Source organism: Actinomadura sp. NPDC048394 (genome assembly GCF_040651755.1).
GTDB classification, from domain to species: domain Bacteria; phylum Actinomycetota; class Actinomycetes; order Streptosporangiales; family Streptosporangiaceae; genus Spirillospora; species Spirillospora montaniterrae.
The window spans coordinates 1-114,597 of record NZ_JBEZJL010000025.1 but is presented as its reverse complement, the minus strand read 5'-3'; the positions used below and the strand labels follow the sequence as shown (position 1 = coordinate 114,597).

The 114,597-nt window shown below is 71.7% G+C and carries 102 protein-coding genes, 1 tRNA gene and 1 riboswitch; of the genes, 34 read left to right on the top strand and 69 right to left on the bottom strand.

Going from position 1 to position 114,597, the window contains the following annotated elements; all coding sequences use genetic code 11:
• The first annotated feature begins 61 nt into the window (after positions 1-61).
• Together AB0C78_RS20115 and add are read left to right on the top strand one after the other, a co-directional pair.
• The gene (locus tag AB0C78_RS20115; RefSeq protein WP_360749975.1) at positions 62-934 is read left to right on the top strand and encodes an A/G-specific adenine glycosylase; all 873 of its coding nucleotides are present in this window, start codon (positions 62-64) and stop codon (positions 932-934) included.
• Between the two features lie 76 nt (positions 935-1,010).
• Positions 1,011-1,985 (top strand): adenosine deaminase, encoded by a 975-nt coding sequence (gene add / locus AB0C78_RS20110; RefSeq protein ID WP_360749972.1) that lies wholly within the window; start codon positions 1,011-1,013, stop codon positions 1,983-1,985.
• A 1-nt stretch (position 1,986) separates the two neighbouring features.
• On the opposite strand, the gene AB0C78_RS20105 is transcribed toward add, so the two are convergent.
• Positions 1,987-2,439: an Lrp/AsnC family transcriptional regulator gene (locus AB0C78_RS20105; RefSeq protein ID WP_151543552.1), complete on the bottom strand. Its 453-nt coding sequence runs from the start codon at positions 2,437-2,439 to the stop codon at positions 1,987-1,989.
• 111 nt (positions 2,440-2,550) lie between these two features.
• Between AB0C78_RS20105 and AB0C78_RS20100 the strand changes: the two genes are divergently transcribed.
• Together AB0C78_RS20100 and AB0C78_RS20095 are read left to right on the top strand one after the other, a co-directional pair.
• Positions 2,551-3,168, top strand: coding sequence for a LysE family translocator (locus AB0C78_RS20100; protein ID WP_360749969.1), 618 nt, complete (start codon positions 2,551-2,553; stop codon positions 3,166-3,168).
• Positions 3,169-3,220: 52 nt separating this feature from the next.
• A complete protein-coding gene (locus AB0C78_RS20095) occupies positions 3,221-4,153 on the top strand; it encodes a pyridoxamine 5'-phosphate oxidase family protein (protein WP_360749966.1) in 933 nt (310 codons plus the stop codon).
• Positions 4,154-4,193: 40 nt separating this feature from the next.
• Here AB0C78_RS20095 and AB0C78_RS20090 read toward each other — a convergent pair whose 3' ends face one another.
• The 7 genes from AB0C78_RS20090 to AB0C78_RS20060 all read right to left on the bottom strand — a co-directional run bounded on the left by AB0C78_RS20090 (position 4,194) and on the right by AB0C78_RS20060 (position 11,625).
• Positions 4,194-4,850, bottom strand: a complete 657-nt coding sequence (locus AB0C78_RS20090; RefSeq protein WP_360749963.1) for a hypothetical protein — start codon at positions 4,848-4,850, stop codon at positions 4,194-4,196.
• Between the two features lie 41 nt (positions 4,851-4,891).
• On the bottom strand, positions 4,892-5,293 hold the full coding sequence (locus tag AB0C78_RS20085; RefSeq protein ID WP_360749960.1) for a VOC family protein: 402 nt from the start codon (positions 5,291-5,293) through the stop codon (positions 4,892-4,894).
• Positions 5,294-5,409: 116 nt separating this feature from the next.
• Positions 5,410-7,944: an ATP-dependent Clp protease ATP-binding subunit gene (locus tag AB0C78_RS20080; protein ID WP_151543547.1), complete on the bottom strand. Its 2,535-nt coding sequence runs from the start codon at positions 7,942-7,944 to the stop codon at positions 5,410-5,412.
• A gap of 352 nt (positions 7,945-8,296) precedes the next feature.
• Positions 8,297-8,620 carry an Lsr2 family protein gene (locus tag AB0C78_RS20075; RefSeq protein ID WP_151543546.1) on the bottom strand — a complete coding sequence of 108 codons (324 nt, stop codon included), beginning with the start codon at positions 8,618-8,620 and terminating at the stop codon, positions 8,297-8,299.
• 961 nt (positions 8,621-9,581) lie between these two features.
• Positions 9,582-10,199, bottom strand: coding sequence for an RDD family protein (locus tag AB0C78_RS20070; protein ID WP_360749956.1), 618 nt, complete (start codon positions 10,197-10,199; stop codon positions 9,582-9,584).
• Between the two features lie 7 nt (positions 10,200-10,206).
• On the bottom strand, positions 10,207-11,082 hold the full coding sequence (locus AB0C78_RS20065; protein WP_360749953.1) for an RDD family protein: 876 nt from the start codon (positions 11,080-11,082) through the stop codon (positions 10,207-10,209).
• A 6-nt stretch (positions 11,083-11,088) separates the two neighbouring features.
• Positions 11,089-11,625: an amino-acid N-acetyltransferase gene (locus AB0C78_RS20060; protein WP_360750034.1), complete on the bottom strand. Its 537-nt coding sequence runs from the start codon at positions 11,623-11,625 to the stop codon at positions 11,089-11,091.
• Positions 11,626-11,880: 255 nt separating this feature from the next.
• Positions 11,881-12,071, top strand: a riboswitch (cyclic di-AMP (ydaO/yuaA leader).
• 3 nt (positions 12,072-12,074) lie between these two features.
• On the opposite strand from AB0C78_RS20060, the gene AB0C78_RS20055 reads away from it, so the two are divergent.
• Positions 12,075-13,052 (top strand): NlpC/P60 family protein, encoded by a 978-nt coding sequence (locus tag AB0C78_RS20055; RefSeq protein ID WP_360749950.1) that lies wholly within the window; start codon positions 12,075-12,077, stop codon positions 13,050-13,052.
• A gap of 214 nt (positions 13,053-13,266) precedes the next feature.
• Here AB0C78_RS20055 and AB0C78_RS20050 read toward each other — a convergent pair whose 3' ends face one another.
• Positions 13,267-13,479: a LuxR C-terminal-related transcriptional regulator gene (locus AB0C78_RS20050; protein WP_151543542.1), complete on the bottom strand. Its 213-nt coding sequence runs from the start codon at positions 13,477-13,479 to the stop codon at positions 13,267-13,269.
• 490 nt (positions 13,480-13,969) lie between these two features.
• Between AB0C78_RS20050 and AB0C78_RS20045 the strand changes: the two genes are divergently transcribed.
• Entirely contained in the window at positions 13,970-14,992 is a 1,023-nt protein-coding gene (locus AB0C78_RS20045; protein WP_360749946.1) for a LacI family DNA-binding transcriptional regulator, read from the top strand.
• Positions 14,993-15,067: 75 nt separating this feature from the next.
• Positions 15,068-16,297 carry a cytochrome P450 gene (locus AB0C78_RS20040; protein WP_360749943.1) on the top strand — a complete coding sequence of 410 codons (1,230 nt, stop codon included), beginning with the start codon at positions 15,068-15,070 and terminating at the stop codon, positions 16,295-16,297.
• A gap of 21 nt (positions 16,298-16,318) precedes the next feature.
• Here the strand turns inward: AB0C78_RS20040 and lysX are convergent, their stop codons facing one another.
• On the bottom strand, positions 16,319-17,809 hold the full coding sequence (gene lysX / locus AB0C78_RS20035; RefSeq protein WP_360749940.1) for a bifunctional lysylphosphatidylglycerol synthetase/lysine--tRNA ligase LysX: 1,491 nt from the start codon (positions 17,807-17,809) through the stop codon (positions 16,319-16,321).
• Entirely contained in the window at positions 17,806-18,771 is a 966-nt protein-coding gene (locus AB0C78_RS20030; RefSeq protein WP_360749937.1) for a LysR family transcriptional regulator, read from the bottom strand. The genes lysX and AB0C78_RS20030 overlap by 4 nt, the downstream gene beginning before the upstream one ends.
• Positions 18,772-18,991: 220 nt before the next feature.
• Here AB0C78_RS20030 and AB0C78_RS20025 point away from each other — a divergent pair, with 220 nt between their 5' ends.
• Positions 18,992-20,287, top strand: coding sequence for an MFS transporter (locus AB0C78_RS20025; protein ID WP_360749934.1), 1,296 nt, complete (start codon positions 18,992-18,994; stop codon positions 20,285-20,287).
• Here the strand turns inward: AB0C78_RS20025 and AB0C78_RS20020 are convergent.
• The 6 genes from AB0C78_RS20020 to AB0C78_RS19995 form a co-directional block, all read right to left on the bottom strand.
• Complete coding sequence (locus tag AB0C78_RS20020; protein ID WP_151543537.1) at positions 20,262-21,044, bottom strand: type III pantothenate kinase; 783 nt, start codon at positions 21,042-21,044, stop codon at positions 20,262-20,264. The genes AB0C78_RS20025 and AB0C78_RS20020 overlap by 26 nt on opposite strands.
• A 14-nt stretch (positions 21,045-21,058) precedes the next feature.
• Positions 21,059-21,916, bottom strand: coding sequence for a carboxylating nicotinate-nucleotide diphosphorylase (nadC, locus tag AB0C78_RS20015; protein ID WP_360749930.1), 858 nt, complete (start codon positions 21,914-21,916; stop codon positions 21,059-21,061).
• Positions 21,913-23,709, bottom strand: a complete 1,797-nt coding sequence (locus tag AB0C78_RS20010) for an L-aspartate oxidase (RefSeq protein ID WP_360749927.1) — start codon at positions 23,707-23,709, stop codon at positions 21,913-21,915. The genes nadC and AB0C78_RS20010 overlap by 4 nt, the downstream gene beginning before the upstream one ends.
• 159 nt (positions 23,710-23,868) lie before the next feature.
• Positions 23,869-24,285 carry an aspartate 1-decarboxylase gene (panD, locus tag AB0C78_RS20005; protein ID WP_173096882.1) on the bottom strand — a complete coding sequence of 139 codons (417 nt, stop codon included), beginning with the start codon at positions 24,283-24,285 and terminating at the stop codon, positions 23,869-23,871.
• Positions 24,285-25,151 (bottom strand): pantoate--beta-alanine ligase, encoded by an 867-nt coding sequence (panC, locus tag AB0C78_RS20000; protein ID WP_360749924.1) that lies wholly within the window; start codon positions 25,149-25,151, stop codon positions 24,285-24,287. The genes panD and panC overlap by 1 nt, the downstream gene beginning before the upstream one ends.
• Before the next feature lie 147 nt (positions 25,152-25,298).
• A complete protein-coding gene (locus tag AB0C78_RS19995; RefSeq protein WP_360749921.1) occupies positions 25,299-26,237 on the bottom strand; it encodes a DUF2520 domain-containing protein in 939 nt (312 codons plus the stop codon).
• Positions 26,238-26,564: 327 nt separating this feature from the next.
• Between AB0C78_RS19995 and AB0C78_RS19990 the strand changes: the two genes are divergently transcribed.
• Entirely contained in the window at positions 26,565-26,828 is a 264-nt protein-coding gene (locus AB0C78_RS19990; protein WP_360749918.1) for a hypothetical protein, read from the top strand.
• A gap of 209 nt (positions 26,829-27,037) precedes the next feature.
• Here the strand turns inward: AB0C78_RS19990 and AB0C78_RS19985 are convergent, their stop codons facing one another.
• The 6 genes from AB0C78_RS19985 to AB0C78_RS19960 all read right to left on the bottom strand — a co-directional run bounded on the left by AB0C78_RS19985 (position 27,038) and on the right by AB0C78_RS19960 (position 33,842).
• Entirely contained in the window at positions 27,038-29,569 is a 2,532-nt protein-coding gene (locus AB0C78_RS19985; RefSeq protein ID WP_360749915.1) for an FtsX-like permease family protein, read from the bottom strand.
• A 4-nt stretch (positions 29,570-29,573) separates the two neighbouring features.
• Positions 29,574-30,347, bottom strand: a complete 774-nt coding sequence (locus AB0C78_RS19980; RefSeq protein ID WP_151544753.1) for an ABC transporter ATP-binding protein — start codon at positions 30,345-30,347, stop codon at positions 29,574-29,576.
• A 317-nt stretch (positions 30,348-30,664) separates the two neighbouring features.
• Complete coding sequence (locus AB0C78_RS19975) at positions 30,665-30,949, bottom strand: chaplin family protein (RefSeq protein ID WP_151544752.1); 285 nt, start codon at positions 30,947-30,949, stop codon at positions 30,665-30,667.
• Between the two features lie 317 nt (positions 30,950-31,266).
• Complete coding sequence (locus tag AB0C78_RS19970; RefSeq protein WP_151544751.1) at positions 31,267-31,563, bottom strand: chaplin family protein; 297 nt, start codon at positions 31,561-31,563, stop codon at positions 31,267-31,269.
• 155 nt (positions 31,564-31,718) lie between these two features.
• Positions 31,719-32,444 (bottom strand): response regulator transcription factor, encoded by a 726-nt coding sequence (locus tag AB0C78_RS19965; protein ID WP_360749910.1) that lies wholly within the window; start codon positions 32,442-32,444, stop codon positions 31,719-31,721.
• A 234-nt stretch (positions 32,445-32,678) separates the two neighbouring features.
• Positions 32,679-33,842: a sensor histidine kinase gene (locus tag AB0C78_RS19960; protein WP_360749907.1), complete on the bottom strand. Its 1,164-nt coding sequence runs from the start codon at positions 33,840-33,842 to the stop codon at positions 32,679-32,681.
• A 105-nt stretch (positions 33,843-33,947) separates the two neighbouring features.
• On the opposite strand from AB0C78_RS19960, the gene AB0C78_RS19955 reads away from it, so the two are divergent.
• On the top strand, positions 33,948-34,973 hold the full coding sequence (locus AB0C78_RS19955) for an SAM-dependent methyltransferase (RefSeq protein WP_360749904.1): 1,026 nt from the start codon (positions 33,948-33,950) through the stop codon (positions 34,971-34,973).
• 226 nt (positions 34,974-35,199) lie between these two features.
• Here AB0C78_RS19955 and AB0C78_RS19950 read toward each other — a convergent pair whose 3' ends face one another.
• A complete protein-coding gene (locus AB0C78_RS19950; protein ID WP_360749901.1) occupies positions 35,200-36,408 on the bottom strand; it encodes a cytochrome P450 in 1,209 nt (402 codons plus the stop codon).
• A 47-nt stretch (positions 36,409-36,455) separates the two neighbouring features.
• Positions 36,456-36,902 (bottom strand): helix-turn-helix domain-containing protein, encoded by a 447-nt coding sequence (locus AB0C78_RS19945; protein ID WP_360749898.1) that lies wholly within the window; start codon positions 36,900-36,902, stop codon positions 36,456-36,458.
• 98 nt (positions 36,903-37,000) lie between these two features.
• On the opposite strand from AB0C78_RS19945, the gene AB0C78_RS19940 reads away from it, so the two are divergent.
• Complete coding sequence (locus tag AB0C78_RS19940; protein ID WP_360749895.1) at positions 37,001-37,840, top strand: alpha/beta hydrolase; 840 nt, start codon at positions 37,001-37,003, stop codon at positions 37,838-37,840.
• Positions 37,841-37,967: 127 nt separating this feature from the next.
• On the opposite strand, the gene AB0C78_RS19935 is transcribed toward AB0C78_RS19940, so the two are convergent.
• Together AB0C78_RS19935 and AB0C78_RS19930 are read right to left on the bottom strand one after the other, a co-directional pair.
• Entirely contained in the window at positions 37,968-39,224 is a 1,257-nt protein-coding gene (locus tag AB0C78_RS19935) for a PH domain-containing protein (protein ID WP_360749892.1), read from the bottom strand.
• Positions 39,225-39,496: 272 nt separating this feature from the next.
• Positions 39,497-40,216 carry a PH domain-containing protein gene (locus AB0C78_RS19930; protein ID WP_360749889.1) on the bottom strand — a complete coding sequence of 240 codons (720 nt, stop codon included), beginning with the start codon at positions 40,214-40,216 and terminating at the stop codon, positions 39,497-39,499.
• Between the two features lie 79 nt (positions 40,217-40,295).
• On the opposite strand from AB0C78_RS19930, the gene AB0C78_RS19925 reads away from it, so the two are divergent.
• Positions 40,296-41,444, top strand: coding sequence for an NADH-quinone oxidoreductase subunit D (locus tag AB0C78_RS19925; protein ID WP_360749886.1), 1,149 nt, complete (start codon positions 40,296-40,298; stop codon positions 41,442-41,444).
• 30 nt (positions 41,445-41,474) lie between these two features.
• Here the strand turns inward: AB0C78_RS19925 and AB0C78_RS19920 are convergent, their stop codons facing one another.
• The 11 genes from AB0C78_RS19920 to dacB all read right to left on the bottom strand — a co-directional run bounded on the left by AB0C78_RS19920 (position 41,475) and on the right by dacB (position 51,820).
• The gene (locus tag AB0C78_RS19920; protein WP_360749883.1) at positions 41,475-41,948 is read right to left on the bottom strand and encodes a DUF3180 domain-containing protein; all 474 of its coding nucleotides are present in this window, start codon (positions 41,946-41,948) and stop codon (positions 41,475-41,477) included.
• On the bottom strand, positions 41,945-42,532 hold the full coding sequence (folK, locus tag AB0C78_RS19915; protein ID WP_360749880.1) for a 2-amino-4-hydroxy-6-hydroxymethyldihydropteridine diphosphokinase: 588 nt from the start codon (positions 42,530-42,532) through the stop codon (positions 41,945-41,947). The genes AB0C78_RS19920 and folK overlap by 4 nt, the downstream gene beginning before the upstream one ends.
• Positions 42,529-42,894 (bottom strand): dihydroneopterin aldolase, encoded by a 366-nt coding sequence (gene folB / locus AB0C78_RS19910; protein WP_360749877.1) that lies wholly within the window; start codon positions 42,892-42,894, stop codon positions 42,529-42,531. The genes folK and folB overlap by 4 nt, the downstream gene beginning before the upstream one ends.
• Positions 42,891-43,328: a nuclear transport factor 2 family protein gene (locus AB0C78_RS19905; RefSeq protein WP_151539303.1), complete on the bottom strand. Its 438-nt coding sequence runs from the start codon at positions 43,326-43,328 to the stop codon at positions 42,891-42,893. The genes folB and AB0C78_RS19905 overlap by 4 nt, the downstream gene beginning before the upstream one ends.
• Positions 43,325-44,206 (bottom strand): dihydropteroate synthase, encoded by an 882-nt coding sequence (folP, locus tag AB0C78_RS19900; protein ID WP_360749874.1) that lies wholly within the window; start codon positions 44,204-44,206, stop codon positions 43,325-43,327. Before folP ends, AB0C78_RS19905 begins: the two co-directional genes overlap by 4 nt.
• Positions 44,207-44,452: 246 nt before the next feature.
• On the bottom strand, positions 44,453-45,067 hold the full coding sequence (folE, locus tag AB0C78_RS19895) for a GTP cyclohydrolase I FolE (RefSeq protein ID WP_360749871.1): 615 nt from the start codon (positions 45,065-45,067) through the stop codon (positions 44,453-44,455).
• Positions 45,068-45,072: 5 nt separating this feature from the next.
• A complete protein-coding gene (gene ftsH, locus AB0C78_RS19890) occupies positions 45,073-47,079 on the bottom strand; it encodes an ATP-dependent zinc metalloprotease FtsH (protein ID WP_360749868.1) in 2,007 nt (668 codons plus the stop codon).
• Between the two features lie 324 nt (positions 47,080-47,403).
• Positions 47,404-47,967 (bottom strand): hypoxanthine phosphoribosyltransferase, encoded by a 564-nt coding sequence (hpt, locus tag AB0C78_RS19885; protein WP_151539299.1) that lies wholly within the window; start codon positions 47,965-47,967, stop codon positions 47,404-47,406.
• A gap of 127 nt (positions 47,968-48,094) precedes the next feature.
• Positions 48,095-49,120: a tRNA lysidine(34) synthetase TilS gene (tilS, locus tag AB0C78_RS19880; protein ID WP_360749864.1), complete on the bottom strand. Its 1,026-nt coding sequence runs from the start codon at positions 49,118-49,120 to the stop codon at positions 48,095-48,097.
• A 90-nt stretch (positions 49,121-49,210) separates the two neighbouring features.
• Complete coding sequence (locus tag AB0C78_RS19875) at positions 49,211-50,323, bottom strand: zinc-dependent metalloprotease (protein WP_360750031.1); 1,113 nt, start codon at positions 50,321-50,323, stop codon at positions 49,211-49,213.
• 186 nt (positions 50,324-50,509) lie between these two features.
• Complete coding sequence (gene dacB / locus AB0C78_RS19870; RefSeq protein WP_360749861.1) at positions 50,510-51,820, bottom strand: D-alanyl-D-alanine carboxypeptidase/D-alanyl-D-alanine-endopeptidase; 1,311 nt, start codon at positions 51,818-51,820, stop codon at positions 50,510-50,512.
• 218 nt (positions 51,821-52,038) lie between these two features.
• Between dacB and AB0C78_RS19865 the strand changes: the two genes are divergently transcribed.
• A complete protein-coding gene (locus tag AB0C78_RS19865; protein ID WP_151539297.1) occupies positions 52,039-52,530 on the top strand; it encodes an inorganic diphosphatase in 492 nt (163 codons plus the stop codon).
• A 155-nt stretch (positions 52,531-52,685) separates the two neighbouring features.
• Here AB0C78_RS19865 and AB0C78_RS19860 read toward each other — a convergent pair whose 3' ends face one another.
• Complete coding sequence (locus AB0C78_RS19860; RefSeq protein WP_360749857.1) at positions 52,686-53,909, bottom strand: NlpC/P60 family protein; 1,224 nt, start codon at positions 53,907-53,909, stop codon at positions 52,686-52,688.
• A gap of 126 nt (positions 53,910-54,035) precedes the next feature.
• Entirely contained in the window at positions 54,036-55,853 is a 1,818-nt protein-coding gene (locus tag AB0C78_RS19855) for a sigma-70 family RNA polymerase sigma factor (RefSeq protein ID WP_360749854.1), read from the bottom strand.
• Between the two features lie 234 nt (positions 55,854-56,087).
• On the opposite strand from AB0C78_RS19855, the gene AB0C78_RS19850 reads away from it, so the two are divergent.
• The gene (locus AB0C78_RS19850; RefSeq protein ID WP_360749851.1) at positions 56,088-56,834 is read left to right on the top strand and encodes a MerR family transcriptional regulator; all 747 of its coding nucleotides are present in this window, start codon (positions 56,088-56,090) and stop codon (positions 56,832-56,834) included.
• Positions 56,835-56,851: 17 nt separating this feature from the next.
• A complete protein-coding gene (locus tag AB0C78_RS19845; RefSeq protein ID WP_360749848.1) occupies positions 56,852-59,305 on the top strand; it encodes a VIT domain-containing protein in 2,454 nt (817 codons plus the stop codon).
• 1,244 nt (positions 59,306-60,549) lie between these two features.
• Here the strand turns inward: AB0C78_RS19845 and AB0C78_RS19840 are convergent.
• Both AB0C78_RS19840 and AB0C78_RS19835 read right to left on the bottom strand, forming a co-directional pair.
• The gene (locus AB0C78_RS19840; RefSeq protein WP_360749845.1) at positions 60,550-61,437 is read right to left on the bottom strand and encodes an alpha/beta fold hydrolase; all 888 of its coding nucleotides are present in this window, start codon (positions 61,435-61,437) and stop codon (positions 60,550-60,552) included.
• On the bottom strand, positions 61,434-62,330 hold the full coding sequence (locus AB0C78_RS19835) for an alpha/beta hydrolase (RefSeq protein WP_360749842.1): 897 nt from the start codon (positions 62,328-62,330) through the stop codon (positions 61,434-61,436). Before AB0C78_RS19835 ends, AB0C78_RS19840 begins: the two co-directional genes overlap by 4 nt.
• A gap of 97 nt (positions 62,331-62,427) precedes the next feature.
• Here AB0C78_RS19835 and AB0C78_RS19830 point away from each other — a divergent pair, with 97 nt between their 5' ends.
• Positions 62,428-63,021, top strand: a complete 594-nt coding sequence (locus tag AB0C78_RS19830; protein WP_360749839.1) for a TetR/AcrR family transcriptional regulator — start codon at positions 62,428-62,430, stop codon at positions 63,019-63,021.
• A 119-nt stretch (positions 63,022-63,140) separates the two neighbouring features.
• Here AB0C78_RS19830 and AB0C78_RS19825 read toward each other — a convergent pair whose 3' ends face one another.
• The 4 genes from AB0C78_RS19825 to AB0C78_RS19810 form a co-directional block, all read right to left on the bottom strand.
• A complete protein-coding gene (locus AB0C78_RS19825; protein WP_360749836.1) occupies positions 63,141-64,079 on the bottom strand; it encodes an NAD-dependent epimerase/dehydratase family protein in 939 nt (312 codons plus the stop codon).
• 332 nt (positions 64,080-64,411) lie between these two features.
• Entirely contained in the window at positions 64,412-64,822 is a 411-nt protein-coding gene (locus AB0C78_RS19820) for a hypothetical protein (protein ID WP_360749833.1), read from the bottom strand.
• A gap of 44 nt (positions 64,823-64,866) precedes the next feature.
• On the bottom strand, positions 64,867-65,484 hold the full coding sequence (locus tag AB0C78_RS19815; protein WP_360749830.1) for a TetR/AcrR family transcriptional regulator: 618 nt from the start codon (positions 65,482-65,484) through the stop codon (positions 64,867-64,869).
• Positions 65,485-65,641: 157 nt separating this feature from the next.
• On the bottom strand, positions 65,642-67,093 hold the full coding sequence (locus AB0C78_RS19810) for an MFS transporter (RefSeq protein ID WP_360749828.1): 1,452 nt from the start codon (positions 67,091-67,093) through the stop codon (positions 65,642-65,644).
• A gap of 102 nt (positions 67,094-67,195) precedes the next feature.
• Here AB0C78_RS19810 and AB0C78_RS19805 point away from each other — a divergent pair, with 102 nt between their 5' ends.
• Positions 67,196-67,579, top strand: coding sequence for a MarR family transcriptional regulator (locus AB0C78_RS19805; RefSeq protein ID WP_151539285.1), 384 nt, complete (start codon positions 67,196-67,198; stop codon positions 67,577-67,579).
• Positions 67,580-67,599: 20 nt separating this feature from the next.
• On the opposite strand, the gene AB0C78_RS19800 is transcribed toward AB0C78_RS19805, so the two are convergent.
• Complete coding sequence (locus AB0C78_RS19800) at positions 67,600-68,256, bottom strand: response regulator transcription factor (protein WP_360749824.1); 657 nt, start codon at positions 68,254-68,256, stop codon at positions 67,600-67,602.
• Positions 68,253-69,380 (bottom strand): histidine kinase, encoded by a 1,128-nt coding sequence (locus AB0C78_RS19795; RefSeq protein ID WP_360749822.1) that lies wholly within the window; start codon positions 69,378-69,380, stop codon positions 68,253-68,255. The genes AB0C78_RS19800 and AB0C78_RS19795 overlap by 4 nt, the downstream gene beginning before the upstream one ends.
• Positions 69,381-69,514: 134 nt before the next feature.
• On the opposite strand from AB0C78_RS19795, the gene AB0C78_RS19790 reads away from it, so the two are divergent.
• From AB0C78_RS19790 to AB0C78_RS19775, 4 genes are all read left to right on the top strand, one after another.
• A complete protein-coding gene (locus tag AB0C78_RS19790; protein ID WP_360749819.1) occupies positions 69,515-70,693 on the top strand; it encodes a glycosyltransferase 87 family protein in 1,179 nt (392 codons plus the stop codon).
• A gap of 63 nt (positions 70,694-70,756) precedes the next feature.
• Entirely contained in the window at positions 70,757-71,314 is a 558-nt protein-coding gene (locus AB0C78_RS19785) for a GNAT family protein (protein ID WP_360749816.1), read from the top strand.
• A 114-nt stretch (positions 71,315-71,428) separates the two neighbouring features.
• A complete protein-coding gene (locus AB0C78_RS19780; protein WP_360749813.1) occupies positions 71,429-72,658 on the top strand; it encodes an FxsB family cyclophane-forming radical SAM/SPASM peptide maturase in 1,230 nt (409 codons plus the stop codon).
• Positions 72,658-73,917 carry an HEXXH motif domain-containing protein gene (locus AB0C78_RS19775; protein WP_360749810.1) on the top strand — a complete coding sequence of 420 codons (1,260 nt, stop codon included), beginning with the start codon at positions 72,658-72,660 and terminating at the stop codon, positions 73,915-73,917. The genes AB0C78_RS19780 and AB0C78_RS19775 overlap by 1 nt, the downstream gene beginning before the upstream one ends.
• 161 nt (positions 73,918-74,078) lie before the next feature.
• Here AB0C78_RS19775 and fxsT read toward each other — a convergent pair whose 3' ends face one another.
• A complete protein-coding gene (gene fxsT, locus AB0C78_RS19770) occupies positions 74,079-76,619 on the bottom strand; it encodes an FxSxx-COOH system tetratricopeptide repeat protein (RefSeq protein WP_360749807.1) in 2,541 nt (846 codons plus the stop codon).
• 271 nt (positions 76,620-76,890) lie between these two features.
• Between fxsT and AB0C78_RS19765 the strand changes: the two genes are divergently transcribed.
• The 4 genes from AB0C78_RS19765 to AB0C78_RS19750 all read left to right on the top strand — a co-directional run bounded on the left by AB0C78_RS19765 (position 76,891) and on the right by AB0C78_RS19750 (position 81,146).
• The gene (locus AB0C78_RS19765) at positions 76,891-77,079 is read left to right on the top strand and encodes a hypothetical protein (RefSeq protein ID WP_360749804.1); all 189 of its coding nucleotides are present in this window, start codon (positions 76,891-76,893) and stop codon (positions 77,077-77,079) included.
• A gap of 94 nt (positions 77,080-77,173) precedes the next feature.
• Positions 77,174-79,072 (top strand): hypothetical protein, encoded by a 1,899-nt coding sequence (locus AB0C78_RS19760; RefSeq protein WP_360749801.1) that lies wholly within the window; start codon positions 77,174-77,176, stop codon positions 79,070-79,072.
• A gap of 44 nt (positions 79,073-79,116) precedes the next feature.
• Positions 79,117-79,698, top strand: a complete 582-nt coding sequence (locus AB0C78_RS19755; protein WP_360749798.1) for a hypothetical protein — start codon at positions 79,117-79,119, stop codon at positions 79,696-79,698.
• A gap of 122 nt (positions 79,699-79,820) precedes the next feature.
• Positions 79,821-81,146, top strand: coding sequence for an MFS transporter (locus tag AB0C78_RS19750; protein WP_360749795.1), 1,326 nt, complete (start codon positions 79,821-79,823; stop codon positions 81,144-81,146).
• Between the two features lie 42 nt (positions 81,147-81,188).
• On the opposite strand, the gene AB0C78_RS19745 is transcribed toward AB0C78_RS19750, so the two are convergent.
• Positions 81,189-81,800 carry a TetR/AcrR family transcriptional regulator gene (locus AB0C78_RS19745; protein WP_360749792.1) on the bottom strand — a complete coding sequence of 204 codons (612 nt, stop codon included), beginning with the start codon at positions 81,798-81,800 and terminating at the stop codon, positions 81,189-81,191.
• Between the two features lie 111 nt (positions 81,801-81,911).
• On the opposite strand from AB0C78_RS19745, the gene AB0C78_RS19740 reads away from it, so the two are divergent.
• Both AB0C78_RS19740 and AB0C78_RS19735 read left to right on the top strand, forming a co-directional pair.
• Positions 81,912-82,907 (top strand): Rieske 2Fe-2S domain-containing protein, encoded by a 996-nt coding sequence (locus tag AB0C78_RS19740; protein WP_360749789.1) that lies wholly within the window; start codon positions 81,912-81,914, stop codon positions 82,905-82,907.
• An 11-nt stretch (positions 82,908-82,918) separates the two neighbouring features.
• The gene (locus AB0C78_RS19735) at positions 82,919-84,010 is read left to right on the top strand and encodes a hypothetical protein (protein ID WP_360749786.1); all 1,092 of its coding nucleotides are present in this window, start codon (positions 82,919-82,921) and stop codon (positions 84,008-84,010) included.
• A 116-nt stretch (positions 84,011-84,126) separates the two neighbouring features.
• Here AB0C78_RS19735 and AB0C78_RS19730 read toward each other — a convergent pair whose 3' ends face one another.
• Positions 84,127-84,735 carry a TetR/AcrR family transcriptional regulator gene (locus AB0C78_RS19730; protein ID WP_360749783.1) on the bottom strand — a complete coding sequence of 203 codons (609 nt, stop codon included), beginning with the start codon at positions 84,733-84,735 and terminating at the stop codon, positions 84,127-84,129.
• Between the two features lie 47 nt (positions 84,736-84,782).
• Here AB0C78_RS19730 and AB0C78_RS19725 point away from each other — a divergent pair, with 47 nt between their 5' ends.
• Positions 84,783-85,979: a cytochrome P450 gene (locus tag AB0C78_RS19725; RefSeq protein ID WP_360749780.1), complete on the top strand. Its 1,197-nt coding sequence runs from the start codon at positions 84,783-84,785 to the stop codon at positions 85,977-85,979.
• 218 nt (positions 85,980-86,197) lie between these two features.
• On the opposite strand, the gene AB0C78_RS19720 is transcribed toward AB0C78_RS19725, so the two are convergent.
• The 3 genes from AB0C78_RS19720 to AB0C78_RS19710 form a co-directional block, all read right to left on the bottom strand.
• Positions 86,198-86,273, bottom strand: a tRNA-Thr gene (locus AB0C78_RS19720).
• 81 nt (positions 86,274-86,354) lie between these two features.
• Positions 86,355-87,881, bottom strand: a complete 1,527-nt coding sequence (locus tag AB0C78_RS19715) for an alpha/beta hydrolase (protein ID WP_360749777.1) — start codon at positions 87,879-87,881, stop codon at positions 86,355-86,357.
• A 44-nt stretch (positions 87,882-87,925) separates the two neighbouring features.
• The gene (locus AB0C78_RS19710; protein WP_360749774.1) at positions 87,926-88,798 is read right to left on the bottom strand and encodes a TetR/AcrR family transcriptional regulator C-terminal domain-containing protein; all 873 of its coding nucleotides are present in this window, start codon (positions 88,796-88,798) and stop codon (positions 87,926-87,928) included.
• Between the two features lie 101 nt (positions 88,799-88,899).
• Here AB0C78_RS19710 and AB0C78_RS19705 point away from each other — a divergent pair, with 101 nt between their 5' ends.
• Positions 88,900-90,381 carry an MDR family MFS transporter gene (locus tag AB0C78_RS19705; RefSeq protein WP_360749771.1) on the top strand — a complete coding sequence of 494 codons (1,482 nt, stop codon included), beginning with the start codon at positions 88,900-88,902 and terminating at the stop codon, positions 90,379-90,381.
• A gap of 214 nt (positions 90,382-90,595) precedes the next feature.
• Here AB0C78_RS19705 and AB0C78_RS19700 read toward each other — a convergent pair whose 3' ends face one another.
• The 5 genes from AB0C78_RS19700 to AB0C78_RS19680 form a co-directional block, all read right to left on the bottom strand.
• Positions 90,596-91,060: a hypothetical protein gene (locus AB0C78_RS19700; RefSeq protein WP_360749769.1), complete on the bottom strand. Its 465-nt coding sequence runs from the start codon at positions 91,058-91,060 to the stop codon at positions 90,596-90,598.
• Between the two features lie 17 nt (positions 91,061-91,077).
• On the bottom strand, positions 91,078-91,692 hold the full coding sequence (locus AB0C78_RS19695; protein ID WP_360749766.1) for a hypothetical protein: 615 nt from the start codon (positions 91,690-91,692) through the stop codon (positions 91,078-91,080).
• 912 nt (positions 91,693-92,604) lie between these two features.
• Positions 92,605-93,909 (bottom strand): ABC transporter permease, encoded by a 1,305-nt coding sequence (locus AB0C78_RS19690; protein ID WP_360749763.1) that lies wholly within the window; start codon positions 93,907-93,909, stop codon positions 92,605-92,607.
• Positions 93,906-94,712 carry an ABC transporter ATP-binding protein gene (locus AB0C78_RS19685; protein ID WP_360749760.1) on the bottom strand — a complete coding sequence of 269 codons (807 nt, stop codon included), beginning with the start codon at positions 94,710-94,712 and terminating at the stop codon, positions 93,906-93,908. Before AB0C78_RS19685 ends, AB0C78_RS19690 begins: the two co-directional genes overlap by 4 nt.
• Positions 94,709-95,920, bottom strand: coding sequence for an HlyD family efflux transporter periplasmic adaptor subunit (locus tag AB0C78_RS19680; protein WP_360749757.1), 1,212 nt, complete (start codon positions 95,918-95,920; stop codon positions 94,709-94,711). The genes AB0C78_RS19685 and AB0C78_RS19680 overlap by 4 nt, the downstream gene beginning before the upstream one ends.
• Positions 95,921-96,172: 252 nt before the next feature.
• Between AB0C78_RS19680 and AB0C78_RS19675 the strand changes: the two genes are divergently transcribed.
• The 3 genes from AB0C78_RS19675 (at position 96,173) to AB0C78_RS19665 (ending at position 99,527) form a co-directional block, all read left to right on the top strand.
• Positions 96,173-96,925 carry a DUF427 domain-containing protein gene (locus AB0C78_RS19675; RefSeq protein WP_360749754.1) on the top strand — a complete coding sequence of 251 codons (753 nt, stop codon included), beginning with the start codon at positions 96,173-96,175 and terminating at the stop codon, positions 96,923-96,925.
• 223 nt (positions 96,926-97,148) lie between these two features.
• Positions 97,149-98,396, top strand: coding sequence for a ferredoxin reductase (locus AB0C78_RS19670; RefSeq protein ID WP_360749751.1), 1,248 nt, complete (start codon positions 97,149-97,151; stop codon positions 98,394-98,396).
• Between the two features lie 12 nt (positions 98,397-98,408).
• A complete protein-coding gene (locus tag AB0C78_RS19665; RefSeq protein WP_360749748.1) occupies positions 98,409-99,527 on the top strand; it encodes an acyl-CoA desaturase in 1,119 nt (372 codons plus the stop codon).
• 14 nt (positions 99,528-99,541) lie between these two features.
• On the opposite strand, the gene AB0C78_RS19660 is transcribed toward AB0C78_RS19665, so the two are convergent.
• The gene (locus AB0C78_RS19660) at positions 99,542-100,363 is read right to left on the bottom strand and encodes a GNAT family N-acetyltransferase (RefSeq protein WP_360749745.1); all 822 of its coding nucleotides are present in this window, start codon (positions 100,361-100,363) and stop codon (positions 99,542-99,544) included.
• A 152-nt stretch (positions 100,364-100,515) separates the two neighbouring features.
• Here AB0C78_RS19660 and AB0C78_RS19655 point away from each other — a divergent pair, with 152 nt between their 5' ends.
• Positions 100,516-101,946 carry an MFS transporter gene (locus AB0C78_RS19655; RefSeq protein ID WP_360749743.1) on the top strand — a complete coding sequence of 477 codons (1,431 nt, stop codon included), beginning with the start codon at positions 100,516-100,518 and terminating at the stop codon, positions 101,944-101,946.
• Between the two features lie 68 nt (positions 101,947-102,014).
• On the opposite strand, the gene AB0C78_RS19650 is transcribed toward AB0C78_RS19655, so the two are convergent.
• The 9 genes from AB0C78_RS19650 to topA form a co-directional block, all read right to left on the bottom strand.
• Positions 102,015-102,368 (bottom strand): hypothetical protein, encoded by a 354-nt coding sequence (locus AB0C78_RS19650; RefSeq protein ID WP_360749740.1) that lies wholly within the window; start codon positions 102,366-102,368, stop codon positions 102,015-102,017.
• Positions 102,369-102,433: 65 nt separating this feature from the next.
• Positions 102,434-103,264 (bottom strand): regulatory iron-sulfur-containing complex subunit RicT, encoded by an 831-nt coding sequence (gene ricT, locus AB0C78_RS19645; protein WP_360749737.1) that lies wholly within the window; start codon positions 103,262-103,264, stop codon positions 102,434-102,436.
• Between the two features lie 58 nt (positions 103,265-103,322).
• Positions 103,323-104,378 carry a hypothetical protein gene (locus tag AB0C78_RS19640; RefSeq protein WP_360749734.1) on the bottom strand — a complete coding sequence of 352 codons (1,056 nt, stop codon included), beginning with the start codon at positions 104,376-104,378 and terminating at the stop codon, positions 103,323-103,325.
• A 110-nt stretch (positions 104,379-104,488) separates the two neighbouring features.
• A complete protein-coding gene (locus AB0C78_RS19635) occupies positions 104,489-105,349 on the bottom strand; it encodes a fructosamine kinase family protein (RefSeq protein WP_360749731.1) in 861 nt (286 codons plus the stop codon).
• 10 nt (positions 105,350-105,359) lie between these two features.
• On the bottom strand, positions 105,360-105,839 hold the full coding sequence (locus AB0C78_RS19630; protein ID WP_360749728.1) for a low molecular weight protein-tyrosine-phosphatase: 480 nt from the start codon (positions 105,837-105,839) through the stop codon (positions 105,360-105,362).
• Positions 105,840-105,907: 68 nt separating this feature from the next.
• Positions 105,908-107,614 carry a S8 family serine peptidase gene (locus AB0C78_RS19625; protein WP_360749725.1) on the bottom strand — a complete coding sequence of 569 codons (1,707 nt, stop codon included), beginning with the start codon at positions 107,612-107,614 and terminating at the stop codon, positions 105,908-105,910.
• Positions 107,615-107,866: 252 nt separating this feature from the next.
• The gene (locus AB0C78_RS19620; RefSeq protein ID WP_360749722.1) at positions 107,867-109,009 is read right to left on the bottom strand and encodes a DNA polymerase III subunit delta'; all 1,143 of its coding nucleotides are present in this window, start codon (positions 109,007-109,009) and stop codon (positions 107,867-107,869) included.
• A 43-nt stretch (positions 109,010-109,052) separates the two neighbouring features.
• Positions 109,053-111,170, bottom strand: coding sequence for a dTMP kinase (gene tmk, locus AB0C78_RS19615; RefSeq protein WP_360749719.1), 2,118 nt, complete (start codon positions 111,168-111,170; stop codon positions 109,053-109,055).
• Between the two features lie 28 nt (positions 111,171-111,198).
• On the bottom strand, positions 111,199-113,895 hold the full coding sequence (topA, locus tag AB0C78_RS19610) for a type I DNA topoisomerase (protein ID WP_360749716.1): 2,697 nt from the start codon (positions 113,893-113,895) through the stop codon (positions 111,199-111,201).
• 253 nt (positions 113,896-114,148) lie between these two features.
• On the opposite strand from topA, the gene AB0C78_RS19605 reads away from it, so the two are divergent.
• Complete coding sequence (locus AB0C78_RS19605) at positions 114,149-114,334, top strand: DUF5703 family protein (protein WP_151540728.1); 186 nt, start codon at positions 114,149-114,151, stop codon at positions 114,332-114,334.
• Positions 114,335-114,597 lie beyond the last annotated feature (263 nt).

Below are 114,597 nucleotides of genomic sequence, written 5' to 3'. Positions count from 1 at the left end.
TATGCATTCGCGGAATCGCCACGAGGGTCCGACCCGCCGCGTGCCACAATGGCGGTCCGCCATGAACTCCACCTATACCGACCCGATTCTCGACTGGTACGCCGCGAACGCCCGGGACCTCCCGTGGCGCGCGCCCGGCGCCACGCCCTGGGGCGTCCTCGTCAGCGAGATCATGCTCCAGCAGACCCCGGTCGCCCGCGTCCTGCCGGTCTGGCAGGCCTGGATGGACCGGTGGCCCACCCCCGCCGCGCTCGCCGCCGAACCGTCCGGCGAGGCCGTCCGCGCCTGGGGCCGGCTCGGCTACCCGCGCCGCGCGCTGCGCCTGCACGAGAGCGCCCGCGCGATCACCGAGCGGCACGGCGGTGAGGTCCCCTCGTCGCACGCCGACCTGCTCGCCCTGCCCGGCATCGGCTCCTACACCGCCGCGGCCGTCGCCAGCTTCGCGTTCCGGCAGCGGCACGCCGTCCTCGACACCAACGTCCGCCGCGTCCTGGCCCGGCTCGTGTCCGGCGAGGAGTACCCGCCGAAAGTGCAGACCAAGGCGGAGGTGAGGCTCGCCGAGGGCCTGCTGCCCCTCGACCCGCCGACCGCCGCCCGCTGGGCCGTCGCCGTCATGGAGCTCGGCGCCCTCGTCTGCACGGCCCGCACGCCCCGCTGCGTCGACTGCCCCGTCCTCGCCCAGTGCACCTGGCACCTGAACGGCCGTCCCGCCTACGACGGCCCGCCCCGCAAGGGCCAGACCTACGCGGGCACCGACCGGCAGTGCCGCGGCCGCCTCCTCGCCGTCCTCCGCGACGCCGACGGCCCCGTCGAGAAGCCCGCCCTCGACGTCGTCTGGTCCGACGCCCCGCAGCGCGAACGCGCCCTGGACGCCCTCATAGCCGACGGCCTGGTAGACCCCCTGGACGACGGCCGCTACACCCTCCCCACCTGACCCCGCTCCCGCCATCCCCGACGACGGGCGAATAATCGCTCGTCAGGCGCCTCGGCGGGGACGTAGCGTACGGCGGGTGCGTGATCTGCTGAGGCTGCCGAAAGCCCATTTGCACGTTCATCTGGAAAGCACCGTCCGGTGGGACACGCTTCGCGATATCGGCGGAGCGAACGGGGTCGAGGTGCCCGGCAACGGCGGGACCTTCGGGGGGTTCGCCGCCTTCTTCGCGCAGAACGAGCTCATCCGCACCTGCCTGCAGCGGCCCGGCGACTTCCGGCGGATCGCCTACGAGTTCTGCGAGGACGAGGCGGCGCAGGGCACCCGCTTTGCCGAGGTGTCCTTCACCGCGGCCGCGCACGGTGAACGGCTCGGCGACCTCGACATGCCGCTGACCGCCGTCAGCGAGGGCCTGGACGCCGGGCGCGAGGCGTTCGGGGTCGAGGTGGGCCTGCTGCTCGACCACTCGCGCCGCCGCTCCCTCGACCGGGCGTGGCGGACGCTGGACCTGGCCCGCCGCCATGACGGCGTCGTCGCCGTCGGCCTGGCGGGCGACGAGTCCTACCCGGGCGACCCGTTCACCGAGGTCTTCGCGGCGGCCCGGGACGCCGGGCTGCACGTCGTCCACCACGCGGGCGAGGGCGAGGGCGCGGCGAGCATCCGGCAGGCGATCGGCCCCGGCCGCACCGAGCGCCTCGGCCACGGCATCCGCGTCCTGGACGACCCGGACCTGGTCGCCGAGGTCCGCGAGCGGAGGATCCCGCTGGAGGTCTGCCCGTCGTCCAACGTCGCGCTGGGCTTCGCGCCGTCCCTCGCCGGCCATCCCCTCCCGCGCCTGCGCGAGGCGGGGCTGATCGTCACGGTCAACACCGACATCCCCGCGCTGATCGGCACGCCGCTCGCGACGGAGTACGGCCGCGTCCGCGACGCGTTCGGCTACGACGACGCGACGCTCGCCGCCTTGGCGGGCGCCGGCGTCGACGCGTCCTTCGCCCCGGCGTCCACGAAGGCGCGCCTGCACCGCGAGATCGAGAGCTGGCTGGCCACCGCCTGACTCAGGTGGGCAGCGGACGGTCGTTGACGATGTGCTTCATCACGAGGGTCGAGTTCAGGCGCTGGACGCCGGGCAGCGCGGAGAGCACGTCGTCCTCCAGCTCCTGGTAGGCGGTCAGGTCGGCGGTGACGATGCGGAGCAGGTAGTCGGGGTCGCCGAACAGCCGCTGGGCCTGCACCACCTCGGGGACCCGTTCGACCGCCGCCTCGAAGCCGAGCAGGGTGTCCCGGTCCTCCTGCCGCATGGTGACGAACACCAGCGCCTGGAACGTCAGGCCCAGGGCGGCGGCGTCCACGACCGCGCGGTAGCCGCGGATGGTCCCGCTGCGCTCCAGTTCCCGCAGCCGGCGGTGGCAGGGCGACACGCTCAGCCCGACCCGCGCCGCCACGTCGGTGATCGTCGCGCGGCCGTCCTCCTGGAGCACCGCAATGATCTTCCGGTCGATGGCGTCCATGGAGGAGATCCTTCCACGGTGGCGGCGCGTTGCGGTGAAACTTAGCAGCACATTTCGGCAGATCAACCATATTCTCCCCTCAACAGCCGCCATCCGAGGGGATGTCCCGCCATGGCCACCGGCTCCGTCCTCGCCTTCTGGTCCATCGCGTTCCTTCTCATCGCCGTCCCCGGGTCGGACTGGGCGTTCATGATCAGCGCCGGGCTGCGCGGGCGCTCCGTCCTTCCCGCGGTGAGCGGGCTGGTCACCGGGTACGCCGCCGTCACGGTCGTCGTCGCGGCCGGCATCGGGGCCCTCGTCGCCGGCTCCCCGAGCCTCCTCACCGCCCTCACGACCGTCGGCGGGGCCTACCTCATGTGGCACGGCGCCACGACCCTCGCCCGCCCGTCCGCACCGGACGCGCAAGGCTCCCGGCCCGAGGGCACCGGGTGGGGGATCTTCCTGCGCGGCATCGGCGCCAGCGGCCTCAACCCGAAGGGCCTGCTCATCTTCGTCGCGCTGCTGCCCCAGTTCACGGACCCGGACGGCCACCTGCCGATCGCGGGCCAGATCGGCGTCCTCGGCGCGACCTACATGGCCACCTGCGCGCTCTTCTACCTCGTCATCGGCACGGTCGCGCGCACCGCGCTGCAGGGCCGCCCGGCGGCCGCCCGCACGATCAGCCGGCTGTCCGGGGCCGCGATGGCGGGCATCGGCGCCTGGCTGCTCATCGACCGCCTCTTCTTCTAAATAAACAGCTATGTCTGTTAGAGTGTGGGTCGCCGAACCGAGGAGGCGACCGATGAGCTCCGCACACTGGCCCGAGAGCGTCGACGAGATCATCGGAGGCGACCAGGCCGTCATGCTCGCCACGGTCACCTCCGCCCGCGGCGTCGTGCTCACCCCGGTGACGAACTTCGGTGCGCGGGACCGCGGCGCCGGCACCGTCACCGTGAACAGCTCGGTCGGGGGCTGGAAGAAGCTGGAGCGGATCAGGCGCGATCCCCGCGTGGCGCTGGCCTTCCACACCCGGCTGCACGGCTACAGCGACCGCCCCGAGTACGTGCTGGTCCAGGGCACCGCGTCGCTCTCGGCCCCGCGCGACGACTATCCCGCGTCCCTGGGCGCGGACTGGGAGCGTTTCGACGGCCCGCGCGCCACCGGCCCCTTCTGGGGTCCCTGGCTGCGCCCCTACTACACCCGCGTGGTCATCGACATCGCGGTCGAGCGGCTGATCGTGTGGCCGGACCTCTCCTGCAAGGGGAGCCCGAAGGTCTTCGGCCCCCCGCTGCCTGGCCCGCCGCCGCCGCAGAAGGCACCGGGCCTCGGCACCGGTCCGCGCATCGACCACGTCAAGGCGGCCGCCCGACTGGAAAGCCTTCCCGACGCCCTGCTCGGCTGGGCCGGCACCGACGGCTTCCCCATGGTGGTCCCCGTCGGCTTCAGCGGCCAGGACGCCGGCGGGATACTGCTGCACGTCCCGCTCGGAGTCCTGCCCGACGGCGGACGCCGCGCGGGCCTGACCGCCCACTCCTTCAGCAAGTTCGTGCAGGGGCAGCATCAGCGCGTCCACACGGGCTGGTTGGAGAGCGGCCCGCAGGTCCGCTACGCGCCGCACACCGAGCTCGCCTACCGGACGCCGCCGTCCAAGCTCCTCTACCGGCTCGGCATAGGGGTGGCCATGCGCGTCGCCCTCCGCCGCGCTCGCAGCGCGGGCCACGACATCCCGCAGTGACCCGGCGGCCCCGAACGGCCGTTCAGCGGACGACGGTGTGTCAGCTGACGACGGTATGCACGTGCCCTGCGCGGATCTCGCGGAGGAACGGGTCGGCGTCGTCCGCCCACTGGGCGGCCGTGCGGACGACCGGGTGGACAGGGAGGCCGAGCCGTGCGGCGGCCTCCTGGGCCGCGTCGAAGGCCGTCTCGCGCCCGAGGTCACCGATCAGGAGGACTTCGACGTCGACGGGCTGCTCGCCCGGCACACCGGCATAGCGGGCCGCCCAGGGGCCGAACAGGTGCGCCTCGCGGACCGCGGGCAGCCGCCCGAACTCCTCGGCGACCACGGCGGCGGGGCCGAACGTCAGCATCACCAGGCGGGCGAGCGGCTCGTACAGCGGGCTGCGCTCGTCGCGGGACACCAGCCGCCCCGCGAGCGTGCGCCGCAGGGCGAGGACGCCGGCCCGCGACAGCCGCTCCACCTCGCGCATCACCGTCCCGAGATCGCTGCGGAGCATCACCGCGAGGTCGAGCATCGACGCCTCGCGCCGGGGCCCGAGCAGCAGCCGCCCGAGCAGCTCCCCCTGCAGCCGGGATCTGAAGATCGGCAGCTGCGGCGGGGCCGGCGCGCGCACGTCGCGCAGGAACGCCGCGTCCGGCGAGCGGCCGCGAGAACGCCCGTACTCCGCCGCCGAACCCACCGCATTCGATCGCATGTTCGAATACTAGGAGCCGCCTCCGACATCCCGGGGTCCGCTCAGAGCTCGGTCGGCGACTCCGGCTCGCGGAGGAACAGGCAGAACGGATGGCCGACCGGGTCGCGGAAGACCCGGACGTCCTCGTCGGGCTGGACCTCCGCGAGGACGGCTCCCGCCTCCTCGGCGTGCCGAGACGCCGCCTCCAGGTCGTCGACCTCGATGTCCAGATGCGCCTGGATCTGCTGCTCGCCGGCGACCGCGGGCCAGACCGGCCGGGCATGGAGGGGCTCGGCCTGGAAGGACAGGCCCGTCCCGCCTCCCGGCGGGCGCAGCTTCACCCAGCCCGCGTCCTTCTGGACCACCGTCCACCCCAGAAGCCGCTGGTAGAACGCGGCGAGCGCGTACGGGTCGGGGGCGTCGAGGACCGGTGCGGACAGGGTCAGGCGCGGCGGGTGGCTCACGTCGGCTCCAGGGATCGGGAGAGTCCTTCGGACGGATCCTCCCCGCCGGTCCCCGAACATGCGGAAGGGCCCGCACCGGACGGAACCGGTACGGGCCCTGCCGAGGGCTGAGGTGATCAGTCCTTGTTGAAGTTGACCGCGCCCTCGATGGGCGGGGCGTCGGGGACCGTGGCGGACGGCTTCGGCACGCCCCGGAAGGTGAACTTGGCGTTCTCCGCCGTGTCCTTGTCCTCCGGGTTGAAGCCCTCGGTGCCGACGATCACGATCTGGCCCGGCTTGAGCTCGTTGTACAGGATCTTCTCGGACAGGTTGTCCTCGATCTCCCGCTGGATCGTGCGGCGCAGCGGCCGGGCGCCGAGCACCGGGTCGTAGCCCCGGATCGCCAGCAGGTCCTTGGCCTCCTGGCGCAGCTCGATGCCCATGTCGCGGTCCTTCAGCCGCTCGTCCACCCGGGCGATCATCAGGTCGACGATCTGGATGATCTCCTTCGGGGTGAGCTGGTGGAAGACCACCGTGTCGTCGACGCGGTTGAGGAACTCCGGACGGAAGTGCTGCTTCAGCTCCTCCGACACCTTCGCCTTCATCCGCTCGTACGAGCCCTGCTCGTCGTTCTGGCGGGCGAAGCCCATCGAGACGCCCTTGGAGATGTCCTTGGACCCCAGGTTCGTCGTCATGATGATGACGGTGTTCTTGAAGTCCACGACACGGCCCTGCGCGTCGGTGAGGCGGCCGTCCTCCAGGATCTGCAGCAGCGAGTTGAAGATGTCCTGGTGGGCCTTCTCGATCTCGTCGAACAGGACGACCGAGAACGGCTTGCGGCGCACCTTCTCCGTCAGCTGGCCGCCCTCCTCGTACCCGACGTAGCCGGGCGGGGAGCCGAACAGCCGCGAGACCGTGTGCTTCTCCATGAACTCGGACATGTCGAGCTGGATCAGCGCGTCCTCGTCGCCGAACAGGAACTCCGCGAGGGTCTTCGACAGCTCCGTCTTACCGACGCCGGACGGGCCGGCGAAGATGAACGAGCCGCCGGGACGCTTCGGGTCCTTCAGGCCGGCGCGGGTGCGGCGGATCGACTGCGAGAGCGCCTTGATGGCGTCCTCCTGGCCGATGACGCGCTTGTGGAGCTCGTCCTCCATGCGCAGCAGCCGGGTGGACTCCTCCTCGGTCAGCTTGAAGACCGGGATGCCGGTGGCGGTGGCGAGGACCTCGGCGATCAGCTCGTCGGTGACCTCGGCGACGACGTCCATGTCGCCGGCCTTCCACTCCTTCTCCCGCTGCGCCTTCTGGCCGAGCAGCTGCTTCTCGGAGTCGCGCAGCGCGGCGGCCTTCTCGAAGTCCTGCGCGTCGATCGCGGACTCCTTCTCGCGCCGCACGTCGGCGATCTTCTCGTCGTACTCGCGCAGGTCCGGCGGCGCGGTCATCCGGCGGATGCGCATCCGCGAACCGGCCTCGTCGATGAGGTCGATCGCCTTGTCCGGCAGGAACCGGTCGCTGATGTAGCGGTCGGCGAGCTGCGCGGCCGCGACCAGCGCGCTGTCGGTGATCGACACGCGGTGGTGCGCCTCGTAGCGGTCCCGCAGGCCCTTGAGGATCTCGATCGTGTGCGACAGCGACGGCTCGGCGACCTGGATCGGCTGGAAGCGGCGCTCCAGCGCGGCGTCCTTCTCCAGGTGCTTGCGGTACTCGTCGAGCGTGGTGGCGCCGATGGTCTGCAGCTCACCGCGGGCCAGCATCGGCTTGAGGATGCTGGCGGCGTCGATCGCGCCCTCGGCGGCGCCCGCGCCGACGAGCGTGTGCAGCTCGTCGATGAACAGGATGATGTCGCCGCGGGTGCGGATCTCCTTGAGCACCTTCTTCAGGCGCTCTTCGAAGTCGCCGCGGTACCGGGAGCCGGCGACCAGCGCGCCGAGGTCGAGGGTGTAGAGCTGCTTGTCCTTCAGCGTCTCCGGGACCTCGCCCTTGACGATCTTCTGCGCGAGCCCCTCGACGACGGCCGTTTTACCGACGCCGGGCTCGCCCACGAGGACCGGGTTGTTCTTGGTGCGGCGGGACAGCACCTGCATGACCCGCTCGATCTCCTTGTCCCGGCCGATGACCGGGTCCAGCTTGCCCTCCCGCGCGGCCTGCGTCAGGTTGCGGCCGAACTGGTCGAGCACGAGGGAGGTGGACGGCGCGGACTCCGACGGGCCGCCGGAGGCGGCCGGCTCCTTGCCCTGGTAGCCGTGCAGCAACTGGATGACCTGCTGGCGGACCCGGTTGAGGTCGGCGCCGAGCTTGACCAGCACCTGGGCGGCGACGCCCTCGCCCTCGCGGATCAGGCCGAGCAGGATGTGCTCCGTGCCGATGTAGTTGTGGCCGAGCTGCAGCGCCTCGCGCAGTGACAGCTCGAGGACCTTCTTGGCGCGCGGAGTGAACGGGATGTGGCCCGACGGCGCCTGCTGGCCCTGGCCGATGATCTCCTCGACCTGCTGGCGGACCGCCTCAAGGCTGATCCCCAGGCTCTCCAAGGCCTTGGCAGCGACGCCCTCACCCTCGTGGATCAGACCCAGGAGGATGTGCTCGGTGCCGATGTAGTTGTGGTTGAGCATCCTGGCCTCTTCTTGGGCCAGGACGACAACCCGCCGCGCGCGGTCGGTGAACCTCTCGAACATCTCGTCGCTCCTCACAGAGCGGTTGGGCAGAGTCCGGAACGTCCGGAACTGTCCTTCCGCATGCTAGCCCGCCCCGAGGAGGCCGCCCGGTGCACTCCCACCAGGAGACGTTCCCCAGCTAAGCGCTGTTCAGTCTCATCCAACTACCGCATCGGTGCGTCATGTTCCCGCTACGCCCCAAGCGAACGGGGGCTTTCCGCAGGTCGTCCGGGGTCGCGTCCGAGGATCGCCGAATGGGGGCGAGGTCCCGGTGTACCTCACCGCGGCGGACGCGAAACCGGGCGGGCGCTACGCCACAAGCGAACGGCCCGTCTCGTGGAGGGAGACGGGCCGCCGGGGCGGGGCTGGCGGATCAGTTCGCCGCCTCGTACTGCTCGATCACGGTGGCCGGGATCCTGCCGCGCTCATTGACCTTGATGCCATTGTTCTTGGCCCAGGCGCGGATCTCGGCGCTGCGCTCGCGGCTGGACGCGCCGCGCGGGCGGCGCCGCTTGTTGACCGTGCCGGCCTTGCGCGACTTCTCCACGAACGGCAGCAGAGAATCCCGCAGCTTCTTAGCGTTGGCGCCACTCAGGTCGATCTCGTAGGAGGCGCCGTCGATCGAGAACGCTACGGTCTCGTCCGCCTCGCCACCGTCGAGGTCGTCGACGAGAAGCACCTGAACCTTCTGTGCCATGGGGACAGACCTTTCGGCTGGAGCAAACTATGCATTCGGTTGACAAAGATATACCGGGAAGTCTGCCGATGACAATTCAAGTCGCCGATGAACATCCCTTGGCGGCCGGTAACGGCTTGACCACCGGTGCGCGGAGGGCGGCGCCGGGGCGGGCCGTTGACGCGCCGTTCAATTCCGGCGGACGGTCCGGGGCGTGGATTTCGGCGTGACCGGCGTCACGGCGCACGGCGCTGACCTGGGCCGTCGAAGACGCATTGGACCAGGTATCGGGGCACTCGGGCATTCCACCGGGGGGACCTCGGGCGGAAAAGTGTCCACCGGGACCTTAACAGGGTGAGCACACCCGCACCGCTTGCCGACCTTTAGCCCTGCCGTAACGGCACTAACCAGGGCATGCGCCCGGAATGCACCGGAGACCGGCGCGGGACCGGTCCCACCGGGCCCGCGGGCCCGCCACCGGCGGATGTCGACGGATTACGGGACGGGAAGCCGGGACGAAAATCTGTTGCCGTCCGGGGCGCGGGAACTGGCCGCGGGATGGCGGAGCGTAACGCCGCCGGTACCAGTCCATCCCGAAATCTGGGGATAAGCGGCAGAATCCGCCTGCGTGCGCCGGTCCCGGCGAGACGGCGTCCCATCCGGACTAAGTGCGGCGGCCCAATGAACGCCGACTCCCGGCGCCCCGGAAGCACATCCCAAACCGGAGGGGCCTTCCGGCAGGAGACACATCCTCCCGGAATCCCGCCCGTAACCTGAACGTGTCCGGAACGAGCTGGCATTGGCCCGCCGAAGTCCGGGTGTCCGAAACAGCGCGAGGATCTCCGGCAAAGCCCGGCGGCCCGGGCCCGGCAAAGCCGCGCGGCCCCCGTCGCGGGCGCTCAACGCGATCAGGGGCGCGGCGTCACCGGGCACGCCGGGACGCCGCGCCGACATCTCCGAGAGCGCCGCAAACACCGGTGAATCAGGACGTGCGGCGTTTTACGACCAGGGTGCCGGCGAGCCTGTCATGGACGGCCCGGCGCTGCGTCCCCTCGTATATGAACCCGGCGTTCGCCACCCAGAACAGGCTCGCCAGAAGACCGAGAATGTGGACGGGCCGCAGCGCGATCGGCACGGAGTACACGGCGGCGCGCAGGACGGCCCGCGGGACGCTTGGGCGGCCGTACCGGCCCTCGGCCGCGCCACCGGGGGTTTCCGGGGCGCCGGCCCGCTCCGCGTCCGTGGCGGCGCCCTCAGGGCCGGACGGGTCCGGGACGACCTGGATCCCCGCGAAGCGCTTGCCGAGGGTCTGCCCCCACAGCGCGAGCTGGACGGCCTCGTACAGGAGCATGCAGCCCGCTACGGCCGGCGGTGCGATGACGTCCAGCCGGTGGCCGGACACGAATTCCTTCACCACGATGATGACGGGCAGGCCGACGATGAGGGTGTCGACGATGCGCGCCAGGAGGCGCTGCCCGGGCTCCGCGAGCGCCGAGCCCGGCTCCGGGTCCTCGTGCGGCAGAGGCTCACCGTCCGGGATGCCGTGATCGGTCCCGGACGGTTCGTCCGACCCCTGCGCGGGTGTTCGCGGAGTCGCCATCGCGGCCCTACTCCGCGTACTCGGCGTACTCGCCGTATCCGGCGCGCTCGTCGATGACGAGGGTGTCGGCGAAGCGGTCGTGCAGGGCCTGGTGCAGGGGCTGGTCCCAGATGGCCCACAGGTACGCCATGAGCGCACCCGCCCAGACCAGCAGCATCCCGTAGGCGAAGTACTGCCACACCATCACGGCGAGGACGAGGAAGAAGAAGACGCCGATCTGGTAGCCCACGTGGGTGATGGCGGCCCGCCATACGGCCTGCGTCGTCGTCAGCTGGTTCCCCGCCGGACGCGCCTGGACGACGCCGATGCCCATGAAGCGCTTGCCGAACGTCCGGCCCCACATGGACAGCTGTACGGCCTCATAGATGAAAGGCAGGACCGACAGGACGGCGAACAGCGTGAAGATGATGGGCCAGTTCCAGATGCCGCCGTCGTCCTCGGTCTTGCTGCCGGGCTTCCCGAGCCCGAACGCGCCGACCGTGATGGGAAGGACGAGCGCGAAGCCGAAGGCCGCCACGAGCGCGTTGTCGATGATGCGGGCCCCAGCACGCCGCAGGATCGGCGCCAGCGGCATGTCACCGCCCTGGGAACCGCCGTACTGGTCGTAGGCGGGCTCATAGGACTCGTACGAGGGCTGCCCCCACTGGTCCTGCTGGGGTTCCTGCCACTGCTGTTGCGGCTGTTGCTGTTGCTGCCATTGCGGTTGCTGCTGCCATTGCTGCTGCTGTGGCTGCTGCTGCCACTGCTGGGCGGGCGGCTGAGCCTGACCTTGCCGCCCGGGCTGCTGCCTTTGCGGGGGACCCTGGTAGGGGGGCGGCGGTCCGTACGAACCCTGCCCCTGCGACGGCTGATAGGGCCGCCCGCGGTTGGGGGAATCGCTCATGTGGGGTCAGTCCTCCAGGCGAAGCAACATCCGTGTGTTGCCCAACGTATTGGGCTTGACCCTGTCGAGGTCCAAGAACTCTGCCACGCCGTCGTCGTAAGAGCGGAGGAGTTCCTCGTACACCTCTGGCGCCACCGGAGTACCGAGGATCTGCTGGAAGCCGTGCCGTGCGAAGAACTCCACTTCGAAGGTAAGGCAGAAAACCCGCCGGACGCCGAGTTCCCGCGCGGTCTCCAGGAGCCGGGCGACGATGCGGTGCCCGATCCCGCGCCCGCCGTACCCCTTGTCGACGGCGACCGACCGGACCTCCGCCAGGTCCTCCCACATCACGTGGAGCGCCCCGCAGGCCACGATGGGCCCGGGCTCCCCCGGCAGGGCGCCCTGGACGTCCTCGGCGACCCAGAACTCCTGCACGTCCTCGTACAGCTTCACCGTCGACTTCTTGAGCAGGCGTCGCCCCGACCCGGCGTACAGATCGACCAGCCTGCGGATCCCCTGAACGTCGGCGGTGCGGGCACGCCTGATCACGACTTCCACAAACAGGCGAGATTACCGAACGCCCCGCACACCCACGGCCACCGGCGGCCGTGCCCGCGCAGGTCGGGAGGCCGCCCGGGGCGCGGCCACCGGCGGCCGGGGGCCGTCCTCCAGCGGCGGCCAGGGCGGTCCACAACCGGCGCTTCACCCCGTACCGTCCGCCACGACCTGCGAATTCGCATGTTCTGGTTGGCATCCAATGGCGGTTCCGTTAGTGTCCCGCTCTGACGTCGGCCTTCCGCGAGGCGGAGGCCGGACCGCCGAGTCCACGGGCCGCAGCCGGCGCCCCGCGGAGCCGGGGACCCACTTTCGGAGCGTTCGGGGGCATCACCCCGAGCCGATGCCGTCTGGGGTGAATCCGCAGCCGCGCGGAGGGATCCGCGCGCCCAGCGGACGGGCTGCTCCGGCCCGAACCCGTCAGCTAACTCGGTAGGCGGACGAGGAGAGGAGATTTGGTGCGGACGGCTCGCTTCCGTGTCCGGGCGCTCACGATCGCCGGCGCGCTCGTCGCCCTTTCCATCACGCCCCACGTGGTGGTCCCGCATTCGCTCCCGATGGCGCACGCCGACCCCGACCCGTCGGCCAAGGAGCTGAAGGACCAGGCGTTCAAGCTGGCGGACCAGCTGGAGAAGCTGACCGAGCAGTACAACGGCCTGAAGGTGAAGCTGGAGCAGTCGCAGCGGGCGGCCAAGGTCGCCGCCGGCAACGCCGCGCGCCAGCAGAAGTCCCTGGAGGGGCTGCGGGAGAAGGTCGGCAGCCTGGCCGCCACGAGCTACATGCAGGGCGGCACCGACCCCACGGTCTCGTTCATCTCCGCGCAGGACCCGCAGGTCGTCCTCGACCGGGCCGCCACGCTCAACTACTTCGCCACGCAGGACAGCACGCAGGTCCTCGGGCTCATGCAGGCGATGCAGTCCGCCCAGCGCGCGCGCAAGTCCGCCGAGGAGCGCGCCCAGCAGGTCACCCAGCTGAAGGTTCAGCTCACCGCGCAGAAGAAGAAGGTCACCTCGGCCTACGAGAAGGTCCGCGGCAAGGCCGTCAAGAAGGACCCGACCCTGCTGGCGAAGCTGCCCGTCATCGGCGACGGCAAGGCCGCGCAGGCGCTGCGGTACGCGATGAGCAAGCTCGGCAGCCCGTACGTGTGGGGCGCCGCCGGTCCGAGCACGTTCGACTGCTCGGGGCTGACGATGTGGGCCTACAAGCAGGTCGGCATCAACCTGCCGCACTACACCGGCAGCCAGTGGAACGCCGGGACCCACGTCCCGGAGAGCCAGATGCAGCCGGGCGACCTGATCTTCTTCTACTCCGACCTGCACCACATGGGGATGTACGTCGGCGGCGGCAAGATGATCCACGCCCCGCACACGGGCGACGTCGTCCGCATCGCGTCCCTTTCCGGCCGCCCCATCGCCGGCGTGGTCCGCGTCGCGTAGACGACGCACTCCGATCGGGGCGCCGGGCGCACGGCTATAGAGCGATATGAACTACGTCCGCGGCGGCGCTTTCGCCTTGCAGGGACCTACCTGCCAGGGGTGGTGCGCCGCCGCTGCGGGGTCGGACGAGTTCGCATCGCTGGACGTGCTTCCGGTCGGGCTGGTTTCCGGGTGATGACGCCCGCCGTCCCCTGACGGGCGTCGTCGGGTCGCGCTAGATGAGCTGCCTTCTGGCCGCCCACACCACGGCCTCGATAGGGGTGTTGACCTCCAGCCGGTCGCAGATGTTCCGCAACCTGCGGCGCAAGGTCCGTGCGCTCAGTTCCAGCTTGCGCGCCGCCACATCAGCGGTGACACCGCTGGCGATCTGGGCGAGCAACCTGATCTCCTCGTCGCTCAGCCCGAAATCGAGTGTGGCTGTTTCCACTCCGTCCTCCCTCGTCCGTGGTTGATGACCGCGGGGATGCAGCCGTCCGCTGCACAGGCACGGGTTGGGCCTCGAACTGCATGCGTTGGGTTGCCGGGTCCGGAGCCTTCCGGACTTAGATCATCGGTTTGGGTTCCTTTTCCGTCTCGCGAGCTTGGCCGGAGGTGGCCGATGGGCCGATTGCGGGGTCGTGCGGGGGAACTCCGGGTGACGATTCACTCGTTGGCCACGTGTCAGGAGCGGGTCTAGGTCGTCGCTTCCGAACCCGTCCTTCCTCTTGGACTCACCGGATCTCGCCGCGGACGAAGATCGTGAATCGTTTCAAGCTACGCTTCGGCTCGGAACGCTAGGCGGCCGGATCCGGCCCGTCAAGCGCTGGTTAAGTGCTATCTGTGCCCGAATGGTCGCAATGCGTGACCGGGTTTTCGGGGATTGACACGGGAAAGCCCAACTACCTGGGAAAACACCACCGGGGCGGACGAGGAGCGACTTGCCACAGACCAGTATTCGCGAGGTCGCGAGGCGTGCCGGGGTCTCGGTTGGGACCGTTTCGAATGTCCTAAACCGGCCAGACCTCGTGGCCGAAGCTACCCGTGACCGTGTCCGCGCGGCGATCGAGGAGCTCGGATTCGTCCGCAACGAGTCGGCGCGGCGGCTCCGCAGGGGCCCCGACCGCACCGCGGGCGAGTTCGGCGACGAGCCGCGCCGCGCGTTCGGCGTCGTCGTCGAGGACCTCGCCAACCCGTACGCGGCCGACGTCGTGCGCGGCGCCGAGGAGGCGCTGAACGAGGCGGGCCACGACGCCCTCTGGCTGTCGAGCGACCATTCGGCCGCCAAGGAGGCCCGGTCGCTGGAACTCCTGGAGGACCAGCGCGCCGCGGGCGCGCTGATCGTCCCGGTCGGGCTGGACCGGGCGGGCATCAAGCGGCTGCGCGCGGCCGGGCTGAGCGTCGTCCTGATGGACCGGGACGTCTCCGACGCGTGCACCGTCCATGTCGACCACGTCGCCGGCGGGGAGCTGGCGGCGGCGCACCTGCTCGGCCTCGGCCGGGAGCGGATCGCGTTCGTCACCGGCGCGCCGGAGCCGCAGCCCTGCGTCGAGCGCCGCGACGGCGCGGCCCGGACGCTCGTGGAGGCGGGCGTCGGGAAGCCGCCGGTGCTCGTGCAGGACGCGCTGAGCCCCACCGAGGGCCGGCGGGCGGCGCGGCGCATCATGGACATGGATCCGCGGCCGGACGGCGTGTTCTGCGCGAACGACCTGCTCGCCATCGGGCTGATCAACGAGCTGACGCGGCTCGGCGCGCGGATCCCGGACGACATCGCGGTGGTCGGCTACGACGACATCGAGCTGGCCGCGAGCGCCGCGGTGCCGCTGACCACGATCAAGCAGCCGCGCCGGGCGCTCGGCTGGGAGGCCGCGGAGCTGGCGATGGCCGAGATCCGGGAGGGCCGGTCGCACCAGCACCGGCAGGTCGTCCTCACGCCGGAGCTGGTGGTGCGCGAGTCCGCCTGACGGCCGCCGCCGATCTCCGTCATTCCGGGCCTTCGCACTATTGACATGCTGTCTTAGATCCGCGTGACTTGGCCTATGGAGGACACCAGGGAACCGGCCGCGCCGGACGTGGAAGCGGCGTCGATCCTCGGGTTCGACCCGTCCGACCCCGCCTTCCACGCCGACCCCTACGCGCACTACCGGGGCCTCGCGGCGGCCGGGAGGCTGCAGCAGACCGCGGTGGGCCTGTGGGTCAGCACGTCCTACGAGCTGTGCGAGCAGGCGCTGCGGGACCCGCGGTTCGGGCACCGCCCCGAGAACGGCGGCCTGTGGCGGGACGCGCCGCAGCGGAACCGGTCGTTCCTGACGATGGACCCTCCCGACCACACGCGGCTGCGCCGGCTCGTCAGCAAGGCGTTCACGCCTCGGCTGATCGAGCGGCTGCGGCCGCGCGTCGAGGAGCTGGTGGACGAGCTGCTGGACGGCGCGTCCGGCGAGACCGACCTGATCGCAGCGCTGGCGTACCCGCTGCCCGTCATCGTGATCAGCGAGATGCTGGGCGTGCCGCCGCGCGACCGCGACCTGTTCAAGGGCTGGTCGGACGCCCTCGCCCGCGGTCTCGACCCCGACTTCCTGCTGCCCGAAGCGGAGATCGCGCTGCGCGACGAGGCCCGCGCCGAGTTCGCCGCCTACTTCCGCGAGCTGGCCGCCGCGCGCCGCGCGGACCCGCGCGACGACCTGCTGAGCGCGCTCGTGGGCGTCTCGGACGGCGGCGACGTCCTGTCGGAGGAGGAGCTGCTCGCGACGTGCGTGCTGCTGCTCGTCGCGGGCCACGAGACGACCGTCAACCTGGTCGGGAACGGCGCGCTGGCGCTGCTGCGGCATCCGGAGCAGCTCGCGCTGTTCCGGGACCGTCCGGAGAACGTCGCGGCGGCCGTGGAGGAGCTGCTCCGCTACGACCCGCCCGTGCAGCTGACGCTGCGGGCCGCGCTGGAGGACGTCGAGCTGGGCGGCACCCTGATCGAGCGGGGACGGCTCGTCCTGCTGCTGACGGGCGCCGCGAACCGCGACCCGTCGGTGTTCGCCGATCCGGACCGTCTCGACCTGCTGCGCTACGCCGAGGGACGGGACGCGCCGCGCCACCTGTCGTTCGGGCACGGCATCCACTTCTGCCTCGGCGCGCCGCTGGCGCGGCTGGAGGGGCAGATCGCGCTGCAGAAGCTGTTCGAGCGCGACGTCACCCTCGCCGCCGACGACGGCGACCTGGCGTACCGGGACAACCTGGTGCTGCGCGGGCTGCGCGACCTGCCGGTCCGGATCGGGTGACCGGCAGGCCGCTCCCCTGCGCTACTCGGGCTTGACCAGCGGGAACAGGATCGTGTCGCGGATGCCCTTGCCGGTGAACGCCATGATCATCCGGTCGATGCCGGCGCCCATCCCGCCGGTCGGCGGCATCGCGTACTCCAGCGCGCGCAGGAAGTCCTCGTCCAGCTGCATCGCCTCGGGGTCGCCGCCCGCCGCGAGCAGCGACTGCTCGGTCAGCCGGCGGCGCTGCTCGACCGGGTCGACCAGCTCGGAGTAGGCGGTGCCGAGCTCGGTGCCGAACCCGATCAGGTCCCACTTCTCGGTCAGCAGCGGCTCGCGCCGGTGCTGGCGGGTCAGCGGCGAGGTCTCCAGCGGATAGTCCATGACGAACGTCGGCTGGACGAGGGTGTGCTCGATCAGCTCCTCGAAGATCTCCTGGACGAGCTTGCCCTGCCCCCACTTGGGGTCCCAGGTGATGCCGCGGCCGTCGGCGAGCTTGCGGACGGTCTCGATCGGCGTGTGCGGGGTGATCTCCTCGCCGAGCGCCTCCGACACCGACCCGTACAACGTGATCCGCGGCCATTCCGGCAGGCCGAGGTCGATCTCGACGCCGTCGTGGACGACCACGGACGTGCCGAGGGCGGCGACGACCGCCTTCTGGTACATCCGCTGCGTCAGGTCGGCCATGTCGTTGTAGTCGAGGTACGTCCCGTACGCCTCGAGCATGGTGAACTCGGGGTTGTGGGTGGAGTCGGCGCCCTCGTTGCGGAAGTTGCGGTTGATCTCGAAGACCTTCTCGATCCCGCCGACGACGAGCCGCTTCAGGTACAGCTCGATCGCGATCCGCAGGTACAGCTCCATGTCGTAGGCGTTGATGTGCGTCTTGAACGGACGCGCCGCCGCCCCGCCGTGGATCGGCTGCAGCATCGGGGTCTCGACCTCGAGGTACCCCTCCTCGTGCCAGAAGTCGCGGACGGCGCGCACGGTGGCGCTGCGGATCCGCGCCATCTTCCGGGCCTCGTCGTTGACGATCAGGTCGACGTAGCGCTGCCGCACCCGGGCCTCGGGGTCGGTGAGGCCGGCGTGCTTCTCCGGCAGCGGCCGCAGGCACTTGGAGGTGATCGCGAACCGGTCCGCCATGATCGACAGCTCGCCGCGCTTGGAGGTGATCACCTCGCCCTCGACGCCGACGTGGTCGCCGAGGTCGACCTCGCGCTTCCAGAAGTCGAGCTGCTCCTGCCCGACCTTGGCGAGCGACAGCATGATCTGGAGGTCGCCGGAGCCGTCCCGGATCGTGGCGAAGCACAGCTTGCCGGTGTTGCGGACCAGCATGACGCGACCGGTGACGCCGACCTTCTCGCCCGTCTCGGTGCCCGGCTCCAGGTCCGGGTGTTTCTCCCGGATCTCGGCGATCGTCGCCGTGCGCGGGAAGGTCACCGGGTAGGGGTCGACGCCGGCCTCGCGCAGGCGGTCGAGCTTCTCCCGGCGGACGCGCATCTGCTCCGGAAGGTCATCGAGGGTCTCGTCACTCACGGCTCAAGGCTATCCAGCCCGCCGAGGGCCCCGCGAACGAGTTCGGGGTGATCGCCCGGGCCGGCCGCGACGAGGGGGCCGAGGTCGCGGGCCAGGGCGGCGGCGATCGCGCGGAACGCGGCGACCCGCGGGTCCGGGTCGCCGCGGCGGGTCGCGAGGACGCTGCTGTCCCATGGCGCGTCCAGGATCGGGACGTACCGGACGCCCGGCCACGGGTAGAACCGGGCGAACGACCGCAGGGCGGACCCGACGCCGCGTCCCGCGGCGATGCTGAGCATCACGTCGTGCGGCGTGCGCGCGATGTCCGGGCCGCGCCGCCCGCGCTCGCCGTTCACCGCCGGGGTGAAGTACAGGTAGTCGGTGAACACGCTCGGCGTGACGTCGGGGACGGCGACGATCGGCAGGTCGAGGACGTCGGCGAGGCGCAGCGCGCCGGCCTCCGCGAACGGGCCGTCCGCCGGGACCCCGACGATCCGCGGCTCGGTGGTCAGCACGTCGCTGACGACCCGGTCGTCGTCGGGCGCGGGGCGCACGAACGCGACGTCCACCTTCCGCTCGACCAGCGCGGACACGTGCTCGGTGAAGTCCAGCGGCATGATCGTCAGCCGGGCGGCGGGGCGGGCCCGCCGGAACGCGCGCACGATCGCGGGCGTGAGCTCGGCGGAGCCGTGCCCCATCACGCCGACGCGGAGGGCCCGGTCGTCCTCGCCATGCAGGCCGGCCACCGCGTCGGAGGCGGCGTTCACGGCCGCGAGCGCGGCGCGGGCGTGCGGGACGAACCGCTCCCCCGCCTCGGTGAGCCGCAGCGGGGACCGTTCCAGCAGCCGGACGCCCAGCTCCCGTTCGAGCCGCTGGACGTGCGCGGTGACCGCGGGCGGCGACAGGAACAGCCGCGCCGCCGCCCGCGCGAACTGCCCCTCCTCGACGACCGCGAGGAAGGAGGCCAGCTCACGCAGTTCCATGCTCGTCACGGTAACCGGCGGCCTCCCCGGTTCACTCCGGCGATCCGGCCCGCGCCACGTTTCGCGACAGGCGTCACACGACCGGGCGGTTCACGAGCGGGCGCCACACGAGCGGGCGTCACCCGGCGGGGCGGCTCATGGGCGGGCGTCACACGGGTGGGCGGTTCACGATTCGCGAAGCGGTCACGGCACGCGGGGCGGGGCGTTCTAGACAGGGATCATGGCAACCGCGTCACCCGTTCCGCCCGGTACGCCCGCTCCCGGCGGCGCGCGCTGGCTCCCGATCGCGTCGATCATGTTCGGGGTCGGCTGGGGCGCCAACCAGTTCGCCTCGCTGCTCGGCCTCTACACCGACCGGCTGCATCTCGGCGACGGCGGCGCGCAGGCCATGTTCGGCGTGTACGCGCTCGGTCTCGTGCCCGGGCTCGTCCTCGGCGGCCCGGCGTCCGACCGGTACGGCAGGCGCCGGATCGCGCTGCCGTTCGCGTGCCTGTCCGCGCTGGTCACGGTGGTGCTGATGGCGGGCGTCGCGGCCCCGTGGCTGCTGTACGCGGGCCGCCTGCTGGCGGGCGTCGTGACCGGGGCCGTCCTCGCGGCGGGCACCGCGTGGGTGAAGGAGCTGACACCCGTCTCGGGGACCCGGATGACCGCGCTCGCCGTCTCCGCGGGCTTCGGCGCGGGGCCGCTGGTGTCCGCGCTGGTCGCGCAGTGGGCGCCGCGCCCGCTGGTCACCGCGTACCTCCCGCATCTGCTGATCATGCTGCTGACGGTGCCGCCCGCGTTCCGCGTGCCCGAAACCCACGTCCCGCGCGCACACGCGAGCAACTCCGAGCAGCTCATGGCCGGGCAGGGGCAGTCCGGGTCGGGGCGGTCCGGGCAGGGGCGGTCCGGGTTGTCGGGTGTCCGCAACCCCGCGTTCCGCCGGACGATCGCGCCCGTCGCGATCTGGACGTTCGCCGCGCCCGTCAGCGCGTTCGCGCTGCTCCCCGCGCTCGTCCCCGTCCACCACCTGCCGATCGCCTACGCGGGCGCCATCACCGGGCTCACCCTCGCGTCCGGCATGGCGGCGCAACCCGTCGCCCGGCGCCTGGAGGCGCGGCACCCGCGGCTCGTCGCCGCCGCCGGGCTCGGCGCGATCACCTGCGGGCTCCTGCTCGCCGCGCTGACCGTCGCCGCCGGGCTGCCCGTCCTCAACGCGGTGACGGCGGTCGTGCTCGGCGCCGGGTACGGGTTCGTGCTGACCTACGGCCTCGGCGAGGTCGCCCGGATCGCCGCGCCCGGCGAGCTGGCGGGCCTCACGGCCGTCGCCTATGCCCTGGTCTATGTGGGGATGTTCGCGCCGCTGCTGCTGACCGAGGTGGCCAAGGCGGTCCCGCTCGACGCGGTCCTGACCGCCATGGCGGTGCTGGCCGCGGCGTGCCTCGTCTACGTCTCCCGACAGCCGCGCGCCGCCGCCCGTCCGCCCGCCGCCGGACGGACGGTCCCGGACGTCAGGGGGTGTTCCGCTGGTAGATGAGCCGGAGCCCGATCAGCGTCAGCCACGGCTCGAACACGTCGATGCTGCGCGACTCCTCCAGCACCAGCGGCGCGAGGCCGCCGGTCGCGATCACCGTCACCTCGTCGGGGTCGTCGACCAGTTCCTCCGACATCCGCTCGACGATCCCGTCCACCTGCCCGGCGAACCCGAAGATGATCCCGGACTGCAGCGCCTCCACCGTGTTCTTCGCGATCACGCTGCGCGGCCGGACGAGCTCGATCTTGTGCAGCTGCGCGCCGCGCGACGACAGCGCGTCGATCGAGATCTCGATGCCGGGGGCGATGGCGCCGCCGACGTACTCGCCCTTCGCGGATACGGCGTCGAACGTGGTCGCGGTGCCGAAGTCGACCACGATCGCCGGGCCGCCGTGCGTGTGCACGGCGGCCAGCGCGTTCACGATCCGGTCGGCCCCGACCTCCTTGGGGTTGTCCATCCGGACGGGGACCCCGGTCTTGACGCCGGGCTCCACGATCACCGCCGGCACGTCGCCGTAGTAGCGGCGGCACATCTCCCGCATCTCGTGCAGGACGGACGGGACCGTGGAGCACAGCGCGATGCCGCTGATGTCGGTCTCGGCCAGCAGCGGGCTCTGCTGGACCAGGCCCTGCAGGACCACCGCGATCTCGTCGGCGGTGCGCCGCGGATCGGTGTTGATCCTCCAGTGCTCGATGACCTCATCGCCCTCGAAGAGCCCGAGAACGGTGTGGGTGTTACCGACGTCGATGGTGAGCAGCATCCGGTCCCCGCTGGTCAGGAGAAGTCAAGGCCGATGTCGAACACGCGCGCCGAGTGCGTCAGCGCACCGACGGCAAGGTAGTCCACCCCGGTCACGGCGACGTCTCGGGCCCGCTCCAGGGTAAGCCCACCGCTCGCCTCCAGCTCCGCCCGGCCCGCGACGAGCCGCACCGCCTCGGCCATCTCGGCGTCGGTCATGTTGTCCAGCAGGATGCTCTTCGCGCCCACCGCGAGCGCCTCTTCGACCTGGTCAAGGGTGTCGCACTCGACCTGGACGTGCAGCGACGGGTACACCGCGCGGATCGCCTCGTAGGCCTTCGTGACGCTCCCGGCCGCCGCGACGTGGTTGTCCTTGATCAGCGCGGAGTCGTGCAGGCCCATCCGGTGGTTGACGCCGCCGCCGCAGGCCACGGCGTACTTCTGGAGCGCGCGCAGGCCCGGCAGCGTCTTGCGGGTGTCGCGGACCCTCGCCTTGGTGCCCTCCATCGCGTCCGTCCACCGCCGCGCGGCGGTCGCGATTCCGGACAGGTGGGTGAGGAGATTCAGCGCCGTCCGTTCCGCGCGGAGCATGGCCCGGGTGGGGCCCTCGACGGAGATCAGCACCTGCCCCGGGACGACCCGGTCGCCGTCCGCCGCCTTCGCCTCGTACGCGACGTCCAGCAGCTCGAACACGACCGCGGCCACCGGGATCCCGGCGACGACGCCCGCCTCGCGGGCCCGGAAGTCCCCGGCCGAGACCGCGTCCGGTGCGAAGATCGGCTCGCTGGTCACGTCGACCGGGCCGTCCTCCTCCAGGGCCGTCCGGACGAGGTTTTCCACAGCCTGTGGATCGAGCCCGGCGTCCTTGAGCTTCTGCGAGAGTTCGGGTGTCACTGGTCGTCCCCTTCCAGAGGTTCGTATGCCGTCGTCAGGACGTTCCCCGCCAGCCGCGTGACCAGATGCCCGCGCCAGCCCGCGTCGGACCGTTCCGGGAAGTCCTGCCGCCAGTGGCTGCCGCGCGTCTCCCGGCGCAGCCGGGCGGCGGCGACGATGGCGGACGCCACGGTGTGCAGGTTCGTGGCCTCCCACGCCTCCACGCCGGGCTCCGCGCCGCCGTGCGGGAGCGCGGCCAGCTCCCGTGCCGCCGTGTCGAGCCCTTCGGCGCCGCGCAGCACCCCGGCGTGCGCGGTCATGATCCGCTGGATCTCGTCCCGCGCCTCGGGCGCGACCAGCCCCCCGGCCGGGAACGCGGCCGCAACGGCAGAGCCGGCGGCACCCGCCGCGCCGCGCTCCCCGCAATCCGCAGGGGCGGCACCGGCCGCGCCGCGCTGCCCGCGCTCCGCAGGGGCGGCACCCGCCGCGCCGCGCTGCCCGCGCTCCGCAGGGGCGGCGGAGGCCGCAGCGTCGGCCGGGACGTTCGCGGGGCCGGTGAAGTCGGCGGCGGCCAGGTCGTCGGTGAGGGCGATGGCGATGCGGGCGGCGAAGACCAGCCCTTCGAGCAGGGAGTTGGACGCCAGCCGGTTCGCACCGTGCACGCCGGTGCAGGCGACCTCGCCGCACGCGTACAGGCCGGGGACGGACGTGCGCCCCCACAGGTCGGTGCGGACGCCGCCGCTGGAGTAGTGCGCGGCGGGCGCGATCGGGATCGGCTCGGTCACCGGGTCGATGCCGTGGTGCCGGCACGCGGCCAGGATGGTCGGGAACCGCTTCTCCCACATCGCGGCGCCGAAGTGCCGGCCGTCCAGCAGCATGCAGGGCTCGCCGGTCTCCCGCATCCGGTTCACGATCCCCTTCGCGACGACGTCGCGCGGGGCGAGCTCGGCGAGCTCGTGGCGGCCGACCATGAACCGCTCGCCCGAGCGGTCGATCAGGTGGGCGCCCTCCCCGCGGACGGCCTCGGAGATCAGCGGCTGCTGCCCGCGCGCGCCCTCGCCGAGCCACAGCGGGGTCGGGTGGAACTGGACGAACTCGAGGTCGGTGACGGCGGCGCCGGCGCGCAGCGCGAGCGCGACGCCGTCGCCGGTCGACACCTCGGGGTTGGTGGTGGCGGAGAACACCTGGCCGAGGCCGCCGGTCGCGAGCACGACGGCGCGGGCGCGGACGGCGCCGACGCCGTTCGGCTGGCCCTCGCCCATCACGTGCAGGGTGACCCCGGCGGCGCGCCCGGCGGCGTCCTTGATCAGGTCGAGGACGAGGGCGTGCTCGATGACCTCGACGCCGGAGTCCTTGAGCTCGGCGAGCAGCGCGCGGCTGATCTCCGCGCCGGTGGCGTCGCCGCCGGCGTGCGCGATGCGGCGGCGGTGGTGGCCGCCCTCGCGGGTCAGCGCGATCTCCCCGTCGGCGGAGCGGTCGAACGCGGCGCCGAGCTCGATGAGCCCGCGGATGGCGTCCGGGCCCTCGGTGACGAGCACCCGGACGGCGGCCTCGTCGCAGAGGCCGACGCCGGCGGTGAGGGTGTCGGCGAGGTGGTCGAGGGGGTCGTCGTCGGGGGCCAGCGCGGAGGCGATGCCGCCCTGCGCCCAGCGGGTGGATCCGGCGTCGAGCAGCGCCTTGGTGACGAGCAGGACGCGCCCGTGCGGGCGGCAGCGCAGCGCCGCGACGAGGCCGGCGATGCCGGAGCCGATGACGACGACGTCGGCGTCGGCCGTCCAGCCGGGGGCGGGGGCGTCGAGAACGGAAGGGATCATGAGCCCTCCTCGGGGTTCGGTTCTCGTCATTGTGACATTATCCCCGCCGGACCCGAATGCTCGACCCCCCGATTCCGGGGTAAAACCCCAAATAGCAGGACGACCGCGCACCCCGCCCGGGGGATGCGCGGCCGCCCTGACCGGCTGCTACCGCACGCCTCAGCGCGCCACGAGGTCGCCCCGCACGCCGTCGCCGCCGGGCACCGGCTCGGCCGGGTCGGAGCCCAGCGAGACGATGGTGTTCGAGCGGTCGACGTGCACCACCCGCGGCTCGAACTCGCGCGCCTCGGCGTCGGTCATCTGCGCGTACGCGATGATGATCACCAGGTCGCCGGGCTGCACCAGGCGGGCCGCCGCCCCGTTGATCCCGATCACGCCGGAGCCCCGCTCGCCCGCGATCAGGTAGGTCTCCAGGCGGGCGCCGTTGTCGATGTCCACGATGTGCACCTGCTCGCCGGGCAGCAGGTCCGCGGCGTCCATCAGGTCCTGGTCCAGGGTGAGCGAGCCCACGTAGTGCAGGTCCGCCTGGGTGACCGTCGCGCGGTGGATCTTCGACTTGAACATCGTCCGGAACATCAGCGCTCCTTCGGGGTGACGAGCTGGAGGGGCAGGTTGTCGATCAGGTGGGTCGCGCCGACGCGGCCGGCGACGGCGAGCACGGCCGGACCGGTGTATCCGGTCGTGACCTGCAAGAACGTGGACGGGTCGACGAGCACGAGGTAGTCGAGCTCGAGCGGCGGGTCGGCCGCGGCCGCCTTGTCCAGCACGGCGCCCGCCGCGCCGACGACCGCGTCCGGGCCCTCGTCCGCCGCGTCCACGCCCGCGTACAGCGCGCGGGACAGGGCGAGCGCCGTGCGCCGCTCGTCCTCGGACAGGTACCGGTTCCGGCTCGACAGGGCCAGCCCGTCCTGCTCGCGGACGGTCGGCGCGCCGACGATCTCGACCGGCACGTTCAGGTCCGCGACCATCCGGCGGATCATCGCGAGCTGCTGCGCGTCCTTCTGCCCGAAGACGGCCACGTCCGGACGCACCAGGTTCAACAACTTCAGGACGACCGTGAGCATTCCGTCGAAGTGGCCGGGGCGCGCCGCGCCCTCCACCCGCTCGCCCATCGGGCCGGACTTGACCGTGACCTCGGGTTCGCCCGGGTACATGACCTCGCGGGACGGCGCGAACACGATGTCCACGCCCTCCGCGGCGCAGGCCTCGAGGTCGGCCTCGAACGTCCGGGGGTAGCGGTCGAAGTCCTCGTTGGGGCCGAACTGCAGCGGGTTGACGAAGATGCTGACCGCGACCGCGTCCGCGCGGCGCCGCGCCTCGCGGATCAGCGACCGGTGCCCCTCGTGCAGCGCCCCCATCGTGGGGACGAGCGCCAGCGCGCCCTTCGCCGCGGAACGGGCGCCGGCCAGTTCCTCGCGCGTCGCGGCGATGACGGGCGTCACGACGCGTCCTCCGGCTCGCTCACTGATCCTCCCTGGTCGGTCCTGACCTGATCGGTCCTGGCCTGTCGGTCCTGGCCTGTCGGTCCTGCTTGGTCCTCGGTGGTCACCGCGTCCGGTGCGTCCTCGGCGCGCGGTGGCGGCCGGCCGTCAGTCGGCCAGCACTTCGAGGAGGCGCTCGGCCGCCTCGGGTTTGAGGAGCCCCGCGCCGAGCGCGCGGTCGGCGGTGAGGCGGGCGAGCGCGATGTAGGCGCGGCGGCTCTCCGGCGAGACCTTGCCGAGCTCGGCGACGTGGTCGGCGACCGTCCCGGCGTCGCCGCGGGCGACCGGGCCGGTCAGGCCGTCGATGCCGAGCCGCAGCGCGTTGTCGAGGGCGGCGCCGAGCAGCGGCCCGAGCATCCGGCCGGGCTCGCCGACGCCCGCGGCCCCCAGCAGGTCCATCGCCTCGACGACCAGCGTGACCAGGTGGTTGGCGCCGCCGGCGAGCGCCGCGTGGTAGAGCGGGCGGCGCTCCTCGGTGATCCACACCGGTTCCCCGCCCATCTCGACGACGAGGGCCTCGGCGACCGGGCGCAGCGGCTCGGGCGCGGTGACGCCGAACGAGATGCCGGTGAGCCGGTTCACGTCGTCGGGACGTCCGGTGAACGTCATGACGGGGTGCAGCGCCAGCGGCAGCGCCCCGGCGCGGGTCAGCGGGTCGAGGACGGCGGACCCGTACCGCCCGCTGGTGTGCATGACGAGCTTCCCGGTGACGGGGACGCCCGCGGAGACCAGGCCGGTGGCGAGTTCGGGCAGCGCGTCGTCCGGGACGGTCAGCAGCACCAGGTCGGCGGCGGCGACCGCGTCCTGCGGGGTGGCGACGGCGGCGCCGGGCAGCCGCTCCTCCACCCGCTCGCGCGACCGGTCGGAGACCGCCGCGGCGGCGACCACGCGGTGGCCGGCGCGGGCGAGCGCCGCGCCGAGCGCCGTGCCGACGCGTCCCGCGCCGACGACGCCGACCGCGAGCCGGGCGGGCCGGTCCTCGGGCCGCGTCTCCCCGGCCCCCGGCCCGTCCCCGGGCGCGGCGGGGTCAGGCGTGAATGGGTCCATCTGTTCGTTCCAGTCCTCGAGGTAGGTACCGGACGTGCGCGCCCAGCGTACCCGCGGGTCGCGGACGCGCGTTCCGGTGGGTCTTCCGGTGGTTCGTGGACGCCCTGACGGCACGGGCACCGCGAACACCATCACACATCGGTGACGGAACGGCTACCTGACGTAACGATCGGGTCGGCGGGCGGGTCACACTTCGCGGGTAACGGATCGTGAAACCTTGCGGAAGGCCGGAAGCGGGGCGTAACCATGACTGTGACGACGTCGTCACGCAAGGTGAATGGCAAGAAATGACCAGGGCGCTCCGCCCCCGACGAGATGGAGCAGACTTTGATCAGGACAGCCCTCAAGACCGGTGCGGTCGTCGCGACCCTCGCGGGGACGGCCTTCGCCACCGCTCCGGCCAACGCCGACACCTACAACCACAACACCGCCGTGGGCAACACGACGAACGTCATGATCGTCGGCGGCTACGGCGTGACCTGCGGCTCGGTCTCCGTCGGAAGCCAGTCCGGCACGGGCTGCAACGGCAACCACGTGTACAACGGGCACAACCACAGCGGCACCGGCGGCTGGATCGGGCACCGCTGGTGACGAGGTGACGCCACCGCGGGCCCGCCCGGCGGCCCGGGGCCGGACCCTGCCCGGCCGCCCCTAGGGGCGATTCCCGCGGCGCCTTCGCCCCACCGCAACGCCGTCCCCGCGGTGGGGCGAAGGGATCGTCCGTCACGCGACGCGCCCGGATTCGGTGACTCTCCGAATCCGGGCGCTCGTCACATTCCGTGCACATCCTCCGGCGGTGGCTAGTCGTGGGCGAGCGACTCCACGATCGACGCCCGGGCCGCGCGGCGCGCCGGCAGCACCGCGGCGAGCACGCCGGCGGCGCCCGCCAGCAGCACGAACCCGGTCACCTGGAGGTAGGGCAGCGAGAAGATCGCGTCGTCCTCCATCGCGTTGGTCGCCGCCCAGCCGAACGCCACCCCGAGCACGACCCCGGTGAACGCGCCGATCACCGCCATGACCAGCGCCTCCACCGACAGCATCCGGCGCAGCTGCCGGCGGGTGAGGCCGAGGGCGCGCAGCAGCGCCGACTCGCGGGTCCGCTCCACCACCGACAGCGTGAGCGTGTTGGCGATGCCGAACAGCGCGATGACGATCGCCAGCCCGAGCAGCCCGCCGAAGATCATCAGCATCATGTCGATGGCGTCGCTCACGCTCTTCTCGAACTCGGCGGACGAGTACACCTTCGCGGCCGGGTAGGGGCGCGCCGCCGTCTCGACGGCCTTGCGCGCGGCGTCGGCCGGCACCCCGTCCCGGTCCTTGATGTAGATCGCCGAGTCGTCGGGCGCGGCGAAGTAGCGGGTGAAGTCCGCCTCGGGGACGATCAGCGCCCCGAGCGTGGTGGCCGGCGTGCTGAACACCGCGGCGATCTTCACCGGGGCGGTGCCGTGCGCCGTCCTGACCTGGACGGTCTGCCCGACGCTCATGCCGTGCCGTTCCGCGACGCCCTTCTCCACGACGCCGGTCCCCGGCTTCAGCCCGCCCGAGGTCAGCGCGGACGCCGAGCCGTGCACGAGCTTCGGCTTGAGGACGCCGCCGAGCGCCGAACCGGTCAAGCTCGCGACGTTGGTCTCCTTGCCGTCGACCTTGGCGTCCTTGGCGAGCAGCTCGAAGACGTCGGAGAACTCGGGCCGCTTCTTGAGCGCCTCGGTGAGCCCCTGCGGCGCCCGGCCGCCGCCGTCGCCGGTCCGCGCCTGCACCTGGAACTCGGCCGGGTACTGCTCGGCCAGCTTCTCCGCCGACGTCGCCTTGCTGCTGGCCGCGACGACGGCGAACAGGCTCATCAGCCCGATCCCGACGGTCAGCGCGATCGTGGTGGTCGCGGTGCGGCGCGGGGACCGGCGGGCGTTCGCCACCGCGAGCCGTCCCGGAACCCCGCCGAGACGCGCCGGGACGGCCCCGGCGAGCCGGCCGAGCGGACGCACCAGGGCGGGCATCGCGGTCACCACGGCGAGGAAGAACACGGCCCCCGCGAGCGCGACCGTGTACATCGCGACCTGGCCCTTCGCCATCGTCAGCGACCCCATGACGCCGAGCCCGAGCCCGGCCGCGCCGAGCAGGACGGCCACCGCCGTCCGGACCGCGCCGAGCCGGAACCGCCCGCCGCCCGGCTCCGTTTCCGAGCGCAGCGCCGCGACGGGCGCGATCCGCGTCGCCGCCCGCGCCGGCAGCAGGGCGGACAGCACCGTCACGACCACGCCCACCGCCAGGCCGATCGCGATCGTCCGCGCGGACAGGGCGAGCCCGTCCATCCGCACCTTGTCGGTCAGCCGCGTCATGATGGCGACCGCGCCCGCGCCGAGCCCGGCCCCGGCGACGATGCCGAGCACCGACCCGGCCAGCCCGACGGCGAACGCCTCGGTGACCACCCCGCCGAACACCTGCCGGCGGGTCGCGCCGACGCAGCGCAGCAGCGCCATCTCCCGCATCCGCTGCGCGATCAGGATCGAGAACGTGTTGTAGATGACCAGCGCCGAGACCAGCATCGCGACCAGCCCGAAGATCAGCAGCCCGGCCTGGATGATCTCGGTGTCGGCGCCCGCCGCGTCGGCGAGCCGCTTCCCCAGCTCCTTGCCAGTGTAGACCTCGTACCCGCCGCCGACCGCCGCCTTCACCGCCGGCTTGCTCCCGCCCAGGACGTCGATCTCCTGGTACTTCTTCACGCCCGTCATCGCCAGCGCCGTCGCGCCGTCGAAACCGACGCCGCCGCGGTAGCCCGCCTCCTCGTCGATGCCGAAATCGACCAGGCCGACAATGGTGAAGCGGTGCGGGCGGTTCGCGTGGTCCAGGACCGTGACGGTGTCGCCGACCTTGTAGCCGGACCGGTCCGCGAGGTCCTTGCCCAGCACCGCCTCGGACGCGCCCGACGGCGTCCGGCCCTTGGTGACGTCGTAGCGCAGCAGCCTCCCGGACGGCACCGAGACCCCGACGGTCGGGAGGTCGCCGACCGTCTTGCCGTCCCTGCCGACCAGCGCCGCGTCCCCGCGCACCGTCCCCAGCGCCTGCGTCACACCGGGCACCGCCTTCACGCGGTCCAGGACGTCCAGCGGGATGCCGGGCTCGTCCTTCGGGCCGGTGTCCTGCGCCGCGTCGGGCTGGACCGCGACGTCGACCTTGTCGGCCGACCTCGCGAACGTCCGCGCGACGCCCTGGTTCATCGTGTCGGTCAGCACGAACGTGCCGGAGATGAAGCCCACGCCGAGGGTGATGGCCACCGCCGTCAGCAGCAGGCGCAGCTTGTGGGCCCGCAGGCCCGCCAGCGTCGTCCTCAGCATCGGGTCAGGCCCCCAGGCTCTTCAGCCGGTCCAGCACCGCGTCCGGCGTCGGCTGGACGATCTCGCTGACAATCTCGCCGTCGCGCAGGAACACCACCCGGTCGGCGTAGGACGCCGCGACCGGGTCGTGCGTCACCATGACGATCGTCTGGCCCATCTCGCGGACCGACGCGCGCAGGAACCCGAGCACCTCCGCGCCCGCCCGCGAGTCCAGGTTGCCGGTCGGCTCGTCCGCGAAGATCACGTCGGGGCGGGCGACGAGCGCACGCGCGCACGCGACGCGCTGCTGCTGGCCGCCGGACAGCTCGCTCGGCCGGTGCCCGAGCCGGTCCCGCAGCCGCACCACGTCCACGACCTGGTCGAACCAGGCCCGGTCCGGCTTGCGGCCGGCCAGCTCCAGCGGCAGCAGGATGTTCTGCTCGGCGGTGAGCGTCGGCAGCAGGTTGAACGCCTGGAACACGAACCCGACCCGGTCGCGGCGCAGCAGCGTCAGCTGCCGGTCGCCCATCCCGGTGATCTCCGCGTCGCCCAGCACGATCCGCCCGGAGGTGACCGTGTCCAGCCCGGCCAGGCAGTGCATCAGCGTCGACTTCCCGGACCCGGACGGGCCCATGATCGCGGTGAACGCGCCGCGCGCGAACCCGACGCTGACCTCGTGCAGCGCCCGCACGGCCGCGTCCCCCGACCCGTACACCTTGGACACCCCGGCGGCGGCGACCGCCGGCGGCGCGGCGGCTCCGGGCGCTCCCCCGGACGGGCTGGTGAACGTGCTGGTCACGGTGACTCCTTCGGATCGGACGGACGTGACGGATACGACCGCGATCAACGCTAGGAATCCGCGGCGCCGCCGCCATCGGCCTTGCGGCTCCGCTCCGGGTCAGCTTTCCGGCTGCGCCGGCGCGCGGCGTACGACCTGAGACGTACGAACCCGTCCCCCCTGCCACCGACCCGCCGCGGCCGCCCCTCGGTACATCCCCCCTTGACCAGCGCGTTCGGCCGGCCGGGACGGGGTGGCCGCAGACGTGAAGGCGCCGGAGGCCCCCGTGGGACCTCCGGCGCCTCGGTGCCGGGCCGTTGCGCGCCCGGCGCGGCCGATCAGCCGTTGTGGACGGACGCGCCGCCCTTGCAGCCCGCGCCCGCGATGCCGACGATGGCGACGGCGTTGCCGCAGACGTCGATCGGGATCGAGATCGGAGCGTTGATCTGGTTACCACCCAGGATGGAGAAGTTGCCGCTGGTGTGGTTGCCGTTGAACTGGCCGTGGCCGTGGCCCTTGCCGTGGCCATGGTCCCAGCCGCCGGCGTACGCGGGCGCAGCGGCCAGGACCGAACCGGCCACCGCGAAGCCGAGGATGCCGGTGGCGGCGAGCTTCTTGAACACGAGAGTCCTCCCGTACCGGGCCGAGGGCCCGAAGCGAATATTTCCGAAGCCGCCCTAAGAGGGCGTCGCGTACGGTAGTTACCCAGCTACTCTCCGGTAAGCCAATAGAGCGGCCCAGCATGACGGCAAATAGTCGCCAACGAGTAATCATGGCGTTACAAACTGTAACCGATATGCCCGCTTCGCCAGGCCTGTCGCATGGGCGAGCGCGGCCATCCGCGCCCTTCTCGCGTCAGTCGGCCACCGCGAACGCGCCGGAAGTCCCGAGGGACCCCCGGCGCTTCGCCGCCGGGCGGCATCGCGCCCGGCGCGGCGGATCAGCCGTTGTGGACGGACGCGCCGCCCTTGCAGTGCGCGGCCGCGATGCCGAGAAGGGCGCCGACCGCGTTGCCGCAGACGTCGACCGGAACCGAGATCGGGACGTTGACCTGGTTGCCGCCCAGGATCGAGAAGTTCCCGCTGGTGTGGTTGCCGTTGAACTGGCCACCGTGGCCGTGGCCGTGGCCCTTGCCGTGGCCGTGGTCCCAGCCGCCGGCGTACGCGGGCGCCGCGCCCAGGGCCGAACCGGCCACCGCGCACCCGAGGATGCCGGTGACGACGAGCTTCTTGAACACGAGAGTCCTCCCGTACCGGGCCGACGGCCCGAAGCGAATGTTTCCGAAGCCGCCCTAAGAGGGCGTCGCGTACGGTAGTTACCCCGCTACTTTCAGGTAGGAGGCTGGTAGATCTCAGCGGGACGGCAATTCGTCACCACCAGATGATCATGGACCTACCAAGCGTCGCCGCCTTGCCCGCTTTTCACCAATCCGGTCTCGTAGGCGAACACGACCGCCTGCACCCGGTCCCGCAGCCCGAGCTTCATCAGGATCCGGCCCATGTGCGTCTTCACCGTGGCCTCCGAGACGAACAGCCGGCCCGCGATCTCCGCGTTCGACATCCCCCGCGCCACCAGCCGCAGCACCTCGCCCTCCCGCTCGGTGAGGCTCTCCAGCGCGCCGCTCGCCTTCTCCTCGGTGTCCGGCAGGTGCAGCGCGAACCGGTCGAGCAGCCGCTTGGTGGTGCTCGGCGCCACCACCGCGTCCCCCGAATGCACCGCCTTGATCGCCTCGATCAGCTGCGCCGGGCCCGCGTCCTTCAGCAGGAACCCGCCCGCGCCCGCCTTGATCGCCGCGAACGCGTACTCGTCCAGGTCGAACGTCGTCAGGATGATCACCTTCGGCCCGCCGTCACCGCCGGGCCCGCCGCCCTCGCCCGACACCACCCGCCGCGTCGCCTCGATGCCGTCCATCCGCGGCATCCGGACGTCCATCAGCACCACGTCCGCCGCCGTCGTCCGCAGCAGGTCGAGGGCCTGCTGCCCGTCCCCGGCCTCGCCGACCACCTCGATGTCGGGCTGCGCGTCCAGCACCATCGTGAACCCGGCCCGCACCAGCTCCTGATCGTCCACCAGGACGACCCGGATCGGCCCGGCGTCCAGCTCGTCGTCCATCTCCATCACGCCTCTCCTCATAGCGGACTCGGTCCCGCAGCACGCCTCGCCCCCACCACGCCCTACGCTCCCACCGCCCACGCCCCGCTCACCCGCGCACCCCGCAGCGCGCGGCGCGGCGTCGCGGCGCGGGGCGCGCGGCGCGGGGCGCCGGAACGCCGGACCACCAGACCGCCGGACCACCGGACCACCGGACCACCGGACCGCCAGACCGCCAGACCGCCGGACCGCCGGATCGGATCATGCAGGCTCGCCGGTGGGGATCCGCGCGACCACCTCGAAACCCCCGCCGGGACACGGCTGCGCGCACACGATGCCGCCGTACACCGCCGCGCGCTCCCGCATCCCCACGAGCCCGTGACCGCGCCCGTCGTCGGCCGCCGCCGCGCCCCGCCCGTCGTCGTGCACCTGCACCTCGACCGCGTCCCCCGCGTACCGGAGCCGGACCGTCGCCGCCACCCGCGGCCCCCCGTGCTTGAGGGTGTTGGTCAGCGCCTCCTGCACGATCCGGAACACCGTCAGCTGCCGGCCCTCAGACATGTCCGGAGGCGAACCGGCGACCTCGTACGTCACCGGCAGCCCCGACGAGCGCACCTGCTCGACCAGGTCGTCCAGCTGCGCGACGCCCGGCTGCGGCGCGTACGCCCCCGCGTCGTCGCTCTCCCGCAGCACCCCGAGCAGCCGCCGCATCTCCGCCAGCGCGGTCCGGCCCGTCCGCGAGATCGTCTCCAGCGCCTGCCGGGCCCGCCCCACGTCCGTGTCGATCGCGAACGACGCGCCGTCCGCCTGCACCACGATCACGCTGACGTTGTGCGCCACCACGTCGTGCAGCTCCCGGGCGATCCGGGCCCGTTCCGCCGCCATCGCCATCTTCACCTCGGCGTCGCGCTCCCGCTCCAGCCGCGCCGCCCGCTCCTCCAGCGAGCTGAGGTAGGCGCGGCGCGTCCGGATGTGCAGCCCGAGGATCCACACGCCCGCGACCAGCACCGACAGCATCAGCAGCGTCGACCGCTGGTCGTCCGGGCCGGACGCGTACCGCAGCGCCGCCATCACCGCGCCCAGCTCGGCCGTCAGCACCGCAGCCAGCCCCCAGCGGAACGAGAAGCCCGCCGCGACGGTGTACAGGCCCATCAGCACGGCCATGTTCGCCGGGATCGGCACGACACCGGCGACGCACTGGACGCAGCAGATCAGCGCCACCACGGCGAACACCGTCCGCGGGAACGTCCGCCGCAGCACCAGCGGCGCGACGAGCCCGGCCGTCAGCGCCAGGTACTCGAGCCTCGGCACGGCCTGCGCGTCGCCCAGCCACGCCGGCAGGGACAGCAGCACCACGGGGGTCGCGAAAAAGGCGTCGACCAGCGGTTTCCTGCCGCGCAGCCAGTCCCAGAACGTCCCCACCATGCGCACAGCGTACGTACGGGCAGGTCAGCCCGGGATCAGCCGCAGGTCGGACCGTTGTCCGCCGCAGGGATGGTCCCGCCGCCTCCGCACGGTAACGTCACGGTCGTGGCGGCGTTGGTTACCGAGTGGCTGACATGGCGCACCGCGATGGAGCGGGCACTGTACGGGGAGGGCGGCTTCTACCGGCGGGGAGAGCGCCCCGCCGAGCATTTCCGCACCTCGGTGCACGCCTCGCCGCGCTTCGCCACCGCCATCGCCCGGCTCCTGGTCGACGTCGACGCGGCCCTCGGGCACCCCGACCGGCTCGACCTGGTCGACATCGGCGCCGGCTCGGGCCGCCTGCTCGGCAACATCATGGTGAGTCTCCCGTCCGGCATCACCTCCCGCCTCGCGCCCACCGCCGTGGAGATAGCACCACGCCCCTCCGACATTCCGGCGTCCGTCACCTGGCGCGCCGATCTCCCCGACCGCATCACCGGTCTCGCCGTGGCCAACGAGTGGCTCGACAACGTCCCCCTCGACGTCGTCGAGCGCACCCCGGACGGCGTCCGGACCGTGCTGGTCGACCCGGCCAGCGGCAGCGAGCGTCCCGGCGCCGAGCCGTCCGCCGAGGACCGCGACTGGCTGGACCGCTGGTGGCCCCTCCACGAGCCCGGCGACCGCGCCGAGATCGGCCACCCGCGCTGCGCCGCCTGGGCCTCGGTGATCGGACGCCTCGACCGGGGCCTCGCGATCGCGGTGGACTACTCGCACGCCCGCGACTCGCGCCCCCCGTACGGCACCCTCACCGGCTACCGCGACGGCGCCACCGTCCCGGCCGTCCCGGACGGCTCCTGCGACGTGACGGCGCACGTCGCCCTCGACGCCTGCACCACCGCGGGCGAGCGCGCCGGCGCCACGTCCACGCTGCTCACCACCCAGCGCGCCGCACTCCTCGCCCTGGGCCTGTCCGGTGCCCGCCCGCCCCTGGCGATGGCCCACAGCGACCCGCGCGGATACGTCGCCGCCCTCTGCCGCGCCGGCGAGGACGCCGAACTGACCGACCCGTCCGGCCTCGGCGGCTTCGGCTGGCTCGCCCAATCCGTAGGCATCCCCCTCCCCCCACCCCTGACCCAACCCCCCTCCCCCTGACCCAACGCGCGCCTCCCGACCCAGCCGCTCACCCCTGACGCAACGGCTCACCCTCTGCCCCACCTGCCCGCGCCGTGACACAACCGCCCACCCTTGACACAACCGCCCACCCCCTGACGCGGCTGGCCGCCGCCTGACGCAACCGGTCGCCCTCTGCCCCAGACGCCCGCCCTCTGGGTCTGCGAGCACGCCTGCCGGCTTGGCGGGCGTTTACGGGGCGGGGCGGTCAGCATTCGACGTGCAGGGCTTGGAGGCCGCGCAGGACGAAGCCCGGCTTCCATTCCGGCGCGGAGACCGGGCGGAGGCCCGGGGCCAGGTGGAGCAGGGCCGACAGCGACTCGGCCAGCTCGATCCGGGCCAGCGGGGCGCCGAGGCAGTAGTGGATGCCGAGGCCGAACGTGATATGCGGATTCGGGTCGCGGGCGAGGTCGAGCCGGTCGGGGTCGGCGAAAACAGCGGGGTCCCGGTTGGCGGAGGCGAACTGCAGCGCCACTTCGGCCCCGCGCGGGATGTCGACACCCGCCACGGTGATGTCCTCCAGCACCCACCGCTCGAACATCGGCGCCGGAGTGTCGTACCGCAGCAGTTCCTCGACGGCCGTGGGGACGAGGGACGCGTCCCCACGCAGCCGCTCGAGTTCGGCGGGGTTGCGGAACAGCGCCCACCACCCGTTGCCGGTCGCGTTGACCGTCGCCTCGTGGCCGGCGTTGAGCAGCAGGACGCAGGTGCCGATCAGCTCGTCCTCGGTCAGCCGGTCCCCCTCGTCGACGACCTGGGCGAGCGCGCTGATCAGGTCGTCGCGCGGCTCCCGGCGCCGCGACCGGGCCAGCTCCCGCAGGTAGTCGGAGAACTCCACGGCGGCCCGGACGGCCGTCCGCTGCACCTCCTCCGGCGGGTTCAGCTCGTACATGCCGCAGATGTCGGCGGACCAGGGACGCAGCAGCGGCCGGTCCGCGGCGGGCACGCCGAGCATCTCGGCGATGACGTTGACCGGCAGCGGCTCGGCGACCTCGGCGAGCAGGTCGCCGCCGCCCTTGGCGGCGAGCGTCCCGGCCAGCTCGGCGGCCAGCCGCCGGATCGTCGGCCGCAGCCCTTCGACCATCCGTGCGGTGAACGCCTTGGACACCAGCCGCCGCAGCCGCGTGTGGGTGGGCGGCTCGACGTCGAGCATCCCGGCCCGGATGAGGTCCCAGAACGGCTTGAGGAACTCGGCCTCCGGCTGCTGCCCGAACTCCTCGTGCCCGGCGACGTGCAGGTAGGACCGTCCGAGCCGCCGGTCGCGCAGCAGCGCGTCGACGTCCTCGTACCGGCTGATCACCCATTGCCCGGTCGGCTCGTGGAAGAACACCGGCCGTTCCTCCCGCAGCCGCGCGAACGCCGGATACGGATCCGCCACGAACTCCGCCGCCCACGGCTGGTACCCCAAATCGCTCATCCACCGACAATACGGCGAGCGGGACGGGGTCAGGGCGGCGTACGAGGTCAGGGCGAGCGCAGGTGCGCGAGGCTCTCCGGGCCGAGGCGACGGGCCAGCACGCCGAGGGCGTCCGTCACCTCCGCGAGGTGCTCGGGCCCGCCGAGGGCCGCGGCGAGGGCGGCGTCGATGGTGGTGGCGCGCACCTCGGCCACGCGTTCGGACACCTCGTCGGCCTTGCGGACGAGGGAGCGGCGGCGGTCGTCCGGGTCGGGGGCGGTGACCACCGACCCGGTCTTCCTGAGCCGCGCGACGGCCGTGGAGACCTGGCTCTGCGGCAGCCCGGTCCGCTCGGCGATCTCCCCGATGGCGCTGTCCGGATGGCCGACGATGTCGCTCAGCACGATCAGCACCGCGCGGGTGCCGCCCGCCGGACCGCCGCGCGGCGCGGGCATGGCCTCCTCGCCGATCTTCATCAGCGTTCGTCCCAGCAGGAACAGCTCGACTCCGTTCACACCTCCCAACTTACATCTGGACAGATACATCTATTTAGATGTATCTATTGAGATGCATTCACCGACCGCCGGTGAACGCCGAACCTGGAGGACGAGGGATGAACGCGACCAAGACCGCGATGCTGCAGGTGCCCGGCGCCGAGGTGTACTACGAGGTCCGCGGGGACGGGCCGCTGATGGTCATCGGCCAGAGCGGCGAGGGGGACGCGCGCCGGACCGCCGACCTCGTCGACCGGCTCGCCCAGCACTACACGGTGCTCACCTACGACCGCCGGGGCCTGTCACGGACGAAGGTGGACGACCCGTCGATCCCGGTGACGCCCGCCATGCACGCCGAGGACGTCCACCACCTGCTCTGCGCGCTGACCGACGAACCAGCCCTCATGCTCGGCTGTAGCCTCGGCGCTCTATACGGCCTGCACCTGGCCGCCGCGCACCCGGGCCGGCTCGCCGCCCTCATCGCCCACGACCCCGCCACCCCTGGCCTGCTGAACGCCCGCGACCGCGCCGACATCGAACGCCGGCTCGGCGAGATCGAGAACGCGTACCGGGCGGACGGCTGGCGGGCCGCCGTGCCGCTGGCCGCCGCGCTCACCGGTCTCGACCCGGCCCGGATCGAGACCGAGGCAGGGGTCATCGCCGCTCCGATGACCGAGGAGAGGGCCGCGAACTTCGGCTACTACCTGGCCAACGACATCCCCCAGTGCCGTGTGGACACGCTGGGCGCGGCCGAGGTCCGCGCCGCCGCGGCCCACACCCGGATCATCCCCGCCGCCGGTAAGGACTCCAAGAACGCCTGGAACCACCAGTGCGCCGTGGAGTTGGCGGCCCTTCTCGGGCGTCCGGTCGAGGAGTTCCCGGGCGGCCACAACGGCAACACCTCGTTCCCCACCGGCTTCGCCGCGCGCGTCCACGAACTCTTCACGCTGACCTCCTGATCCCGTCGGCCGGCTCCGTCTCCCGGACGGAGAGCCGCCCCCATCGCCCGAGGGCGGGACGGCCACGACCCATGCTCGACGGCGCCGAACGGTCAGGAAAGGCGAACGTGATTCTGTGGATAACCGGTCAGCGGGCGGCCCAGTGGGCCGGGTCGCCGGCGGCGCTGCGGGCGGCCTGGGCGCGGCTCGCCGTCGACTCGACGATCGCCCTGGCCTCGCCGGACTCGCGGTCGGCGGCCGCCACCTGCACCGGCCCCGGCGGGGCGTCCACATGGACGGTCGCCAGCCCGAAGACGCGCTGCACCGGATTCATGGTCAGCCGGACGCTCTGCGCGCGCGCGTGGGCGATCACGTCCGTGCGGCGGCACGGCCAGCCGTGCCTGGCCACGAACACCACGTCGTCGGCGCCGGCGCCGTCCGCCCGGTCGATCGCGATCGCCTTCGAGGAGGCGGGCACGAGCGGTACCGCGTCGACGTGCGTGCCGGGGAAGACCTGCGAGACCAGGTGCATGGCGACGTGCCTCGGCGCGATCGGCAGCAGCGTCGAGGACAGCGCCTGCCGCTCGCCCGCGTAGCCGGCGACCGTCACCTCGACGCGGGCCCAGCCGACCTTCCGCCAGATGGCGGGCTCGACGATGCTGACGGCCTGGATGCGACCGGGCGGGAGGGTCTGCATACGCGTCTCGAGCAGCCCGTACCGCAGCCGTATCCCGTCCGGCGACATCGCGACCGTGAAGTTGGCGTACATCACCAGCGGCGCGATGACGGCCCGGATGAGCCCCAGCACGATGGGCAGCGTGACCGCCAGGATGCCGCCCTCGGCGTACACCACGAGGAAGACGAGGGTCGCGAAGAAGAGGATCCCCGTGCCGAGCACGGGCAGGCGGAGGATCAGGGAGGCGAGCAGGTTGCCGAAGGGGACGCGCCACATGTGCCGTTCCGGCGCCTCGGGCGTGGTCCCCGGCAGGCCCGCCGCGCGCGCGAGGAGCTCGGCGCGCAACTGCTGGGCGGAGTGGCGTCCCAGGTAGCGCAGCGCGATCTCGCTCTGCTCCCCGCCCGCGAGCTCCACCCGGACCTCCGCCAGGGAGAACACCCGTGTCACGAGCGGGCGGACGACGTCGATGGCCTGGATGCGGGAGAGCGGGATGCGGCGCTTGTTCTTGCGGATCAGGCCCGTTTCCACCACGAGGTCGTCGCCGTCGATGGTGAAGCGCAGGGCCAGCCATGTCCACAGGCCGGAACCGACCGCGATCGCCGTCATGGGGATGGACACCACGAAGAACCGCGTCACCACGGCGGGCGTGAGTTCCAGCGTGACGCCGCTGCTCGTCTGGGTCAGCAGCAGCGGGAAGCCGAGCAGGACGAAGTAGATGACGAGGAACACGAAGGCGCGCAGCGGCGCCGTCGCCCAATGCAGCCGGTGCGTACCCTCGGAGAACCGGACCGGCGGCGGAGGAGGACGGTAACCGGGCGGCGGGCCGTAGGCATGGGGCGGCCCATAAGGCGGCCTGGGCTGACCGTACGGGCCAGGCGGCGAACCGTACGGAGGACGAGGCGGCCCATAGGGCCCCGGCGGCTGCGGCCCATAGGGACCGGGCGGACCGGGCGGACCGTACGGACGGCCATAGCCGCCGGGAGGCGGACCATAAGGGCCGCTCATAGGCCCATGCTCCGTGCCTCGCCCTTCTGAGCGAGACGATCGCGCAGATGTGCGGCCTCCATCGCGGGCAGACCGGGGATGGCCGCGTCGGTCGCCGCGGCCGCGGTGTGCATGCGCACCGTGGCGATGCCCATCCACCGCTCAAGGAGGCCCGCGGTCACGTCCACGAACTGCATGCGGCCATAGGGGACGACGATGAGCCGCTTGACGAACACACCGTGGGTCACCACGAGGTCGTCGGAACGCTCGACGTAGCCGAAGGACCGGCGGTCGAGCTCGGCCACGACCCAGGTGACCACGGTGACCAGCGCCACCGCGACGATCCACATGACGGCCGCCACCGCGCCACCGTTGCGCCACACCAGGAACGCGCCCACAGCGCCGATGGGGACCGCCCACAGCACGGCGGTGAGCAGCCTGTGCGGCGCGTGCCGTGCGGAGATGGTCGACCACTGAAGGCCCCCGCCGGGGGCGAACGCCTCGTCCGCCCTGTAGGTCGGGGGCACCGCGACGGGTGCGCCCTGTTGCTGCTGGTGGCCTCCCGGCGGCACCTGTCCGGCTCCCGGCACGAAGTCGGGCCGGCCCGGCGGGGAGCCCGCGGGGTCCTGCGGATGGCCGCTCTGCCCCGGGCCGGACGGCGCGGGAGGGTGCGCCGCGTTCTGGTATCCAGGCTGCGCGACGGGCTCGTACGGCGGTTCGCCATGGCTCGGGTTCATTGCCCCCTAGTCAACCGGATAACGGCCGCCGCTCGCCATGGGACCATGAAGCGGTGATCGGAGCGGCGGAGACGCGACCATGACCACCGAGCGGATCGTCGGGATCGGTGCGGGCGCCAAGGAGCTCGCCACCGAGGACATGACGTTGAACATCGGCCCCCAGCACCCGTCCACGCACGGGGTGCTCCGGCTGCGGCTGACCCTGGACGGCGAGCGCATCTCGGCGGCCGAGCCCATCATCGGCTACATGCACCGCGGCGCCGAGAAGCTGTTCGAGGTGCGGGACTTCCGGCAGATCATCGTGCTGGCCAACCGGCACGACTGGCTGTCGGCGTTCGCCAACGAGCTCGGCGTGGTGCTCGCCGTCGAGCGGATGCTCGGCATGGAGGTGCCGGTCCGCGCGGTGTGGACGAGGACGCTGCTGGCCGAGCTCAACCGGGTCCTCAACCACCTCATGTTCCTGGGCTCGTACCCCCTCGAAGTGGGTGCGATCACACCGATCTTCTATGCGTTCCGTGAGCGCGAGACGTTGCAGCGGGTGATGGAGGAGGTGTCCGGCGGCCGCATGCATTACATGTTCAACCGTGTCGGGGGCCTGAAGGAGGAGCTCCCCGCCGGTTGGACGGCGCGCGCGCGGACCGCCGTCTCCGACGTCCGCTCACGGATGAGCGAGATCGCCGATCTCATCCTGGGCAACGAGATCTTCCGCGCGCGCACACGCGGCGTCGGGGTGCTCACGCAGGAGCAGATCCTCCAGTACGGCGTGTCGGGCCCCATCGCCCGGGCGTCCGGCCTCGATTTCGACCTGCGCCGGGACGAGCCGTACCTCGCCTATGGGGAACTCGACGTTCCGGTGGTCACCCGGCAGGAGGGCGACTGCCTCGCCCGCTTCGAGTGCCTGCTGGACCAGGTGTACGCATCGCTGGACCTCGCCGACGCGTGCCTGGACCGGCTCGCCGAACTACCGCCGGGGCCCATCAACCAGCGGCTCCCGAAGGTGCTCAAGGTGCCCGAGGGGCACACCTACGCCTGGACGGAGAACCCGCTGGGCATCAACGGCTACTACCTGGTGTCGCGGGGCGAGAAGACGCCGTGGCGAATGAAGCTGCGGTCCGCGTCGTTCAACAACGTCCAGGTGCTGGCCGAACTGCTGCCCGGCAACCTGGTCGCCGACATGATCGCGATCCTCGGGTCGATGTTCTTCGTCGTCGGCGACATCGACAAGTAGCGCACGCCCATCGGTGGGCTATGCGGCGGCTCACGCCCTGGAGGCGTTCCTGTTGCGCTCCTCCTCGTCGGGGTCCTTGGGCACACGGCACGCGTACTCCAGGAAGAACGCCGCACCGACGAGCACGACGGCCGCAAGGAACGTGCCCACGCTGACGAAGAAGTCGTGGCGCGGGGTCGACTTGTCCAGCGAGTCCGCCAGGCTGGCGGCGAACCCGCCGAAGACGCCGGCGATGACCGCGGCCGTGTGCGCGCTGGCCTTCCCCAGGGCGGCCATCCGCGCGACCGCGAGCGGCTCCACCGGCTTGGTGTTCGGCTTGCGGCGGATCCGGCGCATCAGGTTGTAGCCGGTAAAGGCCTCGCCGAGCGCCAGCAGCAGCAGCGTCGGCACCGCCGTCCACGGAAGCGGCGGCAGCGAGACGTACGCGGAACGCAACACCGCCCAGGTGATCACTGCCACGACGATCACGAGGGCGACGAGGAACAGCGGGCGGGACGGTCTCATGCAGGCTGCTGCAGGGTCAGGTCGTTCCGGCGGCGGACGGCCGACGGGCCCCCTTCCGCCTGCTTGGCCTCGGCGAGGTCGCCGACACGGCCGTGTCCCGGCAGGAGCACGTCCGGCTCGATGTCGGCCCACGGCACGAGCACGAACGCCCGCTCGTGCGCGCGCGGGTGCGGGAGCGTCAGATCGGGGTCGTTGGACGAGATGTCCCCGAACACCACGATGTCGATGTCGAGCGTGCGCGGCCCCCAGCGGACCTCCCGGACGCGGCGCAGGGAGTTCTCGATGTTGAGCACGCGTTCGAGCAGGTTCTCCGGTGGGAGCCTCGTGTCGGCCACCACCACGATGTTGAGGTAGTCGCCCTGCTCGGGGATGGTCTCCCCGGGGGGCGCGTACGGGGCCGTCTCGTAGACCGGGGAGCACGCCACGAACTCCAGGCCGGGGGCGTCGAACAGCGCGTCGACCGCCTCCTGGAGGTTGTCCAGCCGGTCGCCGAGGTTGCTGCCGAGCGAGAACACGACACGGTGCTCGACCAGCATGTGGCCGCCGGTCGCGGTGCGGTCGGGCATGCGGTCTGACGCTGTCATGGGCGACTCCTCCTGATCTTCACGGCGACGTCCGTGAAGGGATGCGGCACCGGGGCGCTCGGCTTGTGGACGGTGACCTCGGCCTCCACCACCGCCGGGTCCTCCAGACATATCTTCGCGAGCCGGTCGGCCAGCGTTTCGATCAGATCGACGGGCTCTCCCTCGACGGCCGCGACCAGCTTTCCGGCCAGCGTGCCGTAGTCGACGGTACGGGACAGGTCGTCGTTCTCCGCCGCGGGGCGGGTGTCGAGGCCGAGCGAGACGTCGACCACGAACTCCTGCCCGAGCTCGCGCTCGGCCGGCAGCACGCCGTGCCTTCCCCGGGCCCGCAGGCCGCGCAGTTCTATGCGGTCCAGGCTCATTCTTCCTCTGCATCCGCGGGGTTGAGGACGGGCGAGCCGTGGTGCAGCAGGAGCCGCCACTGCCCGTCGACGCGTACGAACAGTTTCGTGGCCACGATGCTTCCGCCCGCGAGGAAACCGGCCTCCGACTCGTCGTCGGCCGTGAGGACGTTCTCCTTGCAGGTGACCACCGCGTGGTCGCCGTAGACGTCCGTTTCGACGTCGGTCAGCACGAACTGGATGTAGGTGGTGTTGGCCATGATGAGCGCCCACGAGCGGAGGACCTCCTCGCGCCCGCGCAGCATCGTCCAGCCGGGATGGACGCAGGAGACGCCCGCCGCGTAGGGGCCCTCGGCCCACACGTCGGACATGCGGTCGAAGTCCCCCGCTTCGAAGGCGGCGTAGAACTCGGCGTGGACCTCTTCCAGGTCGGCGCGGTTCACTGCACGGGTCATCGCTGGTCGCTCCCGGGGTGCATGGGACGGGCGGCCTCGATCGCGGCCGCCACGCGTACGGCGTCCACGTTCGGACGTACCCGGTGCACGCGCACGCACCACGCGCCGGCGGTCGCGGCGAGGGCCGTGACGGCGACGGTGGCGTCATCGCACTCGGCGAACGGGCGGCGCGTCCCGTCCGGCTCGGCCAGCAGGGTCGTGAAGAAGCTCTTGCGGGACGCGCCCACCAGAAGCGGGTAGCCCGTGCCGATGAACTCGTCCAGGTGGGCCAACAGGGCCCAGTTGTGCCCGGCGGTCGGGCTCTTGGCGAACCCCAGTCCCGGGTCGAGGACGACCATGGACGGATCGACGCCCTCGCCCAGGACCGCATCGACGCGGTGCAGCAGTTCCTCGCGCACTTCGCGGACCACGTCGGCGTAGACGGAACGGGTCTGCATGTCGTGGCTGTGGCCGCGCCAGTGCATCACCACATAGGGGACCCTGGCCGCGGCCACCACACGGGGCATGTCCGGGTCGGCCAGGCCGCCGCTCACGTCGTTCACCAGACGGGCGCCCACGGCGACGGCTGCTTCCGCCACCTCCGCGCGCATGGTGTCGACACTGACCGGGATGTTCTCCTCCGTGAGCGCCCTAATGACGGGCACCACGCGGCGGAGTTCCTCGTCCAGCGACACCCGCTGCGCCCCTGGGCGCGTGGACTCGCCGCCCACGTCGACGATGTCGGCGCCCTCGGCGACGAGGTCCAGGCCGTGCCGGACGGCCTTCTCCGGGTCGAACCAGCTTCCCCCGTCGGAGAACGAGTCCGGGGTCACGTTGACCACGCCCATGACGAGGCATCGCCCCGGCTGGGGCAGCCCCGGAACGGCGGCACTGGTCATATGGCCCAGCCTATGCCTTGCCCGCACCCCTTCAGAGCGCCGCCCTAAGCGGCCTCTAGGCGCCGCGGGCGCGCATCCGCCTCGCTCACGGAGGCGGCGGCCGGCGGCCCGGCCCGCGGCCCTGCTCGCCGCTCGGCCCTCGCGTCCCGGCCGTCCGTCGCCGCACACCCATCACATGCTGAACGGGCCTCAGCTCGACGCTGAGGCCCGTTCGGGCGTTTCGGGGACTCGGGATGCGGCCGAGGGTCAGGAGCGGCCCAGGATCAAGCTCATCGCCTCGCCCCGGGTCTCCGCATGATCGCGGAAGTCCCCGCGCACCGCCGAGGTCACCGTCTTGGCGCCCGGCTTGCGCACCCCCCGCATGGTCATGCACAGGTGCTCGGCCTCGATCACCACGATCGCGCCGCGCGGCTCCAGCACGCTCATCAGCGCGTCCGCCACCTGGCTGGTCAGCCGCTCCTGCACCTGGGGACGCCGCGCGTACACGTCGACCAGCCGGGCCAGCTTCGACAGCCCGGTGATCTGCCCCTTCTTGTTGGGCGTGTACCCGACGTGCGCCACCCCGTGGAACGGCACCAGATGGTGCTCGCACACGCTGTACACCTCGATGTCCTTCACCAGGACCATTTCCTCATGGTCGGCGTCGAACACCGTCGTGAGGGCGTCCTCGGGCCGCTGGCGCAGGCCGGCGAACTGCTCGGCGTACGCGCGCGCGACCCGCGCCGGGGTGTCGCGGAGCCCGTCGCGCTCGGGGTCCTCCCCGATCGCGAACAGGATCTCGCGCACCGCCTTCTCGATCCGCGCGTGGTCGAACCCCGGAGGGTCCTCGTGCACCGGCTCTTCGTCGTACGGAATGGCCAAGGCGGTCAGCTTTCGCCCGGGGCCGGGTCGGCGGACTCGGAGGTGACGCCGCCGCCCTGGCCGTTGTTCTTGGTCAGGTCGGTCACGTCCTGCGGGCCCAGCAGAGCCAGTTCCTTGGGCGTGAGCACCGGCGGACGGTCCGACGGGAGGCGCTTGCCGTAACCGGTGTAGGAGTTCTGGTGCGGCCGCTTCTGGATCGGCGCGAAGATCTGCAGCACCTGCTCCTTGGAGAGGGTCTCCTTCTCCATGAGGTTGACCACCAGGTCGTCCAGGACGTCGCGGTACTCCACGAGGATCTCCCACGCGGTGTCGTGCGCGGACTCGATGTAGCGCCGCACCTCGTCGTCGATCGCGGACGCGATGTCCTCGGAGTAGTCCCGCTCGTGGCCCATGTCGCGCCCCAGGAAGACCTCGCCCTGCCCGGTGCCGAACTTGCGGGCGCCGAGGCGCTCGCTCATGCCGTACTCGGTCACCATGTTGCGGGCGATGGAGCTGGCCTTCTCGATGTCGTTGGCCGCGCCCGTGGTCGGCTCGTGGAAGACCAGTTCCTCCGCGGTGCGCCCGCCCAGCAGCATGGCCAGCTGGTCGGTCATCTCCGAGCGCGTGGTGAGGAACTTGTCCTCCATCGGCAGGGTCATGGTGTACCCCAGCGCGCGCCCGCGCGGGAGGATCGTCACCTTGTGCACGGGGTCGGAGTTCGGCAGCGCGTGCGCCACCAGCGCGTGCCCGCCCTCGTGGTAGGCGATGATCTTCTTTTCCTTCTCCGACATCACCCGGGTCTTGCGCTCAGGCCCGGCCATGACGCGGTCGATGGACTCCTCGAGGGTGTCCATGTCGATGAGCTTGCGGTCGAAGCGCGCGGTCAGCAGCGCCGCCTCGTTGATCACGTTCGCGAGGTCCGCGCCGGTGAAGCCCGGGGTGCGGCGCGCGATGACGTCCAGGTCGACGTCCGGGGCGAACGGCTTGCCGCGGCCGTGCACCCGCAGGATGCCCTTGCGGCCCTCCAGGTCGGGGCGGTCCACGGTGACCTGGCGGTCGAACCGGCCGGGACGCAGCAGCGCCGGGTCCAGGATGTCGGGACGGTTGGTCGCCGCGATGAGGATCACGCCGCCCTTGACGTCGAAGCCGTCCATCTCGACGAGCAGCTGGTTCAGCGTCTGCTCGCGCTCGTCGTGGCCGCCGCCGAGGCCCGCGCCGCGGTGCCGGCCGACGGCGTCGATCTCGTCGATGAAGATGATCGAGGGGGCGTTGGTCTTGGCCTGCTCGAACAGGTCGCGCACGCGGGAGGCGCCGACACCGACGAACATCTCGACGAAGTCGGAGCCCGAGATCGAGTAGAACGGCACGCCCGCCTCGCCGGCCACCGCGCGCGCGAGGAGCGTCTTACCGGTGCCGGGCGGGCCGTACAGCAGCACGCCCTTGGGGATCTTCGCGCCGATCGACTGGAACTTCGCCGGGTTCTGCAGGAAGTCCTTGATCTCTTCCAGCTCCTCCAGGGCCTCGTCGGCCCCGGCCACGTCGGCGAAGGTGGTCTTGGGGGTGTCCTTGGTGATGAGCTTGGCCTTGGACTTGCCGAAGTTCATCACCCGCGAGCCGCCGCCCTGCATCTGGTTCATGATGAACAGGAAGATCAGCACGATGACCACGATGGGCAGCAGGCTGAACAGCAGGTTCAGGAAGAAGCTCTGCTTGGGGACATCAACGTTGTAGCCGCCGGGCAGCTTGCCCGCGTCGGCCTGCTTCTGCAACTGGTTCTGCAACTGCAGGCCCTGGCCGTCGACCCAGGAGGCCTGCTGCTGCTTGCCGTTCTTGAGCGTGACCTCGATCCGCTGGTCCTTGTCGACGATCTTGGCGGACTTCACCTGGCCCGCGTCGATCTCCTGGACCACCTTGGAGGTGTCGGTCTTCTCGAACGAACGGCCGGGGTTGACGCCCCACATCACAAGGGCGACCAAGAGGCCGAACAGCAGGATCCACAGCAGCGGCCCGCGAAAATAGCGCTTCACGTCCATTTATCCGGTTACCCCTACGGGGCCCGTCCCTCCTGACCAACGTCTGTGTGCGATCCTCGCCCGTCCCGGGGGGCGGACGCCACTGCGACCAACAAAGGCCCTTCGCCCGGGGCTCCGGACCCACCGAGGCGGTCTCCCTCACGTGGCTCCCTGACCCGAGGGCCCGGGATAGTGACGGTACACCGCAGGGCACAGGAGACGCAGCCAGCGCCGATCTCCTGATCCTCTTCATATACCCGTCAACGACCTTTGCAACGATCCGTCACGGCCCCTTGTTCCCTGGGGGTTCCCCAGAGGTTCCCCTCGGCCGGGCGTGGGCGGGCCTCAGGAGCCCTCGCCGCCGTACACGTGCGGCGCCAGAGTCCCCACGAAGGGGAGGTTCCGGTACTTCTCCGCATAGTCGAGCCCGTACCCGATGACGAACTCGTTGGGGATGTCGAACCCGATGTACCTGACGTCGAGGTCGGTCTTCACCGCCTCCGGCTTGCGCAGCAGCGCGCAGATCTCCAGGGACGCCGGGCCGCGCGAGCGCAGGTTGCTGACAAGCCACGACAGGGTCAGGCCCGAGTCGACGATGTCCTCCACGATGAGCACGTGGCGGTCGAGGATGTCGGTGTCCAGGTCCTTGAGGATGCGGACGACGCCCGACGACTTGGTGCCCGACCCGTAGGACGAGACGGCCATCCAGTCCATCGACGCCGGCGAGTGCAGCGCGCGCGCGAGATCCGCCATGATCATGACGGCGCCCTTAAGGACACCGACGAGGAGCAGGTCCTTGCCCGCGTAGTCGGCGTCGATCTGCCCGGCGAGCTCGCGCACCTTCGCCTGCAGGTCGGCCTCGGGGATCAGCACCTTCGCCAGGTCGTTGCCCAGGTCCTTCTCGTCCACAACCCCACCCTCATCGTTGTGACTTCGCCCGCCCGCGCGGGACGGACGCCTTGCGCGGCGGGCACGCCGGATGACGGGCTCGCCGATGACAAAGCACGCTGTGTGACGGATCGCACACGACGTGGCGTCAAACCGGGCCGAACAGCAGCCTCCCATACCGCCGGAACGCTCGAAGACCCCCGGGCAGGTCGACGTGCCGCTGGCCGTGCCAGGCCGTGACCAGCCGATCCATTGCATCGACATGGACGGCCGCGAGCGTACCTGGTGGGCTGCCCGCTTTGACCGCTGCCATCCGCAAGACGCGTGTACGAAGGGCTCTGTGCAGTTCTTCGAGGCCGTCCACGCGGAGCGCGACGGTGCGGCCGCCTTCGACGGTGCCGTCGGGCACCTCGTCGAGGAGGTCGTCGTAAGCGCGCGCGGCGAGACCGTCGAGGGCGTCGGCGTCGTCGCGGAGCATCCGGGCCGTCCGCGCCAGCGCTTCGGCCACGCCCGGCCCGAGCGTCTCCTCCAAGACCGGTAGGGCTCGGTGCCGTACGCGCACGCGCGTGTAGGCGGGGTCGTCGTTGTGGGGGTCGTCCCAGGGCTCCAGCCCCATCGCGAGGCAGGCTCGGCGCATGGTCGCCCGATCCAACTCAAGCGTGGGGCGGAGATACAGCACCTCACCGCGATCGGTCGGGCGCCTGAGGGTCGTGGGCATCCCTGCCAGGGAACGGGCCCCGGAACCGCGCGCCAGCCCGAGTAGAACCGTCTCCGCCTGATCATCGCGAGTGTGACCTAGGAGGACCGCTGCCGCGCCGAGCCGGCCAGCGGCACGGTCCAACGCCGCGTAGCGGGCGTTGCGGGCGGCGTTCTCCATGCCGCCCTCACGGTCCACGGTGACCGCGATCGACCCGGCTGGGTCCAACCCCAGGTCCGCGAGGGTCCGGACGACCGCGTCCGCGCGCGCGCCCGACCCGTCCTGCAGGCCGTGGTCGATCGTGATGCCGGCGGCTTGGAGCCCCGCCCTGGGCGCCTCAAAGGCGAGGGCTCCTGCTAGCGCCAGGGAATCGGCGCCGCCGCTGCACGCCACGAGCGTCATAGAACCGGCGGGCAGATCGGCCAGTACGCGCCGCACTGCCAGCCGCACAGCCGCCACCGCCGGATCAGGCCCCATGGGAAACGTGTACCACCGGACGGTGCCGCACGCGGAAGCGGTGCCGGCCCCTCCGCCGGTGCTAGGCGTCGTGCACGTCTCGCAATGGCGTCACGCCTCGCTGGCCTCCGGCGGGGCCACGTCGATGGCGCGCGGGCCGACGACCCGGTCCATCCACAGGGCCGGCTCCTTGATCTCGTCATGCGTGGGCAGGGTCTCCGGGGACTGCCAGACCTGGTTGAACCCGCTCATGCCCGCCTCCGCGACGACCCGGCGCACGAACCGCGAGCCCTCCGCGTACTGCTTCATCTTGAGGTCGATGCCCAGCAGGCGGCGGATCGTCTTGTCCAGCTTGGAGCCGCCGTCCCGGCGTCCCTGGAACCGGGAGCGGATCTGCTCCACGGAAGGCACGACCTCCGGGCCGACCGCGTCCATGACGTAGTCGCCGTGCCCCTCCACCAGCGTCATCACCGCGGTGAGCCGGTCGAGGATCTTGCGCTGCTCCGGGGTCTGGATCGCGTCGATGAGGTTGGCGTCGCCGCCGCGCATCGCGTCCGCCACGGCCTCGGCCGCGTCCCGGATCCGGTCCAGCATCACGCCGGGGTCCAGATCGGACGCCAGCAGGAACTGGGTCATCTGGTCCTGCACGTACTCGCGCAGCCACGGGACGCCGGTGAACTGGGCGCGGTGCGTCTCCTCGTGAAGGCACACCCACAGCCGGAAGTCCCGCGTGTGGACGCCGAGTTCCTGCTCCACGTGGACGATGTTGGGCGCCACGAGGGTGAGGCGTCCGGTCGGCGCCTGCCCGGACGGGTCCGGCGGCAGGAACAGCTCGTACTGGCCCAGCACGCGGCTGGCCATGTAGGCGAGGATCGCGCCCACCTGCATTCCGGTCACCCGCGAACCGACCGCCTGCACGACCACATTGCCGGCGCCGCCCAGCGGGCTCGGGCTGCGGCGCTCGGACATCTGCTCCATGAGCGGCTCCAGCACCACCCGGAAGCCGTCCACGTTGGCGCGGATCCAGCCGGGGCGGTCCACAATCGTCGCCGGAGCCGGATCGTCCTCGGAGGCCATGCCGGTGAAGTCCCGCACGTGCCCGTGCGCGTCCCTCGACAGCTCGCGCAGCTCCGCCACGACCGCGCGGGCCTCCTCGTGGCTGACCTGCGGTCCCGGACGCACCAGACGGGTCCCCGCCTGGACGGCGACGTTCCAGTCGATCATTGAGGCGCTCATGTGCTCCACCGTACTTTTCGGACACGGCGCCGGAGCGCCCCTGCACGATCGTTCAACGAACAACCGTTCTGGTTATCTCCCGTACGGCCCCGCCCACACACCGGTGGGCCCCCGCGCGTTCCGACGATCAACGGCCGCGCACGACGACGATCATGGGTCTCCGCCGGTCGCGCCTCAGCAGCCGCAGGTGGCGACGGCGGAGGCGAGCTGGTCGAGCTTGCCCGGATCCACCGGACCCTTCCCGTCCCCCGCCATGAACGCGAACGTCAGCAGCCGCCCGTCGCTGTCATAGGTGAGCCCGGCCAGCGTGCTGACGCCGGCCAGCGTCCCCGTCTTGGCCCGCACCACGCCCGCACCGGCCTGGCTGGTGGGGACCGTGTAGCGCGGCGGCTTCAAGGTGCCCGAGAACCCCGCTATGGGCAGGCCGGTGATGACCGAACGCAGCTGCGGGTGCTCGGGGTTCGCCGCGAGGGCGATGATGCGGGCCAGCGCGAGCGGCGTGATGCGGTTCCGCGGCGACAGGCCGCTGCCGTCGTTCACCGACACGCCCTGCGTGACGCCGAGTTTGGCGAGGGTCTGCCGCACGGCCTGCGCCGCGTCCACGAACGTCGCCGGACGCCCGAGCTTCATGGCCACCTGCCGCGCCACGGCCTCCGCCACGTCGTTGTCGCTCTCGGTCAGCAGATGCTCGATCAGGGCGGACAGCGGCGGCGACTGCACCGCGCCCAGGCGCGCCGCGCTCTTCTGTGCGACGGTCCTGTGCCCCGCCTTGGCCGCTACACCGTTCCTTGTCAGGAGGCTCGCGAAGATGCTCGCGGCTGCGGACGGCGGATCCGAGACCCGCGAGCGCTTCGTCGGATCGGCTGGGGAGACGCGTCCTTCGTCGACGGTCAGGGCGGTGACAGGCGCCAACTCGCCTTCAGGCAGATAGTTCGGCTTCCACCCGGCCGCCGTACGCGGCCCCTGGTACGCCGACGCGTCGTAGTCCACGCGTACCCGCGTCACACCCGATGCCTTGAGCGCGGTGGCGGTCTGCTTCGCGAGGTCCTGCAGCGATGCGTACGGCGGGTGCCCCTCGTCCGCGCGCGCGGGCAGGGCCGTCAGGGTAGGATCCCCGCCTCCGACCAGGACGATCCCGCCGCCGGTGCCGCGCACGACCTGAGTGGTGATCCGGTGCGACGGGCCGACTGTGGCCAGGGCGGCGACGGTGGTCGCCAGCTTGGTCGTGGAGGCAGGCGTGGCGGGCTGGTCCCCGCGCTGCGCGAACAGCGTCCGGCCGGTCTCCGCGTCCACGACCACGGCGTTGATCTTCGCCTTGGGGCCGCCTATGAGCGCCGTCAGCCGACCGGCCAGCGCTTGGGGGTTCGGCGCGCGCCCCCCGGCGGGGTCGGCGGCGGGAATCCGGGCCGACGCGTGCACCAGTTCGCGTGCCGCGACGCCCGGGGGCTGCGGGGACAGGTGCCGGTCCGGTGTGAGTTTCGCCACTGCCAGCCCGGCTGCGACGACGAAAACGTTAAGGAGGGACAGCGACAGTACGGCAAGGGCCCGACCGCGTGCAGGCACGTGACCGCCCCTCTCCCACTCAGCACTCACCAACGTGCGACATCCTTATATAAGGGAACTCACCCCCGTGGGGGTCGGCCTCGCCCGCACAGACCCCCGAAAGACTATTCACTGCGACCGCGCAGGGAGCGGAGGACATCTTGGATTTCGACGTCACCATTGAGATCCCGAAGGGCCAGCGGAACAAGTACGAGGTGGACCACGAGACCGGCCGCATCCGGCTCGACCGCATGCTCTTCACCTCGACGCAGTACCCGGCCGACTACGGGTTCATCGAGAACACGCTGGGCGAGGACGGCGACCCTCTGGACGCGCTGGTGCTGCTCCAGGAGCCGACGTTCCCCGGGTGCCTCATCCGCTGCCGCGCGGTGGGGATGTTCCGGATGACCGACGAGGCCGGTGGTGACGACAAGGTCCTGTGCGTCCCCGCGACGGACCCGCGCATGGAGCACCTCCGCGACATCCACCACGTCCCCGAGTTCGACCGGCTGGAGATCCAGCACTTCTTCGAGGTCTACAAGGACCTGGAGCCCGGCAAGTCCGTCGAGGGCGCCAGCTGGGTGGGACGCGTCGAGGCCGAGGCCGAGATCGAGCGGTCGCGCAAGCGCGAGGCCGAAAAGGGCGGTCACTGACCCGCTCCGGCGCCCCGGTCTGTCGCAGGCTGGGCCGGAGGCCGCGTAACGGCGTAGGTCCGCTCCCCGCCGTGCACGCGTGAGGGCTCGGGCATGAACCCTTCCGTACGGGAGACCGTGCGGAAGGGTTCTCGCTTCCCCGTGCGGCGCGGTGCTCAGCCCGCAGGACGGGTGGCTCCGATCAGATCGCTCCGGCGGATGCTGGAGACCCGCACGCGCGCGCCCGTGTAGGGCGCCTCCACCATGCGGCCGCCGCCGATGTAGACGCCCACGTGGTGGATGGTGTCCGGGTTCGAGGTGTCGGTGGCGAAGAACACCAGATCTCCGGGACGGAGCCTGTCGACGGGGACGTGCGGCCCCGACGTCCATTGCGTGCCGGTCCAGTGGTCGAGCAGCACGCCCGCCTTGCTCCACGCGTACATGGACAGGCCTGAGCAGTCGAAGCCGACAGTGCCCGCTCCCTGGTCGACTCCCAGGCTCGGGCCTTCGAACGTGCCCCCGCCCCAGGAGTAGGGCGTGCCGAGCCATTCGAGCGCCGCCCTGGCCACGACCGCGCCGCGTCTGGCGACGTTCGCCGTCTTCAGGCCGGCACGGGCCTTGCGGGCCGCACGTGCTTCGAGTGCCCGTTCCCGCTCGCGCGCGAGCCGGTCCGCGCGCGCTTGGGCCTCGCCCAGCCGCTTCTGCAGCGCGCGTTTCCGGTCGGCGATCCGCTGGATCGAGGCCTGCTGAGCGGCGACCGCCGCCTGCGCCTGCCCCTTGGCCTCTTCGGCGCTCTTGGTCGCGGCCGTCTGGTCCTGGAGCGCGGCCTGGGCCTGCCTGCGGAACACGTCCGCCACGGTCTTGGACGCCTCGACCCGGCGGACCATCGCGGTCCGCTGCCCGGCCAGGACCTCGACCATCCCGGCCCGGTCCATGAAGCCCTGAGGGCCGCCCCGGCCGGAGATCGCGGAGGAGACCCGGTCGTAGCCGGTGTTGTCCTGGTACACGCGCGCGGCGAACGCCGCCAGCTCGTCCTGGGCCTCCCCCACCCTGCGGGTCGCCTCGGCCAGCCGTTGCTGCATGACGCGATAGTTCTGCTGGGACCGTTCCAGCTTGAGGCGCTCGCCGTTGTAGCGCTCCACCGCCGCCTCGGCCGCCGCGTTCAGCCCGTCCAGCTCACCGTCCGCCTGGGCGAGCTCGGCCTTCGTCCGGCCGATGTCCGCGGCACGGTCCTTCACCAGCTGCCGGCTCTTCTCGACGTCGTGCGCGCTCGGGACAGGCTTGCCCGCTGCGCGGTGCGCCGTACGGGCCGATACCGGCGGGACCAGCCAGCTCATGCCGACCGCCATGCCGGCGGAGAACACGATCAGGCGAAGGGTCGCGTTCCTGGCGGAGGACACCGGTCCGCGACGGCGATGCTCTGCTGCGCTCGGCCCCATGAACACGTCCTCCCCCTGGCGTGTTTTACTTAGCGCAAATGATCACCTACGAAGAGTAGTTGAGACGGGCAACAATCGGAACGTCCGTCATGCGGGCGTCGCACTTCCGTCCGATGCGGCGGGCGAGCCCGGCGCCGATGAAGATGCGGGCGGGCCCGACGACGATGGCGGATCCGGTTGCCCACCTGACGGCGGCGGATCCGACGACGCGGGCGGATCGGACGGCGGCGGGTCCGATGCGGGCGGCGCCGATGACGCAGGCGGCTCCGGGGCGGACGACGTGGGCGGCTCGCCGGGCCGGTTCGTCTCAGGCGGAGTGGACGGTGTGCCGGTACCGGGCCCGGTCGGCGTTGGAGTGGGACCCGAACCGCCCCCCGGCGTGCCTGGAGTGTCGGCACGCCAGGTAACGCACACCTGGGTTCCGCCTGGTTGGAACGTGATGCCGCCTTCGCCCCGCGCGCGCGATTGGCGGGACGCGTGCACGGCGACGGTCACGGTCTGACCGGCCTCCAGCCGCCCCGAAGAGCTGCTCAGCCGGAGCGCTCCCCAGGTCTTGGCGCTCCACGACACGGGCCCTCCCAGCGCCTGCAACTCCACAGAGCCGTCCGACCCTCCGGCCATGTCCAGGTACAGCGGGGACACCACGAGGGCGCCTACCGGGTTCGTCGGTGAGGGAAGTGCGCCCACCGGCGGTGGCGCAGGCGGCGACGGATACAGAGCAGTAGGCGGCGCAGAGGAGCCTAAGGAGCCCAGGGGGAAGGTGGCCGACACCGGCGCGACGTCGACGACGCCGCTGTGGCCTCCTCCCGATGAATGGCCGTCGGGCAAGGGACTATGAGAGACACCGGGAATCGCGCTGGGGCGCGGTCCTCCCTGGGTGCCCGCCCGTCCGACGTCTTCGGACTGGTTGAAGAAGCCGCGCACGGCGGCGATCCCGCCACCGAACAGGACCGCCACGATCACGAGGACGGCGAAGGCACGAGCGGCCTGTGCTGCCAACCCGTCCGGCGGTAACACACCGCGTTCGCCGTCCGGCCGCCTTCGCACCGAGAACCGCCCTCTGGGGCGAGGCGCGCGCGCCTGTCCCGTGGACTGCCCGGGCTGTACGGGGAACCCGGCCGACGTGAATTCGGTGACGCGGGTGGCCACGAACAACCGGTAGCCGACCAGCTCGGAGTCCAGGAAGCAGCTCATCACCCGGAGCCGCAGTTCGTCGGGCGGGTCCGCGTCCGGCAGGAGCCCGTACACCTTGGCCGCCGACACGCTGCGCGGCCTGAACGCACCGCACGTGGCGCACTCCTGGGCATGTGCCAAGAGCCGCTCGCTCAGTTCCGCCGTGAGGTCACCGTGCCGTTGCCGGAGGAGCCGAGCACGTTCCGTGCAGCCATAAGGGCCCTGCTTCACGAGGAGGTCCGCGGTCAAGGCCGCTTCGAGGTCGGCATGCGCGCGCTCCAGGATGGCCTCGGCCTCCTTGAGCGGGACGTCGAAAATGGCCGCCAGATCCGGAATGGACATCTGGTGCCGGACCCGCAGTTCGAGCGCCTCCCGCGAAACGGCCCGGAGCGACGCCACGGCCTCCCAGGCGGTGATCCGCTGATCGACGTCCTCCTGGTCGTGGCTGGCGACCGGCAGATCGGGCGGACGCTCCCGCACCGGCGACCGCCGGGCGCACTCCAGCCGGGCGATCGCGTACAGCCACGGCCCGAACCGATCCGGATCGCGCAGCTTGCCGATGTGCGCCTCGGCGACGACGAACGCGTCCCGCAGCGCGACCTGTGCGGCGTCCCGCTCCCGCAGTTGGAACCAGCAGTAGGCGTAGAGCCGGTCGGCATAGGCCGCGTACATGTCGGCCGGGGCACCGGCGTCGCGCTCGCGCAGCGCCTCGACCAGGAGATGGTCGTTCATACCGGAAAAGGTAAAGCCTCCCGAAGGGCTTTACTGGCCATTTCAAGAGATCGAACCCAATGGCGTGCGCTAGTTCTTCCGCATTTTTTGATGCTTTTCCCGAGTGTTGCATTTAGCGGTTTTGGCGGGGATTCGTCCGGTCTATCGGCCTCCATCCGGCCGTCACGGCCACCGCGACCGGCGTTCGATCCAGCGGATTTGACACTGTCATCGTGACAGTGTCATCATCGAGCCATGGACGTTGCCTGGACGATCGGAGAGCTGGCCGAGCGCGCCGTCGCGGTGCTCGCCGCCGGCGAGTCCGCGCAGGTCAACGGCCGGGTCCGTGACCTGCCCAACGAGCGGCTGATCCGCTGGTACACGACCATCGGGCTGGTCGACCCGCCCGCGGGCAGGCGCGGCCGCACCGCGCTCTACGGCCCGCGCCACCTCCTCCAACTGGTCGCGGTCAAGCGGCGGCAGGCGGCGGGCCGCTCCATCGCCGAGATCCAGCTCGAACTCGCCGCGGCGACCGACGCCACCCTCGAACGGATCGCCGCCCTCCCCTCCGGCGCAATGGATCCGGAAGAAGAGGCGCTGCCTCCGACCCCGGCAGATATCGCCGAATCGGCTTCGGAGACCGACACGTCCACTCCGGGCGCGGACACGGCGACAACCGAACCGCCCGCCGACGGCGCGCAGCAGACGGACGGCGAAGCACGCACCAGGGCGCGCTTCTGGAACGCCCGGCCCGACGTGTCCTTCGGCCGCGCCGCCGTGGCGGAGGACTATCCCCGTCCTGTGCCGCCCGTCGTCCAGGGCGTCCGCCTCGCCCCCGACCTGACCCTCCTCCTGGAGGCCGGCTCGCTCAGCGCCGACGACCTCCGCGCCATCGAGACCGCCGCGCGGCCCCTGCTCGACGAGCTGGCCGCACGAGGGCTCATCGCCTCCCCCGCAGACTCCGCCCGCACGCCCGCCGACCCTCCCCGGAGGCCGCAATGACCGTCCGCATACTGCCCATGCCCGAGACCGATGCGCCCACGGACCCGGACGGCGGGCTCGGCGCACTGTCCACCGACCGGGGCAACCTCCCGCTCGATTCCGTCGACGTGCACGCCTCGATCACCGGACTCGCCGCAGGCGTCGAGGTCGTCCAGGGGTTCCGCAACCCGTTCGACGTGCCGCTGGAGGCGACCTACATCTTCCCGCTGCCCGACCGCGCCGCCGTGACCGCGCTGCGCATGGAGGCGGACGACCGGGTCATCGAAGGGACGCTGAAGGAACGAGGCCAGGCTCGCCAGGACTACAGCGCCGCCATAGCGGCCGGGAAGCGCGCCGCCCTCGCCGAGGAGGACCGGCCGGACGTGTTCACCATGCAGATGGGCAACATCCTGCCGGGAGAACGCGTGACGATCCGCCTCGCGCTCACCCAGCCGCTGCCCCATGAATCGTCCTCGACGGCGACGTTCCGTTTCCCACTCGTCGTCGCGCCCCGCTACATCCCGGGGGCACCGCTGGACGACGCGGCCGCGGGCGCCGGCGTGGCCGAGGACACCGAGGCGGTGCCGGACGCGTCCCGGATCAGCCCGCCCGTGCTGCTGCCGGGGTTCCCCAACCCGGTCCGGCTGGCGATCAGCGCCGACATCGACCCGTCCGGCCTGCCGCTGACCGAGATCCACTCGGCCCTGCACGTGGTGACCGAGGAGAGCGACGGCGACCGCACCACGGTCCGGCTCCGTCCCGGCGAGCGCCTCGACCGCGACTTCATCCTCCGGCTGGGCTTCGCGCCGCAGGAGAGCGCGGCCCTGTCGCTGGTCCCGGACGAGAACGGCGACGAGGGCACCTTCAGCCTGACGGTCCTCCCCTCCGGGGACGCCCGGCCGCGCCCGCGCGACGTGGTGCTCATCCTCGACCGCTCGGGCAGCATGCACGGCTGGAAGATGGTCGCCGCCCGGCGCGCCGCCGCACGGATCGTCGACACGCTCCGCGACGAGGACCGGTTCGCCGTGCTGTCCTTCGACACCGTCGTCGAGCGGCCCCGCGACCTCGGCTCCGGTCTGGCCCCGGGCACGGACCGCAACCGGTTCCGCGCCGTCGAGCACCTCGCCGCGCTCGACGCGCGCGGCGGCACCGAGATGCTCACCCCGCTCGACGAGGCCTGCCGTCTGGTCGCCGGCTCCGAGAGCGACCGCGTGGTGGTCCTCATCACCGACGGCCAGGTCGGCAACGAGGACCAGATCCTCGCGCACCTGGCGCCGCGCCTGCAGGGCGTGCGCGTCCACACCGTCGGTATCGACCGCGCCGTGAACGCGGGCTTCCTGAACCGGCTGGCCGCGATCGGCCAGGGCCGGTGCGAGCTGGTCGAGTCCGAGGACCGCCTCGACGAGGCCATGGACCAGATCCACCACCGCATCGGCGCGCCCGTCGCCACCGGCCTCTCCCTGCGGGCCGAGGGCCTGGAGATCGTCCCCGATTCGGTGGCCCCCGCCCGCCTCGGCGCCCTCTTCCCCGGGGTGCCGCTCGTGATCGCGGGCCGCTTCCGCGGCGCTCCTACCGGATCCGTCACCGTGCAGGGCACCGCGTCCGACGGCACCGCCTGGCGGCAGCAGGCGCCCGGTACGCTCGCCCGGAATCCCGCCACCACGGCGATCTGGGCGCGCGCGCACCTGCGCGACCTGGAGGACCGCTACACCGTCGGCGGGCCCCCGGAGCTCGAACAGCGCATCGTCGAGACCTCGCTGCGGTTCGGAGTGCTCTGCCGCTTCACCGCCTTCGTCGCCGTCGACAGCCGGGTCGTGACCGACTCGTCCGCGCCGCACCAGGTCGTCCAACCGGTCGAGGTCCCGGACGGCTGGGCCGCCCCGGCGCCGTCGTACGGGGCGGCGAGCCCGCTGATGGCCCCGCCCCCCGCCCAGCCCGCAGGCGGTCCCCCACCCCCGACCTTCGCCCCGCCGCCTCCGAGCGCTCCATCGGGTCCCCCGAGGCCCCCGCTTGCCTCCCAGCCGCCGGCTCCCGCGGCGGCACGCAGCCGGCCCATGGACTTCACGGATCCGACGGACGATCTCGACGTGCCCGATTTCCTGATGACGGACCCGCCCCGCACCCCGCGCGCCCGCCGCGGGAGCACCCCCGGCGGGCCGCCCCCCACGTCCGACCTCAGCGCCTTCAAGCGGGAACTGGCACAGCAACTGGAGGCGATGCGCAACACCCCCGACGACCTGGCCCGCCGCATCACCTGCCTGCTGCAGGACGTCCTGCCCGCCCTGACATCGGTCATCGACCGCATGCGCCCGCTCCTCGCTCCCAGCACCGAACCACTCCGCACCCTGGAGGCCCTCCGCGACGACCTGATCCACATCTCGCCCGCCAGCGAGGCACAGCTGGTCGACGGCCTCTGGTCCCGCACACTGCAGACCCTCGGCGACTTCACCCAGCCACCGACCCGCCGCCCCTTCTGGAAGCGCACCACCTGACCCGGTGGGGCAGGCCCCGGCCTGCCCCACCAGCCCCCTGCCCCCGCAAAGCCACCAAGCCCCGCCGCTTCCCCGCAGTGCCCGACACTCCCCAAGCCCGGCCGCGCACCCCTACCCGGCGGCCGGGACGCAAGGCTCGCTGCACGGAGCCGTCCGAAGTCCCAGTCCGCGGCCTGCACCAAACGACGCCCGCCCGCCACACCAAGCCCGCGCCCACCCCGCAGCGACTCGCTGAACTGGCACGCGAAAGTGCGCAACTGCACTAAGCGGCGCACGCCCGCCAGGCCGAGCGCAGGCACGTACCGTGGCTGGTCACGATGAGCCGGCGCGCAGAGTTGGACGAGGCCCGACAGCCAGAGTTCCGCAGCAGTGCGGAACTCCTCAGCGGCGCGCGCATGCCAGGCTGAGCCCGCCCCCTCCCGCAGCGGGTCACGGAACCGAACATGCGGAGTGCGGAACTGCACAAACGGGCACGCACGCCAGGCTGAGCCCGCGCCCCTCCCACGGCAGGTCGCTGAGCTGGCGCACGAAGTGCGCAACTACACTAAGCGGCGCACGCCCGCCAGGCTGAGTGCGGGCCCATCCCGTGGCTGGTCAGAATGAGCTGGCGCGCGGAGTTAGGCGAGACCGACAGCAGGGGTTCCGCAGCAGTGCGCAACTGCACAAAGGGGCACCTGTCCGGCAGGCCGAGGTCGGGCACGTCCCGTGGTTGGTCAGGACGAGCTGGCTGACGGAGTTGGGCGGGGCCCGACAGCCAGGGTTCCGCAGCAGTGCGGAACGCACGGCGACGCGCGCACGCCAGGCTGAGCCCGCCCCCTCCCGCAGTGAGTCACGGAACCGGCGTGCGGAGTGCGGAACTGCACAAAGGGGCACGTGTCCGGCAGGTTGAGCCCGCGCCTCCCGCGGCCGGTGGCTGAGCTGGCACGCGACGTGCGCAACTGCACTCAGCGGCGCGCCCCCGGCAGGCCGGGGGCGGGCACGTCCCGTGGGTGGTCAGGATGAGGTGGCGTGCGGAGTTAGGTAGGGCCGATAGCCGGAGTTTCGCAGCAATGCGGAACTACGCAAAGGGGCACGTGTCCGGCAGGCCGAGGGCTGGCACGTCGCGTGGCTGGTCGGGATGAGGTGGCGGGCGGAGTTGGGCGGGGCGACAGTAGGGGTTCCGTAGTGGTGCGGAACTGCTGGGCGGCGCGTGTCGGCGGGTGGAGCCTGGGCCCATCCCGAGGCGGGTCGCCTGGCTTGGGGGGTTAGGCGGGGGCTGGTGGAAGGGGGTTCGCGGCGAGGAATTTGAGGGCTCGGTGGGTGACCTCGGTGGGGGCCTCGGCGGCTGGGAAGTGCCCGACATCCTTGAGGAACTCGACGCGCAGGTTGGTGGCGTGCCTGCCGAAGCCGCACATCTGGTCCGGTGGGAGGAGGGGATCCCGGTCGCCCGACAGTACGAGCGTCGGAACGGTCAGGCGGGCCCACCGGTACCGGCCCGCAAGCAGCGACGGGATCTCCCGCAGCAGCAGGTTCCGGTAGTAGCGGACGGTGGCCCGCACCCGTGCAGGCTCGCGGAACTGGGCCAGGAAGACCGCTCGGTCGTCGGGAGTCAGCGCGGTGGGGCGGTGCGGCCAGTGGCGCAGCGCCCAGCGGGGGATCGTAGCCCCTGCCAGGCGAGGGCCGGCGGCGTTGGCGATGATGTGCCACAACCGCGTCCCGTTCAGCAAGACCCGAGGTGTCGGCCGCAGGAAGGGGTTCGCGGTGTTGATGGCGATGAAGCGCCTGACCCGTCCGGGATACCGGAGGGCGAGGACGTATCCGGCGGCTCCGCCCCAGTCATGCCCGATCAGGGCGAAGGCCCGCACGCCGAGCCGGTCGAGCAGGCCGATCACGTCGTCGGCCATGGCGGCGGGGCTGTACCCGTCCGGCGGCGCGGCGGTCCAGCCGAGGCCGCGCAGGTCCGGGCAGATGACCCGGTGGTGCTCGGCGAGCGGGCCGATGAGGTGCCGCCACTGCCACCAGTGCTGGGGCCAGCCGTGCAGCAGGACCAGCGGTTCGCCCCGGCCGGCCAGGGCGACGTGCATGCGCAGGCCGTCCACGTCGACGAACCGGTGCTCGACGTCGTCCAGGTCGGGTAGGGGCCTGCCGTTCACCGGGCCGCCCGTTGCGGGACGAACCCGGCGATCGCGGAGGCCAGGCGCGCGGGCTGGTCCTCGGGCGAGAAGGTGCGCGCCCCGGGGATCCATTCGAGGCGGGCGTCCGGGAAGTCGGCGGCCAGCCGCTCGGCGTGGGCGGCGGTGAAGAAGCGGTCCCGCTCCGACCAGGCGACGAGCACCGGCGAGGTGAAGGCCCCGAACCGCTTCGCGGCGGCGAGGGTGTGCCGCGGGTCCAGGCCGCGCAGCACCCGGCGCAGGTCGTCGCGGACGCCGCGGTTCACGCAGGCGGGCAGGACGTAGGAGTCGGTCACCGGGCGCGGGAGGGGACCACGGGTCAGCCATCCGAAGGCGATCGGCAGCCGGCGCATCGCCGGAAGGAATCGGAGCGTGCTCAGCAGTGTCCCGATCGCGCCGGGGACGCGTGCCGCGAGGTTGAGATAGCCGAAGAACCGCGGAGGGAAGGTGTCGTAGGCGTCGCAGGAGGTGAGCACGAGCCGGCCGACCAGTTCGGGACGGGTCGTCGCGACGATCTGGCAGACGGCGCCGCCGCTGTCGTTGCCGACCAGGGTGACCGGTCCGAGGTCGAGGGCCTCGATCGCGCCGGCGACCATGGCGGCCAGGGCCGGCGGGGTGAGATCGGCGCCGGGCACCGGCACCGTGTGCGCGCCGAACGGCAGGTCCAGCGCCACGCAGCGGTAGCGGTCCGACAGCCGCGCCACGACCCGCCGCCAGAGGTTCGCGTTGACCAGCACCCCGTGGACGAACACCACCGGTTCGCCCTCGCCCGCCTCGAACACCGCGATCCGGCCGCCCGGCACCTCGATCTCGCGCCGGGTGCCCAGGTCCGCGTCGCGCCACCCGGCCCGGGTGGCGGCCTGCACGTCGCTCATCTCCACGTCCCTTGTCGAGAGAATGCGTATGGAAGCGAAGATAACAAACAGGCTGCCTGTTTTAAAGGGCGGCCCGCAGACCCCTGAGAGGCGAGCGATGAGCCGGCAGGCCGAGAAGTCCGAAGCGACCCGCGCCCACCTGATCGCGGCGGCGCGCGCGCTGTTCGCCGAGCGCGGCTACGCGGCGGTCGGCACCCCGGAGATCGTCGAGCGGGCCGGCAGCTCGCGGGGCGCCATGTATCACCACTTCAAGGACAAGAAGGACCTGTTCCGTGCCGTGTACGAGCAGCTCCAGCAGGAGCTGATCGAGGAGATCTCCGCGGAGATGGACGGACTGGGCGGCGCCGACCCGATGGCCGCCCTCGAAACCGGAGTGCGGAGCTACCTGCGGTCCTGCGTCGAAGCGGACAGGGCCCGGATCGGCCTGATCGAGGCGCCGTCCGTGCTCGGCTGGGCCGAGTGGCGGGAGATCGACGAGCGGTACGCCCTCGGCGTGGTGATCGCGGGGTTGGAGATGGGCCGTGCGGCCGGGATGCTGCGCGACGACGTCCCGCTCCGCGCACTCGCCCACGTGGTCCTCGCCGGACTGGGCGAGGCCGGGCTGCTCATTGCCGGTGCCGACGACCCCGAGGCCGCCCGCGCCGACGCCGAGCCCGCCATCCTCGCCCTCCTGCACGGCCTGCGCCGCTGACTTCGCGGACTTCGCGGACTTCGAAGGGCGAGGTGGTTCTCAACGCCCCTGTCTCACGGGGCGGTCATCGTCGTGCTCCCTCAAGGGGCATTCTCAGCGTGCTCCCCAGGGGGCCGTCCTCAACTTGACGGCGGGGGCGTGTGGAGTTCAATGCCCTGGTTCATGGGGAGGTCGCGGAGGTCAAGGGCGCTGTGGAGATGGTGCGTCCCGGGCGGCAGGCCGGTCACCAGGCCGACGGCCGCGGCCGCGACGATCGCCGTACCGCGGGACTGGTTGCGCCCGCGGGCCCAGCGCGTGGTGCCGTCATGGCCCTGAGCCAGGACGAGCCAGTCGTCGCCGCCGGGAACGTGCGGGCCACGGGGCAGGTGCGAGCCGCCTGGCAGCCAGGTCAGGGCGGCCAGGGCCGTGGTCGCCGGCCGGGAGTCGAGGCCGAAGTAGGTGCGCGTCCGGACGTTCAGGTCGCGGGTCAGGGTGTGTTGGTCGGAGAAGTCCAGCCGGTAGAGCCGCCGTCGGCCGTGGCCGGGCAGGTCGAACCGCCGGGGCCGGGTGAAATTGCGGACTGCGGTGCCGTCGTGTTGAAAGCGATCGCCGAGCAGCCGGTACGTCCAGTCGGTGGCCGCCGGGCCGTGCCGTTCGCCGGCGCCGAGCAGGACGGCCACATCGATCGGGCCGGGGGAGGCTCGGTGGACGTCGGCGGCGAGCAGGTTGGTCAGGCCGGGAGCAAGCCCGACGCTGAGGAGCACCGGACGCGGCGGGTCGAGTCGTTCCAGCGCGGCGATGTAGGAGGCGGTGGCCGTGATGTCGACGAATGCGGCGCCCCGCGCCGTCGCGAGTTCGGCCAGCCGGGGGTCCTCCTTGCCCGAGGCGTTGACCACGACGTCGATTCCGTCCAGCGCCGACTGGTAGGAGCGCAGGTCAGGCTGGGCGAGGTCGACCGGACGGTCAGCGCGGGCGGCGTCCCGGCCGGCTGTGAGCGCGGTGTGGCCGTCCTGCCGTAGCCGCGCGGCGAGGTGGCGGCCGACCGCGCCGTAGCCGCCCAGGATCAGCACCGTGGTCATGGTCGCCTCCCCGGGAGATTCTCGGCGGCCGGCGCCAGCGGCTCGAGGGTGTCCTGCATGGTCAGGCGGTTGCACCGGACGCGCGGTCCGAGACGCAAGGTCCGAGACGCAAGGTCCGAGACGCAAGGCCAGCCGCGACGGTGGCTTCGCCATCGCCGTCGGGTACGGCGGTGTTTCGATTCTCGGTCGGGCCGTGGGTTCTCATGGTGACCGCCGATTCAGTGTGTGCGCGGGCGGGCGGCAGCGCCGTCGCGTGTCGGGACCGCGGAGGGGGCCGCGCGTGGCGGCCATCGTGACCTTGCCGGTTCCGCTGCCGGCCGCGCGGTAGCCGTCTAATGGTGGAGGACGTCGGACAGCAGGCCGGTGAGGCGCTCCTCGGCCTGCTGCCAGATCAGCCGGCGGTCGAGTCGCTCGGCCGTCCAGGCGGTGTTGATGAGGTCTCCGGCCTCGCGGAAGTCGCGCACCACCCGCCGATGGCCCGACGAGTGGACGAAACGCCGCAGATCAGCCGGGTCCCGCCAGACCGAGACGGAGATCTGCCGCCGCCCGTCGCCCGTCGCGGCGATCCACAGTCCGAGCGCCCCCTCCGTCTCCGGCCAGGCGCGGCGGAACCGCATCCCGGCCCTCGCCACGCGGGGAACGTCGCGGAACCGGTGCACCAGGTAGTCGTTCATGCTGACGTGCACCCGGCCGGCGGCGGGCGCGGCGTCCCCGTCCTTCCAGAGCCGCACGAACCATGTCATGCCGTCACGATACGTCTGTATCTTTCCCGATACAACTGTATCGGTCAGGTAGACAGCGCCCGCCGGTACAGCTCGGTCGTCGCGGTGTTCCACCGCTGCAGCTGGTCGGGGCCGAAGAAGGGGCCGGGAAGGTGTCGGCTGATCGCTGGCTCGAAGAACACGCAGGCCAGGTTGAACACCACGACGTGGAGCGCCGCCCAGTCCCGGTCCGCGTCGGCGCGCAGCCGTCCGTCGTCGTCGAGCGGGGCGAGCCAGCCGGTGCGCGCGATCTCGACCAGCGCATCGAAGATCTTCGCCGCCTCCTCGTCCCCTTCGGCGAGCGCCCGGGCCAGGTACCGCAACGCGACCGCGTTGTCGCGGACCCATGCCGTCACCGTGTCGCCCATCGCTTCCCACGCCGGCTCGCCGCCCCCCTCGCCGACGAGGCCGCGGAAGGTCTCCACGGCGACCGCGATCACGTACTCGTTGACCGCTTCGCGCAGCCGGGCCTTGGTGCCGAAATGGTGCTGCACGAGGCCCGGGGACAGCCCGGCGGCGGCGGCGACGTCACGGATCGAGGTCGCGGCGACCCCCTTGTCGGCGAACCCCTGCAACGCGGCGTTCCGGATACGCGCATAGGTGCTCAGATCCGACGGCTGAGCGGGTACTTGGGAGTCACTCACGCTTGCAGAGCTAATCACAGCCGCCCGCCCCGGCTGCGCGCCAGCGCGAGGCGGCGCAGGCGGCACGAGACGACGCGGGGCGTCCCAGAGCGGCCGAAAGGGCGGCCTCCCGATCGGGAGGCCGCCCTGCGGTGCGGTGCGGTACGGGAAGCGGAGGTCAGGCGTGCTTCCCGCGGGTGACGCGGAGCAGCGGGATCAGGTTCAGCGCCAGGCCGACGACCGCGACGCCGCTGACCAGGTTGACGCCCGGGTGGAACTCGGCGAAGCCGCCGCCTCCCCCGCTCGTGCCGCCGGCGACCAGCGCGGTCACGACGGCGAGGACGAGGGCCGCGCCGACCTGGCCGGACGTCTGGACGAGGCCGGAGGCCAGGCCCTGCTCGGAGTCGTCGATGCCGTCGGTCGCCTGCGCCATGATCGAGCTGAACCCGAACGCGAAGCCGCCGCCCAGCAGGAGCATCGTCGGCAGGATCGTGAACGCGTAGTGCGGCGCGTTCCCGGCGGTGGCGATGAACCACACGTACCCGAGGCTCAGCGACGTCATGGAGCTGATGATCAGCCGCGGCGTCCCGTAGCGGTCGATCAGCCGGCCGACGAACGGGGAGCCGAACGCGACGATCAGGCCGGCGGGCAGCAGCGCCATGGCCATCTTGAGCGGCGACCAGTGCAGGACGTCCTGCAGGTACAGGGTCATCATGAACTGGAAGCTCAGGTACGAGCCGAAGAGCGCGACGATGCTGAGGTTCGCGCGGATGATCGAGCCGATCCGCAGGATGCCGAGGCGGATCAGCGGGTGCCGCACCTTGTTCTCGGTGACGACGAAGCCGATCAGCAGCGCCGCGGCGAGCGCGATGGAGCCGAGTGTGACCGGGTCGAGCCAGCCGCGGTCCGGTGCCGAGACGACGGTGTAGACGGCGAGGAGCATGCCGCCGGTCAGGGTGACGGCGCCGACGAGGTCGTGGCCGCCGTCCGCCGCGGCCTTGTCCCGCGGGATCAGGGCGATGCCGGCGACGAGCGCGATCAGGGCGAGCGGCACGGGGGTCAGGAACGTCCAGCGCCAGCCGACGCTGGTGAGCAGCCCGCCGAGGATCAGCCCGGACGAGTAGCCGCTCGCGCCGAAGACCGAGAAGACCGACAGCGCCCGGTTGCGCGCGCGTCCCTCGTGGAAGGTGGTGGTCAGGATGGACAGGGCGGTCGGCGCGGTGAACGCGGCGGCGAGGCCCTTGACGAAACGGGTGACGATGAGCAGCGTGCCGTCGCTGACGAGGCCGCCGACCAGCGACGCGACGGCGAACACGGCGAGCGCGGTGAGGAAGACCCGGCGTCGGCCGAGGAGGTCGGCGGTGCGCCCGCCGAGCAGCAGCAGGCTGCCGTAGCCGAGCACGTAGCCGTTCACGATCCATTGCAGCGACGTGGTGGACAGGCCGAGCTCGGTCCCGATCGACGGGAGCGCGACGCCGACCATGGAGACGTCGAGTCCGTCGAGGAAGAGCACGGCGCACAGCACGGCGAGGACTCCCCACAGCCGGGGAGTCCAGGCCTGTTCGGCCGGCGCGCTCGCGGCGGCCGGCCCGCGGACGGCAGAGGCGGGTGAGGTGTCGGTGATAGTCACGTCGGAGGACATTACATGCACATGCATCCAATGTCCAAGCATAAATTTCGTTCGAATTTAATGCTGGTGCATCTGATGCGCGCGCATGCTAAGATGCGCGGCATGGAGTCGGAGACGGCCCTGGTGGGCCGGTGGCGCTCGCTGGCGACCTGCTACAACACGGTCGCCTGCGACCTCGATCGCTCGCTGCAGGAGGCGCACGGCCTGAGCATGAGCGAGTTCGAGACGCTCGACAGGCTCGTCGAGGTCGACTGCGAGAAGTGCCGCATGCAGGACATCGCCGCCGCGATGTACCTCAGCCAGAGCGCCCTGTCACGGACGGTCGCCCGGCTGGAGAAGCACGGCCTGGTCGAGCGCGTGATGTGCGAGTCCGACCGGCGCGGCGTGTTCGTCGCCGTGACCGAGGCCGGCCGCGAACGGCACGCCGAGGCGCACAAGACCCACATCGAGGTCCTGGCCAGGCACCTCCCGGTCCCCGTCTCCTGACACCTCCGCGCGAGGCGACCTCACCCTCGGCCGGTGGACGGCCTGACCAGGCCCAGTTCGTAGGCGATGATGACGAGCTGGACGCGGTCGCGCGCGTCGAGCTTGGTGAGCAGCCGCGCGACGTGCGCCTTGGCGGTGGCCACGCTGATGACCAGCTCCGCCGCGATCTCCTGGTTGGACAGCCCGCGCCCGACCAGGGTGAGGACCTGGCGCTCGCGGTCGGTGACGCCGTCGACGGGACGCGGCGGCCCCGGGGCCGGTTCCGGACGCGCCGCGAACTCCTCGATCAGCTTCTTCGTGACGCTCGGCGCGATCAGCGCGTCCCCCTTGGCGACGACGCGGATCGCGGCCAGGATCTCCTCCAGCGCCATGTCCTTGACCAGGAACCCGCTGGCGCCCGCCCGCAGCGAGCCGTAGACGTACTCGTCGTCGTCGAACGTGGTCAGCATCACGACGTGGGCGGTCCTGATCCGGCGGGTGGCCTCGATGCCGTCCATGTCGGGCATCCGGACGTCCATCACGACCACGTCGGGGCGCGTCTCGTCCACCAGCGCGACCGCTTCGGCGCCCGTCCCGGCCTCGCCGACGATCTCCATGTCGGGGGTGTCGGCCATCAGGACGCGCAGGCCCGTGCGGATCAGCGGCTGGTCGTCGGCCAGCACGATGCGGATCGTCATGCCACCGCCGCCGGCAGGGGGAGGCGCGCCGCCACCCGGAACCCGCCGCCGGGACGCGGCCCGGCGGTGAACTCGCCGCGCAGCAGCGCGACCCGCTCCCGCATCCCGACGATGCCGTAGCCGGTGCCGACCACGCCGCCGTCCCCGTCGTCGTCGATCTCGACGGCTAGGTCGTCGTCGCGGTAGCCGATCGTCACCCGGCACGAGTCGGTGCCCGCGTGCCGGACCACGTTGGTGACCGCCTCCTGGACGATCCGGTAGGCGGACAGGTCGACGTCCGGTGGCAGCGGCTTCGGCTCGCCTTCGATCCGGACGTCGACCCGGACGCCGGCGTCCATCGTCGCGGCGGCCAGGCGGCCGAGATCGGCCAGGCCCGGCGCCGGACCGAGCGGGGCGGCGCCCGGGTCGTCCTTGCGCAGCGCGGTGAGCATCCTGCGCAATCCGGACAGGGTGTCGCGGCTGGTCGCCTCGATCGCCTCCAGCGCGTTGCGCGCCTCCCCCGGCTGCGTGTCGATCACCCGTCCGCCCACGCCCGCCTGGATCGCGATGATGCCGATGCTGTGCGCGACCATGTCGTGCAGCTCGCGCGCGATCCTGAGCCGCTCGGCCGCGACGGCCTGCGCGGTGGCCTGGTCGCGCAGCATCTCCGTGTGCGCGCGCTGCACGCGGATGGAGCTCCCTGTCATCCACGTCACCGCCATCGCCAGGACGACGGTGACGAGCAGCACCTCGTCCGCGGACAGCCACGCGAGGATGGAAAGGATCTGCAGGACGCAGGTGATGACGGCGACGGAGATCGAGAGCCTCCGCTCGCGCGTCGCCGCGATGTACCCGACGGCGAGATCGGTGAGCAGGATCTCCAGGCCGGCGATCCCTCCGCTCCGCGTCTGCATGAGGGCGACGATCCAGGCGAGGAGCAGGATCCCGTGGGCCGCCAGCGGACGGCGCCTCAGCAGGGACATGACCAGCGCCGTGAGGCCCACCGAGAGGAGCAGGGTGAGCCGGCCGGAGATCATCGGAGGCGAGACCGCCAGGTACAGGACGGCGGGATAGAGGGCGGCCCCGCACCAGGCCAGGACCGCACCGGCGTCTCGGCGCGCTCGACGCCACGGCAGGGCTGACATGCGCTGATCGTAACCGTCGCCCGCCCGCCCGCACATTGGCCCGCAGGCGTAATCCCCCAGGCTGCAATCGCCTGCCGCGAATGTGTCCGGCGGCCCGATGCCCGGCGGCCGCGCCATCGGCACCGTTGATTTCCATGAAACGCTGGGCGTTGTTCTTTCTTGCCTTCGAGATCCTGGGAATCGCGCTCTTCGCGGCGATGTACGACTCGCTCGATTTCCGCATCTACTGGCTGGGCGGACACGTCGTCATGGACGGTCCCCGCCTCTACGAGGAGCGGCTCGCGGGCCTCTGGTTCACCAACACCCCGTTCATGGCGGCGTTGTTCAGACCTCTCGCCGCGTTGCCGCTCACCTTCGTCCGGATGCTGTGGCAGGTGGCCGCATTCGCGGCCTTCATCTGGGCCTGCTCCCTGACCATGAAACTGGTAGGCCGCCGCATATCCCTCGTCGCGGTCGCGACCGCCGGCCTGCTTCTGGAACCGGTCTGGCATTCCTTCTTCCTGGGCCAGGTCAACCTGTTCCTCCTGGCCCTGGTCCTGGCCGACATGCACCGCGTCGCCCTCGACCGTCCAGCGGGAATCGGTATCGGCATCGCCACCGCGATCAAGCTGACACCGGGCATCTTCATCGTCCTGCTCCTGCTCACGCGACGAACCAAGGACGCCGTCACGGCCTTTGCCACTTTCGCTGTCTGCACCCTGCTCGCCTATGCCATTACCCCGGACGCGTCCCGCGTCTACTGGCTGCACACCTTCTTCGACACGTCACGCGTCGGCGTCACGTACATCAGCAACCAGTCCCCATTCGGCGCCTTGGCCCGCATACTCCACGGCACGGACCACATAGGCGCCTGGTATCCGGCCATTCCCCTGACCATCGGCACGGTCGGCCTGACGACCGCCGTTCTCTGGGCACGGCGCGGCGATTGGCTGAGCGCCACAGCGGTCACGGGCGTGACCGGCCTGCTCGTCTCTCCCATTTCCTGGGCGCATCACTGGGTATGGGTCGTCCCGGTCCTGGCCGTCCTCCTCCGCGACGGCCACCGGAGGACCGCTCTGGCCGGCTGCATCGTCTTCGTCCTGTCCCCGTTGTGGTGGACGCCTCACAACGGAGACCCGCGCGAATACGGTCTCCATCTCCTGACACCGGTCGCCAACTGCTACCTCGTCGCGGGCCTCTACTTCCTCGTCCACATGGCCGTCCGCCTACGCCCCCCCGAACGACCCTCCACTCCCACCGAAATACGACCACTCCCATTCTGCTCGCAGGTCGATTCACTCAGCCGCGTAGCGCGACTTCACCTCTTTGGTTGACGACCTGCAGAGGATCAACGAAGTTGATGTGGGCAGCGTCTTGAGCCGCATCGGAGAGGCGTCGTGGCACATCGCGTGACGTTGCACCGTCTGCGGGCGGACGACGAAGAGGAGTTCGTCCACCTCGCCCGGCTCAGCGTGCGGCTCCATGGCGACTGGGTCAGGACACCGACGAACTCCACGACGTTCCGCGAGTATCTGGAGCGGTTCGCCGATCCGTCGCAAAACGAGGCGTTGCTAGTGCGCCGGATCGGTACCGGTGAGGCGGCGGGGCTGGTCACGCTCACCGGGATCGTCCGCGGGCCGTTCGACCGGGCCGTCGCCGGCTTCTGCGCGTTCGCGCCGGCCGCCGGCCAGGGGCTCATGACCGAAGGCGTCGGGCTGGCCGTCCGGCATGGGTTCGGTCCGCTGGGACTGCACCGGATCGAGGCCGACGTCCAGCCCGGCAATGCCCGATCCCGGAGGCTGGTGGAACGCCTCGGTTTCCGGCGGGAGGGATTCTCGCCGGAGTTCATCAGGATCGGCGGCGTCTGGCGCGACCACGAACGCTGGGCGATCACCGCCGGCATGCCCGTCCGCGATCTGACGGACATTCGCACAGATCATCGCCGTCGCCGGTAAAGCGGCCCGGTCCGGCCGTGCCGCCCGGGTTCCCCGGGCTTGCAAAACGTTCTATAAATGGACGAAAAGGGTGTGCGCGCCGCCGCGCCGGCTCTCGTGACGAGGAGGACGAGCGTGGTCAGCAGCGATGAGCCCGGCAGCAGGGGATCGGAGTGGCCCGCGACCCTGGACGTCGGCGCGCTGCTGGCGGCGGGATGGCGGCCGACGCCGTTCCGGCAGTTCATCCTCAAGGTGCACAGTCGCTGCAACCTCAAATGCACGTACTGCTACATGTACGAAATGGCTGACCAGAATTGGATGAAACAGCCACGTCGTATGGCGAAGCCCACCATCGACAAGGTCGCCGAACGCATCGCCGAGCACGCCCGAACGCACGCACTGCCCGCGATCGACATCATCCTGCACGGCGGGGAACCGCTGCTCGCCGGAATCGAGCACCTGCGGTACGCGGTGGGCGCGCTCCGCTCCGCCGTCGACCCGCCGACACGGATCACCTTCCACGTCCAGACGAACGGCGTCCTCCTCGACGCCAACTTCCTCGACCTGTTCGACGAGCTGGACGTGCTGCTGGGCATCAGCCTCGACGGCTACCAGGAGAGCCACGACCTGCGCCGCACCAGGGCCGACGGGCGGGGCAGCTACCAGGCCGTCGCCGCCGCGCTCGACCGGCTCAACGCCCCGCGGTACCGCCATCTGTTCTCCGGCCTGCTGGCCACGGTCGACCCCGCCGCCGACCCCCTGCGGACCTACGAGGCGCTGCTGGCCTTCGAACCGCCGTCGATCGACTTCCTCCTCCCGCACGGCAACTGGGACGCGCCGCCACCCGGCCTGCCCGCCCCGGGCCGGACCCCGTACGCCGACTGGCTGATCACGATCTTCGACCGGTGGTACCGAGCGCCGGTCCAGCGCACCCGGATCCGCATGTTCCTCGAGATCATGCGCATGCTGGGCGGGCGCCCGTCGCGCAGCGAGGCGCTCGGCCTGTCGCCCGTCGCGGTCACGGTCATCGAGACCGACGGGAGCATCGAACTGGTCGACACCCTCAAGTCCGCCTATGACGGAGCCTCGGGCACCCGGCTGCACGTCTTCCGCGACGACTTCGACTCGGCGCTCATGCTGCCTCCGTTCGCGGCCCGGCAGATCGGCGTCGCGGCCCTGTCCCCGCAGTGCCGCAGGTGCGAGGTCCACCAGGTCTGCGGAGGCGGCCTGTACCCGCACCGCTACCGAGCGGGACGCGGCTTCCGCAACCCCAGCGTCTTCTGCGCGGACCTGCTCCGCCTGATCGACCACATCCAGCGGGTCATGGCCGAAGACCTCGCTGATCTCACCGGCGTCCGCCGCTGATGCTGTCGGACCGGACGCTCGGCGCGCTGGGCCGCGGTGGCGGCGGCGCCGCCGCCGTCCGCGAGCTCGCCGCGTTGAACCACGGCCGACTGCTTCTCCTTCTCCGCGGCATCCGTGACGCGGCGCAGGCCTCCGGTCATCCCGAGGCCGGCCAGGCGGCGGCGGGCTTCGCCGCGCTCGCGGCACTGCACCGCGACCGTCCCGACCTGGTCCGCGACGTGCTCGGCTACCCGACCGTGGCGGCATGGGGGCGCCGCACGCTCACCGCGATGACCGGCGGCGACGGGACGGCCTGCCATCCCGGACGGATCGCCTGCCTGGCCGCCGTCGTGACGCACCGGGCCGGTGACGGCGACCCCATCGAGGTACCGGTCGAGGAAGGGAAGGTGGTTCTGCCCGGCCTCGGGCACGCGTCGCTTCCCGGCCACCGCACCGCCGAGTTCACGCCCGGACGGCTCGGGCCGCTACGCCTGCGCGAGGGCGAGCCCGGATGGACGCCGCTGCGGAGGCTCGGCGCGGAGCACCGCGGCACGCGCGTCGGGTTCGTCCTGGAAGACCGCGACCCCGACCGGATGCCGGGATCCGCGCAGGTCACGGGCCCGCTCGGCGAGGCGGTCAGGGAACGCTGGCAGCGGACGCTGCAACGGGCGTGGGAGCTCCTCGTCCCCCTGCACTGGACGATCTGCGCGGAGGTCGCCGGCGCGATCACCGCCCTGACCCCGCTCGCCGCCGGTGCCACCGGCCATGTGAGCGGGACGCCGCAGCACGCGTTCGGCAACATCGGGCTGTCCACGCCGCCCGGGCATCGCGAGTTCGCCGAGACGCTGGCGCACGAGGTCCAGCACGTCAAGCTGAGCGCGGTGCTCGAGACGGTGCCCCTGACGCTGCCGGACGACGGGACCCGGTACTACGCGCCATGGCGCGGAGACCCGCGCCCGATCGCGGGACTGCTCCACGGCACCTACGCCTACCTGGGCGTGGCCGGGTTCTGGCGCAGGCAGCGGGATGTGGAGCGCGGCGCGCACGGCGTCCGGGCGGAGACCGAGTTCGCCCGCTGGCGCGAGGCGGCGCTGCGGGCGGCGCGGACCATGGCGGACAGCCGCGGCCTCACCGGCGAGGGCGCGGACTTCGTCGACCTCATGACGCGGACGCTGGCCGCATGGCGGCGGGAGCCCGTTTCCGCCATCGCGCTCCGCCGCGCCAGATCGGGCGCAGCGGAGCACCGCGCGAACTGGCACCGCCGCAACAGCGGCGCCTGAGCACTCGCCAGGTCAGAGGCGTACCCGACAGCGTCGCCGATTCCCGGGCGCTCGACCCGGCACGCGACGGCGAACGTCCGCCCCCCGGGTACGCGACGGCGAGCGTCCCGACCTGGCACGCGACAGCGAGGTCCCGGCCCGGCACGCGACGAGGAGCGCGATCAGATCGGGGGCGGGTCGAAGTCGAAGTCGAGGTGACGGCGTTGCTGTGCGACCAGCGCGTCGGGGTGCTCCTGCCCGAGCGTCGCCGCGTAGCGGTCCAAGGTCTCGGCGTGCAGGTTCTGCGCTTCTTCCTTCTCGCCGAGGACGAACAGGTCGGCGGACAGGTTGGCGGCGCAGCCGAGCGTCATCGGATGCGTCTCGCCCAGGACCGCCGCCAGCCGGCGGAGGGTGCCGCGTCCCAGCCGGACCGCCGCCTCCACTTCGCCGATCGCCGCGAGGTCGCTGGCGAGGTTGGTCGCGATGGTGAGGGAGTAGTGGTGGTCGCGGCCGAGTTTGGCCTCCACCCCCTCGAGCGCTTCCTCGTTGATGACGCGAGCCTTGCCTGGATCCCCGTTGACGCGTGTCAAGAGCGCGAGGTTCCCCCTGCATCCATGGTTGTAGGGGTGGTGCTCGCCGTAGACGCGCGAGTACCGGTTCACCGTGTCCGCCGCCAGGGTGGTCGCGCTGTCGAGGTCGCCAACGGTCCGCTGGATGTTCGCCAGGCACATGGCGGAGGCCAGCGTGTCGGGATGGGAGAGTCCGTACAAGCGCGTGTACCGAGCCTGGACGTCCAAGGCCAGCTCGAGCGACTGCTCGAAGTCACCGAGACGGCGGAGCGAGATCGACAGGTCCTTCGTCGTGCGGAGAGTCCACGGATGGTCGGGCCCCAGCTTCTGGACACCGAAGTTGTACAGGTACTGGCCGAGGTCGTACGCCTCGGCATAGTCCCCGCAGAGCCGGACCGCGCGGGCCAGTCCGCTGCCGGGCGCCAGCAGGTCGACCGCGTCACTGGCGCGCCCGAGCGAACGCTGCTGGACGTAGGCGCGTTCGTGGAAGACCTTGCAGCGCTGGTAGTCGCTCATGAGGCCGTAATCGAGCCCGAGGCAGTGGGCGACGCGGTTGACCTGGGGGTCGTGTTGCCCCAGCACGCGTTCATGCCGTTCCAGCGAACCGAGGTCATGCTCGAGAGCCTTGGCGAACTCGCCGGCGGCGCGGAGGTCGGCGCCGAGGCTGTTCAGCAGCTGGAGCGTTTCCGGGTGCTCCGTCCCGGCGACCTGCTCCATCTTCGGCAGCGTCCGGGAGTCGAGTTCGTACGCCTCCGGGAACCTGCCGAGCTCGCGGAGCACGTTGGCGAGGTGGCGCCGGGCGCGCAGAACGTCGAAATCGTCCGGTGACCCGTCCGCGGACCACCGCTCGATGATCTGTTCGAGAAAGCTCTGCGCGGAGGTGTACGCGCCCGACGCTCGCAGGTACCGGGCGACCCGCAGGAGCAGCTCATGGACGTCCGGGTCCCGGCTGCCCGCGATCTCGGACGGCTGCACATGGGGCATCAGGTCCGAGTAGTCGCCCCAGCCGACGGGGTCCTCGGGGTCGTCCGGAGCGGTCTGCGCGAGCAGCAGGTAGACCTCCTGGCGGACCCGGTCGCGGTCCGCCTCGCTCATCTCGTCGCGGACGAGCGCCTGGATCAGCCGGTGCACCTGGATCGCCTGGCCGGTGTTGTCGAGCTTGGCCAGCGAGAACCGGCCCAGTTCCCCGATCGCGCGGCTCAGCCGGATGGGATCGGCGAGCAGTTCCGCGATCTCCGGGCTGAGCCGGGGATGGATCCGGTTGAACACCTCGCTGGGAATCGGCTCGGGGCTGAAGAACGCGCAGTAGCGCAGCAGTTCGACGGCCTCCGGCAGCGACTCGCGCAGGCTGTTGACCGAGAGACCCCAGGCGGCCGTCATCGACAGCGGGTACTCCGACGGCTTGCCCTCCGCGAGCAGCTCCGAGGTGCGCGCCGTCAGCAGTTCCAGGTATTCCGACACCTGCATGCCGCGTTCCGCCTGGAGGGCGCCGGCCTGCTCGAGGGCGAGCGGGAGATCACCGAGCTTGTCGGCCAGCCGGTCGGCGTCCGGGTGGTCCTTCGTGCGCGGGACCCGCTTCGCGAGGAAGGCCAGGCTCTCCTCGCGGGTGAAGACGTCGATGGGCACGGTCTCGACGACCCCGGCCCAGCGATGGTTGCGCGAAGTGATCAGGACGTGTCCCGGGCCGTCGGGGATGAGCTCCCGCAGATCCTCGGGCTGGTCCGCGTTGTCGAAGATCAGCAGCCATCTGTCGAACGGCTCGCCGCGCCTGAGCGCGTCGAGGACGGCGCTGGTGGCCTCCTCGATCCCGGTCGCGGTCAGCGGGGGGAGGTCGAGGTGGGGGGCGAGCCCGGCCAGCGCGGACCGGAGCAGGTTCGACTGGTCGGCGGCGATCCACCACACCAGGTCGTAATGCTCGCGGTAACGGTAGGCGTATTCGACCGCCATCTGCGTCTTGCCGACTCCGCCCAGGCCGTGCAGGGCGTGGGGCACGGAGACCGAGACGACCGCCGTGACCGTGTCCGTGATGCCCGCCCGCAACGCCGTGAGCAGCTCTTCCCTTCCGGTGAAGTTCTTGTTCCGCTTGGGGATCTTCTTTCCCCACACCTGCGGAACCCGCCTGGCCATTCCGGCCTGACCGGCCGACAGTGCCATGTGCACCACCTCCGGATTGCGCTCACGGCAACGACCTGCCCGTCGCCCGCAGGAAAACCACCTTACCCGCTGCACCACAGGACGCTAGATACTTTTCGGGCGTCTGTAATGCAAATGTGGGCTCATCCTAAAAGGAATGGGCTCGACTTCTGCGTCATATGACACAAAGGCTTTTCAACGTACCTGGAAGAACGTTCGAGCCGCACCTGGCCATCCCTTCGGGCACGTGTCAAGATAAAAGTCATCCGCTGCCGCCGTGACGGGAGATCACATGCCGCACACCAGGAACCCACAGGTCAGCACGATCGACCTGGCAGCTCTCTCCGTCGACCAGCTGGACGGCATCAGCCAGAGCGCACTGTGGCACGCCGTGCGTGAGATTCTTGACACCTCGAATGACAGCGCGCCGATCGCCGCCTTCAACTCCTACACGCCGCCGCCGTTCGACCAGGAGCACTGAATGGCCAGATGCGGCCATTCGTCCTCCCCGCCCGCCATTCTGGACGTCAGACTGACCGACCAGGACATCTGACCCGTAGAGCAGGATGGCACTTGTGAGCCAGCCCGCCGGATCCCCCGGTGCAGGCACCGCACCTTTTGTGGGACCCAGCTTCTTCACCGCCGAAGAGCGGCCGTTCTTCCATGGCCGGGACCAGGAGATCCGCCGACTCGGCGAGAGCTGGCTCTCTACCGGGCTGATCATCTTGCACGGCGCGGCCGGTGTGGGAAAGAGCTCGCTGCTGCACGCCGGGGTCGTGCCCTTTCTCGCCGACCTGGGCACGGACCTGCTCGCGGTCGGGCATCCCGCATTCTCCGCGCGCTTTCCGCTGGCCGCCGTGCCGCGGCAGAACCACTTCTCCTTCGCCGTCCTGTCGTCCTGGCAACCAGACGCCTCCCCGTATCGCAGCTCTGAGCTGTCCATTGGCGACTTCCTGCGGCGGCGCGGCGGCTCTCCGCTCCTCGTGTCGATCGATCAGGCCGAAACGCTCTTTCGGACGTCGCCGATCCACGAGCGCGACCGCCGGCTGTTCCTCGAGGAGCTGTCAGCGGCGATGCGGGAACACACCGGCGTCCGGCTGCTGCTGTGCGTACGCGACGAGACCCTCGGCGAAGCGGTCGAGTTCGCCCTTCGGACCACCCGGACACATGCCACGTTCCGGCTCGACCCGCTCACTCCGGAGAACGCGGTCGAGGCCGTTCGCCGTTCGCTGCTCGCCGCCGGGCGGACACCCGATCCCGGCGCGGTCGAAGCGCTCGTCGACGAGGTCGGCAAGGACGCGGATGACGAGCCGTCCGGGGAGGTCGAGCCCGCACTGCTGCAAGCCGCCCGCACCGGGCTGCCCCCTTGCGCCGCTTCCTCCCCGGAAGATCTGGCCGCCGCGGTCGACGTCGCGCTGCGGGCACACGTACGCAGGCAACTGGCGGAGGTCGCCGCCGATCAGGGATGCTCCCTCGCGAAGGTCGCCGTCCGGCTCCGCCGCGCGCTCGAGGATCGTTCGCCGGCCGCTGATGACGAGCTCCTGCGCGCGCTGGAGAACCGGCACCTGATCAGGAGACGCTCGCCGCACTCGTTCGAACTGCTGCATCCCCGGCTGGTACGGCCCGTCCAGAGCTTGTCTGAGCCCGTCGACGCTCCGGCGGCGTCGCCGGAGCGGATGTTGGCGGCCGCACGCGCGGCGCTCCGCCGCGGGGATCTTGCCCTGGCGCGGCGGCGAGCCGAGGAAGCCGTCGGCGCGAACGATCCACAGCATGTCCTCGTCCGTGCCGAGGCCGAACGCACCCTCGGCGACATCGCCCACGAGGAGTTCCTGACGGATCTGGCCATCCGTCACTACCGCGAGGCCGCCGCCCTCTTCGAGTCGCTGCAGGACACGACGGCCGTCGGGCACCTACTAGCGGCCATCGGGCGGCTGCTCCTGGCCACGGCGGACGCGAGCCCGGCGACGGCGGTCGAGGAGTTGCGGGCGGCGACCGGCCGGGTCCCGAACGACCCGGGGCTGCAGGCGGGCCTCGGCCAGGCGCTCTTCCGGGCGGGCCAGCCGCAGACGGCGCTCGCCGTGCTCAGCGGCGCGCTCACCCTGGACGGGGACACCCCGGAGGCCCTGCAGACGCGCGGTGAGATCTTCGCCGACCAGGGGAATCGCGAGTCGGCGAAGTCGGCGCTGCGCGATCTCGACCGGGTGGGCCGGCGCGCCCGGCCGTCCAGCGAGGCGGCCCGGGCCCTCGCGCTGGCGACGCTGTCCCGCCTGGACGCGGCCAAGCGCGCGCTCGACGTGGCCCTCGCGGAGGCCGATGACGACGGGCCGGCCCTACTGCGGGCCGCGCGTGCGGAGCAGCTGTGCGGGGATCGGGGGGCAGCGGTCAAGCTCGCCGCGCTGGCCGTCGAGGCCAAGGACCCCCCGCTCCCCTCGCACCAGCGCAGCGAGGCCGACCTGCTGCGCGAAATGCCCTGATACCCGCACCCATCCGCGTTTACGGCACCTTCCAGGGGAAGCACATGCAGGACGTCGCCATCGTCGCGCTCGCGGTCGGCTCCGCCACCTTCTTCGGAGGCGTCGCGGGCACGGCCAACGGCTTCATCTCCAACTGGTTCCAGTCCCGCAAGACGAACATCCGGGATCGGGATCTGCGGGCCGAACGGGACCACGAGGAGCACAAGCACGCCATGCACGCCGCGCTCGCGGACGTCCGGCTGACGGTCGCAAGGGTCAGCGTGAGGACGCAGCTCGTCCAGGACATGCGCCGGACACCGGGCACGCGATTGGATGATAGTGACCTTTCCGATCAAATTAAGCACACACGGGACGATTACCCCATAGCCGTAGCAGCGCTTTTCGGTCTTTGGACGCTGAGCCGCGACGACGAGACCCGGCAGGCCGTCATGGCTTTGTTGGAGGATGTCGCATGGGCCTTCCAGTACGGCAGGTCGGCCGGTGGCGAGGACATGGACCCGGCCGACATCGACGCTCGCATCAAGGAGCGGATCAAAGAACTGAGCGCCGCCGTCATGAACGAATGCGACACCCGGACCCTGTCCTCGCCGCCACAATCCCGCGACGACACGAACCTAGGTCGCTGAAATCACTCCTGAACGAGCCTGCATCGAGTAGAATGCGCTTCCAGGCGACATACTGGAGCGCCCGATCCCTTTCTGCTATCGAGGCACCTCAACCGGTTGCCATCGACAGGAAGGGAACCGGCATGAAGCTGTCGCGACGGCGCCTCCGCGCTTGGCTCCGCCGCAAGAGCGACCACTCTCTGGGCGCCGACTTCACCTGGCTGTGGCTCGGCTCCACCGTCTCCCAGCTCGGCTCGGTCAGCGCGATGGCCGCCTTCCCTCTCCTCGCCCTGTCCATGCAGGAGTCACCGGTACTGGCCGGGTGGGTGACGACCGCCGGGACCCTTCCCCCTTTGCTGCTCCAGATCCCCGCCGGCGTCCTGGTCGAACGCCTGAGCCGATGGCGCGTCATGCAGGCCACCCTCGTCGTACGGCTGGTCTCGGCCTTGGTCCTGCTGGTGGCGTTCCTGCTGTGGGACGCCCCCATTGGCGTGCTGCTCGCCGCCGCGGCGATCGAAGGCACCTGCACCGTCTTCTACGGCACGGCCGAGATCACCTCCGTGCCCCGCGTCGTCCAGCACGAACTGCTGCCGGTCGCGATCGCCAAGAACGAGGCGCGCAGCCAGGGCTCGCTACTGTTCGGCCGCCCACTCGGAGGCCTGCTGGCGACAGCGCTCAGCTGGGCGACCCCGCTTCTCAGCCTTTGCACCGCCCTTGCCGCGATCCTGTCCCTACAAATGGTGGACAAATCCCCCCTCGGGGGATCACTGGGTATGAAAGCTGGAATGAGGCACGCCCTCAAGGAGGGGCTGGCGGCCCTGCGCAGAGACCGTTTCCTGCGAAACGTGCTCACCATCTGCGTCGTGACCAACGTCCTCTTCCAGATCATCATTCTGCTCTTCGTCGTCCTCGCCCGCGAGCAGCACCGATCGGCCCTTTTCATCGGCGCCATCCTCGCCGTCTCCGGCCTCGGCGGCCTGATCGGATCGAGCATCGCGCCCCGGGTCTTCAGAATCATCCGGCCGCGCAACGTCATCCTCTTCTCGGTCACCGCCTGGCTCGCCCTCACGATCGTCATCGCGTCCAGAGCGAACGCTTGGCTCATGGTCACGGCCTGGGGCGGAATCGGCTTCGTGGGCGCCAACGTGAACGTGGCCCTGGCCCTTTACCAGGCGAGCTGCATCGACACGGCGATCCTCGCCCGCGTCGCCAGCGCCGGCACCTTCGTGACCCGCCTGTCGGCCGCGGTCGGCGCCCTCTGCGCCGGCTACATCGTCTCGTCCTACGGCCCCGCGCGATCGGCCGGCTGGGTCCTCGTGGTGATGATCGTCCTTACCGGGCTCGTCCTCGTCCACCGGATCTTCCTGCCTCCGGAACCGGGAACCGAATGCCTGGTGAGCCGTCCGCACCCGCACGAGCCTGAGACGGCGTGGGAACCGCAACCCGCCGGCGCCGGCCGGCACCTCTGATCCGCACGCTGACCTGCTGGCCGTCCTCTGCCCGGTCCAGGCTCATCTTGAGCCGGCGAGCATCCAGCGGAGGTGCTGCTGCATCTCGTCGATGACCGCATCGATGTCGCGGTCACGTTCCTGGACCACCCAGTCGGTGAGCCAGGCCTGCAGCGCGGAGACCACCATCGCCGCCCCGATCTGCGGCCGGATGGCGGGCAGGCGATCCACGTCGACGGCGTGCTGGATGCCGGCCGCGAGCATGTCGATGCCCGCGCTCCACACGGAGCGCTGGACACCATGCGCCTGGTGGTAGGAGCTGGCCCAGCCCCCAACCCGGATGTTCAGCTCGAGATAGGCAGGGTTGTCCGCGAGGAACCTCGCCACGGCGGCGACGCTCGCGAGCAGGCGGTCGAGTCCGGACTGACCTTCGTCGCCCGAGCCTTCCACCGATGCCAGCAGCGCATCCATGCGGTCCTTGTGCAGTGCGTCCCAGATCTCGCCCTTGCCGGCGAAGGTCTTGTAGACCGTCGCGAGGCTGAGTCCGGCGGTGGCCGCAATGGCGTCCATGCGGGTGTCGGCGAACCCGGCCTTGCCGAACTCGATCTCGGCGGCGTTGAGGACCTGCTGCCGGTACATCGCGTGGCGAGCCTCGGCGACGCTGACGACCGACACCGGTACTTCCCTCCCTTGTAGCTCCACCAGATCCTATGTTAGCGTCCGAACAGAATTCCAATTCTGTAAATCAGAACGACGATTACCGTCACCCGTGGAGGCGAGGACCTGATGCCCAAGCCGATGCTGCCGATGAACCCGACCGGCTGGTTCCAGGTCGCCTGGTCCGCGGAGGTCGCCGTCGGCGAGGTCCTCCGCACCAGGGCGTTCGACCGGGACCTCGTGGTCTGGCGGGGACAGTCCGGGAAGGTGGCCGTGATGGACGCCTACTGCCGGCACCTTGGGGCGCATCTGGGCTACGGCGGCAGCGTCGTCGGCGACACCATCCAGTGCCCCTTCCACGGCTGGCAGTGGAACGCCGCCGGACGCAACGTCTGCATCCCCTACGAGGACCGCCCCAACCTGGGCCGCAAGATCGAGACCTTCCCCACGGTCGAGCGCAACCAGTCCATCTACATCTGGCACGACGTCGAAGGGCGCGAACCGTACTTCGACGTACCCGACATCTTCACCGCCTGGGACGACGGCGTGACCGAGGACGACTACCACCCGACGTATCCCGACTGCGTGCTGTTCAACGAGGGCCTCGAGATGCACCCCCAGTACGTCCTGGAGAACGGCGTCGACTTCGCGCACTTCAAGTACGTCCACAAGGTGCCGATCGTGCCGCTGTTCACCCGCCAGGACTTCGACGGGCCGGTGTCCTACGTGGACTTCACCATCGCCTTCGAAGGAGCGCCGGCCAGCATCGACGAGGTGAGCAGCGGCGTCGAGGCGATCAACGCCGGACTCGGACTCGCCGTGACCCGCAGCCACGGGATGATCGACAACCGCACGGCCTCGGCCATCACCCCCGTGGACGACTCGACCTGCGACGTGCGCTTCTCGGTCTGGATCGGCCGTGACCCCGCGCTCACCGAGGAGGACAGCCTCGCGCGCGCGGTCAAGCACGCCCATGCGGTCATCGAGCAGTTCGCGGCCGACATCGTCATCTGGTCCCACCAGAAGTACGCCGACCCCGCCGCCCTCGTTCGCGACGAGTACCCCGGCTTCACCGCACTCCGCACCTGGGCCAAGCAGTTCTACCCGACCACCGTCCCGTCCTGAAAGGCCACGCCATGACCGCCGCCCCCACCCCGATCCGCGTCTTTCAGGTCGCCACCGGCAACGTCGGCAGCGAGATGATCAAACGCATCGGCAGGCACCGCGACCTCGAGCTCATCGGTGTGCACTGCTACTCCCCCGACAAGATCGGCCGCGATGTCGGCGAGCTCGCCGGCATCGGACCCGTCGGCATCACGGCGACCGGCACGGTCGAGGAGATCATCGCGGCCCGGCCCGACGCCGTCACCTTCCACGGCGTCTTCCCCGACGAGGACCTCTACCTCGCGCTGCTCAAAGCAGGGATCAACATCGTCACCACCGCTGACTGGATCACCGGCCACCACCGCAACCTCAACCACCCGCACCCGTCAGGCCAGCCATGGACCGAGATCATCGACGAGGCCGCCAAGGAGGGGGGTGCCACCTTCTACGGCACCGGCATGAACCCCGGCCTCAACCAGATCCTCGGCGTGGTCGCCTCCGCCGACGTCGCCGAGATCGAGCACATCACCACCATCGAGTCCGTCGACGTCTCCTGCCACCACTCCGCGGCGACCTGGCGCGAGGTCGGCTACGGACTCCCCGTCGACGAGCCCGCCCTGCCCGGCATGCTCCGCAAGTACACCGAGGTCTTCGCCGACTCGGTCCACATGATGGCCGACGCCTTCGACCTCGAGCTCGACGACGTGACCTTCAGCTACGAGCTGGGCGCATGCACCAAGGACGTCGACCTGGGCTGGTACCGGTTGCCCAAGGGCTCACTAGGCGCGAGCTACATCAAGTACGTCGGCATCGCCGGCGGCGTACCGCGCGTGGAGACCCACCTCGAATGGCAGATGACCCCGCACACCGCGCCGAGCTGGGACATCAAGGGCTGCTACGTCACCCAGATCAAGGGTGACCCGCAGATCTACCAGAAGCACATGATCTTCCCGGCTCCGGGCGTCGACCTGTCCGACGCCGACGACTTCGCCTCGATCGGCATGACGGTGACCGGCCTGCCGGCGCTCAACGCGATCCGTGCGGTCGTGGCGGCTCCTCCGGGAGTCGTGACCAGCGCCGACCTCCCGCTCCGTGCCTTCGCCGGACGCTTCAAGACCAGCTGACGACGGCCTTCCCGTCCGCGGCGACGCCGACCTCCATGACGGGCGTGGCCCAGGTGGTCCCAGTCGTTGAGCTCGGCGTCCCGCGGGCCGAGGCGGGTGTTCCGGTCGAGGGCGGGTCAGCGGAAGATGAGGCGGGCGGCGGTGGTGATGTGGTCGCCGGTCTGGGCGGCGGTGGCGCGGCTGGTGGTCAGATCGAGCAGGCAGGCGAGCAGGACGTGGCCGAGGGTGAAGGCCTTGCCTTCGGTGTCGGTCCAGGTGGGGTCGGTGAGGATGGCGCGGATGAGGCCGGTGAACAGGTCCCGCCAAACGCTCAGGCCGTCGCCGCTGAGGTCGGGTGAGCCGATGGCGCTCATCCCGGCGGTGAGCAGCAGCCGCTCGTCGGCGGCCCAGCCGATGATGTCGGCGAACCCGGCGGCGACGCGCTCGGCCTCGGTCCCGGCGTAGGGGCGGGCGGTCAGGTCGGCGATGACCCGTACCGACCAGTCGACCATCAGGTGCAGCAACAGATGGTCCTTGGACGGGAAGTACCGGTAGACGGTGACGGGGGTGGTGCCCGCGCGCGCGGCAACCGCCCGGATCGTGGTGGCCTCCGGGCCGCCCTCGCGCGCCAGCTCCCGAGCCGCGTCCAGGATCTTCTCCCGCCTGGCCCGCTCGGCCTCCTTCAACGGCCGGGTGACGCTGAGGGTCGAACGGCCGTACTCGACGGCCGGCAACGGAGTCTCCACGGGACAGGGCCTTCCTCTCGCCTTTAACGTGAACTATAACGTGTTATATGAGAGCTCCTCTGGTCGGTGAGGACCTGTTCTCACCCGAATCACTGGCCGACCCGTACCCGGCCTATGCGCGGCTGCGAGAGCGCGGCCCGGTCCACCTGCTGCCGCAGCTGGGCCTGCACCTGGTGGTGCGGCACGCCCAGGTCCTCCAAGCCCTCGATGACCCGGCCACCTTCTCCAGCAACCTGGCCGGCCTGCTGAGCGCCGGGACGGGCGGACCGGAGCTGATGGACATGAGCGGCGCCGCGGTCGACGTCCTGGCCACCGCCGACCCGCCCGTCCACACCACGCAGCGTGCCGCCATGGCCCCGCTCTTCGCCCGGCGCACCGTCGCCGGACTGACCGACCGGATCCAGGACCTGCTCCTCCCGCGCGTGGCGGCCCTGGCGCAGCAGGGCGGCGGGGATTGGATGGGGCAGGTCGCCGCCCCCGTCCCGGTGCTGATGATCAGCGCGATCCTCGGGCTGCCCGAGGCCGACGCCGACCGGATCACCGCCTGGTCGGACGCCGCGATCGAGCTGCTGGGCGGCCTGGCCGGCCCCGAACGGCTGGGCCTGATCGCCATCGAGATCCTCGACTTCATGCGCTACCTCGACGAGCAGCTCGCCGCCGCGGCCACCCGCCCGTCCGGCGGGCTGCTGGACGTCCTGGCAGCCGATGAGACGCTCACCCGCGACGAACGGGTCGCGATGGCGCTGCAGTTGGTCACCGCGGGCAGCGAATCGACCGCCAGTCTCATCGGCGCGACCGCCCACGCCCTCGCCACCGACCCCGCCCTCGCCGACCGCCTGCGCGAACACCCCGACCAGATCCCGGAATTCGTGGAAGAGACACTCCGCCTCGAAAGCCCTTTTCGCGGCCACTTCCGCGTGACCACCCGCGACACCACCCTGGGCGGCGTCCACCTGCCTGCCGGGTCCCGCCTGATGCTGCTCTGGGGCGCGGCCAACCACGACCCCGACGCCTACCCCGACCCCACCGCCCTGGACCTGCACCGGCCCGCCATCAAGTCCCACACCGCCTTCGGCCGCGGCATCCACTTCTGCATCGGCGCCCACCTCGCCCGCCTGGAAGCCGTCCTCGCCGTCCAAGCCCTCCTGGCCCACGGCCCCTTCCACCTCACCGCACCCGCCCAACACGTGCCCAGCCTCATGGTCCGCCGCCTCGCCCACCTCAACCTGGCCTTCACCACCTGACCAACACCCTCGGCACCCACACCACCCCGGCACACCCCATACTCACCGACCAGACCCAGTCCCGTCAGCCCCGCAACTAACCCGGACTACCCGAACCGGCCAAGGAGTACCACCGTGATGACCGACCACCCGAACGAAGGCGACTCGACCAGCACCGCCCCGGCGCCCATCACAGTTAGCAAAAGGCCCCTTGCCGTGATCGCAAGGGGCCTTTGAGGTGGAGCCGCCTGTCGGAATCGAACCGACGACCTATTCATTACGAGTGAATCGCTCTGCCGACTGAGCTAAGGCGGCGTGCCGCGCGGAACACGGCTGGATGCAGTCTACCGGGTCCGCAGGGGTGGATGCGCACCGGTTATCGGCGGCACGGCTCGGTCAGTGGCAGAGCGTCCCGTTCTTCGGCGGCTCCGTGGTGAGCAGGTAGTTGTCGGTGGCCTTGGTGATGCAGGCGTTGCCCTGCAAGTAGGCGGTGTGGCCGTCGCCGTCCAGGGACAGCAGGACGCCGGAGTCGAGCTGCTTGGCGAGGCTCTGCGCCCACTTGTACGGGGTGGCCGGGTCGCGGAGGGTGCCGATGACGACGATGGGCTTGGCGCCCTTGGCGTGCACGGGCTGCGGCTGCTGCTTCGGCTGGACGGGCCAGTAGACGCAGGGGAGGCCGCCCCAGACGACGAAGGGGCCGAAGTGCGGCGCGGCCTTCTTGGCCTGGTCGGCGGCCTTGCCGTACTCGGCGAGGGTCGGCGGGTTGGGCTTGTCGACGCAGTTGACGGCCATGTTGGCGTCCGTCTGGTTGCTGTAGGTGCCGTTCGGCTTGCGCTCGACCATCTGGTCGGCGAGGGCCAGGAGGAGCGTCCCGTCACCCTTCTGCATGGCCTGCGTGAGGGCCTGGCGCAAGAGGGGCCAGTAGTCCTTGAGGTACAGGGCGGTGGCGATGCCCATGACGGCCAGGGACTCGGTGACCTTCCGCGAGTCGCGCGTGTTGGCCAGCGGCGTCTTGTCGGTCTTGGCCATGAAGGCGGCGAGGTTCTTCTCGGCCTCGTCCGTGGACGTCCCCAGGGGGCAGCCGGCCGACTTCACGCAGTCCTCGGCGAAGGCGCGGAAGGCCGTCTCGAACCCCTTGGACTGCTCGACCAGGGTGCCGACGGCGGACTCCTTGGGATCCACGGCGCCGTCCAGCACGAGGGCACGGACGTTCTTCGGGAACTCCTCCGCGTATATGGCGCCGAGATAGGTGCCGTAGGACGCGCCGTAGTAGGTGAACTTGGAGTCGCCTACGGCGGCGCGGAGGATGTCCATGTCGTGGGCGGCGTCCTTCGTGCCCACATAGGGGAGCTCAGAGGACGCCTTGGTCTTGCAGTTGGTCGCGAACTGCTTGCTCAGCGCCGCGAAGGCGTCGACCTCCTGCTTGTCGTCCGGAGAGGAGTCTGCGGCGAAGAACTTGTCGAGCTCCGGTCCGGAGTTGCAGCGGACCGGATCGCTGGCGCCCACACCGCGCGGGTCGAACCCGACGATGTCGAAGCGTTTGCGCAGGTCGGCCCCGAAGCTCGAGGCGGCCTGCCGGACGAAGTCGACACCGGAACCGCCCGGGCCGCCCGGGTTGGTGAACAGCGAGCCGATCCGGGCGGACTTGTCCTGGGCGGGGAGCCGGATCATGGAGATCCCGACCTTCTCGCCGGACGGCTTGGCGTAGTCGAGCGGGACCTGCGCGGTGGCGCACTCGAACCCGCCGCCACAGCTCTTCCAGGACAGCTTCTGGCCGTAGAAGGCGCCGAGCCCTGACGGGGCGGTGCCCGGCGACGTCGCGGCCGTCGCCTCCTTGCCCCCGCCGCCGTCCCCGCCGCTGCATCCGGTCGCCGCCGCCAGCGTCGCCGCCATGGCCACGCCGATGTACCTCGCTGCCCGCACCTGGACCCCGTCTCGTCGTAGCGGCACGTACCCCGGCGCCTACGCTACGTCGGACTGCTGGTCGAGGGCCACTTCCCTCGGTGATCGTGTTCGATGCCGTCGAGCAGCCATTTGAGCCCTAGGTCGAAATCCTCCTGGTTGTAGAGCCCCGTGTCGAGGACCGACCGGAGGTGCGGGAACTCCCCGCTCTCCAGGAGCTTGGTGATGTAGGCCTGCTCCAGCACGCTCTGCCGCGCCTCGCCGAGGGCCGTCGTCCCCATCTCGCGGAGCCGCTGTTCGCGCAGGACGAAACCGAGCATGTAGTGGTCGACGGTCGTGACGATCGCGAGCATCTCCTCGGGATCGTCGGTGAGCCGGGCCGCGGCGGCCATCGATTGCTCGGCGTGCCGCAGCCCGTTCGGCCCGATGCGCGGCGACCGGCCGGCCAGCTCGAACATCCAGGGATGCCGGAGGCCGGCGGCGCGCTCCTTGCGGGTAATCTCGATCATCGCCTCGCGCCAGTCGTCCGGCAGGCCGTCCTCGACCAGGACCTCCACGGCGACCACGTCGTACATCAGGTCGAGGAGGTCCTCCTTCGCCTCGATGTGCGTGTAGAGGCTCATGGCGCGCACGCCGAGCTCGCTCGCGACCCGGCGGATGGAGACCGCCTCCAGCCCCTCGGCGTCGGCGATCTCGATGGCCTTGTCGACGATGGCCTCGCGGGTCAGCTTGGGACGGCGGCCACCGCGCGGGCGCGCCCAGACGTCGTTCGGCCGGGCCCGCTCGCGCCGCTCGCCCCGTTCGCGCTGTTGCGGCCGCTCGGCCCGTTCGCGCTGTTGCGGCCGCTCGGCCCGTTCGCGCTGCTCGGTCTGTTGTGACCGTTCGGCCTGTTCCGGCCGCTCGCGATCACGCTCGGGCGGCTCACTGCTCTCTGCCACGCCAGCGATCCTAACCGATACGGCGTATCGATACGGTGTACAGATCGAGCGAGACGGTGTACGGTGTGACCGATACAGCGTACGGAAACGGAGGACGGATCTTGACCGCGATTCAGAAGGCGCCCCCGACCGGGGCGAAGACGGGCATCGACCCGCACTTGCGCAACCTGGCGATCGTCGTCGTGCTCGGCGTGATCATGACGGTGCTCGACAGCACGATCGTCAACGTCGCGATCACCGCGCTCGGCAAGGACTTCGGCACCTCGCTGTCGACCATCCAGTGGGTCGTGACGGGCTACACCCTGGCGCTGTCCATGGCGATCCCGATGACGGGCTGGTCGGTGCGGAGGTTCGGCGCCCGGACCATGTGGCTGGTCTCGCTCGGCCTGTTCATCGGGGGTTCGCTGCTGTGCGGGCTGGCCTGGTCGGTGCCGTCGCTCATCGTGTTCCGCGTCCTGCAGGGACTGGGCGGCGGCATGCTGATGCCCGTCGGCCAGACGATGCTCGTCCGGGAAGCCGGGCCGAGCCGGATGGGACGGGTCATGAGCATCGTCTCCGTGCCCGCGATGCTCGCCCCGGTGCTCGGCCCGCTACTCGGCGGCGCGATCGTCGACCATCTGAGCTGGCGCTGGATGTTCTACGTCAACATCCCCCTGTGCGCAGCGGCGCTGCTGGCGGCGGTCCGGATGCTGCCGCGCGACACCGAACGCGACCCGGACGCGCGGCTCGACGTCACCGGCATCGTCCTGCTGTCACCCGGGCTCGCCGCTCTCGTGTACGGGCTGTCGGAGGCCGGGAACGGGACCAGCCTGACCGGCGCGCGCTTCCTCGCCAGCGTCATCGGCGGCACCGCGCTCGTGATCGCGTTCGCGGTGCACGCGCTCCGCAAGCGCGAAGGGGCGCTCATCGAGCTCCGCCTCCTGCGCACCCGCGCCTTCACCACCGCCACCGGCGGGTTCTTCCTCTACAGCGCGTCCGTCTTCGGGCTGATGATCCTGATCCCGCTGTTCGCCAGGATCGTCCGCGGCGAGTCCGCGCTCGACTCGGGATGGCTGCTCGCCCCGATGGGCGTCGGCGCGATGATCACGATGTCGGTGGCCGGACGGCTCGTCGACCGGTTCGGCGGGCGCTGGATCGCCGTCGGCGGCGTCGCGCTCGTCCTGCTCGGCACCCTCGGCCTGACCACGCTCGATCCCACGACGGGACGGGCCGTCATCATGGGCGCGATGTTCGTCGTCGGCATCGGCCACGGCATGATCGCCCCGTCCCTGATGGCGGCGAGCTACCAGGGCCTCCCCCGCGAGGCGGTCGCCGCGGCGACCACGGGCGCGAACATCCTGATCCGCGTGGGCAGCTCGTTCGGCACCGCGGTGATGGCCGTCGTCCTGCAGATCGCCATCCGGCATGAGATCCCTGGCGCCAGCGGCAACCTCGCCGACGCCGCGTCGCAGCACACCGCCGACACGCCCGTGCTGCTCACCAACGCCTTCACGGAGACCTTCTGGTGGACGGCGGCGATCCTCGCGGCCGCACTCCTGCCCATCCTGGCCGTCCCCGGAAAGGCGAGGTCGGCCGAGTCATGATGCGCTCGACCTCATCGCCCGCACCTTCCCGGAGAGCCGTGGCTGACGCCGCCATCCCTGCGCTGGACGACGCCGACCGTCCCAGCGCCGGGCCGGTGTCCCGGAGCGGGCGGGGCGGTGGGGCCCGCGGAGGTGGACGGGCCCCACCGGCGCGCATCGCCACAGGGGACTGCGAGCGCGCGTCTCACCCGGCTGGGGTGGTTATCAGCCCCGGTCAGGAGGCTGGGGTGCCGGGGTTCTGGCCTCCGTTCGGAGCGTTTCCGGGCGGACCGCCCTGGCCCCCGCGGCCGCCCTGCGGGGCCAGGGAGGCGCAGGCCTGCATGGCCTTCTGCTGGGCGGCCGAACGCGTCGGACGGTCGGTGGGACGGCCCGACGCGCGCCCCGAAGGCACGCCGCTGGGCCGGCCCGACGGCGGCGCGCCACCGGGACCACCGGACGGGGCGCCGCTCGGACGGCCCGAAGGCGCGCCGCTCGGGCGGTTGCCACGGTCCGGCATCGTGACACCCTGCTTCTCCATGCAGGCGCGGAACGCCGACATCTGGTCGTTGCCGGCGGCCTTCGTGGAACTCGCGTTCGCCTTGCCGTCGTCGCCGCCCCCGCAGGCCGCGGTGAGCAGCAGCGTCCCGGTGACGGCGAGACCGCCGAGCAGCCGGCCCATGCTGGCCTTGTTCATCGTCATCGTCTCCTCATCGGTGGTCAGCGGCCGGTGCCCTGGTTGACGGTGGTCGCGGTCACCGAGCCGTCCTTGCCGGTGGTGCCGCGCACGATGACCGTGGCGCCCGAGCCGAGGTCGCGGAGCTTGCCGTCCTTGGTGACGCTGATCTTGGTGCTGCCGCTGGTCTTGACCTTCACGGTCTTGCCGTCCGAGGTGCGCAGGTAGAGGGTGTCGCCGACGACCTTGGTGACGGTGCCGACGGTCATGCCGCCGCCCGCTCCCGCGCCCCCGCCGAACCCACCGCCGAAGCCGCCGGGGCCGCCGCGGCCGCCCTGCTCCGTGCCCGTCCCACCACCTGGCTGCGTTCCCGTGCCACCGCCCGGCTGTCCGGCGAAGCCACCGCCGTAGCCGCCGGGGACACGCCCGGTCGTCCGGCCGTAGCCGCCTGCAGCGGCTGGGCCTCCGCCCGGCGAGCCGGAATCGTCGGACGTCCATTTCTGCGCTTGGACACCGCCGAGGAAACCGGCGACGAGCAGGAGCCCGGCGCCCAGGTAGATGGTCGGTCCCGGCAGGGAACGCCTCGCCGGCCTCGCCGTCAGCTCGGCGTCGAGGTCACCGTCGAAAGGAGAGCTCGCCAGCAGTTCAGCGTCACCCATCGCCCTCTCGGACACCGCTTCCGGGTCACCGCCTGACTCCGGGCCCAGCAATGCCGACGCACCTTGCCCTGGCAGCAGCGCCTGGTGCGGTGCTGCCCCCGAATCCACGCCCTGGCCCTGCCCCGCCGCGCCGCCCTGGCCCGACCCCGCACCATGGTCCTGCGGCGCCCCTGCCGGCTGACCGGGAGCCGCGGGTTGACCGGGGCCGGCGGGCTGGGGTGGGGGTTGCCAGGGGGCCGGGTCTTGGCGGGTGTTCTGGGCGGGGCCCGTGCTCGCCCATGGGCGGACGTGCTCCTCCGAGCCGGGGCCGCCCGCACCCCCCGTGGGGCCTGCGGTGCCCGGGGTGGTCGGCGTGCGGTCTTGTCCGTGGTGCCCTGAAACGCTCATCCGCGCCTCCTCTCCGTCGAAGCCCGGCGACATCCATTGCTCGGTCCGTCCGGCGTCGGGGACGTCGGCGGGCGGCGTGTCCCGGGGCGATCCGGGGCCGTTCGGGTCCGCGCCTCCCGCCATCGATCGGTCGCCCGGCGTGTGCCGAGGCGGTGGCGGGGCGCTCGGGGTGCTGTGGCCTGCTGCTGATCGGTCGCCGGGCACGGCTCGCGACCGGGCGCGGCCGGGCGGTGGTGGGATGCTCGGGGGCGCGTGGCCTGCTCCTGGTCGGTCGCCGGGCTCGGCTCGCGGCCGAGTGTGCCCGGGCGGTGGGGTGCTCGGGGTGGCGGGGCCTGCTGGTGATCGATCGCTGGGCTCTGCGCTCGGCCAAGTGCGGTCGGACGGGGGTGGGGTGCTCGGGGCGGCGGGGCCTGTTGGTGGGCGGTTGCGGGGCTCGGCTTGCGGCCGGGTGTTGGGTGGTGGGGCGCCGGGGTTGGGGCGGGTGGGTTTGCGGCGTCTGCGGGACATGGGCGGTTCCTTGGTCGGTCACTCATGGCGGAGCGCCTCGATCGGGCGGAGCTTCGCGGCGCGGTTGGCCGGGTAGCTGCCGAAGAACAGGCCGATCGCGACCGAGACGGCCAGGGCCAGCACGATCGACGACGGCACCAGGACGGGCTTGACGCCGACGATCGTGAAGAGGCTGCCGACGACGCCCGCGGCGACCCCGAGGACGCCGCCGATGAGGGACAGGACGGTGGCCTCGGCGATGAACTGGCCGAGGATGGCGCCGCGGGGCGCGCCGATGGCCTTGCGGATGCCGATCTCGCGGGTCCGCTCGGTGACGGTGACCAGCATGATGTTGGTGATGCCGATGCCGCCGACGAGGAGGCTGATCGCGGCGACGGCGCCGAGCAGGACGGTGAAGGTCTTGTTCGACTCCGAGACCGCCGACTGGACGCTGGCCTGGCTGGAGACGGTGAAGTCGGCGGTGCCGGACGAGGCGATGTCGTGCCGCTGGCCGAGGATCTGGGTGATCTCGGCCTGCGCGGAGTCGACGGCGCCGGAGTCCTTGGCCTGGACGATGATCTGGTCGAGGGCGCCGTAGCCGGTGAGGGACTCCTGCACGGCGGGCAGCGGCGCGATCGCGATGCTGTCGGGGTCGGAGAAGCTGGAGGACGACGAGCCGGTCGCCTTGAGGACGCCGACGACGGTGAAGCGGATCCCGCCGACGTCGATCTTCTTGCCGAGGGGGCTGACGCGTCCGAACAGGTCGGAGGCGGTGGTGCTGCCGAGCACGACGGTCTTGTTCGCGGCGGTGACGTCGGCGGCGGTGAAGGCGGTGCCGGACGCGACGGTCTTGTTCGCGGCGGCGAAGTAGGTGGGGGTGGTGCCGACGAACTGGTTGATGGTGGCGCTGGTGCCCTCGTAGCCGGCGGTGACGGACTGGCTGGTCACGACCGGGGAGGCGCTCTTGACGGACGGGGCGTCGGACGCGCTGACCAGCGCGGCGGCGTCCTGGGTGGTGAGGTCGTGGGCCTGGGTGCGGGGTCCGGAGCTCTGCCCGGACTGCGAGCCGAAGCCGCCGCCACCGAAACCGCCCCCGCCCGGGCCGCCGCCGCCGAAGCCGCCGCGTCCGCCGCCGCTCCCGGTCGTCGACTTGGTGACGGTGAGGGAGTCGGCGCCGAGCCGCTGGATGCTCTTCTTGATCTGCTCGGACGAGCCGTTGCCGACGGCGACGAGCAGGATGACGGCGCCGACGCCGATGAGGATGCCGAGGGTGGTCAGGGAGCTGCGCAGCTTGTTCGCGGACAGCCCGCGCAGCGCGAACCGCAGGATCTCCAGGGGGCTCACCGGGCGCCCTCCGAGGTCCAGGGCGCGTCCTCGGAGGTCCAGGACGCGCCCTGCGTGGTCCAGGACGCGGCGGGCGGCGGGCCGGCGACGGGGGCGCGGCGGACGTCGTCGACGACGCGGCCGTCGACGAGGCGGACGACGCGTTTGGCGTGCGCGGCGACGTCGTCCTCGTGGGTGATGACGACGATGGTGCGGCGGGCGAGGCTGAGCCGGTCGAAGACGGCGAGGACGTCGGCGGTGGAGCCGCTGTCGAGGGCGCCGGTGGGTTCGTCGGCGAGCAACAGGGTGGGGGCGGTGACGAGCGCGCGCGCGACGGCGACGCGCTGCTGCTGCCCACCGGACAGTTCGTTGGGTTCGTGCCGGGTGCGGTCGGCGAGGCCGACCTCGCGGAGGGCGGCGAGGGCGCGGCGGCGGCGTTCGGGGCCTTTGACGCCGCCGTAGGCGAGGGGGAGTTCGACGTTGGCCTGCGCGGTCATCCGGGGGATGAGGTTGAAGGACTGGAAGATGAACCCGATGCGGCGGTTGCGGAGGATGGCGAGGCGGCGCTCGTCGAGGGCGCCGACGTCGATGCCGTCGAGGAGGTAGCGGCCGGCGGTCGGCACGTCCAGGCAGCCGATGATGTTCATCAGGGTGGACTTGCCGGATCCGGACGCGCCCATGATCGCGACGTAGTCGCCGGCCTCGACGGTGAGGGTAACGCCGCGCAGCGCGTGCACGGCGGTGTCGCCCTCACCGTAGACCTTGCCGACGTCGCGGATGCTGAGGACGGGCTTGGGGCCGTCCTGCCGGGGGTCGGGGATCACCTGCGGCCCCCGCCGCCGCCCGGTGCGCCGCCGCCGAAGCCGCCGGGTCCGGCGCCGCCTCCGGGGAGACCGCCGCGCTGGGTGGTACCGCTGCTTCCGGTGCTCGTGGAGGTGACGACGACCTGGTCGCCCTCGTTGAGGCCGGAGGTGATCTCGGTGCCCTGGTCGCCCTTCACGCCGGTCTCGACGGTGACGGTGCTCTGCTTGCCGTTGCGGACGACGGTGACGGTGCTCTGCCCGCCGGCGGTCTTGACGGCGGCGGTCGGCACGTACAGGACGTCGTCGGCGGACGCGGTGGTGATCTCGACGGTGGCGGTCTGGCCGAGCCGGACCCCGGACGGGACCTTGGTGAGCGAGATCGTCGCGGGGAACTTGACCACGTTGTCGGTGGTGGTCGGGGACAGCCCGATCGAGGTGATCTTGCCGGTGGCGGTCTTGCCGGTGAGGGCGTCGAAGGAGATGGACGCGGTCTGGCCGACCTTGAGCTTGGTGGTGTCGGCCTCGGTGAAGTCGCCTTCGATCTGCAGGTGCTTGGTGTCGACGAGCTCCATGAACCCGGACCCGGACGAGGATGACGACCCCGACGACGACGAGGAGGACGACGAACCCGACCCGCCACCGCCCGACGCCCCCGCGCCCGACGATCCGGACGACGCGGAACCGGACGAGCCCGACCCCGTCGACGACGACCCGGACCCGCCGGAGCTGCCGCCGACGGTTCCGTTGACGGCGGTGATGGTGCCGGCGAACGGGGCCTTCAGGACGGTGCCCTGGTAGGCGCGCAGCGCGGAGTTGTAGGCGTTCTTCACCTGCAGGTAGCTGGCGTAGCCCTTGGCGGACGTGGTGTCGCCGTCCTCGGCGGCCTCCAGGTTGGCCTTGGCCTCGTCGATGTTCTCGAGCGCCTCGGTCTGGTCGAGCCGGGCGAGGACGGCGCCGGCGACGACCTTCTGGCCCGCCTTGACGTAGATCTTGGCGACCGTGCCGGACGTGCCGAACGACAGGTCGCCGGTGCGCGCACTCTCCACCGAGCCGGACGCCGAGACCGACGCCGACACCGTGCCGCGCTCCACCCGCGTGACCCGGGTGGCCGCCGCGGCGCCGTCACCTCCGTCGCCGAGGGTGAGATATGCGGTGCCGGCCCCGGCCACCAGCAGCACGCCGAGGGCGCCGTTGATGAGCGTGGTCCGGCGTTGGAACGGCCATTTCATGCGAGAAGGCTCTTGGTCGCGCATGGGGCTCTCGTGAGGTGAATATGAGAATTGGATGAGAGAGCCGGGACCGGTGTGACAGGACGGTCTCGTGTGGGCAGGTACAAGGGTCGCCGTCCCGCGCCACGTAGCCGCCCCGCGCCACGTAGCCGTCCCGCGACACGTCGCTGTCGCGCGACACGTCGCGGGGTGACGTCGCGGGCGTCCGCAAGCGGCCGAAATAGGGGCGCGGCGGGGGCGGTTGGCCCAGACATGAGTGCAGCGAAGGAGCGGACCCGCGTCCGCATCGAGCAGGGCGGCAAGCGCATCCGGGCGTACCTCGGCGGCAACCTGGTGGCCGACACCACCGCGCCGGTTCTCGTATGGGAGATCCCCTACTACCCGGCGTACTACATTCCCGCGGCGGACGTGCGGGCCGAGCTCGTCGAGGACGGCCCGGGCAAGCACTCGCCGAGCCGCGGCGACGCGACGGCGTACACGGTGAAGGTGGACGGCGCGGAGGCTCCGGGCGCGGCGCTGCGCTACCTCGACTCGCCGGTCGAGGAGCTGCGCGGGCTCGTCCGGCTGGAGTGGGACGCGATGGACGCCTGGTTCGAGGAGGACGAGGAGGTGTTCGTCCATCCGCGCAACCCGTACACGCGCGTGGACGTGCTGGCGAGTTCCCGGCGCGTGCGGGTGGAGGTGGACGGCGTGACGGTGGCGGAGTCGTCGAGCCCCAGGTTGCTGTTCGAGACGGGTCTTCCGGTGCGGTACTACCTGCCGAAGACGCACGTCCGGATGGATCTGCTAGAGCACACCGACACCGCGACCCACTGCCCGTACAAGGGCACGGCGGAGTACTGGTCGGTGCGGGCGAACGGCAAGGTCCACGAGGATCTCGCCTGGTCGTACCCGACGCCGTTGGAGGAATCCCGCAAGGTGGCGGGGCTGGTGTGCTTCTACAGCGAGAAGGTCGACATCTTCGTGGACGGGGTGCTGCAGGAGCGGCCGAAGTCGCGTTTCTGAGGCCGGACGGTCCGGGGCGCGTCTCGTCGTCCGGCTAAGGAGGGTTAGCGGCCAACCCAAATCCGAGCGCTGAAGTTGTCACCAGGCATTACACCATCGGATGGAACATCATGCGATGGTGTGATGCCTGTCGCTTTCGCCCGGCAGGGCTTGCGACCTCCCTACGGCTACGTAACCGTAGGTTACTAAAGCGTAAGTTAAGCGCGCCGACGGGGAGGCACCCTTGACCCCTGCACTCTCAGCGCGGCCGGAACGGTCCGGAACGACCCGGCCCCGGTCCACGGCCGAGCCCCGGTCCACGGCCGAGCCCCGGTCCACGGCCGAGCCCCGGTCCACGGCCGAGCCCCGGTCCGCGACCGAGCCCCGGTCCGCGACCGAGCCCCGGTCCGCGGCGAGGCCGCGGTTCCGCGCCGGCGGACGGCTCGCCGCCGCCGCGCGCCTGCTGACGACACCGCTGCTCCCGGAGGACTACCTCGGCCTGCTCAACCCGCTGTGGTCCACCGCCGAACCGCGCGGCCGGGTCGAGGCGGTGCGGCACGAGGCGCCCGGCGCCGCCACCCTGGTGATCAGGCCCGGGACGGCCTGGCGCGGCCACCGCCCCGGCCAGTGGGTGAGGATCGGCGTGGACATCGGCGGCGTCCGGCACTGGCGCACGTTCTCGCTGTCGTCCCCGCCCCGGCCGGACGGCCGCATCACGATCACGGTCAAGGCGGGCCGGGACGGCTTCGTGTCCGCGCACCTCGTGCACCGGATCCGGCCGGGCGCGATCGTCCGGCTCGGCGCGGCCGACGGCGACTTCACGCTCCCGTCGCCGGTGCCGTCCCGGCTGCTGTTCGTCACGGCGGGCAGCGGGATCACGCCGGTCATGGCGATGCTCCGGCACCTCACCGCCTTCCGGCACCTCACCGCCGCCGAGGACGCGCCCGACATCGTGCTCGTCCACTCCGACCGGCACGCCGGCGACGTCATCTTCGGCGACGAACTGCGCCGGATGCCCGGGATTCGGCTGCACGAGCGGCACACGTCCACCGCCGGCCGCCTCGAACCGTCCGGCATCGCCGGGCTCTGCCCCGACTGGGCGGAACGGGACGCCTGGGCCTGCGGGCCGTCCGAGATGCTCGACGGCCTCGCCGCGCACTGGCGCGCCGCCGGGATCGAGGACCGGCTGCGCGTCGAGCGGTTCCGTCCCGCGCTGGCGGCGGGGACGGGCGGCGAGGGCGGGCGCGTCCGGTTCAGTGAGAGCGGCGTCGAGACCGACGCCGACGGGAGCACGCCGCTCCTGGACGCCGGAGAGCGCGCGGGCGCGCTGCTGCCGAGCGGCTGCCGGATGGGCATCTGCTACAGCTGCGTCGGCCGCCTCCGCTCCGGCCGGGTCCGCGACCTGCGCACCGGCGAGGTGCACGGCGAGGAGGGCCAGATCGTGCAGACCTGCGTCTCGGCCGCCGCCGGCCCCGTCGACATCGAACTCTGAAAGGGACCGACGATGCCCGCAACGACCGACCACCTGACCCCCGCCGACTACGCCGCGATCGCCCGCGAGCTCGACGCCCTCCGCGAGGAGGTCACCGCCGACCTCGGCGAGCGCGACGCCGACTACATCCACAAGGTGATCCGCTGGCAGCGCGGCCTGGAGATCGGCGGCCGCGCGCTGCTGATGGCGTCCGCGCTGCCGCCCGCCTGGCTCGCCGGGACCGCGACCCTCGCCGTCGCGAAGATCCTGGAGAACATGGAGATCGGGCACAACGTCATGCACGGCCAGTGGGACTGGATGCGCGACCCGAAGATCCACTCGACGACCTGGGAGTGGGACAACGTCTCCCCCGCCGAGCAGTGGAAGCACTCGCACAACTTCGTCCACCACACCTTCACCAACGTCCTCGGCAAGGACAACGACGTCGGCTACGGCATCCTGCGCGTCGCGCCCGAGCAGCCGTGGAGCTGGGGGAACGTCCCGCAGCCGCTCTACAACGTGCTGCTGGCGATGTTCTTCGAGTACGGCGTCGCGCTGCACGACCTGGAGATCGACAAGATCCGCGAGGGCACCCACGACGAGGAGGCGACGAAGGCGAAGCTGCGCGCGATCGGGCGCAAGATCCGCCGCCAGTGGGGCAAGGACTACCTGGCGTTCCCGCTGCTCAGCGGGCCGCAGTTCCTGTCCACGCTGTCCGCGAACTTCACCGCGAACGTGGTCCGCAACGTCTGGGCCCACATGATCATCTTCTGCGGGCACTTCCCCGGCGACATCGACGTGTTCGAGGAGGACTACCCGCTCGACGAGGAGACCCGCGGCGAGTGGTACGTCCGGCAGCTGCTCGGCTCCGCCAACATCACCGGCGGCCCGCTGTTCCACCTGATGACCGGCAACCTCAGCCACCAGGTCGAGCACCACCTGTTCCCGGACATCCCCAGCAACCGGTACGCGGAGATCGCCCCGCGCGTCCGCGACCTGTGCGCCCGGTACGGCCTGCCGTACCACACCGGCTCGCTGACGAAGCAGGTCACGAGCACCTGGAAGAAGATCTTCCGCTACGCCCTTCCGGGCGGCGCCCCGAAGCCGAAGCCTGCCCCGACGCCCCCGGCCCGCGAACCCGTCGCCGCCTAGCCGACCGTCGCCGCCTAGCCGAGGGCTTGGGCGACCGGCAGGAACAGCCGGGCGGGGTCGTTCGCGATCGGCTCGCCGTACTCCATGACCGTGGTGGAGAAGAACGGGCTCAGCCCGCGCTTCTCCGCCCACGCGACCAGCTCCGGGTGCCGGTGGTCGATGTCGAGGCGCACCGGCCCCGGCGGGACGATCTCGTCCAGGAGCGACAGGGCGGTCCCCGCGTCGCGGGCCACGACGGGCCCGACGAGGGCCTGCCCGTCGTTCCGCCAGACGCCCCCGAAACCCGCGATGCCGGACCCGTCGCGGACGACGTTGAAGGTCTCGCAGAACGCCGGCAGTCCGTCCACGACCTGGGCCCGGTCGGCGCCGAAGACCTCGGTGTCGAGCGCGTGGACGGCGGGCATGTCCGCGGGCGTCGCGGGCACGGACGCACCATGCCCCGACGGCCCATCGACCTCGCCCGTGTATGTGGTGCACGACCCCACCGACCGGAAGCCCAGACGCTCGTACAGCGGACGGCCCATCTCCGTGGCGGTCAGGCAGAGGCTCGCCGTCCCCGCCTCGTCCATCGCGTGCCGCATGATCCGGGCGCCGAGGCCGCGCCGCTCATGGCGCTTCGCGACCAGCACCATGCTGATCGCCGCGACGTCCTTGCCGTACGGGGTCGACACCACCGTCGCGGCGAGGCCGCCGTTCCCGTCGTCGACGCCGTAGACGTCGCCGACCGAGAAGAGGAAGCGCCACTTGCGGTCCTCCCTCCCCCACTCGCGGTCCTCGGCGAGCCGCTGGCATGCGGGAAGGTCGTCGATCGAGAGCCGCCGCACCGGTGCGTCCATGGGACGGGACGCTAGGGCGGCCGCGGACCTGCGCACAAGGGAATTACCCGGCTCCTCACCTGCCGCATTACCCCTGACGTCATCGACCCGATGACCGCCCGCGGGAGATCGTCATGGTGCACGCACCGAGACGAACGAACCGGGGAGATCCCTTGTCCACCACCGCGACACCGCAGGCGGGCCGGCGGCCGCAGGACGGCGCGCCCGCGCACGCCGCACCGGCCGCCGGGCTGCTGGTCCTGCTCGTCGGCATCTTCATCACCACCCTCGACTTCTTCATCGTCAACGTCGCGATCCCCGACATCCAGGGCGACCTGCACGCGGGCACCGCCGCCACGCAGTGGGTCGTCGCCGGGTTCGGGCTCGCGCTCGGCGGCGGGCTGATCACCGGCGGGCGGCTCGGCGACCTGGTCGGCCGCCGCCGGATGTACGCCGCCGGGCTCACCGCGTTCACCGCCGCGTCCCTGGCTTGCGGCCTCGCCCCGACGCCGGGCGCGCTGATCGCCTCGCGGGTGGCGCAGGGCATCGCCGCGGCGATGCTGATGCCGCAGGTGCTCGGCATCATCAACGGCGCGTTCGAGGGCGCGGCGCGCGTCCGCGCGTTCACCGCCTACGGCCTCACGATGGGCTTCGGCGGCGTGTTCGGCCAGCTCATCGGCGGTGCGCTGATCCAGGCGGACGTCCTCGGCAGCGGCTGGCGGAGCATCTTCCTGATCAACGTCCCGATCGGCGCCGCCACCGTCGCGCTCGTCCGGCGGACCGTCCCGGCCACCCCCGCCGCCCGCGGCACCCGGCTCGACATCACCGGGACCGCGCTGGTCACGCTCGGCCTCGTCGCGCTCGTCCTGCCGCTGATCGAGGGACGCCGGCTGGGCTGGCCCGAATGGACCTGGTTCTCGTTCGCCGGCTCGGCCGTCCTGCTCGCCGCGTTCGCGCTGTGGCAGCGGCGCAGCGCCGCACCGCTGATCGCTCCGGCGCTGTTCCGGGAGCGCGCGTTCACCGTCGGCGTCGGCATCGCCCTCGCCTACCAGCTCGCGATGGCCTCGTTCTTCCTCTACCTGGCGCTCTACCTGCAGCAGGGACGCGGCCTCAGCGCCCTGCAGTCGGGCCTGCTGTTCACCGCCCTCGGCGCCGGCTACTTCGCCGCGTCGACCCGCGCCGGCGCCGTCGCCGCCCGGATCGGCCGGCAGGTCCTCGCGCTCGGCGCCGCCGTCCAGGCCGTCGGCTGCCTGCTCTTGATCGACGGCATCGCCCAGGACGGCGGCGTCGCCTGGCTGATCCCCGGCCTCGCCCTCGCCGGCGCGGGCATGGGCTTCGTCCTCGCCCCGATGTCGGCGCTCGTGCTCGCCGGCGTCGGCGAGCGGCACGCCGCGTCGGCGGCAGGCGTCCTGTCGACGTTCCAGCAGGTCGGCGGCGCGATCGGGGTCGCGGTCGTCGGGATCGTCTTCTACGACGTCCTCGGCGCCCACCCCGTCCCGGCCGACGTCGCGGACGCCTTCAAGGCGGGCCTCCTGCCGATCATCGGCTTCTGCACCACCACCGCCGCCCTCGCCCAGCTCCTCCCCAAGCCGCCCCGCCCATGACCCACACCCTCACCCCACCCGCCCCGGCGCCCGCCCGCCGGGGCGCCCGCATGCCGGAGGGCACGGGGTCACAGCGAGGCGACGACGATGATCACGATGATCCCCGTCATGAAGAGGAGCTGGTTGATGAGGACGCGGCCGGCGAGCCCGCGCGGAGCCTCCGTGCCGCCCGCCAGGTCGAAGATGAGCAGGGGCCGCCCGAGGGTGCACACGATCAGCCAGGTCAGCGCGATCGCCGGGATCATCGCGGCCTTCTCTCCCGAGAGGCCCATCTTGACGTGGGCCACGGCCAGCCATCCCAGGGCGACGGCGACCCAGATCAGGCCGTACGCGAGGGAGGCCCCGTAGCCCAGCCGCTTTCCCTCGCGCAACGCCAGCAGTTCGATGAGACCGAGCTCGGAGAACATCACCCAGAGCGCCATAGCCTGCTCTCCCAGTGCGTCGGGCCCGCGGGGCCCTTGGTCGCCGCCGCGTTCGTGCCGAGGCTTCAGTCTTCGGTGGGGGTGTTGTAGTGGGCGTCGTGTTGCTGGCGGGGGGAGCAGACGGAGGCGGACGGGCAGGAGCAGCGGCGGGAGCCGACCTTCACCGTGATGCGGTCGCCCGGCACGTTGTAGCCGATGACCTGGCCGTCGCCCTCGGGGGTGGAGACCTTCGCGCCGAGGCGCGGCGCCTTCTCCTTGAACTCGGTGTAGAGCGGGTGCTCGTACTTGAGGCAGCACATGAGGCGGCCGCAGGCGCCGGCGATGCGCAGGGGGTTGACGGGGAGGTCCTGCTCCTTCGCCATGCGGACGGAGACGGGCTCGAAGTCCTTGAGGAAGGTGGCGCAGCACAGGTCGCGGCCGCAGGGGCCGATGCCGCCCTGGAGGCGGGCCTCGTCGCGGGGGCCGACCTGGCGGAGCTCCACGCGGGCCTTGATGTTGCGGGCGAGGTCGCGGACCAGGGCGCGGAAGTCGACCCGGTGCGGCGCCGTGAAGTAGATCTTGAAGACGTTGTCGGTGTCGAGGTAGTCGACGCCGATGACCTTCATGGGGAGCTCGTGCTTGCGGATGAGGCGCTTGGCGATCGAGCGGCCCTCGGCGCGGCGGCGGCGGTTCGCGTCGTCGCGGGCGAGGTGCTCGTCGGTCGCGGGGCCCGCGCATTCGGGCAGGCCGCCGATGTCGTCGGAGACCCACTGCGGCGCCCACACGCACTCGGCGACCTCGGGGCCCGCGTCGGTCGGGACGAGGACCTTGTCGCCGACCTTCGGGGTGTGCGGGCCCGGGTCCAGGTAGTAGAGCCGGCCGTACCGGGTGAAGCTGACGGCCATCACCATGCCCATGGTTTCGCTCCGTTCGCCCGGTTTCGTGCGTCCACTGTACGGCGGACCCGGGCGAAGATCACCAGGCGGCGTCGGCGAGATCCGTCCCGGGGAGCGTGCCGGCGCCCTCGGCGTAGAGGCGCCCGTCGCTGCCGGCGATCAGCAGCCTGCCCTTCTCGCCCGCGTCGAGGCCGGTGATCCGGCCGTTGAGCCGCTGCTTCCAGACGGTCTTGGTCGGCTGGCCGGTGGCCGCCGAGTACGCCTGGACGGACGCGACGGAGTGCGAGACGACGCCCGCGACGACGGATTTCCCGTCGCGGGTGACGACCGCGCTGGTCGTGCCCTTGGGCAGGGCGGTGACGGCCTTGCTGGCCTTGAGGTCGCCCGCGGCGCCGCTGGTGTCCAGCGTGCGGAATTCGTGGCGGACCTCGGTGTACGTGCCGCGCGCGCGCCGGACGGGGTTCCAGACGAACGCGAGGGTGTCACCGGCCCAGGAGAGGCTGCTGACGCGGGCGGAGTAGCGGGTCGTCCACGTCTTGCGGGCGCCGGTGCGGGCCGAGACGACGTCGACGCGCGCGCGGGCGCCCTTGTAGGTGACGTAGGCGATGCGGTCGCCGTCGGCGGACACGGCCAGGTCCGACCATGCCGTGGAGACGCCGGGGATCGTCGCGGCGGGGATCTCGGTGAGGGACTCGGGATGCCCGTCGGCGGCGAGCTTGAGCCGCTGGAACGTGACCTTCCCGGCGCCGTAGGACGCGACGACGTAGGTGTCGCCGTCGCCCGCGACGCGGTGGAACCGGCGCCCGTCCGGGGCGGCGACGGGCAGGCCGAGGGCGCCGCCGGTGCGGGCGTCGCGGACGGTCAGCGCGGTGCCCGTGCGGGTGACGCCGACGACGGCGCGCGGGCCGGCCGGCGTGGTGTCGGCGGCGGCCGCCTCCGCGTCGTGCTTCTTGTTCGCCTCGCGCTGGTGCCGGTGGACCAGGTCGACGCTGCCGCCGGCGAACAGCGCCGCGGCCGCGGCGACGCCGACCGGCAGGGCGGTCCGCCACACCTCCCGGAACCGGATCCCGGTCCTGCCCTCGCCGTTCCCGCCGTCCATGGGGTCGGTCCGCACCGCCTCTCCGCTGCTCGGCATCTGATATACCGCGCGGCATCCGCCGGGACGGGCGGAGTTACCACTTCGAGTCCGAGCCGGGCGCCGCGAGGCGGAACGACCCTAGTGGATGGGCGGGCCCGACCGTAATGTCAGCCCAGCGCCGACCGCGCCGCCTCCACCGCCGAGTCGCGGTACGAGCCGCCGAACAGCGCCACGTGGACGAGGAGCGGGTGCAGCTGGTGCAGCGGGACGCGGTCGCGCCAGCCGTCGGCGAGCGGCGCCGCCTCGTCGTAGGCGGCGAGGATCCGGTCCAGGTACGGCGTCCCGAACAGCGCCATCATCGCCAGGTCCGTCTCCCGGTGGCCGCCGTGCGCCGCCGGGTCGATCAGCACCGCCCGGCCGTCCGTCCACTGGACGTTCCCCGACCACAGGTCGCCGTGGATACGGCTCGGCGGCTCCGGCGGGCCCGCGATGTCCTCGACGCGGTCGATGACCCGTTCGACGAGCCGGACGTCGTCCGGCGACAGGTGCCGCTCGGCGCGGCGCAGGAACGGTTCGAGGCGGCGCTCGGCGTACCAGCGCGGCCAGCCGCGATCGTCGAGGGTGTTGTCCAGCGGCAGGTCGGCGATGAACCCGTCCCAGGGCGCGCCGTAGACGTCCGGGCGGGCGCGGGTGTGCAGGGCGGCCAGCTCGCGCCCGAACCGCTCGGCGGCGTCCCGCGTGGGCGAGGCGGACGGCAGCCACGGCAGCACGAGCATGCGGTCGTCCGCCGCGAGGACGTCCGGGACGGGCGTGCCGGGCCCCGCCTCCCCCAGCCAGCGCAGGCCGGCCGCCTCCGCCGCGAACACGCCCGCCTGGTCGGGGGCGGCCTTCACGAACACCTCGCGCCCGCCGGCGAGGGACGCGCGGTGCAGCGTCCACGCGTGGCTGGAGCCGAGCCCGGCGACCGACTCCACCGGGCTCCCCAGCAGCCGCTCCACGCGCTCCCGCACACCGGGCACGGCAGGCATGTCAGGCATGTCAGGCGGCTTTCAGCCCGGCCCGGATCTCCTCCAGCAGGCCCGGGATCGCCGCCTCCACCTGCTCCAGCACCAGGTCGAAGTCGGCGCGGCCGCCGTAGTACGGGTCGGGGACGTCCAGGTCGGCGCCCGCCTCCGGGTCGAACTCGCGCAGCAGCCGGATCCGCGCCCGCGCCTCGTCGTCCGGCGCCATCGACCGCAGCGCCCGCCGGTGCCCCTCGTCCAGCGCCAGGATCAGGTCGTAGCGGTCGAACCAGCTGTCCTCGAACTGGCGGGCGATGTGCGCCGACCGGTACCCGGCCCGGTCCAGCGCCGCGATCGTCCGCTCGTCCGCGCCGTCGCCCACATGCCAGTTGCCGGTGCCGGAACTGTCGACCTCGACGTCCAGGCCCTCCTCCTCGACATGGTGGCGCAGGATCGCCTCCGCCATCGGCGAGCGGCAGATGTTCCCCGTGCAGACGAAAGTGACTCGGTACGGCATGGCCCCATCATGCCCAATGAGCGCGGCCCCCGGCCGGGAGGGACCGGGGGCCGCGTGCCGGGAGGCGGTTACCGCTGGACGGCGTGGAGCGCGTCCACGATGCCGTTGCCGAAGAACCCGTTCTGCTCCTTGGAGCCTTCACAGGTCTGCGTGGAGGTGTGCTTCACCCACTTGCCGTCGACCTGCGTGTACCAGGTGTACTCGACGGTGCTCGGGCTCGGGCACGCCTTGGGCGTGGCGCTGCCGCGCAGCTTCCACTCGACGAAGTCCGGGTCGAGGGTGAGGCCGCCGGTGCCGCGGTCGCGGTGCCCGTACTTGCTGATGATGAGCGCGGCGACGCCCACCGCGTGCGGGGACGCCATCGACGTGCCCTGCAGCGACTGGTAGTAGGCGCACGTCTTGCCCTTGCAGCTGCGGATCACGTACGACACCTTCGGCGTGCCGTCCGCGTTCAGCTCGCCGCGCTCCTTGGCGAGGCGCTCGGGGTAGGCGGCCCAGATGCCGCCGCGGTCGTCCGGCCGCTGGTCGGCGTTGTCGACCTTGTCGCCGCCGGGCGCGGCCACCGCCACGTACCCGTTGCCGAAGCTGCTGTAGTACGACTTGCGGGTGCTCGGCCCGGTCGCCGAGATCGCGATGACGTGCTCGCCCTCGGACGGCATCGACTGGCAGCTCGCCGGGATCGTCCGCTCGTACGGCTTCTCGCCCGGGTAGGACGGGAAGTCGGGGCTCGTGTCGTCGATGTTGGTCTTGGTGTAGTCGACGAAGTCGTTGCCCGCCGCCGAGATCAGCGTGACGCCGTGCCGGTGCGCGAAGTCCAGCGCCCGCTGCGTCGCCTCGATGATGGTCCGCTGCTCGAGCTGGTCCTCCGGCTTGTCCGCCGGATTGTTCGCGCAGTTCCACAGCCACGGGTCGATGTAATACGACATGTTCACGACGTCGATGCCGTGCTTCGCCGCGTAGGTGAGGCCGTCGACGGTCGGCTGCAGGTAGAACTGCCCCGAGTCCTGGCCGACGCGCAGATTCACCAGCGTCACGTTCGGCGCGACGCCCGCCATTCCGAGGCCGTTCCGCGGGGACGCGATCTCCGACGCGACGTGCGTTCCGTGGTCGTTGTCGTCCCAGTCCGCCGGGTCGACGCACGACTTGAACTCGCACGGGCCGTCCAGCACATTGCCGTCGGCGTCGTACGGAATGTCGTGCGTGAAGTTCCGGCTGAGCTTGCGGTCGAAGTTCGGCTTGATGTCGGGGTGGTTCCCGTCCACGCCGGTGTCGAGGATGCCGACGAGGACCTTCTTGGAACCCGGCTCCGCCTTGTACGACCCGTTCGCCGTCGCGTGGATCTGCTTCATGTCCCACTGCAGGTCGGCGAGGGGTTCGGTGTCCTTGGACGGCTTGCCCTTCACCGCCACCGGGCCCTGCGCGCCGACGGTCTTCTCGACCTTCGCGGCGGCCTTCTTCTCCTTCGGGGCCTCGCCGATGACCCGGTTGTGCGCGGCGCCGTCGAGGGCGCCCTGCCGCGTCACCGCCTGGACGAACGCCGGGTTCGCGGACCGGACGGTCGCGACGCCCACATCGGTGTTCTCCTGGACGATCGAACCGCCGGCCGCCTTCACCGCGTCGTGGGCCTTGCCGAGGGAGACGCCGTCCTTGTAGAGGACGACGTACTCCGACGCCTCGCCTTTCGCCCGCGGTTGGGCCGGTGCCGCGGACGCTGGAATCGCGAGCGCCGCCGTGGTGACGACGGCGCACGCGGCGGAAATCAAGGCTCGCCGCAAAGCAGACCTCCTGGCCATGGGGGGAGCTCGCCCTTTCTCGGCGTGCTATGGCCAGCAGACGGTACGGGTGCGTCTGTTGAGAGACGCGTACGGAGTTGTAACAAAAAGGGACGACTTGTGTTAATCCCAGACGAGCCGTCGAATAGCGGCACTCATCCGACGCTCAGCGGCCACTCGGTGCGAGCGCTCAGCCGGTGCGCAGCGGCGCCTGGGCGTGAGCGCTCAGCCGGTGCGCAGCGCGAGCGTGAGCGCTCAGCCGGTGCGCAGCGCGAGCGTGAGCGCCTCGAACGCCAGCTGCGGGTTCACGTTGGCCGCGACCCGCTCCCGGCACTCCATGATCGCGTCGAGGCGGCGCAGGGTGTCCTCCGGACGGCCCGCCGACGCCGCCGTCCGCAGCTCCGGCGCCAGCTCGATGTTGACCAGGTCGGCGCCCGCGCCGAGCTGGAGCGTCAGCACGTCCCGGTAATAGGACGCGAGGTCGAGCAGCGTCCGGTCCAGCGCGTCGCGCATCACCCGCGTCGCCCGCGACTTCTGCCGGCCCTCCAGCTCCTTCAGGGCGCCCGCCGTCCCGCGCGGCATCCGGCCCTTCTCGCTCTCCCCCAGCGCCTTGCGCAGCGCCGACGTCTCCGTCTCGTTCAGCTCGACCGTCTGCGCGTCGCGCTCGGCCTCCGCCGCCTTCACCAGGACCTCCGCCGCCGCGACGGCCGGGCTCACCCCGGTCAGCCGGCGCGGGATCGCCACCACCCCGTCGCGCACCCGGCGCATCTGCGGGTCCGTCGCGAGCAGCCGCGCCCGGCTGATGTGCCCCTGCGCGGCCCGCGCGACGATCTCCGCGGTGCCCCGGTCGACGCCGTCGCGCAGGACGAGCATGTCCGCGACCGCCGCGATCGGCGGGGTCTGCAACGTCACCTGCCGGCACCGCGACCGGATCGTCACGAGCAGGTCCTCCGCGGACGGCGTGCACAGCAGCCACACCGTCCGCGGCGGCGGCTCCTCGATCGCCTTCAGCAGCGCGTTCGCCGCGCCCTCGGTGGCGCGGTCGGCGTCCTCGAACAGCACGATCTGCCAGCCGCTCCCGCTCGGCGACGACGACGCCCGCAGCACCAGCGCGCGGGCGTCCTTGATCCCGAACGACAGCCCCTGCGGGCGGACGACCTCGACGTCCGCGTGCGTCCCCTGCAGGACCTGGTGGCAGGACGCGCAGTGCCCGCATCCGCGCGGCGTCTCGGTGCACTGCAGCGCCGCCGCGAACGCCCGCGCGGCGGTCACCCGCCCGGATCCGGGCGGCCCGGTGAACAGCCAGGCGTGCGCCATGCCGCCGCCGGTCCCCGCGGCCGCCGACGACAGCTGCTCGACGACCGGCGCCTGCCCCACCAGGTCATCCCACACGCTCATGGAACCAGGCTAAGGGCTGCGCCGCCCTCGCGCGGACGCGTCGCTAGACGTCGGTGATGGCCGGGAAGGTGCTCGTCGCGTCCTCGGTGCCGGCCGGGATCGGGTCGGGGAGGATCTCGCGGATGCGGTACTGGATCTCGCGGCTCAGCTCGGCCTGCGGTCGGCTCGCGTCCAGCACCAGGTAGCGGTCGGGGTCGGCCTCGGCGAGCGCGCGGAACCCGGCCTGGACGCGCTCGTGGAACTCCTGCGGCTCGGACTCGATGCGGTCGGCGGGCGCCGACAGCCGGCGCAGCCCGTCCGCCGGCGGGACCTCCAGCAGGACGGTCAGGTCGGGCAGCAGGCCGCCGGTCGCCCACGCGTTGACGCGGGCGATGTCGCCGACCGGCTGCCGCCGCCCGTAGCCCTGGTAGGCCAGCGACGAGTCCAGGTAGCGGTCGCTCACCACGATCGCGCCGCGCTCCAGCGCGGGCCGGATCACGTTGGCGACGTGGTCGGCGCGGTCCGCCGCGTACAGCAGGCTCTCGGCCCGGTCGGACAGCCCGGTGGTGTCCCGGTCGAGCAGCATCGCGCGCAGCCGCATGCCGATCTTCGTGGCGCCCGGCTCGTGCGTGGTGATCACGTCGTAGCCGTGGTCGCGCAGCCAGATCGCGGCGAGCCGCGCCTGCGTGGTCTTGCCGGCGCCCTCGCCGCCCTCGAACGCGATGAACACGCCGCGCTCGCGGCGGACCGGCTCCGGCTCGGCGACCTGCGACGGCGGGACGTACACCTCGCCGCGCAGCGCGGCCCGCAGGTCCGCGACGAGCGGGATGCCGCGCCGGTCGTCCAGCCGCCGGTAGGCGACGGCCCCGGCGATCAGGGCGAGGACGGCGGCGATCAGCAGCGCGGCCATCGAGCCGTCGAGGTCGTAGCCGTCGCCGACGTCGAGCCGGTGCGTGCCGAGCGCGCCCGCGACCGCCGGGACGGCCGCGACCGCGACCAGCGCGGCGACGAGCGCGATCGACCGCAGGAACGCGCGCGGCCGCTCGCCGCCCGCCTCGTCATCGGACCCGCGGACGGCGGCGGACGCGGTGGACCACGCGGCGCCGGCGGCGACGCCGAGGAACGCCGTCACGAACGCCACGACGACGAGGTTCCGCACGAGCGCGGCCACGACCAGCAGCAGCGCGGCGGCGATCACCGCGAGGCCGAGGAGCCGGCGGCGGCTGAACGGGCCGAGGACGCGCGGGCCGAGGAACAGGCCGCAGGCCAGCCCGGCGGCCAGTCCGGTGAGGACGGCGCCGTAGCCCGCGTCCCCGCCGCCGAGCTCGCCGGTGTGCACCCGCGCGACGGCGGCGATCGCGCCCGCGGCGAGCGCCGCGCCGCCGACCGCCAGGCCGAGGCCGTGGCCGGCCCGGTCGAGCCCGGGCCCCTGGAAGAGCAGCTTCAGCGGCGCCGGAACCGCGATCGGCTCCGTCGCCGGGACCTCCTTGACCAGCGCCGTCAGCGCCGCCGCGACGACGAACAGCACCGCCGCCGCGTACAGCGGGAGGTCGGCGCGGTGCGACGCGCCGAGCGCCGCGTTCGCGATCACAGCGAGCAGCGCGAACGCCAGCGCGGCGAACGGCGCCGGGCCGAACGCGGCGCGGGCCGCGGAGCGGCGGGCGTCGGCGCGCAGGTCGGTCTCCGGGGCGCCGCGCGCCACGACGGCCCCGCCCGCGGACGCGCTCACGGTCGCGTCGGACACCAGCGCCGGCAGCGCCGCGGCCGCCGCCGGCGTCCATAGCAGCGACAGGCAGCCGACCAGGAAGGACGCCGCCAGCGTCCACGGCAGCGCGTCCACCAGCGGCACCGTCAGGACGACCACGAACCGCAGCCCGTCGGCGATCAGCAGCGCCAGCCGCCGGTCGACCCGGTCGGCGAGCGCCCCCGCGAGCGGCGCGAGCAGCACCGCGGGCAGCACCAGCAGCGCGAGCACGCCGCCGACGGCCCGGAGCCGTGCCGTGGTGTCGTCCGCCGGCAGCACCGCCATCGCCGACAGCGCCGGCACCGCGAGCCACTGGCCCAGGCCGGACACCGACAGCGCGGTGCGGAGCCGCCGGAACGGCGCCGCCGCGGCGGAGAGCGACGAGGCACCCGGCTGCGGCGCGGCGGGGTGCGGCCGGGTGGCGTCCGTTCTGGTCATGTCGGTCAGGGTATCGGCGTGAATGTCGTTATGAGCCGGACTTTGCAGAGGTGCGGCGGCGGGTCGTCGTCTTCTTCTTTCCGCCGCCCGCGGCCACCTTCTCACGCCGTTCCGCGAGCAGTTCCGCGGCGCGCTGAATCGTGATGGACTCGACCTCGTCGCCCTTGCGCAGGCTGGCGTTCGTCTCGCCGTCGGTGACGTACGGGCCGAACCGGCCCTCCTTCACCACCACCGGCTTGTCGCTCGCCGGGTCCTTGCCGAGCTCGCGCAGCGGCGCCGCCGCGGCGGCCCGCCGGCCGCGCTGCTTCGGCTGCGCCAGCAGCTCCTTCGCCTGCTCCAGCGTGACGGTGAAGAGCTCCTCCTCCGACCCGAGCGAGCGGCTGTCGGTGCCCTTCTTGATGTACGGCCCGAACCGGCCGTTCTGCGCCGTCACCGGCTCGCCGTCCAGCTCGCCCAGCGTGCGCGGAAGCGACAGCAGCTTCAGCGCGTCGTCCAGCGTGATCGTGTCCAGCGACATCGACTTGAACAGCGAGCCCGTGCGCGGCTTCGGCGCGTCGGCCTTCTTCGTCCGCTTCTTCTTCTCGCCCTCGGCGGGCGGCGCGGCCTCCGGCAGGATCTCGGTGACGTACGGGCCGAACCGCCCCGACTTCGCCACGATCATGTGCCCGGTCTCCGGGTCGGTGCCGAGCTCCCGGTCGCCGGACGGCTGCGCGAGCAGCTCCTCGGCCTTCTCCGCCGTCAGCTCGTCCGGCGCGATGTCGTCGGGGATGTTGACCCGCTCGCCGTCCCGGTCCAGGTACGACCCGTACCGGCCGACCCGGACCACGATGTCGGAGCCCTTCACCGGGAACGAGCTGATCCCCTTGGCGTCGATGTCGCCGATGTCCTCGGTGAGCTCCTTGAGCCCCTCTTCACCGTTGTCGCCGAAGTAGAACCGCGTCAGCCACCGGACGCGCTCGGCCTCACCGCGCGCGATCTCGTCGAGACCGTCCTCCATGTGCGCGGTGAAGTCGTAGTCGACCAGGTTCCCGAAATGCTGCTCCAGCAGGTTCACCACGGCGAACGCCAGGAACGACGGGACGAGCGCCGTGCCCTTCTTGAACACGTAGCCGCGGTCCAGGATCGTGCCGATGATCGAGGCGTAGGTGGACGGGCGGCCGATCTCCCGCTCCTCCAGCTCCTTGACCAGGCTCGCCTCGGTGTAGCGGGCCGGCGGCCGGGTCGAGTGGCCCTCGGCGTCCACCGCGTTCGCCGACAGCGGGTCGCCCTGCTCCAGGTTCGGAAGCCGCCGCTCCTGGTCGTCGCGGTCGGTGGACGGGTCGTCCGCGCTCTCGACGTACGCCTTGAGGAACCCGTAGAACGTGATCGTCTTACCGGTCGCGCCGAACTCGGCCAGCTCGTTCTGCGTCGACGTACCGGTCACCCGGATCGACACCGAGCGGCCCGCCGCGTCCTTCATCTGCGACGCGATCGTCCGCTTCCAGATCAGCTCGTACAGCCGGAACTGGTCGCCGGACAGGCCCGTCTCGGCGGGCGTCCGGAAGCTGTCGCCCGCCGGGCGGATCGCCTCGTGCGCCTCCTGCGCGTTCTTCACCTTCGACTGGTAGACGCGCGGCTTGTCCGGCACGTACTCGCCGCCGAACAGGGTCGCCGCCTGCCGCCGCGCCGCCGTGATCGCCGTCTCCGACAGCGTGATCGAGTCGGTTCGCATGTAGGTGATGAAGCCGTTCTCGTACAGCTTCTGCGCCACCGACATCGTGTACTTCGCCGAGAAGCCCAGCTTGCGGCTGGCCTCCTGCTGCAACGTCGTCGTCCGGAACGGCGGGTACGGCTTGCGCGTGTACGGCTTGGACTCGACCGACTTGACCTCGTACGGCCTGTCGCGCAACCGCTCGGCCAGCGCGCGCGCCGACGGCTCGTCCAGGTGCAGCGTGTCCTTGGTCTTCAGCGTGCCGTCCGACGCGAAGTCGCGGCCCTGCGCGACCCGCTTGCCGTCCACGGAGACGAGCCCGGCCTTGAACGCCTTGGGCTCCTCCTCCTTACCGGTGTCGAACTCGGCGAGGATGTCCCAGTAGTGCGCCGGGACGAACGCGATCCGCTCCCGCTCCCGCTCCACCACCAGCCGCGTCGCCACCGACTGCACCCGGCCCGCCGACAGCTTCGGCATGACCTTCTTCCACAGGACGGGGCTGACCTCGTACCCGTACAGGCGGTCCAGGACGCGGCGCGTCTCCTGCGCGTTCACCAGCGGCATGTTCAGCTGGCGGGGGTTCGCGGCGGCGCGCTGGATCGCGTCCTTGGTGATCTCGTTGAAGACCATCCGGTGGACGGGGACCTTGGGGTTCAGGACCTCCTGGAGGTGCCAGGCGATCGCCTCGCCCTCCCGGTCCTCGTCCGTCGCGAGGAAGAGCTCGTCGGCCTCGGCCAGCAGCTTCTTGAGCTTGGCGACCTGCGCCTTCTTGTCGGTGTTGACCACGTAGAGCGGCTCGAAGTCGTGCTCGACGTTCACGCCGAGCTTCGCCCACGGCTCGCCCTTGTACTTGGCCGGCACCTCCGAGGCGCTCCCGGGCAGGTCCCGGATATGGCCGATACTGGACTCCACGATGTAGCCACGGCCCAGGTAACCCGCGATCGTCTTCGCCTTCGCGGGCGACTCGACGATCACCAGGCGCGTGCCGGCGCCGTTCGCCTGGCCACTCTTCGCAGTGCCGTTCTTGGCTGGCACAGTCGCTCCAACCTCGCTGTCTGGTCTTCTAGCTCACGCTCTTCTTACACAGGCTTCCTACAACGTCGCATGATGGCGGGTTCATGCCCGGATGCCCCAATGCCGCCCCTTCGGTTCCGCTCCGCCCGTGGCGGGCGCAACCCCTCGACCGCCGCTCGCCTCCGGACAGGATGACATGCCGCCACCCCCCGTGCGGACCGGGCCGCCACCGTACGATGCACAACACCCGGTCCACCAAGTAATAATGGTCGCAATGGTGCAGTACACCTACCTCGTCCTGTCACTGCCGGCCGGCACCACGCGTGACACCGCCCGGCAGATCCTGACCGAGCACGCCGAACACGGCGGCTGGGAGATCGATCGGTTGCGCCTCTACCCGGACGGCCGCCGCCGTATTCAGCTGCGCCGCAAGGTCATTCGCGCCGTCCGCACGTTCTGACGGTCCCACCGGGCGTTCCGGCCGTTCGGCCCGATCGCGGAGGTTCGCTCCGTTTCCCCCGTCACCGGTGATCCGGGGTCGTTCGCGGCGGGTCCGCCGAGTCCCGGACGGAGCGTAGCACTACGTGCGAATGCTATGACGTCCCGTAATCATATTCGCCGGGAATGGCTTCGCCCGCCCCGGACCGCGCCTCCGGGACGGGCAAAGCGTTCATGGACGGGCCTGCCGGGCGGGGGGTGTGCGCCCCCCCGCGGCCCCCGCCG

Coding starts and splice junctions, on each gene's coding strand:
- AB0C78_RS19755 (WP_360749798.1), top strand. CDS start 79,117: ATGCAGGACGTCGCCATCGTCGCGCTCGCGGTCGGCTCCGCCACCTTC.
- AB0C78_RS19835 (WP_360749842.1), bottom strand. CDS start 62,330: ATGAGCGACGTGCAGGCCGCCACCCGGGCCGGGTGGCGCGACGCGGAC.
- panD (WP_173096882.1), bottom strand. CDS start 24,285: ATGTTCCGGACGATGTTCAAGTCGAAGATCCACCGCGCGACGGTCACC.
- AB0C78_RS20095 (WP_360749966.1), top strand. CDS start 3,221: ATGAGCTCCGCACACTGGCCCGAGAGCGTCGACGAGATCATCGGAGGC.
- AB0C78_RS19740 (WP_360749789.1), top strand. CDS start 81,912: ATGCCCAAGCCGATGCTGCCGATGAACCCGACCGGCTGGTTCCAGGTC.
- AB0C78_RS19620 (WP_360749722.1), bottom strand. CDS start 109,009: ATGAGCGTGTGGGATGACCTGGTGGGGCAGGCGCCGGTCGTCGAGCAG.
- AB0C78_RS19735 (WP_360749786.1), top strand. CDS start 82,919: ATGACCGCCGCCCCCACCCCGATCCGCGTCTTTCAGGTCGCCACCGGC.
- AB0C78_RS19995 (WP_360749921.1), bottom strand. CDS start 26,237: ATGGACCCATTCACGCCTGACCCCGCCGCGCCCGGGGACGGGCCGGGG.
- AB0C78_RS19675 (WP_360749754.1), top strand. CDS start 96,173: ATGAGTGCAGCGAAGGAGCGGACCCGCGTCCGCATCGAGCAGGGCGGC.
- AB0C78_RS19855 (WP_360749854.1), bottom strand. CDS start 55,853: ATGAACGACCATCTCCTGGTCGAGGCGCTGCGCGAGCGCGACGCCGGT.
- AB0C78_RS20090 (WP_360749963.1), bottom strand. CDS start 4,850: ATGCGATCGAATGCGGTGGGTTCGGCGGCGGAGTACGGGCGTTCTCGC.
- tilS (WP_360749864.1), bottom strand. CDS start 49,120: ATGGGGCCTGATCCGGCGGTGGCGGCTGTGCGGCTGGCAGTGCGGCGC.
- AB0C78_RS19700 (WP_360749769.1), bottom strand. CDS start 91,060: ATGACGATGAACAAGGCCAGCATGGGCCGGCTGCTCGGCGGTCTCGCC.
- AB0C78_RS20025 (WP_360749934.1), top strand. CDS start 18,992: ATGGCAACCGCGTCACCCGTTCCGCCCGGTACGCCCGCTCCCGGCGGC.
- AB0C78_RS19695 (WP_360749766.1), bottom strand. CDS start 91,692: ATGGGTGACGCTGAACTGCTGGCGAGCTCTCCTTTCGACGGTGACCTC.
- ftsH (WP_360749868.1), bottom strand. CDS start 47,079: ATGGACGTGAAGCGCTATTTTCGCGGGCCGCTGCTGTGGATCCTGCTG.
- AB0C78_RS19765 (WP_360749804.1), top strand. CDS start 76,891: ATGCCGCACACCAGGAACCCACAGGTCAGCACGATCGACCTGGCAGCT.
- AB0C78_RS19825 (WP_360749836.1), bottom strand. CDS start 64,079: ATGACCACGGTGCTGATCCTGGGCGGCTACGGCGCGGTCGGCCGCCAC.
- AB0C78_RS19830 (WP_360749839.1), top strand. CDS start 62,428: ATGAGCCGGCAGGCCGAGAAGTCCGAAGCGACCCGCGCCCACCTGATC.
- AB0C78_RS19820 (WP_360749833.1), bottom strand. CDS start 64,822: ATGACATGGTTCGTGCGGCTCTGGAAGGACGGGGACGCCGCGCCCGCC.
- AB0C78_RS19845 (WP_360749848.1), top strand. CDS start 56,852: ATGCCCGAGACCGATGCGCCCACGGACCCGGACGGCGGGCTCGGCGCA.
- AB0C78_RS19930 (WP_360749889.1), bottom strand. CDS start 40,216: ATGAACCCGAGCCATGGCGAACCGCCGTACGAGCCCGTCGCGCAGCCT.
- folP (WP_360749874.1), bottom strand. CDS start 44,206: ATGACCAGTGCCGCCGTTCCGGGGCTGCCCCAGCCGGGGCGATGCCTC.
- AB0C78_RS20040 (WP_360749943.1), top strand. CDS start 15,068: ATGGAGGACACCAGGGAACCGGCCGCGCCGGACGTGGAAGCGGCGTCG.
- AB0C78_RS19775 (WP_360749810.1), top strand. CDS start 72,658: ATGCTGTCGGACCGGACGCTCGGCGCGCTGGGCCGCGGTGGCGGCGGC.
- AB0C78_RS20075 (WP_151543546.1), bottom strand. CDS start 8,620: ATGGCACAGAAGGTTCAGGTGCTTCTCGTCGACGACCTCGACGGTGGC.
- AB0C78_RS19665 (WP_360749748.1), top strand. CDS start 98,409: ATGCCCGCAACGACCGACCACCTGACCCCCGCCGACTACGCCGCGATC.
- AB0C78_RS19875 (WP_360750031.1), bottom strand. CDS start 50,323: ATGATCGACTGGAACGTCGCCGTCCAGGCGGGGACCCGTCTGGTGCGT.
- AB0C78_RS19850 (WP_360749851.1), top strand. CDS start 56,088: ATGGACGTTGCCTGGACGATCGGAGAGCTGGCCGAGCGCGCCGTCGCG.
- AB0C78_RS19800 (WP_360749824.1), bottom strand. CDS start 68,256: ATGACGATCCGCATCGTGCTGGCCGACGACCAGCCGCTGATCCGCACG.
- AB0C78_RS19925 (WP_360749886.1), top strand. CDS start 40,296: ATGACCACCGAGCGGATCGTCGGGATCGGTGCGGGCGCCAAGGAGCTC.
- AB0C78_RS20100 (WP_360749969.1), top strand. CDS start 2,551: ATGGCCACCGGCTCCGTCCTCGCCTTCTGGTCCATCGCGTTCCTTCTC.
- AB0C78_RS19960 (WP_360749907.1), bottom strand. CDS start 33,842: ATGGTGGGGACGTTCTGGGACTGGCTGCGCGGCAGGAAACCGCTGGTC.
- AB0C78_RS19950 (WP_360749901.1), bottom strand. CDS start 36,408: ATGAGCGATTTGGGGTACCAGCCGTGGGCGGCGGAGTTCGTGGCGGAT.
- AB0C78_RS20105 (WP_151543552.1), bottom strand. CDS start 2,439: ATGGACGCCATCGACCGGAAGATCATTGCGGTGCTCCAGGAGGACGGC.
- AB0C78_RS19940 (WP_360749895.1), top strand. CDS start 37,001: ATGAACGCGACCAAGACCGCGATGCTGCAGGTGCCCGGCGCCGAGGTG.
- AB0C78_RS19650 (WP_360749740.1), bottom strand. CDS start 102,368: ATGGCGCTCTGGGTGATGTTCTCCGAGCTCGGTCTCATCGAACTGCTG.
- AB0C78_RS19605 (WP_151540728.1), top strand. CDS start 114,149: ATGGTGCAGTACACCTACCTCGTCCTGTCACTGCCGGCCGGCACCACG.
- AB0C78_RS19965 (WP_360749910.1), bottom strand. CDS start 32,444: ATGGAGATGGACGACGAGCTGGACGCCGGGCCGATCCGGGTCGTCCTG.
- AB0C78_RS20065 (WP_360749953.1), bottom strand. CDS start 11,082: ATGAGCGATTCCCCCAACCGCGGGCGGCCCTATCAGCCGTCGCAGGGG.
- AB0C78_RS20020 (WP_151543537.1), bottom strand. CDS start 21,044: ATGCTGCTCACCATCGACGTCGGTAACACCCACACCGTTCTCGGGCTC.
- AB0C78_RS19905 (WP_151539303.1), bottom strand. CDS start 43,328: ATGACCCGTGCAGTGAACCGCGCCGACCTGGAAGAGGTCCACGCCGAG.
- fxsT (WP_360749807.1), bottom strand. CDS start 76,619: ATGGCACTGTCGGCCGGTCAGGCCGGAATGGCCAGGCGGGTTCCGCAG.
- AB0C78_RS19985 (WP_360749915.1), bottom strand. CDS start 29,569: ATGCTGAGGACGACGCTGGCGGGCCTGCGGGCCCACAAGCTGCGCCTG.
- AB0C78_RS20115 (WP_360749975.1), top strand. CDS start 62: ATGAACTCCACCTATACCGACCCGATTCTCGACTGGTACGCCGCGAAC.
- AB0C78_RS19680 (WP_360749757.1), bottom strand. CDS start 95,920: ATGAAATGGCCGTTCCAACGCCGGACCACGCTCATCAACGGCGCCCTC.
- AB0C78_RS20010 (WP_360749927.1), bottom strand. CDS start 23,709: ATGATCCCTTCCGTTCTCGACGCCCCCGCCCCCGGCTGGACGGCCGAC.
- ricT (WP_360749737.1), bottom strand. CDS start 103,264: ATGGGCATGGTGATGGCCGTCAGCTTCACCCGGTACGGCCGGCTCTAC.
- AB0C78_RS19660 (WP_360749745.1), bottom strand. CDS start 100,363: ATGGACGCACCGGTGCGGCGGCTCTCGATCGACGACCTTCCCGCATGC.
- AB0C78_RS19630 (WP_360749728.1), bottom strand. CDS start 105,839: ATGCCGTACCGAGTCACTTTCGTCTGCACGGGGAACATCTGCCGCTCG.
- AB0C78_RS19805 (WP_151539285.1), top strand. CDS start 67,196: ATGGAGTCGGAGACGGCCCTGGTGGGCCGGTGGCGCTCGCTGGCGACC.
- AB0C78_RS20030 (WP_360749937.1), bottom strand. CDS start 18,771: ATGGAACTGCGTGAGCTGGCCTCCTTCCTCGCGGTCGTCGAGGAGGGG.
- AB0C78_RS19725 (WP_360749780.1), top strand. CDS start 84,783: ATGAGAGCTCCTCTGGTCGGTGAGGACCTGTTCTCACCCGAATCACTG.
- AB0C78_RS19635 (WP_360749731.1), bottom strand. CDS start 105,349: ATGCCTGCCGTGCCCGGTGTGCGGGAGCGCGTGGAGCGGCTGCTGGGG.
- AB0C78_RS20080 (WP_151543547.1), bottom strand. CDS start 7,944: ATGTTCGAGAGGTTCACCGACCGCGCGCGGCGGGTTGTCGTCCTGGCC.
- tmk (WP_360749719.1), bottom strand. CDS start 111,170: ATGACCAGAACGGACGCCACCCGGCCGCACCCCGCCGCGCCGCAGCCG.
- AB0C78_RS19790 (WP_360749819.1), top strand. CDS start 69,515: ATGAAACGCTGGGCGTTGTTCTTTCTTGCCTTCGAGATCCTGGGAATC.
- AB0C78_RS20070 (WP_360749956.1), bottom strand. CDS start 10,199: ATGGCGACTCCGCGAACACCCGCGCAGGGGTCGGACGAACCGTCCGGG.
- folB (WP_360749877.1), bottom strand. CDS start 42,894: ATGAGCCTGGACCGCATAGAACTGCGCGGCCTGCGGGCCCGGGGAAGG.
- AB0C78_RS19750 (WP_360749795.1), top strand. CDS start 79,821: ATGAAGCTGTCGCGACGGCGCCTCCGCGCTTGGCTCCGCCGCAAGAGC.
- folK (WP_360749880.1), bottom strand. CDS start 42,532: ATGACAGCGTCAGACCGCATGCCCGACCGCACCGCGACCGGCGGCCAC.
- AB0C78_RS19640 (WP_360749734.1), bottom strand. CDS start 104,378: ATGCCGAGCAGCGGAGAGGCGGTGCGGACCGACCCCATGGACGGCGGG.
- AB0C78_RS19795 (WP_360749822.1), bottom strand. CDS start 69,380: ATGTCAGCCCTGCCGTGGCGTCGAGCGCGCCGAGACGCCGGTGCGGTC.
- AB0C78_RS19920 (WP_360749883.1), bottom strand. CDS start 41,948: ATGAGACCGTCCCGCCCGCTGTTCCTCGTCGCCCTCGTGATCGTCGTG.